This window comes from Snuella sedimenti, assembly GCF_016428595.1.
GTDB classification, from domain to species: Bacteria; Bacteroidota; Bacteroidia; order Flavobacteriales; family Flavobacteriaceae; genus Snuella; species Snuella sedimenti.
The window spans coordinates 346,030-430,901 of record NZ_JAELVQ010000001.1 but is presented as its reverse complement, the minus strand read 5'-3'; the positions used below and the strand labels follow the sequence as shown (position 1 = coordinate 430,901).

80 protein-coding genes, 1 tRNA gene and 1 pseudogene (1 of these 82 running past the window's edge) are annotated in these 84,872 nt (G+C 35.5%); 41 read left to right on the top strand and 41 right to left on the bottom strand.

All coding sequences use genetic code 11. The features are described 5' to 3' along the window. Positions 1 to 496: 496 nt before the first annotated feature. The 9 genes from JF259_RS01790 to JF259_RS01750 all read right to left on the bottom strand — a co-directional run bounded on the left by JF259_RS01790 (position 497) and on the right by JF259_RS01750 (position 7,825). On the bottom strand, positions 497 to 1,036 hold the full coding sequence (locus JF259_RS01790) for a TPM domain-containing protein (RefSeq protein WP_199112597.1): 540 nt from the start codon (positions 1,034 to 1,036) through the stop codon (positions 497 to 499). Next, positions 1,033 to 1,440 (bottom strand): hypothetical protein, encoded by a 408-nt coding sequence (locus JF259_RS01785; RefSeq protein ID WP_199112595.1) that lies wholly within the window; start codon positions 1,438 to 1,440, stop codon positions 1,033 to 1,035. Before JF259_RS01785 ends, JF259_RS01790 begins: the two co-directional genes overlap by 4 nt. A 9-nt stretch (positions 1,441 to 1,449) precedes the next feature. Beyond that, positions 1,450 to 2,022, bottom strand: coding sequence for a hypothetical protein (locus JF259_RS01780; protein WP_199112593.1), 573 nt, complete (start codon positions 2,020 to 2,022; stop codon positions 1,450 to 1,452). A gap of 675 nt (positions 2,023 to 2,697) precedes the next feature. Continuing rightward, positions 2,698 to 3,459 carry a DUF6882 domain-containing protein gene (locus tag JF259_RS01775; RefSeq protein ID WP_199112591.1) on the bottom strand — a complete coding sequence of 254 codons (762 nt, stop codon included), beginning with the start codon at positions 3,457 to 3,459 and terminating at the stop codon, positions 2,698 to 2,700. A 333-nt stretch (positions 3,460 to 3,792) separates the two neighbouring features. After that, positions 3,793 to 4,515 carry a hypothetical protein gene (locus JF259_RS01770; protein WP_199112589.1) on the bottom strand — a complete coding sequence of 241 codons (723 nt, stop codon included), beginning with the start codon at positions 4,513 to 4,515 and terminating at the stop codon, positions 3,793 to 3,795. Then, positions 4,488 to 4,832 (bottom strand): PadR family transcriptional regulator, encoded by a 345-nt coding sequence (locus JF259_RS01765; RefSeq protein ID WP_199112587.1) that lies wholly within the window; start codon positions 4,830 to 4,832, stop codon positions 4,488 to 4,490. The genes JF259_RS01770 and JF259_RS01765 overlap by 28 nt, the downstream gene beginning before the upstream one ends. A 177-nt stretch (positions 4,833 to 5,009) precedes the next feature. Then, positions 5,010 to 5,741, bottom strand: coding sequence for an IS21-like element helper ATPase IstB (gene istB, locus JF259_RS01760; protein WP_199112585.1), 732 nt, complete (start codon positions 5,739 to 5,741; stop codon positions 5,010 to 5,012). 109 nt (positions 5,742 to 5,850) lie between these two features. Continuing rightward, positions 5,851 to 7,293, bottom strand: coding sequence for an IS21 family transposase (gene istA / locus JF259_RS01755; protein ID WP_233164038.1), 1,443 nt, complete (start codon positions 7,291 to 7,293; stop codon positions 5,851 to 5,853). Positions 7,294 to 7,743: 450 nt separating this feature from the next. Further along, positions 7,744 to 7,825, bottom strand: a tRNA-Leu gene (locus tag JF259_RS01750). Between the two features lie 144 nt (positions 7,826 to 7,969). Between JF259_RS01750 and JF259_RS01745 the strand changes: the two genes are divergently transcribed. The 3 genes from JF259_RS01745 (at position 7,970) to pth (ending at position 10,266) form a co-directional block, all read left to right on the top strand. Continuing rightward, positions 7,970 to 8,911, top strand: a complete 942-nt coding sequence (locus JF259_RS01745) for a ribose-phosphate pyrophosphokinase (RefSeq protein WP_199112583.1) — start codon at positions 7,970 to 7,972, stop codon at positions 8,909 to 8,911. A 19-nt stretch (positions 8,912 to 8,930) separates the two neighbouring features. Then, a complete protein-coding gene (locus JF259_RS01740; RefSeq protein WP_199112581.1) occupies positions 8,931 to 9,551 on the top strand; it encodes a 50S ribosomal protein L25/general stress protein Ctc in 621 nt (206 codons plus the stop codon). 82 nt (positions 9,552 to 9,633) lie between these two features. Beyond that, positions 9,634 to 10,266, top strand: coding sequence for an aminoacyl-tRNA hydrolase (pth, locus tag JF259_RS01735; RefSeq protein WP_199112639.1), 633 nt, complete (start codon positions 9,634 to 9,636; stop codon positions 10,264 to 10,266). Positions 10,267 to 10,286: 20 nt separating this feature from the next. Here pth and JF259_RS01730 read toward each other — a convergent pair whose 3' ends face one another. Further along, positions 10,287 to 13,130 (bottom strand): zinc-dependent metalloprotease, encoded by a 2,844-nt coding sequence (locus tag JF259_RS01730; protein WP_199112579.1) that lies wholly within the window; start codon positions 13,128 to 13,130, stop codon positions 10,287 to 10,289. A gap of 79 nt (positions 13,131 to 13,209) precedes the next feature. Between JF259_RS01730 and JF259_RS01725 the strand changes: the two genes are divergently transcribed. The 16 genes from JF259_RS01725 (at position 13,210) to JF259_RS01655 (ending at position 26,226) form a co-directional block, all read left to right on the top strand. After that, positions 13,210 to 14,145 (top strand): bifunctional riboflavin kinase/FAD synthetase, encoded by a 936-nt coding sequence (locus JF259_RS01725; protein ID WP_199112577.1) that lies wholly within the window; start codon positions 13,210 to 13,212, stop codon positions 14,143 to 14,145. A gap of 132 nt (positions 14,146 to 14,277) precedes the next feature. Continuing rightward, positions 14,278 to 15,549 (top strand): serine--tRNA ligase, encoded by a 1,272-nt coding sequence (serS, locus tag JF259_RS01720; RefSeq protein ID WP_199112575.1) that lies wholly within the window; start codon positions 14,278 to 14,280, stop codon positions 15,547 to 15,549. 156 nt (positions 15,550 to 15,705) lie between these two features. Further along, positions 15,706 to 15,828 carry a hypothetical protein gene (locus JF259_RS17670; RefSeq protein ID WP_262894857.1) on the top strand — a complete coding sequence of 41 codons (123 nt, stop codon included), beginning with the start codon at positions 15,706 to 15,708 and terminating at the stop codon, positions 15,826 to 15,828. Positions 15,829 to 16,259: 431 nt separating this feature from the next. Then, positions 16,260 to 18,041: a tetratricopeptide repeat protein gene (locus JF259_RS01715; protein ID WP_199112573.1), complete on the top strand. Its 1,782-nt coding sequence runs from the start codon at positions 16,260 to 16,262 to the stop codon at positions 18,039 to 18,041. A gap of 89 nt (positions 18,042 to 18,130) precedes the next feature. Continuing rightward, entirely contained in the window at positions 18,131 to 18,454 is a 324-nt protein-coding gene (locus JF259_RS01710; protein WP_199112571.1) for a DUF4286 family protein, read from the top strand. Between the two features lie 43 nt (positions 18,455 to 18,497). Then, on the top strand, positions 18,498 to 19,271 hold the full coding sequence (gene rsmA / locus JF259_RS01705) for a 16S rRNA (adenine(1518)-N(6)/adenine(1519)-N(6))-dimethyltransferase RsmA (RefSeq protein ID WP_199112569.1): 774 nt from the start codon (positions 18,498 to 18,500) through the stop codon (positions 19,269 to 19,271). 20 nt (positions 19,272 to 19,291) lie between these two features. Next, the gene (mgtE, locus tag JF259_RS01700) at positions 19,292 to 20,662 is read left to right on the top strand and encodes a magnesium transporter (protein ID WP_199112567.1); all 1,371 of its coding nucleotides are present in this window, start codon (positions 19,292 to 19,294) and stop codon (positions 20,660 to 20,662) included. Between the two features lie 264 nt (positions 20,663 to 20,926). After that, the gene (locus JF259_RS01695) at positions 20,927 to 21,862 is read left to right on the top strand and encodes a 2-hydroxyacid dehydrogenase (protein ID WP_199112565.1); all 936 of its coding nucleotides are present in this window, start codon (positions 20,927 to 20,929) and stop codon (positions 21,860 to 21,862) included. 27 nt (positions 21,863 to 21,889) lie between these two features. After that, entirely contained in the window at positions 21,890 to 22,348 is a 459-nt protein-coding gene (locus tag JF259_RS01690; RefSeq protein ID WP_199112563.1) for a DUF1801 domain-containing protein, read from the top strand. A gap of 1 nt (position 22,349) precedes the next feature. After that, positions 22,350 to 22,739: a VOC family protein gene (locus tag JF259_RS01685; protein WP_199112561.1), complete on the top strand. Its 390-nt coding sequence runs from the start codon at positions 22,350 to 22,352 to the stop codon at positions 22,737 to 22,739. 28 nt (positions 22,740 to 22,767) lie between these two features. Beyond that, entirely contained in the window at positions 22,768 to 23,532 is a 765-nt protein-coding gene (locus JF259_RS01680) for a sulfite exporter TauE/SafE family protein (protein WP_199112559.1), read from the top strand. Positions 23,533 to 23,592: 60 nt separating this feature from the next. Continuing rightward, positions 23,593 to 24,012: a TM2 domain-containing protein gene (locus tag JF259_RS01675; RefSeq protein WP_199112557.1), complete on the top strand. Its 420-nt coding sequence runs from the start codon at positions 23,593 to 23,595 to the stop codon at positions 24,010 to 24,012. Positions 24,013 to 24,265: 253 nt separating this feature from the next. Then, entirely contained in the window at positions 24,266 to 24,589 is a 324-nt protein-coding gene (locus JF259_RS01670; protein WP_199112555.1) for an ArsR/SmtB family transcription factor, read from the top strand. A gap of 22 nt (positions 24,590 to 24,611) precedes the next feature. After that, positions 24,612 to 25,106 carry a DUF6428 family protein gene (locus JF259_RS01665; protein WP_199112553.1) on the top strand — a complete coding sequence of 165 codons (495 nt, stop codon included), beginning with the start codon at positions 24,612 to 24,614 and terminating at the stop codon, positions 25,104 to 25,106. Positions 25,107 to 25,109: 3 nt separating this feature from the next. Further along, entirely contained in the window at positions 25,110 to 25,604 is a 495-nt protein-coding gene (locus JF259_RS01660; protein WP_317192049.1) for a GNAT family N-acetyltransferase, read from the top strand. Between the two features lie 202 nt (positions 25,605 to 25,806). Next, the gene (locus tag JF259_RS01655) at positions 25,807 to 26,226 is read left to right on the top strand and encodes an arsenate reductase ArsC (RefSeq protein ID WP_199112551.1); all 420 of its coding nucleotides are present in this window, start codon (positions 25,807 to 25,809) and stop codon (positions 26,224 to 26,226) included. Here JF259_RS01655 and JF259_RS01650 read toward each other — a convergent pair. The 3 genes from JF259_RS01650 to JF259_RS01640 are packed head-to-tail and all read right to left on the bottom strand — an operon-like array spanning position 26,223 to position 29,806. Beyond that, positions 26,223 to 28,052: a GNAT family N-acyltransferase gene (locus JF259_RS01650; RefSeq protein WP_199112549.1), complete on the bottom strand. Its 1,830-nt coding sequence runs from the start codon at positions 28,050 to 28,052 to the stop codon at positions 26,223 to 26,225. The genes JF259_RS01655 and JF259_RS01650 overlap by 4 nt on opposite strands. 22 nt (positions 28,053 to 28,074) lie before the next feature. Next, complete coding sequence (locus JF259_RS01645) at positions 28,075 to 29,325, bottom strand: aspartate kinase (RefSeq protein ID WP_199112547.1); 1,251 nt, start codon at positions 29,323 to 29,325, stop codon at positions 28,075 to 28,077. Between the two features lies 1 nt (position 29,326). After that, positions 29,327 to 29,806: a GNAT family N-acetyltransferase gene (locus tag JF259_RS01640; protein WP_199112545.1), complete on the bottom strand. Its 480-nt coding sequence runs from the start codon at positions 29,804 to 29,806 to the stop codon at positions 29,327 to 29,329. Positions 29,807 to 29,926: 120 nt separating this feature from the next. On the opposite strand from JF259_RS01640, the gene fbp reads away from it, so the two are divergent. Continuing rightward, complete coding sequence (gene fbp, locus JF259_RS01635) at positions 29,927 to 30,928, top strand: class 1 fructose-bisphosphatase (RefSeq protein WP_199112543.1); 1,002 nt, start codon at positions 29,927 to 29,929, stop codon at positions 30,926 to 30,928. 69 nt (positions 30,929 to 30,997) lie between these two features. On the opposite strand, the gene JF259_RS01630 is transcribed toward fbp, so the two are convergent. The 8 genes from JF259_RS01630 to gltB all read right to left on the bottom strand — a co-directional run bounded on the left by JF259_RS01630 (position 30,998) and on the right by gltB (position 43,839). After that, positions 30,998 to 32,869 (bottom strand): SulP family inorganic anion transporter, encoded by a 1,872-nt coding sequence (locus JF259_RS01630; RefSeq protein ID WP_199112541.1) that lies wholly within the window; start codon positions 32,867 to 32,869, stop codon positions 30,998 to 31,000. A 149-nt stretch (positions 32,870 to 33,018) separates the two neighbouring features. Further along, positions 33,019 to 33,684 carry a DUF2490 domain-containing protein gene (locus JF259_RS01625; protein WP_199112539.1) on the bottom strand — a complete coding sequence of 222 codons (666 nt, stop codon included), beginning with the start codon at positions 33,682 to 33,684 and terminating at the stop codon, positions 33,019 to 33,021. A gap of 22 nt (positions 33,685 to 33,706) precedes the next feature. Next, positions 33,707 to 34,336, bottom strand: a complete 630-nt coding sequence (locus tag JF259_RS01620) for a carbonic anhydrase family protein (protein WP_199112537.1) — start codon at positions 34,334 to 34,336, stop codon at positions 33,707 to 33,709. A 43-nt stretch (positions 34,337 to 34,379) separates the two neighbouring features. Continuing rightward, entirely contained in the window at positions 34,380 to 35,195 is an 816-nt protein-coding gene (locus JF259_RS01615) for a universal stress protein (protein ID WP_199112534.1), read from the bottom strand. 152 nt (positions 35,196 to 35,347) lie between these two features. Then, positions 35,348 to 36,928 carry a SulP family inorganic anion transporter gene (locus JF259_RS01610; protein ID WP_199112532.1) on the bottom strand — a complete coding sequence of 527 codons (1,581 nt, stop codon included), beginning with the start codon at positions 36,926 to 36,928 and terminating at the stop codon, positions 35,348 to 35,350. Positions 36,929 to 37,352: 424 nt separating this feature from the next. Next, positions 37,353 to 37,643 (bottom strand): hypothetical protein, encoded by a 291-nt coding sequence (locus tag JF259_RS01605; RefSeq protein ID WP_199112530.1) that lies wholly within the window; start codon positions 37,641 to 37,643, stop codon positions 37,353 to 37,355. Between the two features lie 213 nt (positions 37,644 to 37,856). Then, positions 37,857 to 39,320, bottom strand: a complete 1,464-nt coding sequence (locus JF259_RS01600; protein WP_199112528.1) for a glutamate synthase subunit beta — start codon at positions 39,318 to 39,320, stop codon at positions 37,857 to 37,859. Positions 39,321 to 39,324: 4 nt separating this feature from the next. After that, positions 39,325 to 43,839, bottom strand: coding sequence for a glutamate synthase large subunit (gene gltB / locus JF259_RS01595; protein ID WP_233164036.1), 4,515 nt, complete (start codon positions 43,837 to 43,839; stop codon positions 39,325 to 39,327). A 458-nt stretch (positions 43,840 to 44,297) separates the two neighbouring features. Between gltB and JF259_RS01590 the strand changes: the two genes are divergently transcribed. The 3 genes from JF259_RS01590 to JF259_RS01580 are packed head-to-tail and all read left to right on the top strand — an operon-like array spanning position 44,298 to position 46,922. After that, a complete protein-coding gene (locus JF259_RS01590) occupies positions 44,298 to 45,308 on the top strand; it encodes an outer membrane beta-barrel protein (RefSeq protein ID WP_199112526.1) in 1,011 nt (336 codons plus the stop codon). A 29-nt stretch (positions 45,309 to 45,337) separates the two neighbouring features. Further along, positions 45,338 to 45,676, top strand: a complete 339-nt coding sequence (locus JF259_RS01585) for a P-II family nitrogen regulator (RefSeq protein ID WP_199112524.1) — start codon at positions 45,338 to 45,340, stop codon at positions 45,674 to 45,676. A 22-nt stretch (positions 45,677 to 45,698) separates the two neighbouring features. Next, a complete protein-coding gene (locus JF259_RS01580) occupies positions 45,699 to 46,922 on the top strand; it encodes an ammonium transporter (RefSeq protein ID WP_199112522.1) in 1,224 nt (407 codons plus the stop codon). A gap of 297 nt (positions 46,923 to 47,219) precedes the next feature. Here the strand turns inward: JF259_RS01580 and JF259_RS01575 are convergent, their stop codons facing one another. Then, positions 47,220 to 49,808 carry a phosphoenolpyruvate carboxylase gene (locus JF259_RS01575; RefSeq protein WP_199112520.1) on the bottom strand — a complete coding sequence of 863 codons (2,589 nt, stop codon included), beginning with the start codon at positions 49,806 to 49,808 and terminating at the stop codon, positions 47,220 to 47,222. 380 nt (positions 49,809 to 50,188) lie between these two features. On the opposite strand from JF259_RS01575, the gene JF259_RS01570 reads away from it, so the two are divergent. The 3 genes from JF259_RS01570 (at position 50,189) to nadB (ending at position 54,713) form a co-directional block, all read left to right on the top strand. Further along, on the top strand, positions 50,189 to 51,997 hold the full coding sequence (locus tag JF259_RS01570) for a hypothetical protein (RefSeq protein ID WP_199112518.1): 1,809 nt from the start codon (positions 50,189 to 50,191) through the stop codon (positions 51,995 to 51,997). 234 nt (positions 51,998 to 52,231) lie between these two features. After that, positions 52,232 to 53,158 carry a quinolinate synthase NadA gene (gene nadA / locus JF259_RS01565; RefSeq protein WP_199112516.1) on the top strand — a complete coding sequence of 309 codons (927 nt, stop codon included), beginning with the start codon at positions 52,232 to 52,234 and terminating at the stop codon, positions 53,156 to 53,158. Between the two features lies 1 nt (position 53,159). After that, positions 53,160 to 54,713, top strand: coding sequence for an L-aspartate oxidase (gene nadB / locus JF259_RS01560; RefSeq protein WP_199112514.1), 1,554 nt, complete (start codon positions 53,160 to 53,162; stop codon positions 54,711 to 54,713). 42 nt (positions 54,714 to 54,755) lie between these two features. Here nadB and JF259_RS01555 read toward each other — a convergent pair whose 3' ends face one another. The 3 genes and pseudogenes from JF259_RS01555 to JF259_RS17580 form a co-directional block, all read right to left on the bottom strand. Further along, entirely contained in the window at positions 54,756 to 55,088 is a 333-nt protein-coding gene (locus tag JF259_RS01555; RefSeq protein WP_199112512.1) for a single-stranded DNA-binding protein, read from the bottom strand. 522 nt (positions 55,089 to 55,610) lie between these two features. Beyond that, a complete protein-coding gene (locus tag JF259_RS01550; protein ID WP_199112510.1) occupies positions 55,611 to 56,780 on the bottom strand; it encodes a virulence RhuM family protein in 1,170 nt (389 codons plus the stop codon). Positions 56,781 to 56,841: 61 nt separating this feature from the next. Continuing rightward, positions 56,842 to 57,693 (bottom strand): annotated as a pseudogene (locus JF259_RS17580) (IS1595 family transposase); the annotation flags it as partial. A 60-nt stretch (positions 57,694 to 57,753) separates the two neighbouring features. On the opposite strand from JF259_RS17580, the gene JF259_RS01535 reads away from it, so the two are divergent. Continuing rightward, complete coding sequence (locus JF259_RS01535; protein WP_199112498.1) at positions 57,754 to 58,227, top strand: hypothetical protein; 474 nt, start codon at positions 57,754 to 57,756, stop codon at positions 58,225 to 58,227. On the opposite strand, the gene JF259_RS01530 is transcribed toward JF259_RS01535, so the two are convergent. Continuing rightward, the gene (locus JF259_RS01530) at positions 58,213 to 58,386 is read right to left on the bottom strand and encodes a hypothetical protein (RefSeq protein ID WP_199112496.1); all 174 of its coding nucleotides are present in this window, start codon (positions 58,384 to 58,386) and stop codon (positions 58,213 to 58,215) included. The two genes, JF259_RS01535 and JF259_RS01530, sit on opposite strands and share 15 nt — an antisense overlap. A gap of 203 nt (positions 58,387 to 58,589) precedes the next feature. On the opposite strand from JF259_RS01530, the gene JF259_RS01525 reads away from it, so the two are divergent. The 6 genes from JF259_RS01525 (at position 58,590) to JF259_RS01500 (ending at position 62,124) form a co-directional block, all read left to right on the top strand. After that, positions 58,590 to 59,000, top strand: coding sequence for a JAB domain-containing protein (locus JF259_RS01525; RefSeq protein WP_199112494.1), 411 nt, complete (start codon positions 58,590 to 58,592; stop codon positions 58,998 to 59,000). Positions 59,001 to 59,413: 413 nt separating this feature from the next. Next, positions 59,414 to 59,923 carry a DinB family protein gene (locus tag JF259_RS01520; RefSeq protein WP_199112492.1) on the top strand — a complete coding sequence of 170 codons (510 nt, stop codon included), beginning with the start codon at positions 59,414 to 59,416 and terminating at the stop codon, positions 59,921 to 59,923. An 11-nt stretch (positions 59,924 to 59,934) separates the two neighbouring features. Then, positions 59,935 to 60,459: a DinB family protein gene (locus tag JF259_RS01515; protein ID WP_199112490.1), complete on the top strand. Its 525-nt coding sequence runs from the start codon at positions 59,935 to 59,937 to the stop codon at positions 60,457 to 60,459. A gap of 22 nt (positions 60,460 to 60,481) precedes the next feature. Further along, on the top strand, positions 60,482 to 61,012 hold the full coding sequence (locus JF259_RS01510) for a GNAT family N-acetyltransferase (protein ID WP_199112488.1): 531 nt from the start codon (positions 60,482 to 60,484) through the stop codon (positions 61,010 to 61,012). A 2-nt stretch (positions 61,013 to 61,014) separates the two neighbouring features. Then, positions 61,015 to 61,365, top strand: a complete 351-nt coding sequence (locus JF259_RS01505; protein ID WP_199112486.1) for a hypothetical protein — start codon at positions 61,015 to 61,017, stop codon at positions 61,363 to 61,365. A gap of 48 nt (positions 61,366 to 61,413) precedes the next feature. Further along, positions 61,414 to 62,124 (top strand): hypothetical protein, encoded by a 711-nt coding sequence (locus tag JF259_RS01500; RefSeq protein ID WP_199112484.1) that lies wholly within the window; start codon positions 61,414 to 61,416, stop codon positions 62,122 to 62,124. Between the two features lie 4 nt (positions 62,125 to 62,128). Here JF259_RS01500 and JF259_RS01495 read toward each other — a convergent pair whose 3' ends face one another. Further along, the gene (locus JF259_RS01495; protein WP_199112482.1) at positions 62,129 to 62,599 is read right to left on the bottom strand and encodes a CBS domain-containing protein; all 471 of its coding nucleotides are present in this window, start codon (positions 62,597 to 62,599) and stop codon (positions 62,129 to 62,131) included. Positions 62,600 to 63,081: 482 nt separating this feature from the next. Here JF259_RS01495 and JF259_RS01490 point away from each other — a divergent pair, with 482 nt between their 5' ends. After that, positions 63,082 to 63,798, top strand: a complete 717-nt coding sequence (locus JF259_RS01490; RefSeq protein WP_199112480.1) for a hypothetical protein — start codon at positions 63,082 to 63,084, stop codon at positions 63,796 to 63,798. 240 nt (positions 63,799 to 64,038) lie between these two features. On the opposite strand, the gene JF259_RS01485 is transcribed toward JF259_RS01490, so the two are convergent. Next, positions 64,039 to 64,554, bottom strand: coding sequence for a hypothetical protein (locus tag JF259_RS01485; protein WP_199112478.1), 516 nt, complete (start codon positions 64,552 to 64,554; stop codon positions 64,039 to 64,041). 194 nt (positions 64,555 to 64,748) lie between these two features. Between JF259_RS01485 and JF259_RS01480 the strand changes: the two genes are divergently transcribed. From JF259_RS01480 to JF259_RS01470, 3 genes are all read left to right on the top strand, one after another. Continuing rightward, positions 64,749 to 65,339: a HupE/UreJ family protein gene (locus JF259_RS01480; RefSeq protein WP_199112476.1), complete on the top strand. Its 591-nt coding sequence runs from the start codon at positions 64,749 to 64,751 to the stop codon at positions 65,337 to 65,339. A 363-nt stretch (positions 65,340 to 65,702) separates the two neighbouring features. Then, complete coding sequence (locus JF259_RS01475) at positions 65,703 to 66,134, top strand: deoxycytidylate deaminase (RefSeq protein ID WP_199112474.1); 432 nt, start codon at positions 65,703 to 65,705, stop codon at positions 66,132 to 66,134. Next, complete coding sequence (locus JF259_RS01470) at positions 66,134 to 67,717, top strand: S41 family peptidase (protein WP_199112472.1); 1,584 nt, start codon at positions 66,134 to 66,136, stop codon at positions 67,715 to 67,717. The genes JF259_RS01475 and JF259_RS01470 overlap by 1 nt, the downstream gene beginning before the upstream one ends. Here the strand turns inward: JF259_RS01470 and JF259_RS01465 are convergent, their stop codons facing one another. Genes JF259_RS01465 through JF259_RS01455 form a run of 3 tightly spaced genes read right to left on the bottom strand, consistent with a single transcriptional unit; the run spans position 67,718 to position 69,121 of the window. Continuing rightward, positions 67,718 to 68,323, bottom strand: a complete 606-nt coding sequence (locus JF259_RS01465) for an FAD-dependent oxidoreductase (protein WP_199112470.1) — start codon at positions 68,321 to 68,323, stop codon at positions 67,718 to 67,720. Beyond that, positions 68,323 to 68,526 carry a hypothetical protein gene (locus JF259_RS01460; RefSeq protein WP_199112468.1) on the bottom strand — a complete coding sequence of 68 codons (204 nt, stop codon included), beginning with the start codon at positions 68,524 to 68,526 and terminating at the stop codon, positions 68,323 to 68,325. Before JF259_RS01460 ends, JF259_RS01465 begins: the two co-directional genes overlap by 1 nt. 7 nt (positions 68,527 to 68,533) lie before the next feature. Continuing rightward, on the bottom strand, positions 68,534 to 69,121 hold the full coding sequence (locus JF259_RS01455; protein WP_199112467.1) for a MarC family protein: 588 nt from the start codon (positions 69,119 to 69,121) through the stop codon (positions 68,534 to 68,536). A gap of 104 nt (positions 69,122 to 69,225) precedes the next feature. On the opposite strand from JF259_RS01455, the gene JF259_RS01450 reads away from it, so the two are divergent. From JF259_RS01450 to JF259_RS01440, 3 genes are all read left to right on the top strand, one after another. Further along, the gene (locus tag JF259_RS01450; protein WP_199112465.1) at positions 69,226 to 69,795 is read left to right on the top strand and encodes a DUF3109 family protein; all 570 of its coding nucleotides are present in this window, start codon (positions 69,226 to 69,228) and stop codon (positions 69,793 to 69,795) included. A 295-nt stretch (positions 69,796 to 70,090) separates the two neighbouring features. After that, positions 70,091 to 71,071, top strand: a complete 981-nt coding sequence (locus JF259_RS01445) for a ribonucleotide-diphosphate reductase subunit beta (protein WP_199112463.1) — start codon at positions 70,091 to 70,093, stop codon at positions 71,069 to 71,071. Positions 71,072 to 71,315: 244 nt separating this feature from the next. Then, positions 71,316 to 73,799 carry a ribonucleoside-diphosphate reductase subunit alpha gene (locus JF259_RS01440; RefSeq protein ID WP_199112461.1) on the top strand — a complete coding sequence of 828 codons (2,484 nt, stop codon included), beginning with the start codon at positions 71,316 to 71,318 and terminating at the stop codon, positions 73,797 to 73,799. Between the two features lie 79 nt (positions 73,800 to 73,878). On the opposite strand, the gene JF259_RS01435 is transcribed toward JF259_RS01440, so the two are convergent. The 10 genes from JF259_RS01435 to JF259_RS01390 form a co-directional block, all read right to left on the bottom strand. Next, entirely contained in the window at positions 73,879 to 74,718 is an 840-nt protein-coding gene (locus JF259_RS01435) for an OmpA/MotB family protein (RefSeq protein ID WP_199112452.1), read from the bottom strand. A gap of 584 nt (positions 74,719 to 75,302) precedes the next feature. Further along, the gene (locus JF259_RS01430) at positions 75,303 to 75,893 is read right to left on the bottom strand and encodes a TMEM175 family protein (RefSeq protein WP_199112450.1); all 591 of its coding nucleotides are present in this window, start codon (positions 75,891 to 75,893) and stop codon (positions 75,303 to 75,305) included. A 13-nt stretch (positions 75,894 to 75,906) separates the two neighbouring features. Continuing rightward, the gene (locus tag JF259_RS01425) at positions 75,907 to 76,302 is read right to left on the bottom strand and encodes an OsmC family protein (protein WP_199112448.1); all 396 of its coding nucleotides are present in this window, start codon (positions 76,300 to 76,302) and stop codon (positions 75,907 to 75,909) included. 266 nt (positions 76,303 to 76,568) lie between these two features. Beyond that, positions 76,569 to 77,456, bottom strand: coding sequence for a pirin family protein (locus JF259_RS01420; RefSeq protein ID WP_199112446.1), 888 nt, complete (start codon positions 77,454 to 77,456; stop codon positions 76,569 to 76,571). Positions 77,457 to 77,568: 112 nt separating this feature from the next. Further along, the gene (locus JF259_RS01415; RefSeq protein ID WP_199112444.1) at positions 77,569 to 77,886 is read right to left on the bottom strand and encodes a GNAT family N-acetyltransferase; all 318 of its coding nucleotides are present in this window, start codon (positions 77,884 to 77,886) and stop codon (positions 77,569 to 77,571) included. 123 nt (positions 77,887 to 78,009) lie between these two features. Further along, positions 78,010 to 78,882, bottom strand: a complete 873-nt coding sequence (locus JF259_RS01410) for a pirin family protein (protein ID WP_199112442.1) — start codon at positions 78,880 to 78,882, stop codon at positions 78,010 to 78,012. 29 nt (positions 78,883 to 78,911) lie between these two features. Continuing rightward, on the bottom strand, positions 78,912 to 79,262 hold the full coding sequence (locus JF259_RS01405) for a hypothetical protein (RefSeq protein ID WP_199112440.1): 351 nt from the start codon (positions 79,260 to 79,262) through the stop codon (positions 78,912 to 78,914). 574 nt (positions 79,263 to 79,836) lie between these two features. Further along, entirely contained in the window at positions 79,837 to 80,562 is a 726-nt protein-coding gene (locus tag JF259_RS01400; RefSeq protein ID WP_199112438.1) for a DUF6503 family protein, read from the bottom strand. Positions 80,563 to 80,656: 94 nt separating this feature from the next. After that, positions 80,657 to 82,960, bottom strand: a complete 2,304-nt coding sequence (locus JF259_RS01395; RefSeq protein ID WP_199112436.1) for an inorganic phosphate transporter — start codon at positions 82,958 to 82,960, stop codon at positions 80,657 to 80,659. 77 nt (positions 82,961 to 83,037) lie between these two features. Further along, a complete protein-coding gene (locus JF259_RS01390) occupies positions 83,038 to 84,249 on the bottom strand; it encodes a porin (RefSeq protein ID WP_199112434.1) in 1,212 nt (403 codons plus the stop codon). Between the two features lie 382 nt (positions 84,250 to 84,631). On the opposite strand from JF259_RS01390, the gene JF259_RS01385 reads away from it, so the two are divergent. Further along, a protein-coding gene (locus tag JF259_RS01385; RefSeq protein WP_199112426.1) for a toxin-antitoxin system YwqK family antitoxin crosses the window boundary here: on the top strand, positions 84,632 to 84,872 show its 5' portion. 119 nt of this gene lie beyond the right edge of the window; 241 of the gene's 360 nt are visible here — the first part of the coding sequence; the start codon lies at positions 84,632 to 84,634; its stop codon lies off the right edge, out of view.

Genomic DNA, 84,872 nt, shown 5'->3' with positions numbered 1-84,872 from the left:
ATGTCCCCGATAAAATATGCAGAAGTCAATTGTAATGGAGCTAGCTCCATTACAATTAAAAACAATAACTTTGTTGAAATTTTAGAAAATTAGACAGTTCTAATATGGGTGAGCCTACAATTTGATTTGCCTTTTGATATAGTTCTTTTGCTTTTTTATAGTTCCCTTTTGCATTTTGTTCAGATGCAAGGTCAAAAGTCGCGGATGCTATGGAGTCCTTCATCCAACCTCTTTTAAAATGGTTTCTATAGATAATCTCTGCATCGTTTGAGTTTTTGGAAATAACTCTGTCAGAATCGTTTTTGCAATTTACAAATGTCAGAATTAATATTATCAAGAGTAAGTTTTTCATAATTAACCACATCGGTTCGTATAACCGAAGTTACGAATTAAATTAGCGATTATTTTCGCTTAAGCACTGACGTTAGCAATTCCGAGTGGATTCGGACGAAGTCGAATCCGCCGTAATTGCGGTTATACATTGTGCATAGTACTTTTATTTCCATTTTGCTATTAATTCCAGCAACCCTTTTTCAATTCCGTTATAATATTCCCCGTTTTTGAATTCTGGAACCATAATTTGGTCAATTATGCTCTTACAAATTTCATCGGTTAAAATTTTTTCAGTTCCATTTCCTGTTGAGACACGAACTTCTCTTAAAGATTTACTGAAAATAATTGCCAATCCATTATCTTTTCCTTTTTTTCCAATTCCCCATTCGTTTGAGATGTCAGTTCCATAATCTTTGATGTTATCGTAAGGCTCAATTGTACTTACTGTTATGATGGCGATTTCTTTTGTCGTTCGTTTTTCATAGTTCGAGATTAGTTTTTCCAATAGAATTTTTTGGTCGGGTGTAAATATTTGCTCAAAGTCATTTACATATCCAACGGGCTTCGGAAACTTACTTTTATTCATTCCTGAAAAGTCAAATTCAGGTACAGGTTTTTTTGTTTCAATATCCTGCGCTGAACTTTTACAAGAAAGCAAATTCAATGTCAGAAATAGGATTAATATTTTAGTTCCGATTTTCATTTCAGGTATTGTGTACAACGGCAGTCTGTCTCAAAACTCATTTTACCTATGCGAGATCGCCGTACTTGCAAAATCTTAAAGGCAAATTGCATTTGTTGAAAGTCAATTTGTTTTTGGATATCAGAAATTTTTATTGTGTCTATCCACGAGGCGTTACCAAGAAATATATTTTCTATTTTTTGATTCAGATTACGTTTCATAAAGTCAAATCCGCCAATAGCGTGTGAAATCATAAATTGACTGAAAATGACATCATTATTTTCATCGCTGATTTTAATTTTAAAATCTTCGAAAGATAATTTTTGGTCAGAACTCCATCGTTTTTGACCTTCTTGTAAGCTCTGTCCAAAGGCTAAGTTTAGTGAACCAGTCGTCAAAATAAGTCCGATTATTATTCTATTCATACAGTTTTTCTATTTACTAAGAAAATCAAAATCTACATAAATTTTGTCACTATCACTTTCGTCAAAGTAAATTTTTGTTTCTTTTTTAATTGCAAAATGAATTTTAATGCTATCCAGCTCTTTGCCAGTTTTAAAGAAGTAATTCAATTTTTGTCCACCAAAAGGGAATTCAACTTCAACATCATTTAGATTGTTATTTTTATAAAAGTCTTTTTGAATCACTTTTCCAACTTTAGTTTCATAAAAGTCAGGACTCTTTGAATTAAAAGAGATTATCTCGACATCGTCAAGATTTAAATCCGCTTTTATTGAAGTATTTAAGAATGCATTAAAATCATTTGATTCTTTTTCAAAATGGATTTTTTGTCTTTTTATATATTTATTTGATGTGTAAAATAAATAAATAACATAAGGTGTTAAAATCCCGAGTCCGATTAAAGCCATCGGTAAATATGAGTCAGATACTTTTTGATATTTACCTCTGTATCCTAACCCAACGAAGAAAAGGATTATCCCCAAAAAGAGAAGTCCTAGAAGAAAATTACGAAATAAATTATTTAAAAAAGACCTTATTTTATCCATTCATTTTTATAATTGTACATAACTCATTATAAGCGGCATCATTATCCAATTTACATCTTTTGTTTCCGGATAAGAGGAACTTTAATACCACTAACTATAACTTTCAGGATATAAATATAGATAAAAACTTACAACCGTTGTTTGGCGAAGCTTGCTTTCTATTAAAATGATATCGGATAATTTTTTAAAACCTATAGTGTTATAAATATGGTTTTCTTATAAATGCATCCAAAAGTGGATACCTGCCACAGTTTATCTTGAGCATCTCGACAAGCTCGATACAGGCTCAGACGAAAGGCAGGCATAACAAAGAAGATGAAAGAGAAGATGGACCGCGGCCTACCGATAAAACTCTTAAAAATCAAGGTAGCAGGGCTGGACATATGGATGAAAATCTTGTTTGACCCCGAAGCAATGAGGGGGAGGTATTTTCATCCGTGGTGGGAGTGCCGTAGCATTTTCTTAGATTTTTATCGTAAGCCTAGACTTTTTGCTTACTTTTTCGGCAATGGAAAAAGTAAGAGGCTACATTCCCATAGTAGGCTAATCGACCAAAACCGGTTCAGTCAACCCTTCGATTGAGCCTGTATCGAGCTTGTCGAGATGCTCAGGACAGGCTCAGTGTTCATGTTTGGCCGTACCGACCACACGAACACTCCTAGTTATTGGGCATGGTCATTTTTTATTAAACTCTTTTAGTTCGAAATAACATTCTTCACAAACCAATTTAATGTCAGCAAACTTCTCCGATTCTTCGTTCCAACCATCAGTTTCTAATCGTACTTGTTCACATTCATCACACCAAGCAGCAAAAGAATCCTCATCGTCCAAGTCCATACCTTTATGTGTGTCAAAAGCTTCCTCAAATCCAAGTTTTTCTTTATGGTTCAGATGTTTACAAACGAAAGCAGGTCTTCTGAAACCATGATTTCCACAATCAACCGTTTTTTGCTTCATCATCCGAATTAAGCTTGAATCTTTATCGGTGAAAACTTTAGTAAGTAGTTTGTAGGTTAATAAGTCTTTTGAATTCGTACAATAAACACCAATTGCGTTAATCATACTTTTACTTATTGCTACAAAATCCCAACATTCTTCTCTGTCACAATCTATTAATCCTTTGGTCAGTTTCTCGTAATCGCGCTTTTCTCCGAGTTGTTTAACCACTAAAGTTTTCAATTTGTTTTTTTCAATAGAATGTTCGTTTTCCCAACTCCATAACCAAGTATTAGACTTTAACGAATAAGTACCTATAGGAATATATTTGAAAAATATTTCATCATCGTCATCATTGTAAACGCGTAACAATTCTGATTCTTGGTCATAAAACCAATTTGAATAAGATTCTAATTTGAATTTTGAATTGAAAGCCTCTTGAGATTCGATTAATTCGTCATATTTCTTACTTGCGTATTCTTCGTAATCTTTGTTTCGCATGAGTGGTTAATTATGGCTAACAATTGTACACAGTTACCCCGGCAACCATATTTCCATTATACATACCCAAATATAAATAATATTCTTACGAGTAAAGAGGGGTAAGGCTTTAAATCTTTTTAAGAAGGAATTTTTGTCTTATCGTATTTAGCTTAATGCTTGTTATTTTATATGCAGGGCAAAACACCATGTGGCCAGGGAGTCCCGAAGAAACCTTCACAAAAAACAAGGCAATCCCCATAGTAGGCCAACCGACCAAAACCGGTTCAGTCAACACGGTGTTCTTGTTTGGTCTTACAGACCACATGAACACTTAGTTATTTTAACCAGTACTTATTTCGTTTGTTTTATTTTATTATGTTTTTTGTTCCTCCAAAAGAAAATTAATGATGTTGTCAATAATATGAATCCACATAATATTTTATAATAAGCAAAATTTGTTTCCATTATAGCAAAATTAGAAAATGAAAATCCAAAATTTCCTAATTCAGAGGCATCTATTCCAGGAAGGATTATTTCAGCGCTTAATCTAAATGTTATTAGTGATGATATAATGATTAAAGGAACTAGTACATTGATATTGCATAATTTACTTAAAAATGGTTTTCTTCGGTTTAAATTAAAAAATAATGTGCTTAAGAAAGAAATCGAAATAAAAACTAATAGTATTATAGAAATAGTATTAAATGTTATATTATTGATACTTAATTTTTGAGATAGAGCTAAAGTGGTAAGTAAAAACAATTTGCTCAAGGCTATAAATGCAATATAAATCAATGCGCCTTTTAAATATGGAATTGATTTATTAATGTTTGAAAAGTTAGTATTTACTTTATCAAATTCTAAACAGATGTCATCAATTTTTCCAATTCTTTTCTGTGCAATTATAAAAGACTCTTCTTCATTTAATCCTTTTGAACCCAAATCATCGATTAAATCGAATAAGTGACTTTCAAGTTCAATGATATTTGATTTAGTCAAATTATTTTTTTTATTCAAATTGGATTTCCATTGTTGGATTTTATTATCTAAATTAAATTCGGTTCTACTTTCCATATTTTTGATATTATTTGATTAATAGTATTCCAATTTTCTTTTTCTATTTTAAGCTCTTTTTTCCCTTCATTACTAATTTTGTAGTATTTTCTTTTTCTTCCAGATTCTGCAACTTTCCATGATGATTGAATCAAACCTTTTTTTTCTAATTTATGTAAAACTGGATATAGGGTTCCTTCTCCAAATTCAATTTTCCCACCTGTTATTTCTTTAATATTTTGGATTATTTCATAACCATAGGATTCGTTTTTTGTTAGAATTGATAATATAATTGGCGTTGAGGATGCTCCAATCAATTCTTTTGATAGTTTTTCCATATTTTATGTTTATTGAGAAAACAAATATACATAGAAGTTCGATGTATAAAAATAAAAACGCAACTTTTTTCGTATTGGTTACAACGTGGAAAATTCGGTTAAAGTGAACCACCCGTGCCGGATGAAAGTGAGCAGTGTAAATGAAGTGCCAAAAATCGTTTTATTTGAGTGTTAAAATTAGTGATTCTTTTTTAATTTTTTTCTCATGGATTCTCCTTTTAGATTAATTCTATGTGCTGAGTGAACTAACCTATCCAAAATGGCATCGGCTATTGTCTGTTCCCCAATAATTTGGTGCCAGGCTTCTGTTGGCAGTTGCGAGGCTATAATGGTGGAACGTTTACCGTGCCTGTCCTCGATTATTTCCATAAATATATGTCTGTTAGCACTATCTAAGGTTTTAAGTCCAAAGTCGTCTAAGATAAGTAGATCCTGCTTTTCCAGTCGGTTGATCTCCTTTAGGTAGGAACCATCGGCCTTGGCCGTTTTCATTTTTGTGAAGAGCTTGTTGGTGTTAAAATACATCACCCTGTACCCTAATGTGCAGGCCTGGTAACCAATGGCAGAAGCAATGTAACTCTTGCCCACACCGGTACTTCCCGTAATGAGGATATTGTCTTCATTTTTTATAAAATCACAGTTGGCGAAGCGTTGGATCTGGTTTTTGTCGATATTTCTGCCAAGGTCATAATTGATGTTCTCTATAATGGCCTTGTATCTAAACTTGGCAGCCTTGGTAAGGCGCTCAATTTTTCTGTTGTAGCGGTCATCCCATTCAGATTGTATTAAATGGGCAATAAGTTCGTCGTTGGTGTACTGCACACTGCCTGCTTGCAGTGTTTCACTAAAGGCCCTGTGCATACCGTAGAAGCGTAACTGCTTCATCTGTTCTAAAGTTTGTGTGTTCATAATGGTGTTTATTTATAATAATCTTTTCCTCTGATATTATTGTGGTTGGGGACTTGACTTTGTTCTTGTGGTGTATCCTCTATGGCATCCCAGCCTTTCTCCAAGATGTTTACGATGATATTGTAATGTAAGCTCCGTAGTCCAAGGCTCGCTTACAGGCGTTGTTCAATCGGGTGCGCCCTACTTTGTTCTGCAGTTGTAAAATGCCCATACAGGACTTATAGGATTGCTCGGGGTGTTGTTTTTTGTCCAGTATCTTGATGATGTAATCTTGGCAATCGTGCCCTATACTGCCCGCCCAGTTTATAAACTTTTCACTGCTCCATTCACTTACAAAATGATGGTGTGAGGGCATATGCTCCTTAGTAGTGGTATAGGCATACTTTTTTCTGTGCCTTGGGTGCAGGGCTATACGGTTGTATTTGTAATAGATTTCTATGGCACTCTCTGAGTAAACGATACGTATGCGCTTACCAATGTATTGGTAAGGTACGCTATAGTAATGCTTATCCTTATTAAAATAGATGTGGCTATTTTTATGCACCGTACCATTGGCATACTGTTTTAGCTCATAGCGCTTTACGGGAAGCGTCTTAAGTTTTGAGCGTTCCAGTTCTTGGAACAAGGAGCTTCTGGTATATTCACGTCCCCTAAAGGACATGTTGTTATGTGCCTCTATAAGTTCTAGGATACGTCTATTGATCTCTGTTTCGCTATGGAAAGTTTCTTTTCTAAGTTTGGCAAATACCCGGGTATATATAATACGTACGGCATTCTCTACTATGGCCTTGTCCCTGGGTTTATATGCTCTTGTGGGGAGCACGGTAGTGTCATAGTGATCTGCAAAGTCAGAAAGGGTCTCGTTAATCTTTGGTTCATAACGGCTACTTTTAGTTACAGCCGCTTTAAGGTTGTCCGTTACCAATGCCCTGGGCACACCGCCATAGAACCATAGGGCATTTTCTATACAACGAATAAAGTCTTCTTTTTTCTGGCTCCCACAGGCTTCTACATAGGTATGTTGACTGGCACCCAACACACAGACAAAGACTTCCAGCTCTTTAATCTCACCCGTATACCTATCTACAATGGTTAGCTTCTTGCCCGTAAAATCTATAAAGAGCTTATCGCCCGCTTTGTGGTTAAAGTGCATCACGGGAGAGACTTCCCTGCGCCATTCCAGATACCAATACCTAAACTGTGAGAACTGAAAACCATCGGGATGGCGCTCTTTATATTCTTCCCATAATAGGTGTTGTGTGACGCCCGTTTTCTTCATCTCTTTATCAAAATATGGAAAGTACTGCTCTAGGGTCAGTAACTTTTCGTTCTTGGGCTTTGCCTTGTTTAAAAAGAGTTTGTGGAGCTCTTCTATGCTTAAAGCGGACACTTCATAGGACGTTAATTTAAAGGCTTTAAAAAAGCTAATGTATTTACTCACGGTATTGCGTGATATGCCTAGCTGTGTGCTTATTTGCCGTTTACTAGTGCCTTGGGAATGTAACTTGAATAAGGTTTTTACTTTTCGCATGTCTATTTGTTTGTTTGCCATAATCTTTTCCTGTAAAAGAAAGATTATTTGTAAACTCAAATAGAAACGATTTTTAGTGGCTCACTTTCGTCCGGCAAGCTATGCTCAATTTAGACCGGCAAGGGTGGCTCACTTTGCTCCGAAGTTAGTGGTATACTTTGTCCGAATTTTGCATTCTGTTTATCGGCTTTACTTTTTTTAATGTAAAATAAAAGTGAAAAAGATTTATTCATCGGTGTCAGTGATTTTTAGACTTGAATATACTAAAAATAAAACAAACGACATTCTTTTTAATGTACTGAAATTCAATTTGTTAATATATATTCGGTGTCACTTTTTTAATTTCTAAAGTGACACCGAATTAGCTCCTTTTTATTTAATAATTTATGTAGTTAATTGGAACTAAATAAAATTAAAAAACCTGTAAACATTTAATTTACAGGTTTTTATGGAAAATTGATGTTAAAAAAGTACTCAAGGTGGGAATCGAACCCACACTTCCGAAGAAACTGGATTTTGAATCCAGCGCGTCTACCAATTCCGCCACTTGAGCTTTTCGGACAGCAAAAATAGATATTTTTTTGATATTAAACATAAAAATACTCAGGAATATACTTTTTAGGTTAAAATAAATGTATAAATTTGCACCTCGTTAAAAATAATGTGCGCTTTGGCGCTATAAAACAATAAGTTAACCATGCCAATTGTAATAACCGAAGCTAAAATTTTTGCATGTACCCAGAGTCAAGCTCTTGGAGAAAAGATTGCAAAAGCCTTTGGTACCAGCTTAGGTAATGTTATTACGTCTACTTACAGTGACGGTGAGTTTCAGCCCTCTTACGAGGAGTCTATTAGAGGGACACGTATTTTTATTATCGGTTCGACCAACCCGGGTCCTGGTAATTTAATGGAAATGCTCCTAATGATTGATGCCGCTAAGCGCGCTTCTGCTAGACATATCACGGCTGTTTTACCATATTTTGGATGGGCCAGACAAGACAGAAAAGATAAGCCTAGAGTCCCCATTGCAGCCAAATTGGTAGCTAAAATGTTGGAAACAGCTGGGGCTACACGTATTATTACAATGGACTTACATGCCGATCAAATACAAGGGTTTTTCGAAAAACCAGTAGATCATTTGTATGGGTCGATTATATTCCTGCCCTATTTACAAAGTTTAAACTTGCCTAACTTAACCATTGCTTCGCCAGATATGGGTGGTTCTAAAAGAGCTTATGCCTATTCTAAAGCGCTGGGTAGCGATGTGGTAATTTGCTACAAGCAACGCGCCAAGGCCAATGTGATTTCGCATATGGAACTTATAGGTGAGGTTAAAGGGAAGAATGTGGTGTTGGTTGACGATATGGTCGATACTGCTGGGACTTTAACAAAAGCGGCAGATTTAATGATGGAGCGAGGTGCATTAAGTGTACGTGCTATTTGTACACACCCTATTTTATCGGGAAATGCTTATGAGCGATTGGAACAATCGAAATTAGAAGAATTGATAGTAACAGACTCGATTCCGCTTTCGCAAGAAAGTGAAAAAATACGCGTTTTAAGTTGTGCCGACCTGTTTGCAGATGTTATGCAAAAAGTGCACAATAATAAGTCTATTAGTTCAAAATTTGTAATGTAATAACTTAATATAAATTAAAATGAAATCAATTACAATCAACGGATCTCAAAGAGAAAGCGTGGGCAAAAAAGCAACAAAAGCCTTACGTAATGCTGGTCAGGTTCCTTGCGTATTATACGGAGGAGATAAGCCAGTTCATTTCTCTTCGGCAGAATTAGCTTTCTCAAAACTAGTATACACGCCTAATGCGCATACAGTTGTGATTGCTTTAGAAAGTGGTGAAACCTTTAATGCTATTTTACAGGATATTCAATTTCACCCCGTAACAGATAGAATTTTACATGTAGATTTCTATCAGTTATTTGAAGATAAAGAAATAACGATGGATATTCCAGTAACTTTCGTTGGAAACTCTCGTGGTGTTAAAAATGGTGGTGTTTTACGTAAAAATAGACGTAGCTTAAGAGTAAAAGCCTTACCGGCTAACTTGCCAGATTTTATCGAAGCTGATATCACACCATTACGTATAGGACATAAACTTTATGTTACTACTTTAGAAAATGATGCGTATAAGTTTATGCATCCTGATAACACAGTAGTTTGTCAAGTAAGACGTTCTAGAACATCTGTAGATGACGATGATGAAGATGAAGAAGTAGAAGCAACTGCAGGAGCAGAAACGCCAGCAGCAGCAGAGTAAGCAACTGCTTAAACATATAATTATAATGGAAAGCATTCTGTATTATTCAGGATGCTTTTTTATTTTTACAGAAAAATGTACTATGTGTCGGTTTTTAAAAAATCTATTTAAGAGTAAAAGAGAAGGCACGTTAGAACAACACGATTCCATGAAGAAATACTTAATTGTTGGCCTTGGTAATATTGGCGAGAAGTATGCTAACACACGACACAATATTGGGTTTAAAATATTAGATCACTTGGTGCGTAAGGAAGACTTATCCTTTGAGGCCCAAAAGCTGGGGGACATTGCAACCTATAAAATAAAAGGGCGAACCTGTGTTTTATTAAAGCCAAGTACCTACATGAATTTAAGTGGAAAGGCTGTATTGTACTGGTTAACAAAAGAGAAAATACCATTAGAGAACTTATTGGTGATTACCGATGACCTAAACTTGCCTTTTGGAAGTATTCGGTTAAAAGCAAAGGGGAGTGATGGAGGACATAATGGATTGAAAGACATTCAGGATAAATTACAAACAACTAAATACAACAGATTCCGGTTTGGTATTAGTAATGCATATAGTAAGGGCAGGCAAGTCGATTATGTGCTAGGCGAATGGGGAGAAGACGAAACCGAAAAATTAGAAGAACGCCTAGACCAATCGGTTAAACTAATAAAGTCCTTTGTGCTGGCAGGAGCAAGTCTTACCATGAATACTTTTAATGGAAAATAAAGTGAGATATTGTTTTAGATTTATTCAACAATGATCTTTTTTACAGTTTTATGTTTGGCATTACTTACCGTTAAAATGTACATTCCCGTTAGTGCATTTTCAAGATCGATCGTTTCACTAAACAGTTCCGATTTCTCAAAAGTTTTGTTGTAAATAAGTCGACTGCGAACGTCGTGAACATATACGTTAATGGGCTTTTCAGTTGCTGCATTTGTTGTTATTGTAAAACTTCCGTTATTTGGGTTGGGAAAAACCCTTAAATTTTCAAATCCAATAAAGTTAGGGGTGTTAAGGGTGGTAGTCGTAGTGCAGAATTCCAAATACCAATCGTTTAAAGTACCTGTGTCACCTATGTAATTATCGTTTATAGTAAGTGTCCAATCGCCTTCGCTGTCCAGATTGTTAAAGGCATTTAAAGGAGATGCAGGAGAGAAAGTGCCAGTGGTTGGAGTGTTACAAGCAACACCCGAAGCACCATCCTCAAATACAATATCAAAATCTTCGTTACTCGGATCTTCGTTGCAATTTCTGTCCCACAATTGTACTGTGGTCGTATTATTAGGATGGGTTAATGTTACGGTAAGGTCGCCAATATAAGAATGTGATACGTCAACATTAACTTTAATATCACTAATAATACCAGAAGTTGGTACATTAATGGTACTAGATACTGAAGGGCCAGCTTGATTTTCTCCAGTGCCATCAGGAATCGATACATTTAAATTGGAATTTGAGATAAATTGCTGATTACAGGTAGTGGTTACTGTATAACCTATGGCAAAATCAACAGGGTTTACCGAGTAGTAAATATTATTTACAGGCTTTACCATGACCCTGCAAAAAGGAGCAGCAGTATTAGGTACGATAATATTTTGTGATCCATCGTTGGCAATATTGTTAGCTAGTGTTGTCGGGAAGGTTAGACCACCATCGGTAGATAATAAGATGTCTACCTGTGAAGTGTTAATGCCATTGGCATTGGTGCCGGCAACATCCCAAGTAATTTCTATAGTTTCACCTTGTGACCAGCTAATCCCTGTTGCTGTTTGCGATGTTATCTGAAAGGGGCCTACAGGGTTTTCTACAGTACCGTCTACTACTTGAATTTGCATGGTGTCAAAACTGCTTTGAGCTTCCGTTGGATTCGATGGATTCCTGTCACGGACAGTTAAGGCCCAGTTTAAAGTTCGGTCTACAGTTGCTACCGTTTCCCAGTCGCTTCCTAGCCCCGGGTTGCTTTGTGTAATGTTACCCTCTAAAACACTGCTCAGTCTTGGTATATATCTTATAGGAGAACTATTGGGAAGTAAAGAACGATTCATAGGGCCGCTAGCTAGTGTAGGGCCAAAATTTACGTAATCTACTTCACCACTATCGGTTTGTTCCCAACAATAAGTGAGCACATCACTACCATCAGCATCGCTAGCCGAACCAATTAACATATAGGGAGTGCCAGCTGGAATAGTATAGTTATTGCCTGCATCAGCAATTGGAGGGTTGTTTGTGATATTGCCAGGGTTGTAAACAGAGTTATTTTGCCAACAGGTTCTGTTATTTAAAATATTATCCAAAATTTGTCTGATACTGTGGTAATGGAAATAAGGGTCACTGTCATTCTGTATGTCATCAGATCCAGTAATACCAGCATATGCCATAATGGTTGAGCCACTGCCAGGTTCGGAATTTACTCCTGAACCTTCAGTATCAAAAGCCCAAGTGTGGTTGGCTCCCATTTGATGACCTATCTCATGGGCTACAAAATTAAGGTCGAACGTGTCGCCTTCGGGAATTTCATCAGCAGGTGAGGTATAAGCAGCTCCTTTATTCTTATCGGTGTCTATACTAATATTGTCGTCCCTGCAAACACATCCTAAGCATCCTGCGTTGCCACCGCCTCCACTAGCACCAAATAAATGTCCGATATCGTATGCGGCGTTTCCAATTTCATCACTTAAGGTTTTTTGAAGTTGTAAGCTCCATCCATTAAGATTGTTAACGTTGTCATCATGCACTCCAATATCTGCATCAGAATACGGGTCTGTAGCTGCATCTGTATAAATTAATTGGGTAGCGTCTACTAGCTCAAAAGTTATAGCCATATCTGTTTCAAATACTTCATTTACCCTTGTTATTGTAGCATTTATGGCAGCTAAAGCATCTGCAACTGCATTACCGTTTCCTCCAAATCCATCATCATGATATGCCGTATATTCGGCTGTTGTAGAAACCGCTAATCTAAATTTACGTAAGGTTTGGTCATTGGCGCCACCTTCGTCATTTATTTTGGCCAATTGTCCGGTTTTATTGAAACTTGTATTTAGGGATTCAAGAGCAGCACATTTAAACGTTCCTGTACCATTTGTTTTTGATTCTTTGTCGTACAATACATATTGATTAGATCCTTTGCTAACAGGTTGCATGAACACATAAGGCTTATCGGTATTGGAAATCATGGTTTGAATACCGTGGGGTGATGCGCTCATGCGCAATCGTATTTTAGGATTGTTTATGCTTACACCTGTATACGATTTAATATCGGGGAATTTGGCAGCCAAACTAGGTGACAGCGTGGAGGTTTCATAAATTTTAAATGTTTCAAAAGTATCGGCCGAAACTGGAACGGAAACGGTTGTATAACGTTGCTTTGTATTGCTGCCACGTTTTGTTGCAGAAGCCATATTTTTTTTTAGTAAAGGTAAGTTGAGTTCAAATAATTGGACTTTGTTTTTGTTTAAATGAAATTTTGATAAATTTTCAGGATTTTTAACCGATTGGATTTTTTTCCATGAAGAATTTTGTGCCAAAGCCGAAAAGCTTAACAAAAGCATTGTCATTGACAAAACATAATGTAGTTTTGTTTTCATAAATTTTTTTTAGGGCAATTCTAATACTTGCCAAACAAAGCTAATTTATTTTAATGAAACTGGCAATTTAACCTGATTTATGGGGAACGTTATAAATATTGAATCATATACACCAGATGTGCCTACAATTGTAACTATTGGAACTTTTGATGGGGTACATATGGGACATCAAAAAATAGTTAAGCGTTTAATAAAAACAGCAAAACAAGATGGATTGCGATCGGTTATATTAACATTTTTTCCGCATCCACGAATGGTATTGCAAACCGATACAAATATAAAGCTTATAAACACTATTGATGAGCGTCGAGAAATCTTGGAAACTTTAGGTTTAGACTACCTAATTATTCAAAAGTTTACCCCCGAGTTTTCGCGTTTGTCGGCAGAAGACTTTGTTAAGCAAATATTGGTAGATAAACTACGGGCTAAAAAAGTAATTATAGGATACGATCATAGATTTGGAAGGAATAGGAATGCTAGTATTGAAGATATGAAAGCCTTTGGTGATGTATACGGCTTTGAAGTAGAAGAGATTTCTGCCCAAGATATTGATGATGTTGCCGTTAGTTCCACTAAAATAAGAAAGGCTTTGAACGCTGGAGACATTGCTAAAGTAAATGCCTTTTTAGGGTATAAATTCATGCTTACCGGTATAGTGGTTAAAGGTAAGGGCTTGGGTAGACAATTTGAGTTTCCTACTGCCAATATCCATATAGAAGAACCTTATAAACTTATCCCTAAATATGGAGCTTATGTGGTAATGACAACCATAAATGGCGAGAAGCTTTATGGCATGATGAATATTGGAATGAATCCAACGGTTCAAGGTGATAAAGAAACTATTGAAGTGCATTTTTTTAATTTTAATGATGATATTTACAATCATAAAATTAAGGTATCTATATTACATCGCTTGCGTGATGAACAAAAGTTCGAATCGATAGATGATTTAAAAACACAGCTGCTAAAAGACAAAGAAATAGCATTAGCATACATTGCCAAACACTGTATTTAACTAAAACGAAAAGTTTGTTTTTATTGTGATTTGTTTAATGTGTTATGAGAAATAATCTTTGTAGATTTTACCTGCGAAAGACAACCGAATGTTTTAGTAATTCCCTAAATTTGTGGCTTAAAAATTTCAACTATGTTACAAGTCCCTTTTATAAGAGAACATAAAGATTTAGTAATCGCCAGATTGGCTAAGCGAAATATTGATGCGTCCAAGATGATTGACGATGTTATTGGTTTAGATGAAGACAGAAGGCGGATGCAAACAGAGTTGGACAATACGCTTGCCGAGTTAAACACATTATCTAAAGAAATTGGCGGTTTATACAAATCGGGAGAAGTAGAAAAGGCAAATCTTTTAAAAAAGAAGACAAGTCAGTTAAAAGAACAAACAAAAGAACTTAACGAATCGCTTAATGCTACGGTGGAAGCACTAAGTGAACTACTTTATAAAATACCCAATGTACCTAATGAAATAGTTCCTTCGGGAAATACCGATGAAGATAACGAAGAGGTTTATCGAGAAGGTGATATTCCTGTATTGCACGAAGGTGCTTTACCGCATTGGGAATTGGCTAAGAAGTATGATATTATAGATTTTGAACTTGGTAATAAGATTACAGGAGCTGGGTTTCCTGTTTATAAAGGTAAAGGAGCCAGATTGCAAAGAGCGTTAATTGCTTATTTTTTAGATAAGAATACTGCTGCAGGCTATACCGAATACCAATTACCACATTTGGTGAACGAAGCTTCAGGTTTTGGGACGGGACAATTGCCAGATAAAGAAGGGCAAATGTACCATGTTACAGAAGATAATTTGTATTTAATCCCCACAGCCGAAGTTCCGGGAACTAATATTTTTAGAGATACACTGTTAAATGAAAATGATTTACCTATTGCTATTACAGGATATACACCTTGCTTTCGTCGTGAAGCCGGAAGTTACGGTGCGCATGTAAGAGGATTAAATAGGTTGCATCAATTTGATAAGGTTGAAATTTTACGGGTAGAGCACCCTTCACAATCTTACAATGCTTTAGATGGTATGGTAAACCACGTAAAGTCTATTTTGCAGGACCTAAAATTACCATATAGAATATTAAGGCTTTGCGGTGGTGATTTAGGATTTACTTCAGCTTTAACATACGATTTTGAAGTATTCTCTACTGCACAAGACAGATGGTTGGAGATTTCTTCGGTGTCTAATTTTGAAACTTTCCAAGCTAACCGTTTGAAACTGCGTTTTAAAAATAATAATGGTAAAAATGAGTTGGCACATACCTTAAACGGAAGTGCTTTGGCATTACCACGTGTTCTTGCAGGTATATTGGAAAACTACCAAACAGAAGATGGAATTTTAATTCCAGAGGCTCTACAGTCTTATACTGGATTTTCAAAGATTAATTAAAAATGTAAGTTTAAACTTTCTTTTTTAATTGTTTTTGTTTATTTTTATCGATTAAAAGCATAAAATGATTGCTGTTTGGCGATTTTGTGGTCATTTCTTTTGTGTTTAGAATTATATTTTAGTATTTAGCTATATCAAATCTAAACCTAGCCTACCATGAAGAATGTTAAACGCATAGTACTTTTGATTGCTTTGGTGTTTATTGCGGGTAAAGTTTTGTTTTCAGATTTTGATATTTCCAAACCTGAAAACAAAATAACAGCGATAGTAAGTAAGTAAAATTCAACTCTATTTTAAAGTTACTGTCCCCAATCGAGTAATTATATCGTTTTTAATTAACGGTAATTAATTGGACATTTATTTTGGTTGGTAAATGCCCGAATGCAAATTCGGGCATTTTTTATATACGCTCCAGAACACATTTGTTATATTTACATAATGAAGAGGTTTAAACTTTTTGGACTGAAGCGAAAATTGATGGGTTTGTGACCAGATGAAGGCTTTTTTGAGTCGCATAGTAGGGCAACGTGACGATAAAAAGACAAAGTATGGGTGCAAACTGGCAATTTTTTAGCCAATTTGTAAAAGTTTAAATCAATTCAATAAAAAGCCTTATAAGGCGTATTTATTTGTTGATATTGATTTTGGAAATGGTAACCAGAATGAATTTACTTCTAAAACAATTCTGTTACCTGAATTATATAAGATGTATGTGCTTGAAACGCCTTTTTATTATATTCATTTTTATAAGTGCTTCTGCGTTTTCGCAGGACGATTTGCTTGCAAAAGAATATTTTAAAAATGGTGATTTTGAAAAAGCCTTGTATGAGTATAAAAAGTTGTATGCCCAAGCCTCTACTAATTTCAATTATGTAAATCAAATTATTAAAACCCATCAGCAATTAGAGCAATATAATGAAGCCGAAGCATTTATATTAAAAGTGATGGAACGTATTAAGTATCCAGCTCTGCTTGTAGAACTCGGGTATAACCATGAACTTAAAGGCGACCTGGATGCCGCAACCACAAATTATAACAAAGCGATTGCTAGTTTGGATACAAATGCCAATTATGCGTTTTCTGTAGCACGTAGTTTTCAAAATCATACGCTTTTGGACCAAGCGATTGTTGTTTATGAAAAAGCAATGCAGTTAAAACCTGAATTCAATTTTAGTCTACAAGTAGCCCAAATTTATGGAGAGCAGGGTAACATCGAAAAAATGTTTTATAGCTATATGGGGTTTGTAGCTTCCAATCCGATAGCATTGGGTAATGTTAAGCGTGCTATTAATGATTTTATAAGTGAAGACAGTACAAATGAAAATAACATATTGCTCCGTAAAATTTTGCTTAAAAACATACAGCAAGCACCCAATTTAGTGTGGAATGATATGCTAAGTTGGTTGTTTGTCCAACAAAAGGATTATAAAAAAGCCTTTATTCAAGAACGTGCTATTTTTAACCGACAGCCAGAGAGTTTAAATAGAATAGAAGAATTAGCACTTATTGCTTCGGGGGAGAATAAAATAGACGTAACAAAGGAGATATTTGAGTTTATAATAAACACAGCTCAAGATACCGATACATTACTAGAAGCCCATTATAATTTATTGCAATTAGAAACGAAAATTAGTGATAAGGACAACTACGGTGTTATTGCAGAAAAGTATTTAAATATATTTAAAGAATACGGGAATTTGCCCCAAACCTTTAAATTGCAAATTGCTTACGCCCATTTTTTAGCATTCTACAGAAATGAAGCCGATAAAGCGACAGTGTTTTTAAAGAACACTTTAGACTTGCCCTTAACAAAATTACAACAGGCAGAGATTAAGTTAGAATTGGGTGACATTCTGGTATTACAGGAAAAATTCAATAATGCGTTAATATATTACACACAAATTCAGCGGAATTTAAAAAACAGTACCATCTCACAGTTGGCGCGTTTTAAAGTAGCAAAAACAAGTTATTACAAAGGCGATTTTAAATGGGCAGAATCACAACTTAAAATTTTAAAGGCATCAACGTCGCAACTTATTGCTAACGACGCACTGGATTTAAAATTACTTATTTCGGATAATAAGTATGAAGATTCATTACAAACGGCTTTAAAGCTTTATGCTAAAGCCGATTTATTAGCTTTTCAAAATAGAGACGATGAAGCAATACGCATATTGGATAATATATTAGAAGCGCATAAAACAGAACCAATTATTGCTCAGGCTTTGTACAAGCAAGGCCAATTATTTGAAAAGAAGAAGCAATTTGATAAAGCAGAGGCCAATTACCAGGCTATTATTGCTAATTATCGTGAAGGTATTTTGATAGATGATGCCTATTTTAGATTAGCAGACATTTATGTGAATTATTTTAAAGAACCGGAAAAAGCAAAAGCTTTGTACGAACAGATCATTTTTAATCACGCAGATAGTATTTATTTTGTGGAGGCTAGAAGGAAATATAGAGCTTTGCGTGGAGATATGATCAATTAGCTTGCGATAGTAGCATAAACTTCGGTTATTTGCAAAACGATAAATAATAATTCATAGGTTTTTTACCAATACCATTATTTAGAATTACCATGTATATATATAATGTAACTATAAATGTAGACGAATCTATCCATGACGAATGGCTGATTTGGATAAAAGAGCATATCCCACAAGTATTGGCTACAGGGAAGTTTAAAGATGCAAAATTAACCAGGGTATTGGTAGAAGAAGACATGGGAGGGGTTACTTATTCCATTCAGTACCGATCCTATTCACGTGCAGCTTTGGATGCTTATTATAAAGAAGATGCCGATCGATTACGAAATGAAGGACTTAAAAAATTCGCCGATAAAATGCTAGCTTTTAGAACCGAGCTGGAGATTATTGATGAATATACGGTGAATTTTAAATAAGATTAATCGGAATCCAAAGTTAACATTACCTAATAAATCACGAATGACTGTAAGAGCAAAGAAACATTTAGGGCAACATTTTTTGAACGATGAAAGCATCGCTCAAGATATAGCAGACACCCTAACATTAAATGGATACCAAGCAGTTTTAGAGATTGGACCGGGTATGGGGGTGTTAACCAAGTATCTACTTAAAAAGCCAGTGGCTACCTATGTTATAGAAATTGATACCGAGTCGGTTGCATATTTACAGGCAAACTATTTAAATCTGGCTTCCAGGGTTATAGAAAAAGATTTCTTAAGATACGACCTTAACGCCGTTTTTAAGGGAGAACCCTTTGCTATTATAGGGAACTTTCCGTATAATATTTCAACCCAAATTGTTTTTAAGACGCTAGAAATGCGGAATCAAATTCCAGAGTTTTCAGGGATGTTCCAAAAGGAAGTAGCACAACGCATTTGCTCTAAAGAAGGAAGTAAAGTATACGGTATTTTATCCGTTTTGGTACAGGCATTCTATGATGCCGAATATTTATTTACTGTACCACCTTCTGTTTTCAATCCGCCACCAAAAGTAGATTCAGGTGTTTTGCGACTTATTAGAAAAAGAGAGTATACTTTGCCATGTGATGAGGTACTGTTTTTTAAAGTCGTTAAAACAGCTTTTCAACAGCGTAGAAAAACAATTCGTAACAGTTTAAAAATATTTAATTTGTCAGATAATTTAAAAGCAAATGTTATATTTGGCAAACGTCCCGAACAATTAAGTGTTCAAGAATTTATCACACTTACACAATTAATTGAAAGTAATATTTAACAGTTAACCTTTTATCCAGTTTGTCTGAAGAAAAAGAAAACATACAATTTGAATTGACCGGTGCACTTATTGAGCAAGTAGAGTCGCTTATCGAAGCAAAAAACGATAAAGCATTACGTCTGCTTTTAAGTGAGTACCATTATGCCGATATAGCCGAGATCTTGGATGAGTTGAGTCTCGACGACGCCATGTATGTTATCAAGCTTTTGGATTCGGAAACGACTTCGGATGTCTTGATGGAGCTTGATGAAGATAATCGGGAAAAGGTATTAAAGAACCTGTCGGATAAAGAAATTGCCGAAGAGGTTGAAGAGTTGGATACTGATGATGCGGCCGACATTATAGCCGAATTACCGGAAGATCGCCAGCAAGACGTTATTTCTCAGATTGAAGACGAAGAACACAAGGCCGAAATTAAAGAGCTTCTAGCTTATGACGAGGATACAGCTGGTGGACTTATGGCAAAAGAATTGGTTAAGGTATATGAAACCTGGACAGTTGCCGGATGCCTACGTCGCATAAGAGGGCAAGCTAAAGAAGTTACCCGTGTGCATTCTATTTATGTTGTCGATAAACAAGAAAAGCTGGTTGGACGACTTTCATTAAAAGATCTTATTGTTGCCAAAAGTGAACAAAAGATAGCGGATATTTACATTTCCAATGTCGACTTTGTTTATGTTGATGAAGATGTTGAAGAAGTGGTCAAGGTAATGCAAAAGTATGATTTGGAGGCCATACCTGTTGTGGGTCAGGATAAAACCTTGTTAGGACGTATTACCATCGACGATATCGTAGACGTTATGAAGGAAGAGGCCGATAAGGACTATCAATTGGCTGCAGGTATTACCCAAGATGTAGATTCAGACGACAATATTATTGAACTTACTAAAGCACGATTACCATGGTTGTTCCTAGGATTAATAGGAGGTGTTGGAGCCTTCATGATTATGGAAGGGTTTCAAGATGCTTTTAAGGAATACGCAGTACTCTTTTTTTTCACGCCACTTATAGCGGCTATGGCAGGAAACGTAGGGGTTCAATCCAGCGCAATTATTGTACAAGGTTTGGCTAATGATGATGTAAAAGGGAGCGTAAACAGTAGGCTGTTAAAAGAAATGTTGTTAGCAACACTTAATGGAACCATTCTAGCTATTTTTCTATTCTTATTTGTTTGGGGTTATAATGGCGAAATAAATAAAGCGCTAGCTATTTCTGTGTCTTTGGTAGCTGTTATTATCATAGCGGGGTTAATTGGTACCTTTGTGCCATTGTTCTTAGATAAAAGAGGTATAGATCCAGCGATTGCAACCGGACCGTTTATCACTACTAGTAATGATATTTTAGGGATTTTACTTTACTTCTGGATTGCTAAAATGATTTTAGGGATATAATTTTTTGAATGGAAATTTGTTGAATTTAGCGGTGTCTTAATTTGGGTAAGGCTACATAATCAAGTTAGATTGAGTGGAATTCCGAAGGGATTTTGTATTGAAATCAAATGATTTTATTAGATAGAACCCACGTTAAAATAAGATCGTAATGTCTAGTCGGGCTTTTTACCAGGCATTCTTTCTCATTCCTACGCATACAGGAATCTACAAAATAGTTCGAACCCTAATTCAAAACTTCGTAATTTTGCTTGATAATTATTACAAATGAAAATCCTTCACTTAGACACCAATCACGAATTACTTATTAGTCAACTTAATAATTTGGGTTTTGCCAATCACGAAGATTACACAGCTTCAAAAGAAATTGTTGAAGCTAAAATATCAGAATATGATGGTATTGTTATCCGTAGTAGATTTACCATAGACAAACAATTTTTGGATGCTGCGACAAACTTGAAATTTATAGGAAGGGTTGGTGCTGGTTTGGAAAATATAGATTGCGACTATGCCAAGCAAAAAGGCATTACCCTAATTGCAGCACCAGAAGGCAATCGAAATGCAGTTGGCGAACATGCTCTGGGAATGCTATTGTCCTTGTTTAATAAACTTAATAAAGCTGATGCCGAAGTACGATCTGGTCAATGGCTTCGTGAGGCGAATCGCGGTATAGAATTAGATGGAAAAATAGTTGGCATTATTGGATATGGCAATATGGGGAAGGCCTTTGCAAAAAAACTCCGCGGTTTTGATGTGGACGTTCTGTGCTATGATATTAAGAACGGTGTAGGTGATGACAATGCAAAACAAGTGAGTTTGGTTGAGTTTCAGGAACGGGTAGATGTTGTGAGTTTGCATACCCCGCAAACACCATTAACCCTAAAGATGATAAATACAGCTTTTATAGCGCAATTTAAGAAGCCGTTTTGGTTTTTAAATACAGCTAGGGGCAAGAGCGTTGTAACCCAAGATCTGGTAGAAGCTTTGAAATCCGGTAAAATTCTTGGCGCCGGACTCGATGTGCTGGAATATGAAAAGGCTTCTTTTGAGCAATTGTTTGCATCCGACTTACCCGAAGCGTTTAAGTATTTAATACAAGCAGATAACGTACTCCTTAGTCCACATGTGGCTGGCTGGACAGTTGAAAGTAAAGAAAAATTGGCGCAAACCATTGTCGATAAAATTAAAGCTAAGTTTTGTTAACTTTATAAAATCATAAAAGTGCTGGTTATGCAATATGAAGCCCATACGCCCGATGATTATATAAAACAGTTGCCAGAAGACAGAAAAGAACCGGTAGTGAGATTGCGTCAAATCATCAAAGAAAGTTTACCAGAAGGCTTTGAAGAAGGCATTAATTATGGTATGATTGGATTTTATGTGCCACATTCAATATATCCAAACGGTTACCATTGCGATAAAAAGCAGCCATTACCCTTTATCAATTTAGCATCCCAGAAACACTATATAGCCCTTTATCATATGGGAATGTACGCAAATAAGGCACTTTTAGAATGGTTTAAAACAGCCTATAGCGAACAATGCCGTTTCAAATTGGATATGGGTAAAAGTTGTATTCGTTTTAAGAAAATGGATGCCATTCCGTATGAATTAGTGGGTGAGTTATGTGCTAAAATGACTGTAGGCGATTGGATTAATATTTATGAAGCAGCAATTAAAAAAAAGTAAAATGAATAAGCGAGTAACAGGAATAGGAGGTGTGTTTTTTAAGAGCAAAGACCCCAAAGCAATTAAAGCGTGGTATAAAGCACATTTAGGATTTAATACAGATGATTATGGGTGCCTTTTTAGGTGGAAGGATAATGATGGTAACGATGCTGCCACACAATGGAGTCCGTTTCCAGAAGATACTAGCTATTATGAGCCTTCAAAAAAGGATTTTATGTTTAATTATCGCGTTGAGAATTTACACGAATTATTAAAAGTGTTAAAAGAAGAAGGTGTAACTATTGTTGGAGACGTCGAAGAATACGAATATGGGAAATTTGGTTGGATTCTTGATCCCGAAGGTAATAAAATTGAGTTATGGGAGCCACCTGCAGATGCTACTAATCTTTAGTTTTACTTTACGAACCTAAATTATTTCTGTGGACTTTTTAAACATACTCCATTCTTTTCATTTATCTACGTTTCAATGGGTGGCTATCTGTTTGGCCGCTTTTGTGCTAGGTGTCTCAAAATCTGGAATAAAAGGGATTGGCATTATAATTATTTTGGTACTTGCTTTTGTTTTTGGTGAAAAAGCCTCTACCGGAATCCTGCTTCCTTTGTTAGTTGTAGCCGATATTTTGGCAGTTGTATATTATAACAGGCATGCGCAGTGGCGCTATATATTCAAGTTGTTGCCTTGGATGGTTATAGGTGTACTCGTTGGTGTTTGGATAGGTAATGATATTTCAGAATTGCTCTTTAAGCGCATTATGGCTGTTATTATTGTACTTTCGGTAGGTGTCATGTTTTATAACGAAAACCAAAAGTCTACTAGCATACCGAAAAGTAAACTGTTTTCTGGTAGCATGGGTTTTTTAGCCGGTTTTGCGACCATGATAGGGAATTTGGCCGGTCCTATAGCCAATATTTATTTTTTAGCGGTTCGCTTTCCTAAAAATGAATTTATAGGTACAGTGGCTTGGTTATTTTTTATTGTTAACGTGTTTAAATTACCTTTCCATATTTTTATTTGGAAAACCGTTAATGTAGAAACATTGGTTTTAAACTCGGTTTTGGTGCCTTCTGTTGTAATTGGTTTTTTTGTAGGTGCATCAATTGTTAAGTTGATTTCTAATGTAAACTACAGGCGATTTATACTAATAGTGACCGCTATAGGTGGACTTATTATGCTATTCAGATAAACTTAAAACAATGCAATTTTTTCTTACCTTTATAACTCTTAACCAATAAATATAAAATCAATGTCTGACGAAAAAAATTTAAGTGATGACCTTAACGATATGTTAGGTGATGCTAAAGAAGGAGCAAAAAAAGCTGCTGATAAGGCAGGTGAGTTTGCAGAAGAAGCTAAAGAAAAGGCCAAAGAATTTGCTAATGAAGCAAAAGAATCTGCCAATGAGTTTGCAGAGGGAGCTAAAGAAACGTTTGAGAGTGAAAATAAAAAATTGGTATGCGGTATTGTTGCCATTTTAATAGGTTCGTTAGGAATTCATAAGTTCATTTTGGGATATACCAAAGAAGGCATCATACAGCTTATAGCTTCTATAGTTACTTGTGGTATTGCTGGAATTATTCCATTTATTGAAGGTATTATATACTTAACCAAGTCGGATGAAGAGTTTTATAATACCTATCAAGTAGGAAAAAAAGGCTGGTTTTAATTCTAAATACAGCAATACCATTTCAACTTTAAACTTACACACATAAAATACGCCTTTTTACGCTATACATCATCACAAAAATAAACCGTAGCTATGGCTATGCCTGATTTTTCTTTTTCGTCTAGCGCAAAAATCCATCATTTTCTATTGAGCAAATTTAAAATCGAATTGGTATAAAAAGTCAAAAAAATGGTTTTTGACTTTTTTATTAAATTTTAATATCGTAATATTGCAATATTAAAATAATGTTACAATGGGAATTACAAAAACACAAATATTCAATGAGGAGCAAAACGATCTGGCTCAATTCTTTAAAGTATTGGGACATCCTGCGCGTGTAGCCATTCTGCAATATGTAAGTAATCAAAATGCATGTATCTGTAATGACTTGGTAGAAGAGATTGGTCTGGCACAAGCAACTATCTCGCAGCATTTAAAAGAACTTAAAAGTATTGGGTTGCTAAATGGTGAAATTGAAGGAAAAAAAATGTGTTATTGTATTAATGTTGAGCGCTGGGAAACAATACAAAATCAGCTAAACAATTTTTTTAATAAAACGAAATCAAATTGTTGTTAAACAAAAAATAAAACAGTAACACATGAAAACACAAGAGTTATTTAAAGTATTAGAACAAAATAAGGGTAAAGCCTTGTTATTTGAATACGCACCGGGTTTATTTGTTGGGGCAAATTACCATATTACGGAAGTAAAGCACGTTAGTATTGATGCTGTTGATTGCGGTTCGCAAACCGATGCATGGAAAGAAACCATTGTACAGTTGTGGGAAAGTCCAAATGAGTTAGGAAAAACGGAATACATGTCTGTGTATAAAGCATTAGGGATTCTCAATAAAGTAGGGAAGATGAAACCGTATGTGTTAGAGGCAGAAGTTAAATTTGAATATAGTAATGCATCTTTCCATACTGCTCAATTATTTGTTAACGATTTCGAAATACAGGGAAACAATTTAATAGTTAAATTAGCCGTCGAAAAAACGGATTGTAAGGCCAAAGCGACCTGTGGTGTACAAGAGACCGAATTAGCAATGGCAGATGAACAACCATGTTGTGAGCCAGGAGGTAATTGTTGCTAGGCCGTGAAGGCTATAAGGTTACGTCCATTGGATAAGAGCGATTGGTATTCGGTTTCAAAGATATATAGCCAAGGCATTGCTACTGGAATTGCAACGTTTGAAACCGAATGCCCAACCTGGGAACAATGGAACAGTAAGTATCTTTTACATAGTAGGTTAGTAGCAGTCTTAAATGGTACTGTTATTGGGTTTGCTGCTTTGGCTGCAGTTTCAAAAAGAGCTGTCTACAATGGCGTTGCTGAGGTAAGCGTATACGTATCCGAAGCGTTTAAGGGTAAACATGTTGGAGAGCGCTTATTAAAGCATCTAATAAGAGAAAGTGAAGCGAACGGTATTTGGACCTTACAAGCCAATATTTTTTCAGAAAATAATGCCAGTATTAATTTGCATTTGAAATGCGGATTTAGAATTGTTGGTGCACGGGAAAGAATAGGAAAGTTAAAGGGAAGGTGGTACGATAACCAACTTTTGGAAAGACGAAGTGAAGTAATAAAATAATGTGAATTCGATACAAAATCCCTTCGAAATTCCACTCAGTCTGACATGGTTTTCATTCAAAAACTGTCAATTAGAGAAGAGGAATAGTATCGAAAATAGGTTTTTGAATATCGGTTGTATTACGTCGAAACTCACGTTAAAATAAAAATTTTAGGTTGAACTAATCAAGACCTAATTCTAGCATTAAAATAAAAGAAATTAAATGAAAAATATTTTAGTATTGTGTACGGGGAATTCCTGTAGAAGTCAGATGGCCCACGGGTATTTAAACCACTTTTTGAGCAATAGTGAAGCAACTGTTTACAGTGCAGGGATAGAAACCCATGGATTAAATCCTGGGGCATTAGCCATTATGAAAGAAGATGGAATTAGTATCGATCACCACACATCGAATCACGTAGATGAATATGCCGATGTTAATTTCGACTATATTATAACCGTTTGCGATCATGCCAACGAAAATTGCCCTTATATTCCCAGTAAAAATGCATTGCGATTGCATCACAATTTTTTTGATCCTTCAAAAGTTGAGGGAACAGAAGAAGAAAGGCATACCGCTTTTTTAAAGGCGCGTGAAGAGATAAAAGAGTATTTTAAGGCATTTGTAAAAACCTACTTTTAACTCCCATTATTTTCCATAAACTTACGCTCCAATTCTGCTTGGAATTCTTCCATAACGGGGCGTACAGTGCTTTCGGGTAAGTCGGCAATTTTAATGTACATGAGGCCGTCTACGGCATTATTGAATAGTGGGTCGACGTTAAATGCTACCAAACGGGCATTTTGTTTGATATACTTTTTAAGTAATACCGGCAAGCGTAAAGCACCGGGTTCGACTTCATCGATAAATTTGTCAAATTTATTTAGATCGGCTTTGGTTTCATCAAATACAAAGTCTTTATCGGCATCCTTCAACTTAACTTTAAACTCTTTTTTGGGATGTACGTATTGCGCTATGTACGGGTCGTAATAATGTGATTTCATAAACTCGATCATCAAGGATTTCGAGAAATTTGAAAATTGATTGCTAATACTTACGCCGCCTATTAAGAACTTATGTTCGGGATAACGCAATGTAGTGTGCACTATGCCTTTCCATAGTAAAAATAAAGGCATGGGCTTTTGTTGGTATTCCTTTATTATAAAGGCTCTTCCCATTTCGATAGATGCACTCATCATTTTGTATAATTCCGGTTCGAAACGAAAAAGATCCTGAAGATAAAAGCCGTTAATGCCAAAACGTTCAAAAATTTTGGATCCTAGCCCCATTCTATAAGCACCAGCAATTAACTTTCTGTCATTGTCCCAAAGGAACATATGGTGGTAGTAAGTGTCAAAGTTGTCCAAATCAATTGCTTCATTGGTGCCTTCTCCAACCTCTCTAAAAGTGATTTCCCGTAAACGGCCTAATTCTCGTAAAATATTAGGAATGTTTTGTGCTTGTGCTAAAAATACCTCATAGTTTTTACTTTGCAATAAACGGGCATCAGCTTCCCTTAAGAGTTCCACTTCTTGCTCCATTAACTCGGTAGCAACTGGCGTGACAATGCGTTTAGGGATTTTATTTGTCTTTAGCGTTGATGAAATGTTATCTAATATTTTAGGCTTGTCTTCAAAAGAGTTGGATAACATATATGTTTTTCGACGTAAAAATTCCGAGAATTCATCAAGGCTACTGTATTCTTGCTGGTCGGCAACCGAAATGGGTTTGCCTATCCTAACCCTAATAACACGTCGTTTTTGTGTTAATAGTTCCGATGGTAATTTGGCCGTTCTAAGGGTGTCACTAATTTTAGAAAGTTTATAAAACAGTTTGCTGTTTTTTGCATGAAAATAAATAGGAACAACAGGAACTTCTGCTTTTTTTACAAGTTTCATGGCCGCTTCTTCCCAAGGTCTGTCCACAACCAGTTTACCGTCCCTGTAGGTCGATACTTCTCCGGCAGGGAATATACCAAGTGGATGACCTTCTCTTAAATGTAAAATAGCATTTTTAAACCCAGCAATGCTCGACTTTACATCTTTTCTGTCCTCAAACGGATTCACCGGCATAATATAAGGTTTCATGGGTTCGATGCGGTGCAAAAGGAAATTTGCGATAATTTTAAAATCTTGGCGTTGTTCCAACATTAATTTTAAAAGCAGGATACCATCAATCCCACCAAGAGGGTGATTAGATACGGTAATATAAGCGCCATCCTTTGGGAGGCGTTTTAAATCTTCATCTGGAATTTCAAATTTTATTTTAAAATCATCTAGAATGGCATCTAAGAAGGGAACTTCGTTAAGGTGTTTATTTCTGTTATATATTTTGTTTAATGTAGATATCTTAAGGAGTTTCATTAGCAACCAACCAATAAAGGTGCCTATAAATCCGTATTTGTCTACATTTATTGCTCTGGCAACTTCTTTTGCTGTTACCAGTCCCGTATTTTGTTGCTTGGTCATGAGTGTAAAAGTACTAAATTGTTTATTTAGTTACTATTTGAATGGTTTCTTGTGTTAATTGTTTTAAAAGTACTGTTTTACCAGATTCTATTTGATTGATAACGTTTTCGTTATAGTGCCTAATAGTGTACAGCGATACATCTGTGTTGCATGTTATTTTAAATTTAGCTTTTAACTGTTGTAACAGACCTTCTAGGTTTTTATAAATGTCATCAATACAAACCGAAAAGCTAATTGCAGAATTTTGGATAACATCTACTTTCATTTTATAAAGGTGCAATAAACTGAATATTTCACTTATGTTTTCCTCAACAATGTATGAAAAATCCAGTGAAGATAGAGAAATAAGTATTTGTTTTTTCTTAACAATAAAGCATGGAACCATTGGGTTTAAAACCACATCCCTTCCTATTTTTGTACCAGGGGTTTCGGGTGTTAAAAACGACTTTACATACAGAGGGATTTCTTTGCGTTGTAGCGGCTGTAAGGTTTTTGGGTGTATAACCGAAGCTCCGTAAAAAGCCAGTTCAATAGCTTCGCGATAGGAAATATTGTGAAGTAGCTGGGCATTTTCAAAATACCGGGGGTCGGCATTTAAAACACCTGGAACATCTTTCCAAATAGTAACACCGTTGGCATTTAGGCAATATGCATAAATGGCTGCTGTATAATCGCTGCCTTCTCGCCCAAGTGTTGTTGTAAAGTTGTTGGCGTCACTGCCCAAGAAACCTTGGGTGATATTGAGCACGTTTGGATTAAAGCTTGAAGTAATTAAGCGTTGGGTCGTGTCCCAATTTACATTGGCACGACGGTAATAATTATCGGTTTTTATATGCTCACGAACATCCACCCAGTTATTTTTTAAACCAATGGAGTCTAAATACTCGCTTACGATTGACGTTGAAATCAGTTCGCCATAGCCAATAATTTGGTCGTATACAAAATTATAATCAGGAGACTTATTGGTTCTTAAAAAATTACTTAGTTCGTCAAAAAAGGCAACCACTTTCTTAAAGACCCCATGGTTTTCATTGTCGAACAAGTCCAGTAAAATGGCATTATGGTATTTTTTTACATCTTGTAGGGTACTTTGTAATTCGGTTTTATTATTAAAATAATTGCCGACTACTTTTTCTAAAGCGTTAGTAGTTTTGCCCATTGCAGAAATAATGATCAGTGTGTTTTGTGACCCTGTTTTTTGCAAGATTTTCACTAGGTTTTTTACACCTTCGGCATCTTTAATAGATGCACCGCCAAATTTAAATACCTGCATATTATAAGTTGGTTATATATGCTTTAATACCTTGTTCGTCCAGATGTACAACGTCCCAATCCCTTAAAACGCGTGCGCCCTTTTTCTCGTATAAAGCAATGGCTGGATCGTTCCAGTCAAGTACTTCCCAGCTAATACGTTTAACACCTAAGCCATACCCATAGCGAATGACTTCGTCTAAAAGCGCAGTTCCTAATCCCAAACCACGCATAGGCTCGCTAACGATTAAATCCTCTAAGTGTATTATTTTTCCTTTCCAGGTCGAAAAGCGGTGGAATACAATTGCAGCACCTTCTACTTTATTGTTCACTTCGGCTACAAAGCAAAGAAATGCCGGTTTTTTACCAAAACCATCTGTTTGTAAATCTGTTACGGTAACTTCAACAGCATCTTCTTCCTTTTCAAATTTAGCCAGTGCTTTAATCAATTCAAGCACTTGTGGCATATCGTCCTTTTTGGCGTGTCTTATCGTAAAATCCATAATCATTTATAATGCCTTCAAATATAGTTTAAAGTTGCATATTTCTTGGATTAATCTTTTACGAAAACGTTGTAGTTGTTTTAAATTTAATAGATATTTGCACAAACAAAATCTTTAATTATGTCTCATAAAATACAAACCTTGGGGGAGTTTATCATAGAAAATCAAACAGCTTTTAAGTATTCTTCAGGAGAGTTGTCCAGGCTTATCAATTCTATTAGATTGGCAGCAAAAGTTGTTAATCATGAAGTGAATAAGGCTGGGTTGGTAGATATCATAGGAGCCGTTGGGGATACAAATATACAAGGTGAAGACCAACAAAAACTAGATGTTTACGCAAATGAAAAATTTATACAAACCTTGACTAAACGAAATATTGTTTGTGGTATTGCAAGTGAAGAGGAAGATGATTTTATAGCTATCAATAGTCAAGATGAGAATCATCAAAATAAATATGTGGTTTTAATTGATCCTTTAGATGGGTCTTCTAATATTGATGTAAATGTTTCTGTTGGCACTATTTTTTCTGTTTATAGGCGTATTACGCCTGTGGGTACGCCTGTAACACTTAAGGATTTTTTACAAAAGGGAAGCCAGCAAGTGGCAGCAGGTTATATTATTTATGGCACATCGACTATGTTGGTGTATACTACAGGAGCTGGAGTTAATGGGTTTACTTTAAATCCGGCGATAGGTTCTTTTTATCTGTCACATCCAAATATGAAATTCCCACTGGATGGTAATATATATTCCATTAATGAAGGGAATTACAGTCACTTTCCGCAAGGCGTAAAAAGTTACATTAAGTATTGTCAAGAGGAAGCGGAAGACAGGCCTTACACCTCTAGGTACATTGGTTCCTTGGTGTCCGATTTTCATAGGAATATGATAAAAGGAGGGATATATATATATCCACAAAGTTCGAAGAATCCTAATGGCAAGTTGCGTTTGTTATATGAGTGCAATCCAATGGCGTTTTTAGCTGAACAAGCTAATGGTAAAGCCAGTGATGGGTTTACCAGAATTTTGGATATTCAACCAACAGAACTACACCAACGCGTTCCTTTTATCTGTGGTAGTAAAAACATGGTTGAAAAAGCTGAAGCATTTATGAAAGCATAATAAGGGCATCTAAAAAGAAATCAATCAGGAAAAATAGCTTTTTTAGATGCCCTTATATCATTACAATTGTTAAATCTTTTCTTCTTTACCGTTAACGTTGGCTTTAATCCAAGTCATACAAGACTTAAAGTTGTCAAATAAATGTTCTCTGGGGATAAGGTCGGGTATGATATCAATACGTTCCATCATATACTTGGGTTGTCTTAATAAGCCAACCAATAAAACTGAAATACCATCCTTTTTTAAATCGACCAAAACATCTTCCATAGCATACAAACCAGATTGATCCATATATTGCATGCGTCCCATCCTAATAACTACAGTGGATGCTGTATTGGGAATTTGCTTGGCGAGTTGCTGAAAATCGCTAGTCGATCCAAAAAATAAGGGCCCTTTAATGTGTTTTATAAAGACTTTACTTTTTAAACGATCGGGGAAGTTTATTTCATCTTCCCAAGCTTCTTCTTTAAGTGGTTTTACATCGGAACGCTCGGCAGTCAGGTCACCAATTTTTTTCATGAACATTAGGGATGCTATTACCAATCCAATACCTACGGCATAAACCAAATTCCAGAAGGTAGACAAAAATAACACGACAAGCATTATTAATACTTCTGAGCTTAATGTTACGGGGCCTACTTTTATGTCCCTCGGTAAACTTGGTATGGCTTTTAGGCCTTTGTAATCCATAACACCAATGCCAACAGTTATTAAAATGCCTGCTAATACAGCTGCAGGGATTTTGGAAGCAACGGGACCTAATGCGAGTAAAATAAAAAGTAGCATTAAACCGGCAATCATTCCCGAAAGTTTTGTTTTGCCACCAGCATTAATGTTTACAACGGTTCTAATGGTTGCACCAGCTCCGGGGATACCGCCAAAAAAAGCACTTATACTGTTACCAATACCTTGGCCAATTAACTCTTTGTTGGGCTTGTGTTTGGTTTTTGTCATATTATCTGCAACTACACTGGTAAGCAACGAATCGATTGCTCCTAGTAGTGACAAGGACAAGGCCGTAAAAATATAAGGTGTAATACTTTGAAGGCTAAAACCCGTTATGATTTCAAGATTAGGAATTGGCAAGCCCGATGGGATTTCTTCTATGGGTCTGTAGTCCAATCCAAATCCAAAAGCGACTCCAGAAACAACAACCAATGCAACGAGTGCACTTGGTATGGCTGTTGTAATACGCTTAAAACCATAAATAATGAAAATTGTACTTAAGGCCAAGATGAGCTCTATCCAATTAACATTCATTAATGCTCTTGGTAGTACTTTTATCGTTCCTAAAACACCAGAAGCTTCATTGGCTGCCAATGTTTTGGATTCTTTTAAAATATCGTCCTGGGTAATGTGCTCGGCTCGACTTACCGTTTCCTTGAAGTTTTCCAAAACCAGAATGCCTTCACCTGCTTCTTCTTTTAAAATATTTTCAAGGATTATTTCTTGGGCATTGGCTTTATATTGATCTACAAATTCAAGATCTTCTTTTGGATAATAACCTAGGGAAGGTAGTATTTGGGTTATTAGTATAATTACCCCGATAGCTGTCATAAAACCAGAAACAACGGGGTAAGGAATGTATTTTATATATTTTCCTAAGCCTAAAACACCCAAACCAATTTGAAAAAGTCCGGACAAAAGGAAAACGGTTAGAATTGCAGGAAGCGCTTTGTTAACATCACCATCATTGGCTGCAATAATACCAGCGATTATCACCATGCTTACTGCAGTCATAGGAGCAGTAGGACCAGAAATTTGAGTGTTTGTACCACCAAATAGTGCGGCAAAAAAGCTTAAAAAAATGGCGCCATATAAACCAGCACTCGGACCTAAACCTGAAGAAACTCCAAAGGCTAAAGCTAAAGGTAAGGCTACAATACCTGCGGTAATCCCTCCAAAGGCATCCCCTTTAATGTTTGATAGAAAATTTTTCATAGTAATGATTGTTCTTTAACTTTTCGAGGTTTAATTTACAAAAAACAAAATTAAGAGATGCCTTATAAAAGGGTAAGTTATTTTACTATTGGTTTAAGGTTATTATTTATATAAAGTTGCGATGTAATTTTAGCTATTGTAATAACATTTTAAAAGTTCACAAATGTTATAATGTTAATTTGGTCTCGACCAGATGTTTCAAAAAATTGATTCATATAGCCTAATTCTAATTTAAAGTTCTTACTAAATTTATAACCTAAACCGCCATAAAGTCTATTTCGATCAAAAATGGATGTTTTGGTATTTAAGAAAATTTCGTTGTAAGCAGAGATATACGTTTTGTTATTTGCTTCTGAAATTTTTAAAGGGATGTTAAGCCCTAAAAAATAACGAAAGCGCATTTTAAAATCGCTTTCAACAAAACGCTGTTCGAACCGATAGCGGTGGTTAAGAGTGACACTTCCAATAGATTGTTTTGAGGTAAATTGTTGAAAAATGCGGTGTTCATTAACGGTTATTTTTTCATCGGTATCCCCTAAGTAATTTTCAGACAGAATATAGCCATACCCTAATAAAGCATTTTGTTTGCCATCGTTAAAAGTATAACCTAAGCCTGTTCTAAGTAGAAGTTGCTCTAAATCGCCTATAGCATCATAATTTCTATATTGTACTTCGTTATGGATGTTCCATTTAGCATTTATTTTTTTGTTGCCAATGTAAACCAACCAGTTTCCTAAATTACTTTCCTGTGCATTTATAAAAAAAGGTAGTGTTAACATAAAAGTTAACACTACCATACTTGTTTTCTTTTTCATATTCTTTATCATGTAAAGGATTTTACTCGTGGAAAGTAACTGCACCTGAATTGATGTCGTACATAGCTCCAATAATTTTGATCTCTCCATTCTTTTCCATTTCAGAAAGGATAGGGCTCTCTTGATGTATTCTGTCGATGGTTAATTTAACGTTCATATGAGATACGTTATCAACAAACTCTAAATTTTTAGATGTTCTTTTTTCCTGATCTTTTGGTTCTGTTACGGCATTAACTGCCGGTGTTATTTTTTCGATAAGTTTTGTTAAATTACCCAATTTAGCATGGTCACAGGCACCTTTTATGGCACCACAGCTAGTATGTCCCAAAACAACAATTAGTTTGGTTCCTGCTAGTTTACAGGCAAACTCCATACTTCCTAAAATATCTTCATTTACAAAGTTTCCAGCGATACGAACACTAAAAATATCTCCTAGACCTTGGTCGAAAACCAGTTCGGCAGATACTCTGGAATCTATACAACTTAAAATTGTTGCAAAAGGGAATTGTCCTTCGCTGGTATCGTTAACTTGTTCTAGTAAGTTACGGTTGGCTTTTAAGTTATTTTGAAATCTTTGGTTACCTTCTTTTAAGAACTGTAATGACTTTTCGGGAGTCATAGTTGCTTGTGTTTCTTTAGTATGTGCTTTCATAATATTTTATTATTTAATTTATTACTTACTTTAATTTTAATGTTTAGGAAATTTGCCTTTGTCTGCCAGTTAATAAAAGTGAGACATTTAATTTGTTTATCACTTCTTTAATGTCCTTTGTCATTGCTTTTTGGCTATGTTCTTCTCCGCGGTCAACACATAACAAATTTACGTTTCCTTTTGATAAATATTTGGATAGGGTTTTTATTGTGCTATCACTTTTTTCAAATACATACTCTACAGTTTTCATATCTGTAGATGTATTCGATCTGTTTAACGCGTCGAATTTATTTAACGTCTTAAAAGATCTTAAGGGTTCTTGAGTGCATTCCAATAAATCTTTTGCAAATGTTATGTTTAGTTTGCTGTCCAAATTATTGAGTACGCCTAGTGAAATTTCCTTATTGGGTTCTAAAGTATTTTCTTCGGCCGCAATCATAACTTCGTTGTTGTGATTTTTTAAAACGTATTCTGTAATATTGTCGCCAATGAAATTAATGGGCATTGATTTTCGCTTCCCTAAAACAACTATATGGGGTTGTTTTTCCTTAATATACTTACCTATTTCATTTTTTACATTACCGAACTTAAATGTATAATTTATGTTTACATTGTAGTTAGCAGTAAAAGATTTTACTAAGTTTTGTATTTCCTTATCTATTGTTATATACGTTCCGTTAATGGTTCTAATAGCCGACAGTTGATTGTCTTTTTTAACAATTTCTGTAGCATTTTTAACATATAGCATTTCTATGTCACCATTAATCATTTTGGCAAGACTAACAGCGCTTTTTAGTATCGTGTTTGTAGTACTTTTTAAATCGCAAAGCACTAGTATTTTATACTTATTATGTTTCATCTGTTAATATTTATTGTTTTTTAGTTGTCAGATGTAATGCCTAAATTATCAGATACTCACGTGTTCTTATTTTGAAAACAGGAGTTCGTGAATCTTTGATTTCGGTTGGGTTTGCAACTTTTTATTAATAGGCATTTCATAATGCTATTAAATTAGGCTGCTTTTGGTCGTAACTTAAAGAACGCAACAATACTTTCTGGATTTTCTACAATACCACGTTCAGATATGATTTTAATATCAATGTGCCTTTCTTTCGCTTTAAAGGCAAAGTCTTCCAGAATTTCAATAATATCATTGTCCAAGTATCTGGTTTTGGTAACATCCAGCTCCAAAAAGGTATCTCGTGGTAAACTATCCAATTCTTTTAGAATGGCTCCTTTGTTAAAAAATGTAACTTCTTCGGCTAAGGTCATTTTTATTTTGTGCTTTCCGTTACTGTTGTCTTCAATATGTAGGAAATGTGAGTTTTGGTAACTTTTTATCAATATTACAACAACACCAACTAGAAGGCCTAAGCTAATACCTACTAATAAGTCGGTAAACACAATTCCAACAACTGTTACCGTAAAAGGTACCCATTGCTTCCATCCTAATTGGAACATTTTTTTGAATAGTGAAGGTTGAGCCAGTTTGTATCCTACAACCAATAAAATGGCAGCTAAAACAGACAGCGGAATCATATTTAGTAAGCGCGGGATTAAAATAACCGAAATTAAAAGAAAGCATCCGTGCAGAATAGTAGATAATTTGCTTCTACCACCAGATTGCACATTGGCGGAGCTTCTTACAATTACTTGTGTAATTGGCAAACCACCTATTAAACCTGATATAACATTACCTGTTCCTTGTGCCAATAACTCTCTGTTTGTTGGAGTGACATTTTTTTCAGGATCAATTTTATCTGTTGCTTCAACACATAAAAGTGTCTCAAGGCTAGCTACCAAGGCAATAGTAAAGGCAGTAACCCAAATGTCTGGATTGGTAATAGCTCCAAAGTTCGGGAAACTAAATTGACCTAAGAAGGATGCCATATCTTCTGGAATTGGTACGCTTACCAGATGTTTAGGTAAAATTGAAAGTGTTGCATGGCTACTTGTTGTGGCAAAATAAATGATTCCCAGAGCAACAGCAACCAAAGGCCCTTGAATAATTTGAAAAATCTTTCCTTTTTTTGAAAGTACTTTATCCCATAAAACAATAATACCCAATCCTATCAACCCTATTAGAGCAGAACCAGGCGCTATATGGTTTATGGTTTTAAGAATTTCAGAAAATGTATTCTCTCCATCTATTTGAAAAAATGCAAAATCACCTTCAGGATTGGCATCGTAACCAAAGAAATGAGGAATTTGTTTTAAAATAATGATGACGCCTATACCGGTTAGCATCCCCTTAATTACTGATGAAGGGAAGTAGTATCCTATAATACCTGCTTTTAAGACCCCAAAAAGTAACTGAATAAGACCTCCTAAAACTACAGCAACTAAAAAGTTTTCATAACCGCCCAGGGCACCTATGGCGGTTAGAACGATTGCTGCCAAACCAGCAGCAGGGCCACTTACACCAATTTTGGAGCCACTTAAACCTCCAACAATAATTCCTCCAATAATACCAGCGATTAATCCTGAAAATAATGGCGCCCCACTGGCTAAAGCGATACCCAAACATAAAGGTAGTGCAACAAAAAATACGACTATACTTGCAGGTAAGTCATTTTTAATGGTTTTAAACATAATTATAATAAGTTTTTATACCATTTATTGTAAATATAACTATGAAAAGGACGCAGTTCAATATTTTCTTTTCAAAATACGAGCGTACATATTTGTTGTTTTTTGACTAGAATTTAGAAAAATAACATTTCCTATTCACAGTAATTTAATACAATAGCTGGTATTGAATTTTTTAAATTAAAATGAGTTGATAATTTACTTAGGCTATTCTAATTTATGTAAGCCTTGAAAAGTGCTATTAATGGAAATCTTGTATAATAAATTTAGTTAGTAAAGGTTCAAATTGATGATTTGATGTATCAAAAACCTACCTACAAATAGTAGGTATGAAAATTTACTATGTTAAAGTACTTCCCGGGGCAAAATCCTTGAGGAATTCCACTCGAAATGATGTGCTTTTAAACAAGATTCACATTAATAATAATTAGATGCGTTCTGGAGGCGGAGAAATTAAATTGAGGTGTGGCTTAGGGTAGTTTTTAAAGCGATACCCTAAATGAAGCTGGTCTTTTGAATCGTCAAAAGTATTATAGTCGTTAGCTTCGAGAGAAAACGTTAACTCTCCTTTTTTTGATTTGCCGTTTTCTTCTTCTTCAGCCATCGAATAAAAAATAGATGTATCGATAGAGTCGTCAAGAGCAATAATAATAGACGGCGCTACAATGAACCCCATAAATACTACTGTGAAAAATATTGCTACTGATTTTTTATACATAGATTTTTTAAAAAGGCAAATATAATATATAAGATTTTTGAAACTGTTAAATAATTTCTAAAAAATGTAAAAAAATAAAACGTAATGACTTTAGAGGTTGTTTTGTTTGCAAGTTTTGCTCAAATGTATTTAACTTTTGAGAACGAAGTTATAAAGCCTTTAAACCTTACCCCTTAAACATTACAATGTAAAAGGGGTGAGGTAAAACTATTATTATAAAGGAACTAAATCTCCTGACATGTTTTTGGAAGGTAAATCGGATTTACCCATCAAATAAATGTCAACTTGCCTGGCAGCTTCGCGACCTTCGGAAATAGCCCAAACAATTAATGATTGTCCTCTGCGCATATCACCAGCGGTAAAAATGTTAGGGATATTCGTTTGGTATTTTCCATATTCAGCTTTGTAGTTAGAACGTGCATCTTTTTCTATGCCTAATTGATCGGCTAAAGTGCTTTCAGGGCCTGTAAAACCTAAGGCAAGAAGCGCTAAGTCGCATGGCCATGTTTTTTCTGTTCCTTCAATTTCAATTAGTTGTGGACGCTCTCCTGGCACCATTTTCCATTCCACATTAACAGTTTTTAGGGCTGTTAATTTTCCATTGGCATCTGTTATAAACTCTTTTGTGTTGATAAGCCAGTTTCTTTCAACACCTTCTTGATGAGAAGAAGATGTTTTAAGTTGTAGCGGCCAGAAAGGCCATGGCGTTGTTGGCGACCGATGTCCCGGAGGCTTTGGCATAATTTCAAAATTTGTTACCGATTTAGCGCCTTGGCGATTCGAAGTACCTATACAGTCAGACCCAGTGTCACCACCACCAATTACAATAACGTCCTTGTCGGTTGCCAATACTTGGTCTTTAACTTCCTTGCCGAATACTACTTTTGTTTGTTGTGTTAAGAAATCCATGGCCTGTACTACGCCATCGGCATCAATTCCCGGTGTAGGTAAGCTTCTTCTTTCGGTAGCGCCACCACATAATACAACGGCATCAAAATCTTTTAATGCTTTTACATCGTAATTAACACCAACGTTCACATTGACTTTAAAAGTAATGCCTTCAGCTTCTAAAATAGCAATACGACGGTCTATGATTTCCTTTTCTAATTTAAAATTAGGGATTCCGTAACGTAACAAACCGCCAATTTCATCATCTCTTTCAAAAACAGTAACGGTATGGCCTGCGCGATTTAGTTGTTGTGCAGCTGCCAAGCCTGCTGGTCCAGAGCCTACAATGGCAATTGTTTTCCCTGTTCTTGTTTTTGGAGGTTGTGGTTTAATCCATCCCTCTTTAAAAGCGCGCTCAACAATATTTTTTTCTATGTTTTCAATAGAAACCGGATCTTCTATAATTCCTAATACACACGATTGTTCACAAGGTGCTGGGCATAAACGACCTGTAAACTCCGGGAAATTGTTTGTTGAGTGCAGTATCCAAGAGGCTTTTTGCCATTCGCCTTGGTGTACCATATGGTTAAAATCTGGGATTAAATTCCCTAGAGGACAACCGCTATGACAAAATGGGATGCCACAGTCCATACAGCGTGATCCTTGCTTTGTGATTTCGGAATCACTTAAAGGTACTGTAAATTCTTTATAATGTTTTACACGGTCTTTTACAGGCGTGTACGCTTCATCTTGTCTTTCGAATTCTTTAAAACCTGTTACTTTTCCCATTGTATTATGCTGTTGTTAATTCTTCTACCATTTGTTCCTCAGTTTCTAAACGTTTCAATGCACGTTTGTATTCGATTGGCATGATTCTAACAAAATTATTTAAGCTAGTTTCCCAATCGGCTAATAGTTCTTTTCCACGGTTACTGTTTGTGTAAAGGACATGTTTTTCGATTAATGCTTTTAATTCTTTAGCGTCTTCAGATAAGATATCTTCAAACTCAATAGTCTCTGTATTGCATAATCCGTTTTCAAGTTTCTTTTCCGGGTCGTAAACATAAGCGATACCGCCACTCATACCTGCAGCAAAGTTTCTCCCAGTGCTACCAAGTACAATTACTTTACCACCGGTCATATACTCACAACAATGATCGCCTACACCTTCAACAACGGCAGTAGCTCCAGAGTTTCTTACGGCAAAACGTTCGCCGGCAATACCGTTAATGTAAGCTTCTCCTTCAACGGCTCCAAATAGACAAACATTACCAACTATAATGTTGTTTTCTGCTATAAAGTCGGCTTTGGCTGGTTTCTTAACAATTAATTTAGCTCCCGATAAACCTTTACCAAGGTAATCGTTAGTATTGCCTTCTACTGTAAATGTTAATCCGTGAGCACCAAAAGCTCCAAAACTTTGCCCAGCCGAACCTGTAAAATTAATGTTTAAGGTGTTGTCGGGTAAGCCAAGGTGTCCGTATACTTTAGAGATCTCATTACTTACAATAGCACCAACAGAGCGGTTTGTATTGTTTATAGGATACTCTAAAGTCATTTGTTCTTTTCTATATAAAGCCCTGTGGGAGTCCTTAAGTATTCTAAAATCTAGAACATCTTGTAAATCATGATCTTGTTCTTCTGTATTCTTTAAAACCATATTACTGTACTCGGCAGGTCTGTGTAAGATGGAAGATAAATCCAAGCCTTTAGCTTTGTAGTGTTTAATCGCTTTATTGGCATTGATTTTATGGGTTTGTCCTATCATTTCGTCTAGGGTTCTAAACCCTAGCTGCGCCATGATGCCTCTTAATTCTTCTGCTATATAGTAGAAGAAATTTATAACGTGCTCTGGTGTGCCTTTAAAGTTTTTACGTAATGCTTTATCTTGAGTCGCAATACCTACAGGGCATGTATTTAAATGACATTTACGCATCATAATACATCCTGAAGCTACCAATGGGGCGGTTGCAAAACCAAATTCTTCAGCACCTAATAAAGCAGCAATGGCTACATCGCGGCCTGTTTTTAGCTGACCGTCACATTCTACCACAATTCGGCTTCTTAATTTGTTTAAAACCAAAGCTTGTTGTGCTTCTGCTAAACCAAGCTCCCAAGGTAATCCGGCATGTTTTAATGAGGTAAGCGGAGAGGCTCCTGTACCACCATCGTAGCCAGATATAAGTACAACGTCTGCTTTTGCTTTAGAAACTCCAGCAGCAATGGTGCCAACGCCGACTTCGGAAACCAGTTTAACATTTATTCTTGCTTCACGGTTAGCATTTTTTAAGTCGTATATTAATTGTGCTAAATCCTCAATAGAGTATATGTCATGATGTGGTGGTGGCGAAATTAATCCTACAAAAGGTGTAGAGTTTCGTGCCGCCGCAATCCAAGGTAATACTTTTTCGCCTGGTAATTGTCCGCCTTCTCCGGGCTTGGCGCCCTGAGCCATCTTTATTTGAATTTCTTTAGCATTGGTAAGGTAATGTGATGTTACCCCAAAGCGTCCGGACGCAACTTGTTTGATTGCCGAGTTGCGGTTATCGCCGTTAACGTCTGGCTGAAAACGTTTTCTGTCTTCACCTCCTTCTCCAGAATTCGACTTACCACCAATACGGTTCATGGCGATGGCTAAGTTTTCGTGTGCTTCTCTGGAAATGGATCCATAAGACATAGCCCCCGTCTTGAAGCGTTTTACAATGGCTGTCCAAGGCTCTACTTCTTCTAACGGAATGGGATCTAAGTTGTCGAATTCGAATAAACCTCGAATGGTCATCAGATTTTCCGATTGTTCGTTTACAGCTTTAGAATATACGTCGTAGCTATCCTGGTCACTAAGCCTTACAGCTTGTTGTAGTTTGGCAATGGTAGTAGGGTTAAACATGTGGCGCTCGCCATTTCGTCGCCATCTGTAATCGCCGCCTATATTTAAGCCTAAACGTTTGTCTATGTATTTGTCGGGATACGCATATTTGTAGCGTTCATTAATTTCTTTTTCAATTTCGTATAAACCGATACCCTCAATTCTGGATGCGGTATAAGGGAAGTATTTTTCAACAAATTGAGAGTTAAAGCCAACGATTTCAAAAATTTGAGATCCCCTATAAGAATGTAGGGTGGAGATTCCAATTTTGTTCATGATTTTCAGTAATCCTTTTCCAATAGCTTTATTGAAATTATCGACAGCCTTTTGTTCGTCAAGACCCTTGATGAATCCTTCTTTTACTTGCATTCTAATAATTTCATTTACCATATAAGGGTTAATGGCACTAGCGCCATAGCCAAATAGGGTAGCAAAATGGTGTGGTTCACGTGGCTCTGCCGATTCAACAATAATGTCAAAATACGAGCGCTTGCGTAAACGGTTCATTTGATGATGAACATACGAACAAGCTAACAATGAAGGAATTGGAGCGAATTGTTTGTTTACTCCTCTATCGGATAAGATAATAATGTTCGTTCCTCTTTCAAGGGCTTTGGTTATTTGAACAATAATATCTTCTAAGGCATCTTCAAGACCGTTTAGCCCTTTTGATTTTTCGTATAGGATCTCTATGGTTTCGGCTTTAAAACCTTCGACAGAAATGCTTCTTATTTTTTCTAAATCGGCATTGGAAATTACTGGATTTTGAATGCGTAATTTTCTACATTGTCTTTCGGTAATGCTAAAAATATTTCGGTCTTTACCTAGTGCTAAACTGATATCGGTAACTATTTCTTCGCGAATACCATCTAAAGGCGGATTGGTAACCTGTGCAAATAATTGTTTAAAATAGTTGGAAATGAGCTGAGGCCTGTCGGATAGTACTGCTAAAGGTGTATCGGTACCCATAGATCCTAAAGCTTCTTTTCCATTCTGGGCCATTGGAGAAATAACCTCTTGAATATCTTCGAAGGTATAGTTGAACAAACGCTGTCTTGTTTTAATGTCGATGGTTTCAATAGGACAGGTTTCGTTTGTATAAGGTACATTTTTTAAATGTAATCTTGTTTTGTCTAACCATTCTTTATAGGGTCTTTCGGAAACAATTTTACTCTTGATTTCTTCATCGTTAATGATGCGACCTTTGTTCATGTCTACCAAGAACATTTTTCCTGGTTCTAGTCTACCGTGGCTTTCAACGTCTTCTGGGGCAATATCAACAACGCCAATTTCTGACGCCATAATTAATTTTCCGCTTTTGGTAACGGAATATCTAGAAGGCCTTAAGCCGTTACGATCTAGTAGTGCTCCAATGTAATCCCCATCTGTAAAAGGTACCGATGCAGGGCCGTCCCAAGGTTCCATGATACAGGCATTGTATTCATAAAATGCTTTTCTTTCTTCCGACATGGTTTTGTGTTTTTCCCATGCTTCAGGAATCATCATCATCATAACTTCTGGTAAGGATCTTCCGGTATGTGTTAATAATTCCACAACCATATCCATAGATGCAGAATCTGATTTCCCTGGAAGTATAATAGGGAATAACTTGTCTATTTGTGGACCGAAAACATCACTTTTCATGATTTCTTCGCGAACACGCATTCTACTAACGTTGCCTCGTAAGGTGTTTATCTCTCCATTTTGACAAATGTGTCTAAATGGTTGGGCTAATTCCCATGTAGGCATGGTATTGGTAGAAAACCTTTGGTGTACTAAGGCTAAGCGTGTTACTAAATCTGGTTCTAAAAGGTCTTTGTAGTATGGCCCAATATCTTCGGGCATGATAATGCCTTTGTATATTAATGTTGTGGTTGATAAACTAGGAACATAGAAATAGTTGTTTTGGGACATTTTAGAAGCGTATATGGCGTGCTCTGCAATTTTACGAGCCGCATACAATTTTGCTTTAAATGTAGCTTCATCAATATCTTCTGATTTTCCTACGAATATTTGTTCTATCTTAGGTTCTGAGGCTAATGCAATTTCTCCAAGCTGAGAGGAGTCTACAGGAACTTCGCGCCAACCCAAAACGGTTAGTCCTTGCGTTTGTATTTCTTTTTCAAAAATTTCTTTACAGGTTTTGTACTGATTTTTATTTTGAGGTAGAAAAATCATTCCAACAGCATACTCTCTAGGTGCTGGAATTTTAAAATCACATACTCTGTTGAAATATTCGTGAGGGATATCGATTAATAATCCTGCGCCATCACCGGTCTTTCCATCTGCACTTACACCTCCTCGGTGTTCTAGTTTTACCAAAATTTCTAAAGCATCGTGTATGATTTGATTTGTTTTCTCCCCTTTAAGGTTACAAATAAAACCTGCACCACAATTTTCGTGTTCAAATTCAGGTAAATACATTCCTTGTTTCTGCAACATAATCAACAAATTATAAGTTTAAAAATTAGCCTTTAACAGCGAAGATATGCAGTAGAATTTAAATAACCATAAGGGGTAATCTATTATTTCGATTTTAGGAGTTAAGTGAATATAAAAATAATTATATATCAATAATAAAGCGGTTTTTTAGTAAATATTCAATCGATAATATTTAGTTATAAATGTGAATTTGTGAATTAAAATTAACAAAAAGTTGCTTTTGTAAAAATAATGTCATCAAAAAACTGAAAAAACTAATAATAATTCAAATAGCCGTATTGTTGAAAAAGCAAAAAAATATAAAATTATCTAAATACCCTTAAAAAATTAGGGGTATAAATGAATTTTATATAAAAATGAATCACACACCCCTGTTTTTTAAGGGGTGTAAATGTTTTTTATATAGTTTTACCTCGAATTCAATGAGAATTAACCAATAACTATAAAATTAAAACATTATGAAAAGAATTATCACACTTTCAATGCTTTTTGTAGCAACTGTGTTATTTGCCCAAGAAGATGAATCTAAAAAATCATTTAATATTGGAGGAAGTATAGATGCGTATTATAAAACAAATTTAACATCTTCCGATAGAGCTATTTTTGGTGATGGTGGCGACGAGTTTCAGTCTTTTGGAACGTCATTTGCTAACAAAACTGGATTTGCATTGGGTATGGCAAACTTGATAGCTTCCTATGAAGGTGGTAAAACAGGTGCTGTTGCCGACGTAGTATTTGGGCCTCGTGGTCTTGGGGCTGTTGGAGGCGATGATGGGATTTTTATTAATCAGTTATATGCTTACTGGAATGTATCTGAAAGCACTACTTTAACTATAGGGCGTTTTAACACCTATTTGGGTTATGAAGTTATTTCGCCAGTAGGTAACTTTAACTATAGTACATCTTACTTGTTTTCTAGCGGGCCGTTTTCGCATGTTGGGTTAAAGGCTGATTTTGCATTGTCTGATGATGTTAGCTTAATGTTGGCTTTTATGAATCCAACGGATGTTAACAATAATTTTACTGGAGATTACGGTTTAGGAGCTCAATTAGGTTTTGCAGGTCAATATCTGAATTTCTATTATGATTCTGGAGTGGTACTTGGTTTCGAAATTGATTATACTGGCGGTTTCGATCTGTCTGAAGATTTCTTCTTGGGTATTAATGGTGCTTATGCCGATAATGATGGTAATGGTTTTTACGGAGCAGCTTTGTATCCGCAATTGGCAACTTCTGAAGATTTTTCAATAGGGCTAAGAGGCGAGTACTTTAATTGGATGATGGATGGTGCTTCAGAAGAGCCAAGTGTATTTGCATTAACACTAACAGGAAGTTACACGCTTGAGAATTTAATTATCAAACCTGAATTACGTTTAGATAGTAACTCTGACGAAGTATACTTTGATAATGATATGGCGCCTACAAAAAGCTTAGCAGCTTTTACTTTGGCAGCTATTTATTCATTTTAATCTAATTAACTAAATAAAATAAATGAGTCATGAAAAAAATTGAAGCAATTATTAGAAAATCTAAATACAGTGTAGTGAAAAATGCACTGCATGAAGTGGGGGTAAACTTCTTCTCTTACTGGGATGTTACCGGTTTGGGTAATGAAAAAGAGGGTCATGTGTATAGGGGTGTTTCTTATAGCACTAGTGATATTCAGCGCCGCTATTTATCTATTGTAGTTAATGATGATTTTGAAGAAGTAACAATCAAGGCTATTCTAGGTTCAGCTGGAACGGGTGAAGTAGGGGATGGTAAAATATTCGTTTCCGATATCACTGAATGTTATAGAATAAGAACAGGAGAAAAAGGAGGAGATACCTTAAAATAATAATCATCAAACACTATTAATTATGGAATTACTTACAACAAATAATGTATGGATGATGATCTGTACAGCACTCGTTTTCTTTATGCATTTAGGTTTTGCATTTTTAGAAATTGGATTAACAAGACAAAAGAATACTATAAACATACTTTTTAAGAATATTTTTATTATAACAGTAGGGTTGCTGCTTTATTGTTTGGTTGGGTTTAACTTAATGTACCCTGGAGAGTTTAATGGGGTCTTTGGCTTTGCAGGATTTGGACTGGATTCTCCGTTAACAGCTGAAGGTGCTTTAGATTTGGCTTATAATGAAGGCTATACTTACTGGACAGATTTCTTGTTCCAAGGAATGTTTGCAGCGACAGCAGCTACTATTGTTTCTGGAGCAGTTGCAGAACGAATGAAAATAGTCCCTTTTATGATCTTCGCTATTATTTATGTTGGAGTTGTTTATCCTATTGCTGGTTCATGGAAATGGGGTGGTGGATTCTTAGATGAAATGGGATTTTATGATTTTGCAGGTTCAACCTTAGTGCACTCTGTTGGGGGATGGGCTGCTTTAATAGCGGTATATTTGTTAGGATCTCGTATTGGTAAGTTTAAGGATGGAAAGCCTCAGGCGATTCCAGGGCATAATATCCCATTGGCTACGGCAGGTGTGCTAATACTTTGGTTAGGATGGTTTGGTTTTAATGGGGGTTCTGTGCTTTCTGCCGATCCAGAATTAACATCAATCACTTTGGTAACAACCTGTTTGGCTGCAGCAGCAGGAGGTGTTGTTTCCATGTTGGTTTCTACGGCTATTTATAAAAACTTGGATTTAACAATGTTTTTAAATGGAATACTAGGTGGTCTTGTGGGTATTACTGCAGGGGCTGATGTTATGACACCAACAAGTGCAGTAATTGTAGGGGCCATAGCAGGAGCGCTTATTGTATTTGCTGTAACCTGTGTAGATAAATTAAGATTGGATGATCCTGTTGGAGCCATAGCGGTTCATTTAATTTGTGGTGTATGGGGAACATTGGCCGTTGGAATATTTTCTGCCAACCCAGATCATAGCTTTTTAACGCAATTAATAGGAGTTGTATCGTATGCGGCTATTTGTATAGTGTCGTCGTTTATAATCATATTTGTTCTTAAGAAAACAATAGGAATTAGAGTTTCAGAGAAAGAAGAGTTAGAAGGTTTAGATGCGCATGAGCATGGTATGGATGCTTATCCTGATTTCAGGTTAAATGAGCACTAAGTTTATAAGTTTTTAGTTAAGTGGAAATTAAAAGGAGCTGTCTAAATAGGTAGCTCCTTTTTTTGTTTGGATGTGTCTGGTGCTGAATAATGCTACAATACTAAACAAAATGAAATGGTTTTTGCGTACTGGGTTTTAGGTTTTATAGAAGCGACAATCTGGGCCTTAAATATTTTTTTGGATTATTAGAGGAAGCATTTTTAAAATAAAGAAAGGCCTCATTATAAAAAAACAATGCCTTCACATGTGAAGGCATTGTTTTTTTATAGAATTTAACAAAAATGTGTAGAACCCAAATTAAGCAGAGTTTCTACTGGCATTAATATTGCCAAATAGCGAACGTGTTACGATCTTTTCAAAGATCTTTAATTGTTCGGTATCTTTAACACCTTCTTTTTCTAGTTCTTGAATCTTTTTGAGTGCATATTGCTGTATGGTAAGCAAAGGCAGTACAATGGATTCCCTGACCTCGATAGAGGCTTTACCTGAAGGTTCGTTTTCCATTAACTCTTTGTATCCTGTTAATTTTAAGAGTAGCTTCTTAGTGGTAGTGTACTCGTTGTAAATAATATTCCAGAACGCTCCAAACTCTTCGTCTTTAGACATGTATTTGGTTAAGTCGAAAAACGATTTTGTTAGGGACATCATACTGTTTTCTAACAAGGTTTTGAAGAACTTAGAGTTTTTGTATAACTGCTCTACTTTATGGAATTCACCTCTGTCTTCATAAGCCTTTAAAGCAGTACCTACGCCATAAAATCCGGGAACATTTTGTTTTAATTGACTCCAGGAACCAACAAATGGGATTGCCCGTAAATCTGAGAAGATCAATTTGTCAGATTTAGAACGTTTAGAAGGTCTACTGCCAATATTGGTTTTAGCGTAATATTTTAAAGTGCTCATGCGTTCCAGATAAGGAATGAACATAGGGTGGCCTTTAAAATCTTTGTAGGTTTGGTAACTCGTTTCGGCAAGATCGCTCATAACAGCCTTGTCTTCTTCAGACATAGCATGCTCATCTTTCCCTAAGCGGTTTAATATCCCCGAGCTTATAAGTTGTTCTAGGTTGTACTGAGACGAATCTAAAGTTCCGAAATTAGAACTAATAGTTTGTCCTTGTATGGTAAGTTGTACCTCTTTGTCTTCAATTGTAGGGCCTAATGAAGCGTAGAACTGGTGTGTCTTCCCGCCTCCACGAGCTGGTGGGCCACCACGACCATCAAAGAATATAGCTGTAATATCATATTTTCTGGACATTTCGGTAAGTAGTTCTTTAGCTTTAAAAATTCCCCAGTTGGCCATTAAATAACCACCGTCTTTGGTACCGTCGGAAAAACCGAGCATTATGGTTTGCTTCATGCCCCTGCTTTTTAAATGTTCCATATAGACCGGATTTGTGTAGAGTTGTTCCATAACGCTAGGAGCATTTTCTAAATCGGGTATGGTTTCAAAAAGCGGTACAATGTCTACTGTCAAATCCTCTTTAAATGCCGTTAATTTTAGCATTGAAAAGAGTTGCATTACATTTAAAGCCGTTTGGTTGTTGCTTATAATGTATCTATTTGCGCCCTTTTCCCCATTAGAGCTTTGAATTTGTTTTATAACCTCGATAGTCTTTAAAGTGTTAAACACCATTTCGTCTTCAAATGCATTAATGTCGATGTTGGCATCTTTAACTTCAGAAAGTACTTTTATTTGATCTTCTTCTGATAGTTCATGATAATTTTCCGGGATTAAAGGATGGCCAGTTTCAATTAAATGATCTATTACGGTGGAGAAGACTTTATGATGGATTCTGCTGTCCTGGCGTATATCTAAAGTGGCAAAGTGGAAGCCAAATAAATGGATTCTGTTTATAAGGCTATTAATGTCGTTAACATATAGCGATTGGTGTTCTTTTATTAGAACCTTTCTAATGCTAAGTAGTTCGACAAGTAGCTCCTGGCATTCAATTGTTTCTTCAGTATTTAAATTGATACTGTAATTGTAAAGTATGGTTTCTAAGCGTACAATGCGTTCTTCAACACCTCTAAAAGTAAGCTTGCGTCTTAAATCCTTAAGGTCTGCATAGTATTTTTTTAGGGCTGCTTGTTTGAGTTTTTCGGCAACTTTTAAAGTTGTGTCAGGTTTTACAAATGGGTTGCCGTCGCGATCACCTCCCGGCCAAAATCCAATGTTGATAATTTCATTGTGTTTTTTGCCATCGTCGTATACATTTTGTTGTATGTAGTTGTAAATATTTCCAAAGGACTGGTAAAATACATTCTCTAAGTACCATATAAGGCTAACTGCTTCATCATATGGAGTCGGTTTTTCTCTTTTAAAGAAAGGTGTTTTTCCTAGTTGTGCAAACAAATTGTTGATCTTAATTAAATCGTTTGCTTTAATAGCTTCGGTCAAGTCTGTTATAATCCCTAAAACAGATCCAGGGTAAAATTGAGTTGGGTGTGCAGTAAGCACAATTCGAACTTTAAATTCTTCAAGGTATTTTCGAAGTTCTTCCAGTTTGCCTTCAGAAATTGCAGATCCTTTAAGGTTTCTTAAAGTACCGATGCCTTCCATGTTATTCACAACAGGAAATGCAGCGTCTTCAATAGCATCGAACAACACAACTTGTCTTTCAATGTATTGAATGAACCTAAATAATAAATTTATTTGGCTTTCTTTGGTGCGTCGAGCTTGGTATTTTTTAAAAAAGGTGTCAACTATTGTTGTTGGGTCGTCACCTTTAGCAAACCCTTTTTTGCAAGTTTCATGAAATAAAGGCAGCAAAACACCTGTTTTTGTAATTGTATCAAAGGGTAAGGTCATAAATATACTATTGTATATTTGGTATTTAGACAATACACTTTGTTTAAAACGTTTTAATTTTGGCTCTATAGACATAACATCAATTTGATCAAATTAGCCATAAAAGTAATAAAGCTTAAATTAAGGACTGCAGAATGCATTAAGTTTTATCGATTTTTGTAGTTTATTGAACTCTAATTAAGAATAATTAAAAAAATAGCCATTATCGTTGTCTCTTTTTAATCGGTTTTTTTGATGTTAAGAATTAATCTTTCTTTTTCTCAATTATCGAGATTTAAATGCTTCATAAGCGCGTTGTGAGGTAGGTTGCTTTTTGTTCATTTGCATAAATTAGAAGGAGTAATTTTTAAAGTATGACATTTGTCATAGTTGGTCTTGTGCTTGATCAATAATTTTGCCTGTTTTAATAATGCCTGATTATTAAGTTGGTTGGCATAAAAAGTTACTTATAGTATATGAAACATGCACATTCATTTCACATTCCTGTTATGGGGATAGGATTCACAATAGATACACCTTTAAAGGTGGCCCAATATGGTATGGATTCGGTAATCTCATTGGTTGATGATATTTTATTGGAGAAATTAAGGAAAATGTATAGTAAAAAGTTTGAGATTCCGTATCATGAAATCACGGAAAAGATGGATGATTTTAGAGCCCAGCGCATAACGGCTTACTTAAACCTTATTAATGATTTGGTGGATAAGAAGTTTGAAGCATTAAAGAATGTGGCTCTGGAGAAGAGTGACGAGGTAAAAGCTTATATAGGCATGCTGCCTGACGGAGCTACAATAAAAGAAGAGTTCTTAAAACTTGTTGAAAACGGTGGTAGTATTTCTGAAATCAAACACTGGGTATCAAGGTACTTAACTAAAGGTCGCATTGATGTTAATATTATGACTAAGGTAGATAAAGACAATTATCGTAAAGATGAAAAGTTGCCAGTTGAATATAATGATGCTCATGCAGCTTTAAGAGGGTTTGCGAATAGTAAACTAAATTCTTCTGTTGTGCTTTCGGCAGGGATGAACCCAAGGTTATATGCTTATATGGCAAAGTTTGACAGTTTTTTCCCAGATGAGAAGGGGGGATTTGAAAAACGGATTATTTTAAAAGTTAGCGATTACAGATCGGCGTTGATACAAGGGAAGTTTTTGGCAAAAAAGGGTTTGTGGGTTTCAGAATATAGAATTGAGTCTGGTCTTAATTGTGGAGGGCATGCCTTTGCTACCGATGGCTATCTTTTGGGGCCAGTTTTAGCTGAGTTTAAAGAAAAACGAGAGGCATTGAGAATGTCCATTGAAAGTGTGTTAAATGAAGAATTAAAAAATCAAGGCCGTGTCGTTCCGCAAGACCCACTAAAAATTAAGGTATCCGCACAGGGTGGTGTTGGAACCCAGGAAGAACATGAATTTTTAATTGATGAATACGACTTGGATTCTGTTGGTTGGGGTACGCCTTTTTTGTTGGTGCCAGAAGCAACTACTGTAGACGAAGCTACATTGCAAAAGTTGGTAAAAGCCAAAGAGGACGATTTGTATTTAAGTAATATTTCTCCTTTAGGAGTGCCTTTTAATAACCTTAGGGATAATACTAAGGATATTGAAAAAGAAGTTTTAATTAAAAAGGGTAGGCCAGGGAGTTCTTGTCCCAAAAAGTTTGTAGCACTCAATAAGGATTTTAAGGAGAAGGGGATGTGTACGGCTTCCAGGGAATACCAGTACTTAAAGATAAAGGCATTAGAAGAAAAAGCATTGCCTGTTAGTGAATATAAAAAGGCATTTAATAAAATAACCGAAAAATCCTGTACCTGTGTTGGTTTGGGAACTTCTGCATTATTGAAGTACAATATGGATACAAAAATAGAAGGAGAAGGCGTGTCTATTTGTCCGGGTCCTAATATGGCATATTATTCTAAAATCATGACCTTAAAAGACATTACAGATCATATTTATGGTCGGGCTAATATGTTATCGCGAGTAGATCGTCCTAATCTATTTGTAAAGGAATTGCATATATACATTGACTTTTTGAAAAACAAATTCGAAGCGTTAAAAACAGATATGAGTAAGAAGGAAGAAAAGTATTTATTGACTTTTACCAATAATTTAAAGAGCGGAATAAGCTATTATCAAAATTTGTTTGAAGGGATTAAAACATGTTTTGAAGATATAAAGGTGACTGTTTTAAAAGAGTTGGAAGCGAGTGAAAAAGTTTTGGACGGTTTAAATGCAGAAATCCACGACCGGGTTGTTGCAGGTTAATAGAGAACTATTTTTGTAATATTAGTGTAATAAAGGCATTTTTGTTTTGTTAAACATTGTGTCTTTTTTTTTATAAGTGTGCAAGAATCAATAAAAAAATGCCAATGGTTCCTAATTTGATGCTATTTTTGTACCCAATGTGATTTCAATAAATTTTTAATTAAGATATTTGCATAATTAATGCATTTACACAGGTGTAATTTATTTGTGTAATAAGGAGTTAAGTATATAAACATGGATTTAGTAAAAGAAATAAAACGGCTTAAAGAGGAAAAGAATGCTGTAATTTTGGCTCATTATTATCAAGTTCCGGAAATACAGGATATTGCAGATTATGTTGGAGATAGTTTGGGTTTGTCGCAAAAGGCAGCAGAAACAGACGCCGATATTATTGTTTTTGCAGGTGTGCATTTTATGGCAGAAACCGCAAAAATATTAAACCCTACAAAGACCGTTGTATTGCCTGATTTAAATGCAGGTTGCTCTTTGGCCGATTCATGTCCGCCGGAAGCCTTTGAAAAGTTTACAAAAGAGCATCCAGATCACGTCGTGATTACTTATGTAAACTGCTCGGCTGAAATAAAAGCCTTAAGCGATATTGTGTGTACATCGTCTAATGCACTAAAAATAGTGGAATCAGTTCCAAAAGACGTTCCTATTATTTTTGCGCCAGACAAAAACCTTGGGAAGTATGTGAGTAAGCAAACTGGAAGAGATTTATTGTTATGGGATGGTAGCTGTATTGTGCATGAGGCCTTCTCTATGGATAAATTGATTGAATTACATAAAAAGTATCCAGATTATAAAATTATTGCACACCCAGAATCGGAAGAACATATTTTAAACACAGCGACTTATATAGGGTCTACTTCTGGAATGATAAATTATGTAAAGGAACATCAAGAAGAAAAGTTTATTGTTGCTACAGAAGCAGGGATCTTGCATAAGATGCAACAAGAGATGCCGTATACAGAGTTGGTGCCAGCACCAGCGGTCGAAGATAACACCTGTGCTTGTAGCGAGTGTCATTTTATGAAAATGAACACGCTACAAAAATTGTACGATTGTTTGCTTAACGAATCCCCTCAAATTGAAGTGCCCGAAGCTGTTAGAAAACGTGCTTTATTGCCTATTGAACGTATGTTAGAGTTGTCTAAATAATATGGTTTCAACAAATTATTTAGTTATTGGTTCGGGGATCGCAGGCTTAACCTTTTCGGTAAAAATAGCGGAAAGATTTCCAGAAAGAAAGGTTGTTATTGTTACCAAGGCGAACGAGGACGAATCGAATACTAAATATGCTCAAGGGGGTGTAGCTGTTGTTTTGGATGCTGAAAAGGATTCGTTTGAAAAGCATATTCACGATACCTTAGTTGCAGGTGATGGGCTTTGTAACAAGGAGGTTGTTGAAATGGTAGTGAAAGAAGGGCCACAACGACTAAAGGAATTGATGTATTGGGGGGCTAATTTTGATATAGCCAAAACAGGTCAACTCGATCTTGGTAAAGAAGGGGGGCATTCAGAACATCGCGTAGTTCATTACAAAGATATTACAGGGCGTGAAATTGAAAGGGCGTTACTGCAAAGAGCCCACCAGTTAGAAAATATTCAAATTTTACCGCACCACTTTGCCATTGATTTAATAACCAATCACCATTTAGTTGGTGTTAATGGAGATAACGATGCTTGTTATGGTGCATACGTGCTAGATCAAAAGCAAGGACGTATTTTTACAGTTAAAGCAGACGAAACATTATTGGCGTCTGGAGGGATAGGACGTGTTTATGGGCATACAACAAATCCGGTTATTGCTACAGGAGATGGTGTGGCAATGGCATACAGAGCCAAGGCTCTTGTAAAAGATATGGAATTTGTGCAGTTTCACCCCACAGCTTTGTATGAGCCCGAAGGCGAATCCTCTTTTTTAATTTCAGAAGCTGTTAGGGGGTTTGGAGCCTATCTCAGAAATAAGGAAGGACATCGCTTTATGTTGGATTATGACGAACGAGCTGAGCTTGCTTCCAGAGATATCGTGTCGCAATGTATAGACAACGAATTTAAGAAAACAGGTGATACGCATGTTTTTTTAGACTGCACCCATTTAGATGTAGACGCATTTAAAGCGCATTTTCCAAATATTTACAATAAATGTAAAGAAAAACATATCGATATAGCGACCCAATGGATTCCAGTTGTTCCTGCATCCCATTATCTGTGTGGCGGTGTAGAAGTAAATAAAGAAGGAAAAACCTCCATTAACAATTTGTTTGCTTGTGGGGAGTGTTCTAGAACGGGCTTGCATGGTGCAAACCGATTGGCTTCAAATTCGCTGTTAGAAGCTTTAGTGTATGCACATAGTATTTTTGAGTACCATTGTAAACAAGAGCCTGAGTTTAAACAGGTAGCTATTCCAGATTGGAACGACGAAGGAACCGTTATCCCCAAAGAACATATCTTAATTCAGCACAATCTTAAAGAACTGCAAGCTTTAATGCGTAATTATGTCGGAATTGTTAGGAGTAATAGCCGTTTAAAAAAAGCTAGAAAGCGGTTGGATTTAATTTATAACGAAGTTGAGGATTTATATAGGGAGTCTAAAATAACAACGTCATTATGTGAATTACGGAACATGGTTAATGTAGCGCACCTTATTATTAACCAGTCTTTACTGCGAAAGGAAAATAGCGGAGGGTATTATAATATTGATAATACATAAAAAAGCAGGCTCACTTTAAAAGGAGCCTGCTTTTATATAGGATTATTTCCCTAGCATCAAAAGTTCATTGCAGACAACTTCTGTAATATAGCGTTTGTTACCGTTTTGGTCGTCATAACTTCGCGATGTTAATTTCCCTTCAATGGCTACTTCTTTACCTTTAGAAACATATTTTTCAATGATTTCAGCTGTTTTTCCCCAAGCTATAATGTTATGCCATTGCGTTTCGGTGATTTTTTCACCTTTCGCATTTTTGTAATGCTCGTTTGTGGCAATTGTAAATTTAGCCAGCATTTTTCCCGATTCAAGATTGATGATTTCTGGATCATTTCCTAAGTTACCAATCAACTGTACTTTGTTTCTAAGCGTGTTCATAATGTTTTATTTTAATGTTAAACAGTTAATACTATCGAGTTCTTATGTTTCGACATGGCAAATATGAAAAGGCTTTTTGTTCTTAATCGGGTGCTACTCATTTAATATCGTTTGTAAATGTTTGTAGTCGTTTGTAAACGAATAAATAATGTTGTATATTGGGAATTATATATCAGTTTACACCAGTAAGCAAAGTTTGTTTTCGCACTTGGAAATAGTGCTTTTTTTGAAGTATGCAAGTTGTCTAATCCATGTTTGGGTTCTACTAATTCAGAACCACATAAACATGAGTTCTTACCGACCTAAGTCAAATTAAATTCTTGCCTTTCAATGAGCGTATTAAACAAATATTAATTTACCTAACATCAATATTTGTTTGTACTTTTATTTTATGGAATACCTAAAAAACATCTACATAAGAGCTTTAACAAGCTTAGTTCTTGGGTGGATGTTCTGGTTTACAGCTTTAGGTTGTTCCGTAATATTTATAATTCTAACCTTGATTTCAAAAACTGATCGTAATTAGTCTTTGTTATCCCTTTTCTTTTTAAGACTCTTTAAACTCAAAGCTGATATAGGCTTTTCTTCTTTAGGGTTAAAGTTCAAGCCTTGTTTTAGTTTTTTGTTGAAATCTGATAAAGGTTCTTCAATTTTGATTTCTTTTTCTTTGGGTATATTTCCTTTTTTAACGCCTTCTACCATTCTATCAAAATCAGATTTATACTCTCTATCCTGTATAACCCTAAACTTTTCATATTCTTTTTCAGCAAATTTCTTTGCTACCTCCTTTCGCATTCTGCCAGCGTCTTTAAGTAAGTCATATTCATTAAAACTTAAAAAAGAATCTAATTTATTTGCCCAATCTTCCATGGTCATTGTTACACCTCTTTTAGCTTGTAATTCGGCAAAATCTAAGTACATATTGACTAATGTATTTAATTCGCTAATCTCTTCTTTTTTTAAGTAATTTTTAGCAACACTAACATCTGATTTTAAAATTTTACCGCCTTTTTTTTCATTTTTCCAACTAGTCAGCCCCATATTGGGCATTTTTGAGTTTGCTCTTAACTTTATGATTTCGGAAGCTGTATGATGAGTGATAGCAAATTCTAATTTATTTTGAACAGTAGCAAAAAACAATCTAGTTATTTCTGCTTTAGGATTATAATCAATAGCAGTAGCGTATAGGTCAGTAACTTTTTGATAAAACCTTCTTTCAGAAGCCCGTATTTCACGAACAATCTCTATTAATTCATCGAAGTAATCTTTATCAAAAAGGTTTTTACCTTGTTTTAATCTATCGTCATCAATAGCAAACCCTTTAACTAAATAGTTTTTCAATACACTATTTGCCCAAATTCTAAACATTGTGGCTTTTTGAGAACTAACTCTATATCCAACAGAAATTATTGCGTCTAGGTTATAAAATTCTATATTTCTCTGAACATTTCTGTTACCCTCTTTTTGAACTGTCAAAATTTCTTTGACAGTTGAAAATTTATTTAATTCTCCTTCTTTATAAATATTATTTATATGGTAGCTTATCGTTTGCTTAGTAGTATCAAAAATTTCTGCCATGCTATTTTGAGACACCCAAACTGTTTCATTCTTATCATCTAAAATTACTTGGATATTGGTTGTTCCATTATCCGAAGTATAAAACATGAAATTTGTATTTTCTAAACTATGCATCGATTAACTGTTTATAAGTTATTCTATTCTCAATGTTACACAAAAGTAAATTAAATCTTTAGTTTTCAGTTCCTTTTCTAGTGTTATATCTAAAGACAAATTCGTCTACATATAACTGTAAATGTTTTTTGGAAGTAAAAAGGCATATTCCATAAATACCACGCTTCAATATTGCCCAAAAACTTTCGATAGTGTTTGTGCTTACTCGTCCTTTTACATATTGTCCTTTGCTATGTTTAACGATTTTATGGTCATAAACTCTTTTTAGTTTAGAATAGCTTTTATGTTGGTCTGTATAGACTTTAGTTTCCACATTTACATTCTCATATATAACAGGGATTAAAGATAGTTCAGAAGCGTTTTGAACGTGTTTAGCCCTTACTTCACCTTCTCTCTTGACCATACCGAATACAGTCGATTTTTTATATCGCTCTAATGTTCCCTCTGATTTATCGTGTCTGATTGAGATACTTCTGTTTTCGTTTTTGCCACCTACATAAGTCTCATCCATTTCAACTTCGCCCTCTAATTGTTAGTTATCGTCCAACCCAAAACAGTTTCTAATGCGTTGAAGCATAAACCATGCGCTTTTTTGTGTTATTCCTAAGTCTCTGCTTAATTGCAGACTAGAAATACCTTTTTTGTGAGAAGTAACAATCCAAATAGCTAAGAACCACTTTTGAAGCTCCATTTTAGTATTATCAAAAATAGTATTGGTCTTAACGTTAAAATACTTTCCTGTGTTTTTGCACTTGTAACGGTTATTCTTACATTTATAAACTTTAGAAGTAGAATCAAAAGGGCTTATAACATTACCGTTCCAACGTAGTATTTCTAAATGGTCAATACAATCCTGCTCTGTGGGGAAAGCCTTGATTAAGTCTAAAACTGATTTTACTTCTTTGTTAAACATATACAAGTATAGTAGTTATTTATACAAAATACAAATATATGGTGTAAATAAAGTATAGTTATGAATAAATTATTATTGGCTAATGCTAAAAGTTTTAAAAAAGCTGGGTTAAGATGTCTTGAAGAAAGAGATATTGACGAAAATAACTATGAAATGTTGATGTTTTCAGTTGTGGTTAACTTGTCTTTTTCTTTAGAATTATTTTTTAAATATGTGCTTTCAAAACAAGGGAAAACAATAAGAAAACATGAATTAAGGATACTATATGACAAATTGAAAAATGAAACAAAGTTTCAGATTTTAACTTCGTACTTTATTAAAACTCCATTTAAGAATATTTCTCAAAGTGAAACTCCATTTGAAAAGTTCAAAGCATGGTTTGATGAAAAATTAGATTTTCATTCAAATACTTTTGTGAAGTGGAGGTATGGGCATGAAACCATTCACAATGAAATTATGGAATGTGATTATGGATTTCTTTTAACTATGATTGATATGCTTGAAGATTTATCAAATAGGTTAACTAACTCTTAAAATATAATCTTTAAGCCATTCAATATTCTCGTTTTTATAATTTGTTACAATAAATCCACCTCCAATATCTTCATGCCCTAAACTAAGACCATGTTTTTTTGAAACTTCTATAACTTCTTCTATAAAGGCTTTTGCTCTTTTATTTTTTATTGCTTTCATTTCCTTAATTTTATATAATTGCTAATTTTTAAAATTAAGGGAAGCTATATATCGGTGTAATGTTGTATATAGTTCCCTGTATAGGCAGCTATATAAGCAAGTGGTAAATTTCAATGATAATTTAATAGGCTAACCTTTCATTACTGGATGATTCTTTTTAGATTTATTCAGAATAATCTTATATTTGGTAAAACCAAAATCTAATGAACGTACGTATTCCCAAAAACGAAAGCACACGAATAGAGGATTCACGGGACATTGCCCGTATCATGCGCAAGATACTTCTGAGACAGAACAAACTGCATAGGAAAAAGGAATACTTCTGGACGATTGGACTTAGCGTCAAGAACGATATTGAATATATAGAACTGCTTACAATAGGTATATTGAACCAAAACAATATTGATCCTGTAGAAGTGTTTAACTTTGCGGTAGCCAAGAAATGTAAAAGGATAATACTTTGTCACAACCACCCATCGGGGAATACAGCTCCTAGTGAAGCGGATAGGGAAATTACGGAGAAGATAAAGAGAGGAGCTGAAGTTCTGAACATAGAACTGCTAGACCATATAATCATATGCGACGATAAGGAGTTTACTAGCTTAATGGGCTAGAAGACATTTTTAGGGTAACTACTTTCCCTTTGCCTATAGTTGTTATTTTCTTAATGTTTTGCAAACGTTTGTAAACGGATAATATTCCTTACCTTTAGAACTGTGAAAGACTTTGTAGAAAACTTATTTAACATCATTCTGAAAATATTCGTATTTGTAGCATTGTTTTCATTTTATACTTTAATATCTACATGGATAATAGAATACTTTGGCGCAGACAGATATTTAAGTGAAGATAGCGCTGATTTAATTGCGATATTCTCAGGAGTTGTGCTTACGGCGGTTACCATAAATTTAGCGAAGTCTTTCCTTAAAAAGTTGAGGAATTAATGTTTAATCTTAAAAAAAAGAAGATGCTTGTCCCATATTGTATATAGCTGCCTTGTATATTGGCAATCAGTTATTTGTGAGCTATGACCATTAATGCTATAATCAATCAATTAGAGGCAAATAAGCTTATTTTTAAAGGCTTACTGTTGCCTAAGCCAAAAGAAGTTTATCTCTGGCGACCAGATACTAAAAAATGGTGTTTGTTGGAAATAGCATGCCATTTATTGGATGAAGAACGTGAAGATTTTAGAGCACGTATAAAGTATATATTTGAAAAGCCAGATTATGAAATGCCTTCCATTAGTCCGGAAGCTTGGGTTTTAGATCGCGATTATATGTCTAAGGACTATAATATGGTTGTGGATGCTTTTTTACAAGAGCGTGAAAAATCCATTGCTTGGTTACAAGGAGAGCTTAATACCAATTGGGAACAAAGTATAAGGCATCCAAAACTTGGGGTTATGTCTGCTAAACTGTTTTTGGATAACTGGTTAGCTCACGATTATTTGCACATGCGACAAATTTTGAGTCTTCAATACAAATTTTTAAATACAAATAGTGCCCACGATCTAAATTATGCTGGTAATTGGTAAATAAAGTTTTAATGGAATATACAACAGAAAAAGCGTTAGAAATTTTGGAGCGAACCCCTTATGTTTTAAAGACATTGCTTACAGGGTTGTCTGATGTATGGGTTTACAGTAATGAAGGGGAAGAGACTTGGAGTCCATTTGATGTGGTAGGACATCTTATTCATGGAGAAAAGACAGATTGGATAGAACGGATTAATATCATTTTAGGGGATAATATTGACAAAAGATTTGAGCCTTTCGATCGTTTTGCACAGTTTGAAAGTTCAAAGGGGAAAACACTTATTCAATTGTTGGACATGTTTACAGAATTGCGAATTAAAAACTTAGAGTACTTTAGGGCTTTAAATGTATCTGATGAGCAACTGGGGTTAAAAGGATTGCACCCAGAATTGGGAGAAGTTACCCTAAAACAATTATTGGCTACATGGGTAACCCACGATTTGGCACACATAGCACAAATTGCAAGAACTATGGCTAAGCAGTATAAAGGAGAAGTAGGTCCTTGGAAGGCTTACATTTCGATTTTAAACCAATAAGTAAAAGTAATAAGATTTCCATATGAAATTTTTTATAGAAACAGAACGGTTAATTTTAAGAAGCATGCTGCCGACAGATTTAGAAGGCATGTTTGAGCTGGATTCAAATCCTATAGTTCATAGATACCTAGGGAATAAACCTGTAAAATCTATTGGGGAATCGAAGAAAATAATCGATGGAGTTTTAGAACAATATGAAGTCCGGGGTATTGGAAGGTGGTCAGTAATTGAAAAATCTTCAGGCGATTTTATAGGTTGGTCGGGCTTAAAATTAAATACGGAAGAAACCTTAAACAATGTTTCTAATTTTTATGATATAGGTTATCGGTTAATACCTAGATATTGGGGAAAGGGCTATGCGACAGAGTCGGGTAAAGCAGCTTTGGAGTATGCATTTAATACAATGCGCTTGAAAACCGTTTATGGTATTACAGAAAAAGGAAATCAAGCATCACATAGGGTGCTTCTTAAATTAGGTTTATTGTATATAGAAGATTTTTTCTATGAAAAGGAACAACTTCAATTACGATGGTATAAAATAGAAAATCAATAATTATGACGAAACAATGCTTGGAATGTGGAAGCAACCTGGTTGGTAGAATCGATAAGAAATTTTGTGATGATGCTTGTAGAAATACCTATAATAATAGGGTGAACAAGGATAGTAAAAACTTAATACGGAATACAAACAACAGACTTCGTAAAAATTACAGGATTTTAGAGGCACTCAACCCCGAACAAAAAACAAAAACATCGCGTGCTAAACTTATAGAAAAGGGCTTCGATTTTAATTACTTTACAAGTATATATACCACAAAAGCGGGTACCGTATATTATTTTGTGTACGATCAAGGGTATTTGCCTTTGGAGGGAGATTATTTTGCATTGGTAAAAAGAGAGTCGTAAAATGTAACATTTAGAGAAATAAATTAACTTATATACAAACCAATTTATATGATCTTAATGCTGGAATCCAAAGGTCTTGTTGTCTCAATTATGATTGCTATAGTTGTTTTGTTAATGGCCAGTGCTTATTATTTTAACAGAAAACAAAGAGTGTTAAGGCGGTTGTCTAAGTTTAAACCCAAGAAGATTCTTCAATTTAGAACCAATGAGCTAACAAAATTAACGGGCAAAGTCTTGCATGCTCATGAACCCTTTGTTACGCCGTTAAGCAAGCGGGCGTGTGTTGCATATACTATAAAAATTGCTCAGAAGAAAAGCTCGGGTAAAAGTTCGTATTGGAAGACTATTGTTTCTCAAGAAAATATACAAGACTTTTTTATAGAGCAGCAAGGAGAGGTTGTTATGGTTAAGCCAACTAAAATGCCTAAAAATTATGATGCCTATTTTGTTGAAGATAAAAGGGTGTCTTCGGGATTCTTTAACGATCCCACTCCAGAGTTTCAAAAAGTACTGGAGTATTATGGTGTTGAGAGTACAAACTTTTTTGGATTTAATAAAACCTTGCGATATACCGAAAGGATTTTAGAAGTAGGCGAAATAATAACGGTTGGAGGTATTGCTAAATGGAAAACCTTGAAAGCGCCCATGGAGAACTTAAGCTATTCGAAAATAGCGGCTCTAGAAAGCGGTCCTTCACAAAAGTTGATACTAACAGATCTTCCACAAGCAAAGATAATTTCGGACGAAATGAAGCGCTAGATCATTATTTCCACCAGTTTTGCCCTTTGAGTTCCATAGCTGCTTTAAGAATGTCTTTCTGGCTTATTAAGCCTACTAACTTGCCATGTTCTACAATAGGGAAACGACGACGTTTTGCTTGTAAAAATTTGTTGGCTGCATCAAAAATGTTCATATTGCCATCAATGGTTTCTACATTAGTAGCCATGTGCTTTTCTATTGTCTTATCTTGCATTGGCATATTGTAGTAACGACTTTCACTTATTTGTTTTATACAGTCACCTTCCGATATGATGCCAACCAATTCGTCTTTATCATTAACTACTGGGCCACCGGATATTTTGTTTTTAATAAGTGTCTCTATTACGCTTTCAATTGATTGGTCCGGAGAAAAGGTAATCAAATCGGTGCTCATATAGTCGCTTACTTTAAAAGGTGTAGTATCTGCTGTATTGGCCTGCTGTCTTCTAGCGCCTTGAAAACTTTTTATTCCCATAATCAATAATAAATTAATGCTATTAAAGGTACTTATTTTTTATAAGCTAACCTAAAAATAGGTGTTTCTAATACACTATTTTAAGGCTTTTTTTGAACTTATACTAATTATAGTTTAGATTTTTCAGGAATGCTTTTAATCCTTTAAAAATGAGTTAGACGGAAAGTTGATGGTAAAACATTAATTGTCAAATGGATATAAGGGTGTTTGTTGGAAATGTAAAAGTCTTGTTGTGTCTCGCTTTTTAAATGTGCCCGAGATGATATATGAGTACAGTTTATGTCATTTTCAATTCTTTAATTTGGAAAAGGGTATTGGTTCTAGGAACTCAACAATTAGAAGTAGTCGATGCTAATTTGATAGTAGTGTGGATTTAAAATTTCATTATTATTTAATAAACATGAATAATTAGCATTCTTTTAAGAGTTTAAATGTTAATTTTTTTTAGTTTTAGCAACTCAAAATTATAATTTATAGAAAAGATGAAACGATTAGTGGTATTGATTTTGTTATTAGCAGGGGCTGTTCAGTTAAATGCGCAAAATAATTCAGATTTAGTAAAGCATTATGAAGCTTATTATAAGCAAATGAAGGTGCAAGGAGATGTTCAGGGCATCATTAATGCAATGACGCATTTAAATGTGTTGTCACCATCCCAAGCCAGAAAGGATACATTGGCTTATATTTATATGAGCGAAGGGAAATACATGCAGGCCTTAAATACAATTGGAGTGGAAAAAAGTACGACAGATTCCGATATTGCTGTTGAGGTTAAAGCAGTTTCCTTAAAAGCGGTTAAACAACCAAAGTTGGCGATAGGGTTTTTTGAAGAAATGTTTAAAAGAAATGCCAATGCATTAATTGCTTATGAGTTGGCTGAATTGAATTTACAGACACAACAATTTGCGGAAGCCGATAAGCATATTACCTATGGTTTGGCAAATGCTAAAGACGATATGACAAAAGCATTTTATGAAACGCAAACACCATATCAGGTTTCCTTAAAAGCCGCGTTTAATTATTTAAATGCACTGTCTGTTTATAATAAAGATACAAAGGCGAATATTGATGCTGCTGTCGATATTTTGGATGCGACGCTTAAAATGGCGCCAAATTTTAATTTAATTCAATTAACAAAAACAGAATTGCTAAGACAGAAACAGGCACTTCAAGCACAAGAGGCCCAACCTAAAAATTGATCAAAATAAGAGGTTGTACTATAAAAATTAAGAGCCGGAATCCTTTAAGAGGTACCGGCTCTTATATGTTTAAGTTTGAACTCATCTTGACTTTTTTCAATTGGTTAAAAAATTGCTCTTTTGAGCCTGCTTTTTGTCATTTTCTCATTCCATAGCCCTGCTATGCAACTTAAAAATGCCTTCCATTAAGCTCAAAAATAGCTAATTTTCACTTCAATCAAAAAAGTCAAGATGAGTTCTTTATGGTTTTTGTATGTTGTGGCTATCTATTTCAAGTTTTTTGTTCATTTGTAAGTTAAGATTGGAGAAAGCCTCTAAAAACTCTTTAATGGTTTTAAGGAGTTCAGGCTTTTTAGTGGTGTTTAAGTTAGATAAGCTTTGTAATTTATAGAGTTTGGTTTCAAAAGCTGTTATTCTGGCTAAAATAGCAGGTGTGTCTACTTTAGCAGGTATGGTTTCCTTAAACTTTTTTAAAAAACTTTCAATGGATTCATTATCGTTAAAAAAACTTAAGTCGCCTTTTTTTATGTTCGTTATATGATCTTGTAATTGGTAGTATTCTGTCCAGCTTTTAATAGCTGTTTGTGTTTTAGAGTCTAAGGTAAATTCGGTATAATTGAGTTTGGAAATTTCACTTTCGGTAATTTCTTCGTCAATAATTTCTATTTCGGCAGAAGCTTGATTGTTATCAGTGGTTTTTTTACAGGAAAGTATAATAAAAAATAAGCATAAAATGCTTAAGCGTTTAATAGTCATGTGGTATTGTTTTCTAATGTTGCTATACAAAGATATACTAATAGTTTATTTTTTTTAGAGAAGTCGTCCTGACTTTTTGTTTTAAACTAAAAATGAAAAGAATTTTGTGCTGATGGTGATTTTTTTAGATTTTTAAGGACTTTAAAAGAATCTAATTAATTGTATCTTTGGGCGACCTCAAAATCTTTAATATTATGTTAGAAAACTTTTGGTTTAATGTAGAGTACGGTATTAATCATGTGTTGGATATCAATGCCTACGATCATGTGCTGTTCCTAATCGTTTTAACGATTCCTTATTTGTTTAGGGATTGGAAGCGTGTGTTGTTGTTGGTGTCGGTATTTACACTAGGACATACTTTGTCATTGGTTTTAGCAGCTTACCAAGTTGTAAGTGTCGATGGGCAGTTGGTAGAGTTTTTAATTCCTGTTACTATCTTAGTAGTGGCGCTTTTTAATGTGTTTACGGCGGGCAAGGGGGCGCAAAAGGAACGTGTGGGAATATTGTTTTTTTCCACTTTGTTTTTTGGGATAATCCACGGATTGGGTTTTGCCAGGGAGTTTCAGATGTTGTTAGGCGATTCAGATAGTAAAATAGTCTTGTTACTTGAGTTTGCACTGGGGATTGAGATTGCTCAAATAATTATTGTTTTTATAGTGTTGTTCTTAGGGTATTTAATTCAAACAATATTCAGGTTTTCTAAGCGTGACTGGATCATGGTCATATCGGCCATCGTGGTAGGATTGGTAATACCAATGTTGTTGCACAGCGATTTTTTATCTTAGAGACTGTTTAATTTTTTTTGAAATTAGTCATAGTTCATTTTTTTTGCCAATTAAGGCTCTAAAATAGGAGTTTAGCAGTGCTAAATGAGGAATTTTATAACGAAAAGTAGCGGAAAAGGGACGTAACAAAACCGAAAGATAAAATTAAAACAGGCTCTTGGTTTTTGGTTTCCTTATGAAACTTTCATAAAACTTTAACGAACTTGCGTTGCAATTAAAATGCGAACCAAGTATTTTCGTTATATTGTTTCTACTTGAAGATATGAAACGGCATCCTTTTTGTGTCTTAATAAAGAGATAGGGGAAAGTTATTGTGCCGAAATGTAAAGACGAAACATACGACCTAAATTATAGAATAAATTCATGCCAAAAAATAAACAGCTTAAGTACGATAAAGCTTATTTAAGGATTGCCCAAGAATGGGGTAAACTGTCTTATTGTAATAGAAGACAAGTTGGGGCTATTATTGTTAAAGATAGAATGATAATTTCTGATGGGTATAATGGGACGCCGTCTGGATTTGAGAATTTTTGTGAAGATGATGAAGGCTACACCAAATGGTATGTCTTGCATGCCGAAGCAAATGCTATTTTAAAGGTAGCTTCGTCTACGCAGTCGTGCAAGGGGGCAACACTCTATATAACCATGTCGCCTTGTAAGGAGTGTAGTAAGCTAATCCACCAAGCAGGTATTGTAAGGGTGGTTTATAATCAGCCTTATAAGGATGAGTCTGGTTTGCGTTTTTTAGAGAAAGCCGGTATAGAACTTAAATTAATTGAAGATCCGAAAGTGTAATGCAATTTCAAAAGAAATATATTCCGTTTATTATTGGCGTTGCTATTGCGGCTGGAATCTTTGTTGGCGGAAAATTAAACTTTACGGATGCGCCCGACAGGCTGTTTTCTACAAATAGTAAGAAAGATAAGCTTAACAGGCTTATAGATTATATTGACTACGAATATGTAGATGAAGTAAATACAGATAGTATTGTAGATGTAACCGTTAATGGAATTTTGGAGAATTTGGATCCCCATTCCATATACATTCCTAAAGAAGATATGGAACGCGTTGCCGAGAATATGAAAGGGGACTTTGTAGGTATAGGCGTGAGCTTTTATCCGTATAAAGACTCCATTGCTGTTATTAGGGCAATTAAAGGAGGGCCTAGTGAAAAAGCAGGTATTAAGGGAGGCGATAGGATTATTATGGCCGATTCGGATACCTTGTACGGGAAACACCTGAATGATGAAAACATGGTTAGGAAACTTAAAGGGCCTATTAACAGCAAGGTAAATTTAAAAGTCTATAGGAAAGGAGAGCCGGGGCTTTTGAGCTTTACTGTTAAACGTTCCCATATTCCCATTAAAAGTGTTGATGCGGTATACATGCTTACCGAAAAGTTGGGTTACATAAAAATAAATAGGTTTGCAGAATCTACCTATAAAGAATTTAAGAAAGGCCTGTCTAAATTACAAAAGTTAGGAGCGACCGAGTTGGTGTTGGACCTTAGGGATAATCCCGGTGGGTTTTTGGGTGTAGCCGAGCAAATTGCTGATGAGTTTCTTGAAAAGGACAAGCTCATTTTGTTTACTAAAAACAAGCGTGGGCAAGTAGAGAAAAGCTTTGCAACCAAAAGAGGGGCTTTTGAAGATGGCAACGTTTATGTATTGATTAATGAGAACTCAGCCTCTGCAAGTGAAATTGTTGCGGGAGCACTTCAAGACAATGATAAAGGGACTATTGTTGGTCGGCGTTCGTATGGTAAGGGACTTGTGCAACGTGAAATGGATCTTGGCGATGGCAGTGCTGTGCGTTTAACCGTGTCCCGATATTATACGCCTACAGGTCGCTCGATACAACGTCCTTATAGAAATGGTCATAAAGATTATTATGACGATTATTACACCAGGTTGAAAAGTGGTGAGCTTATAGATCCTGAAAAAATAGAGGTGGCCGATTCGTTGAAGTTCAAAACCCCAGAAGGTAAAATTGTGTATGGCGGTGGCGGAATTATCCCCGATGTATTTGTGCCTTTAGACAGTGCTATGCATAGTGAGCTCCTTACGTATCTAAGGGGTAGGATAAGCTATTTTGTTTTTGAGGAGCTGGAAAAGGATAGAAAGGCTTATGAGGGGGTTTCTCGACAAGATTTTATTGATACCATAGAGGTGAAGGACGCTTTGGTATTTGCCTTCCAGGATTATTTAAATATAAGAACCGAAACCGAAATTACCTTTGTGGCATATCATAACGAAGTAAAACAATATATTAAGGCGGCATTGGCCGATCAATTGTTTGGAGAAGGCGCTTATGAAGAGGTCTTCAATCAGAATGATATGATGATTGAAGAGGTAATTGGCTTGAGTGGAAATGAATAGTTAGTCAATCTTATCATGCACCTTGGTGTGCTTTCCGTCGTTCCAAAGCGTTAAAATGTCGGTCGCTACTTGTGCGCCACTACCCGAAGCAATAGCAAACTGGCTGCGCCAGCCGGCCAAAGTGCCTGCAACATAGAGATTTTCCTCAATCATGTGGTTAGTGTTTTTTAGCCAGATGCGATCTTTTTCGATGGCGGCTCTTGGGTGTGGCTCTATGTGTTTTTCTAGTCCTTTTATCGTTAGTAAATTGGTGTATCCAACAGCAATAACTATCAATCTAGAGACGTAAGTGTTTTTATTGGTAGTGATTTCAAAACCATTACTGGATTTTGATAGTGCTAAAACTTTTTCGTTATCCAGTTGTTCAATATGAGGGTATAAATCTTTTAGTTGTTTTTTGCCGCTTTTTAAAATAGACGCCCCTGTAGTGCCAGGGGTTAAACCCAGAACGTTGTTGAATAACGCCGTTTGCAAGTGCGACGTTTTTTGATGGGTGATTATACCAATGCGCTTCTGTTTGGCAAAAGCTTTATTTTTTGCCGAGCCTAATACAAGGGCACAAGACATGCCGGCGGCACCGCCACCAATAATTAAAGCATCAAACATTAGTTTTTCTCTTTTGTTTTTTGTTCAATACGTTTCGATATTCTTAGAATTGCCATTAGGGAAATTGCGCAAAGTGATGCAACAATCGTGATAAGGGCAATTATACTTTCGCCTTCAAAAGGGTGGCTTAAATCTATTTTGGTAGCATTTAAAATAATAAGTCCAATGGCTATGAAACTGAGTATGATCGTAAAAATCCTCATAATGTCTTTATGTTAATTCAAATAAGGCTTTAATATTGTGTGCAAATAACTTTACGGCAATGGCTAGTAAGACAACGCCAAATACTTTACGGATGATGTTAATGCCGTTTTGGCCAATAAAGCGTTCTATTCTGGATGATGTTTTAAGGACAATAAATATAATGATAACGTTTAGTATAACCGCAACGATAATGTTTTCGGTTCTAAACTCTGCCCTAAGGGAAAGGAGGGTGGTTAAGCTTCCTGGTCCAGCAATAAGAGGGAAGGCTAAGGGGAATACCGAAGCCGTTACAGATGTGTGTTCCTCTTGTTTGTAAAGTGTAATACCCAAAATCATTTCTAGGGCAATAAAGAATAAGATAAAAGAACCCGCAACAGCAAAGGAGTTAACGTCAATGCCTATAAGGTTTAGGATGCTTTTTCCTAAGAACAAGAACACGATTAATATGACGCCAGCTATTATAGAGGCTTTTTCGCTTTGAATATGTCCCACCTTTTTACGTAAATCAATAATGATTGGGATGCTTCCAATAATATCTATTACTGCGAAAAGCACCATAAAAGCTGTGAATATTTCTTTTAAATTGAGATGCATAGGTTTACGTATTAATTTTTTGCAAAAGTATAGATTATAAAGTATTATCTTAATTAAATAACGCTAAAGTTTAGCTATTTTTGCAGCTTATTATAATCGTATTTATGTTTCAGTTAGGAAAAACCATTGTTTCGGAAGATGTTATTGATAAAGATTTTGTTTGTAATCTTTCAGCATGTAAAGGAGCCTGCTGTGTTGATGGTGATGCAGGAGCGCCGCTAGAAGCCGATGAAATAAAAATATTAGAAGAAATCTATCCAAAAGTAAAGCCTTTTTTGCGCAAAGAAGGGATTGACGCTATAGAAAAACAGGGTGTGTTTGTAACCTCTGAAGAAGGTGAGTTGGAAACACCTTTAATTAATGGAGCCGATTGTGCCTATGTTATATTTGACGAAAATGATGTGGCACTATGCGCTATTGAAGAAGCTTATAATCAAGGGGAAATTAACTGGAAAAAACCAGTATCCTGTCATCTCTATCCAGTGCGTGTCCAAGACTACAGTGAATTTTCGGCCGTTAATTATCATAAATGGCAAATTTGTGATGATGCCTGTACTCTTGGAAAAGAGCTTCAGGTGCCTGTTTATAAGTTTGTAAAGGAAGCTTTGATTCGAAAATTTGGAGCCGATTGGTATAGTGAATTAGAGAAGGTGGCGGCTGAAAGAAAACGCTAATCTTCCCATTTTTTATTAGGTTAATAAAATAAAGTTTTTTTTTGTTTAAAGTGTAATGAAGTGTTACATTTTGTGAAATTTTTTTGTTACAACAAAAAAATAATTATTTGAAAATCAGTAAATTACGAAAAAATATTGTTAACTTTTTGATTTTTAGACATTAAGAGCTTGTTAAAAACTTTCTAACAATGTTTATAACTATATCTTTCTTTTTTGAGCTCTTTTTTCAATCTTTGTTAACCTGAAACCGATATAAAATTTCATTCAACATAAAAATATAAATCACTAAAAATCAATGTCACAGCCAGTAGAGCCTATTTTACAAGAGAACAAAGATCGTTTTGTCATTTTTCCAATTCAGCATCATGATATTTGGGAATGGTATAAAAAATCGGAAGCTAGTTTTTGGACAGCAGAAGAGATAGATTTACATCAAGACCTTACAGATTGGACAGCAAAATTAAATGACGACGAACGTTATTTTATAAAACACATTTTAGCTTTTTTCGCTGCGAGTGATGGTATTGTAAATGAAAATTTAGCAGAAAATTTTGTTAATGAGGTTCAGTACAGCGAGGCCAAATTCTTTTATGGTTTTCAAATAATGATGGAGAATATTCATAGTGAGACCTATTCTTTGTTAATAGATACCTATGTGAAAGACGAAAAGGAAAAAGATTTATTGTTCAATGCTCTTGAAAATTTCCCTGCTATTAAGAAAAAGGCAGACTGGGCATTGAAGTGGATAGAATCACCTAGTTTTGCTGAGCGTTTAATCGCATTTGCAGCGGTTGAAGGTATTTTCTTTTCCGGTGCATTTTGTTCTATCTTCTGGCTTAAAAAGCGTGGTTTAATGCCAGGGTTAACGTTTTCTAATGAATTGATTTCTAGGGATGAAGGGGTTCACTGTGATTTTGCGGTTCATCTTCATAATAACCATTTAGTAAACAAAGTGCCTAAAGATCGCATTAGAGAGATTCTTGTTGATGCCTTGGATATTGAGAGGGAATTTATCACAGAATCTTTACCTGCAAGTTTAATTGGAATGAATGCTAAGTTGATGTCGCAATATCTTGAATTTGTGACAGATAGGCTTTTGCAGGAATTAGGATGTGAGAAAGAATATAACACATCTAATCCATTTGATTTTATGGATATGATATCGTTGCAAGGAAAAACCAATTTCTTTGAAAAGCGTGTGTCTGAGTATCAAAAAGCAGGTGTTCTCAATAAAGATGAAGAGGAAGATAAGTTTAGCTTTGATGCCGATTTTTAATTGAGTTCTTTAATGATCATTCAATTGAATGATTACGCCATTTTAATGGAAATAATTTAAAAATCTTTTATAAAAAATAAGCAAAAATGCTTCATTTGGTCTGAAACATCGGAAGAAACATTCTAGTTTATAAATTCAATATAACAGCTAGGTTTTACTAATTTTAAATTAGTATTTAAAACTTGGAATGACTAATTAACCATTTTTCTGAACGAAGTCAGAAAACCTAAAAACCTTAAAGAGTATGTATGTAGTAAAAAGAGACGGCAGAAAAGAACAGGTTATGTTCGATAAGATCACCGCTAGGGTGCGAAAGTTATGTTACGGACTAAATGAATTAGTAGATCCGTTAAAAGTAGCAATGCGTGTAATTGAAGGCTTATACGATGGCGTAACCACGAGTGAACTTGATAATCTTGCTGCCGAGATTGCTGCAACCATGACGACTACCCATCCGGATTATGCTCGCCTAGCTGCAAGAATTTCGGTTTCTAACCTACATAAAAACACAAAGAAAACCTTTAGTGAGGTAATGCACGACCTGTACACATACGTGAACCCTAGAACAGGTAAGCAGGCGCCGTTACTGTCAGACGAGGTATACGACGTAATTCAAAAGAATAAAGAACGACTGGACTCTGTTATTATATACAACCGTGATTTTGGATACGATTATTTTGGATTCAAAACCTTAGAACGTTCGTATTTATTAAAAATTAACGGTGCTATTGCAGAGCGACCACAACACATGCTTATGCGTGTGTCTATAGGGATCCATATGGATGATCTGGATGCTGCTATCGAAACCTATGAGTTGATGTCTAAAAAGTACTTTACGCATGCAACACCTACATTGTTTAATTCAGGTACACCTAAACCCCAAATGTCATCTTGTTTCCTGTTAACTATGAAAGAGGATAGTATTGATGGTATTTATGATACCTTAAAGCAAACGGCTAAGATTTCGCAGTCTGCAGGGGGCATTGGACTGGCTATCCATAATGTGCGTGCAACAGGAAGTTATATTGCAGGAACTAATGGTACCAGTAATGGTATCGTACCTATGTTAAAAGTATTTAATGATACGGCGCGATATGTGGATCAAGGTGGAGGAAAACGTAAAGGAAGTTTTGCGATTTATGTGGAAACTTGGCATGCCGATATTTTCGATTTCTTGGATTTAAAGAAGAACCACGGTAAAGAAGAAATGCGGGCGCGCGATTTGTTTTATGCAATGTGGATTTCTGATTTATTTATGAAACGTGTTCAAGAAGATGGGCAATGGACTTTAATGTGCCCTAACGAATGTCCTGGTCTTGATGAGGTACATAGTGAGGCGTTCGAAACCCTATACTTAAAGTATGAAGCTGAAGGAAAAGGGCGTAAAACAGTTAAAGCACGAGAACTTTGGGAGAAAATTTTAGAATCTCAAATAGAAACAGGGACACCTTATATGTTGTATAAAGATGCTGCTAATCGCAAATCAAATCAACAAAACTTAGGAACCATCCGATCTTCAAATTTATGTACCGAAATTTTAGAATATACATCGCCTGATGAAGTAGCGGTATGTAACTTGGCTTCCATAGCGTTGCCTATGTTTGTTAAAAATGGAACATTCGATCATAAAGAACTGTTTAGAATTACCAAACGTGTAACCAAGAACTTGAACAGGGTTATTGATAGAAACTTTTATCCGGTAAAAGAAGCAGAGAATTCAAATATGCGCCACAGACCTATTGGATTGGGCGTGCAAGGTTTAGCCGACACATTTATCCAGTTACGTATGCCTTTTACAAGCGACGAAGCCAAAAAGCTCAATCAAGATATTTTTGAGACGCTTTATTTTGCAGCTGTAACAGCAAGTATGGAAGAGGCTAAGGCCGATGGGCCATATCAAACTTATAAAGGTTCGCCAATGAGTAAGGGTGAGTTCCAGCATAATTTATGGGGGGTAAAGGATGAAGATTTAAGTGGTAACTGGGATTGGAATAAACTGCGTAAGCAAGTGTTAAAGCATGGTGTTCGTAACTCTTTGTTAGTAGCGCCAATGCCAACGGCCTCAACATCTCAAATTTTAGGAAACAATGAATGTTTCGAGCCTTATACCTCTAATATCTACACACGTCGCGTATTGTCGGGTGAGTTTATAGTGGTTAACAAGCACTTATTGGAAGATTTGGTTGAATTGGGCTTGTGGAATGAAGGTGTAAAGCAGGAAATTATGAGAGCCAACGGATCAATACAAGGTATTGATATGATTCCCCAAGATATAAAAGAGCTTTATAGGACCGTTTGGGAATTAAGCATGAAAGATATTATAGATATGTCCCGTCAGAGAGGTTACTTTATAGATCAGTCACAATCGCTTAACTTATTCTTGGAAGGTGCGACTATGGCTAAATTAACATCCATGCACTTCTATGCTTGGAAGAGTGGTCTAAAAACAGGAATGTACTATTTAAGGACCAAAAGTGCTGTTGATGCTATAAAATTTACTTTAGATAACAGTAAAAAATCAAAACCTGTTGCTGAAGAAACAATAGCTAGTGAGCAGAACGTTGCTATTCAAAATACCAAAAAGCAATTGGCCATTAACAATGCTGCAAAATTTGCGCAGCAAAATGCTATGCCCGAAGCGGAGCCAATGACGGCCGAAGAAATGAAGGCGCTTATAGCTCAAGCAAAAGCTGCAGAAGGTGACGATTGTTTGATGTGTGGGTCTTAGCCGAAAGTATCAATTTAAGATAATAGAAAAGCACCTTTTTTAGAGGTGCTTTTTTATTGTTGCTGTAAGTGTATGAGATTTACATTAAAGCGAAAAACTTATCAATGTTAGGAAGAATTACAATGCGTGTTCTTCTATTTCTTGCTCTTTGTTCAGCTGTTTTGTTTTCGGTAAGAGGTTGGTAGCTACTTCTTCCTGCAGCAATCATTTTTTCAGGAGCTACATTGAATTTGTTTTGAAGTTTTCTAACAACCGAGGTGGCTCTTAAAACACTTAAATCCCAGTTGTCTGCTATTTTTTCGGTATTAATACCCCTAGAGTCGGTATGGCCTTCAACCATAACTTCTAAGCTTGGTTCTGAGTTGATAACATCAGCCAATTTTTGTAAAATAGCATTGGCTTTAGAGCTTACTCTGTAGCTTCCGCTATTAAAAAGCATTTTGTCCGAAATAGAGATCATAACCACTGTTTCGTTTATGTTTACAGCAATATCATCATCTTCATTAATATTACTGTTGTTCATGGTTTTTTCTAAGTTATAAGCGACTGCCAGATTCATAGAATCTTTAAGTGTTTTTGCTTCACTTAGTTTGTTGGGGTCAACATTAGCCAAAGTTTCGCGCATTTTTATTTTAGCGTTGTTAGAAATGACCGCACCGTTATCGGTAAGGTCAATTTTTGAGTTGTTTTCTTCCGTAAGAGCGCCAACATCTTCTTTTAAAGATGTTATTTTTGAGTTGTACTCATCGACACGTGCTTGGATTTGAGCGAATTTGGTCTCTAAGTCTTCTTTAGCAACCTTGGTTTTTGTTAGTTCGCTTTTAATTTCGCCATTTTCTTGCTGAAGGGCAACATATTTTTTCTTTGAAACACAAGAGAAAATTAAAACTGCTAATAATAAGATTGAAATTTTTTTCATAATGATTGTAATAATAAATTTTGGATTTACAATAATTACGAGCCAGAAAGATTTATAGATGTTTAGAGACTGTTTAAATTTCACCTTTTGGTTTTGTTATGTCCCTTTTTTCACCACTTTTCGTTATGAAAATCCTCATTTAGCGCTGCTAAACTCCGGTTTTAAAGCCTTAATTGGCAAAAAAATGACCTATAACAAATTTCAAAAACGAATTTTAAACAGTCTCTTAATCCTCGATTTATTTTAATCGAAAGAATTCCTCGACGCTCTACGTCTGGTCTGCCCGCTTGAAAAGGCAGGGCTTTCGTTGAAATTGTTATTCCCGTGAAATAGGAGATTTATGAATTCATTGGAGAATAATATACAATATTGTAGTTGTCTAGCTTAAAGGCTAAACTACGGTTATGCTTTTAGTGTAGAAGGGTTTAGTTCAATATAAGTTCGCCAAGTATTCTATGGACATTAAAAAAGGGTAAAACGAACTTTTTCTTTTTTTATATCTGGTATTTCGTAACTAATGGTCTTGGGATACATACCATAACCTCACTTAATGTTTCAAAATCCCATATGGCAGGGTGCTTGAATTATTCTTCGATTTCCTCCATTAATTCTTCGAGCTGTTTCTCTGGCATTATCCAAATCAAGGCTACAAGGATATAACAGCCTATGGATAACCATGTGTTTACATAAGCCAGAGGAATGGCTGCAATGTATATTCCCAAGGATATATAATCCTTGATACTTCTTGTGCTCAATTTTGTCAATGCATAATTTTCATCATGATGTATTACCAGTGCCCGTTCTAAAATAAAGTAAGCAATGGCACACATGAGCAATACAAGGCCATAAGTGGCCACTGGTAGGGCTTCGTTATGGTGATTGTGCTCTCCTATCCAGCTTGTAGTAAAAGGGATCAACGATAGCCAAAACAGTAAGTGTAAATTGGCCCAAAGAATTTTGCCATTTACTTTTTGGGTAACTTGCATTAGGTGATGGTGGTTGTTCCAGTATACGCCCAAATAAATAAAGCTCAACAAATAACTAATAAATATTGGTACAACTGAAAGTAACCCCCTGAAAGTTGTATCTTCAGGAGCCTTCATTTCTAATACCATTATGGTTATAACTATGGCTAACACGCCATCACTAAAGGCTTCTAATCTACCTGTTTTCATGTGTTTGTGTTTATTATTGTTTTAAATGAGATTCTACTTTAATAGTTCCCTTCAGCATTTTTTCAATAGGACAATTAGCCCCCATCTCCAAGAGGCGATGCCGTTGTTCATTGTCCAAATTCCCAATGAGTTCTATTCCCTTTTTAAAGGTAACTGTCTGTGTGGTGATATTGCGTTTAAAGCCTACATTTATAATGACTTGTTTTAGATCCCACCCTTTTTTATTTGCATACATACGAATGGTCATTGCAGAACAGGAGGCTAAAGCAGACTCTAGTAATTCCGTAGGTGTTAATCCTAAATTTTGACCACCAACTGTTTCAGGTTCATCTGAAGTGATAATGTGGTTTTTGGCTTGTATTTCAGTTTTGTATAATTGTGTGCCTATGGTTGCTGATACTGTTTTCATACGTTTAAATTTCGATAATTTATTGATTTTATATTAATTATAAAATTGAGAACGTATGCAATCGCTACGCTCTCACATTAAAAATTTTAAACATTCCCTATTGTGAAAAAATGCTTAAATTTTATTAATGTTCGTTTCATCTATTTAAAATTTTGTACTGACCTGTGATTAGTAGTTTAATTATATCGGTTGGTGTTGGCCATTACTTGCCAAATGCCCGTTATGGGCTTTCATATTATGTAATTGGATTTATGGGGTTGAATCTATTATCCTCCAAAACGTTTGGGAGGTGGTAGCGGTATGCGTAGGGTTTCATTGGGTACAGTTGGAAACGTATTGTCTTGCCAATCTTTTTTTGCCTTTTCTATTATGGCCTTGTCTGAAGCTACAAAATTCCATTCAATAAAACGTTCTTCGGGAAAGGGGGTACCCCCAAAAATATAGATGGTTGAATGCGCTGCTATCTCAAACGCACAAAGTGTAGCGTCTTTAGCGACTAGCAATTGTTTTGGTTCATATGTGTTGCCATCGCTGGTAATACTGCCTTCTAAAATGTACAAAGCACTTTCTCCAAACAAGTCACCACCAATGGAAAGGGTTTTTGTTTTATTTGATTTTAGTTCTATAAAATACAAAGGACTATACACTGGAACGGGCGACTCTTTTCCAAAGGCTTTGCCCGCTATGAGTTTAAATTGTACGCCTTGGTCTTGCCAAGTCGGAATGGTATCTGCTGGAATATGTGCAAACGAGGGTTCGCATTGTTCCTCGGCTTTGGGCAAGGCTACCCAAATCTGTAAACCGTGCATCATTTTTTTAGAATTCCGAAGGCGTTCAGGTGTCCGTTCGCTGTGCACTACACCTTTACCAGCAGTCATCCAATTTACAGCTCCAGGGGTAATTTCTATTTCGGTACCCAAACTATCACGGTGCATTACGGCACCTTCAAATAAAAACGTTAATGTAGATAGACCAATATGCGGGTGCATGGCAATATCCATATTCTCTTCATCGCTTAAGCAAACCGGTCCCATATGGTCGATAAAAATAAAAGGGCCGACCATACGTTTTTGGCGAAACGGCAATAAACGGCCGACCATAAAATTACCAATATTGGCAGCGCGTTCTTCAATAATTAATTTAGTATTGGACATTGTTATAGGGGTAAAGGTTGTTGCCCTGCCTACCTGCAAAGACAGGGCTGTAATTTTATTACATTTACTTTAGTTTTTAACTATGGGGTTTCAATCCATAGTGATTAGTTCTTTACAATTTATCATAGCCTTTAAAGCGTTTATCTACAATGCGTTTCCATTCAGGATGTCTCTTGATATAAGCAAACACATAAGGGCAAAATGGCAATAGCATTTTTCCGGATGCTTCAATATAATTTAAGGTTTTTTCAACCACTGCGGCCGCTGCACCTTTTCCTGCTAAAGCAGGTTCGGTTTCGGTATGTACCAAAGCGATTTGATTGCTCTTTTCTTCATAATTTATAAAGGCAAAGCTGCCATCAATCTCTATTTCGAAACGCTTTTTTCCTTCGTTTTTATAAAGCGGGATGTTTATATATTCATCTTTCACACGTTTAAATTTTTGTAATTTAATAATAGATTAATTAAAAAATTAAGAATGTATGTAAACGCTCGTTTCATTTTCTTAAAGATATAAAAAAAGTAGCTCTTTATTTGAGCTACTTTTAATTGATTAATCTTCTAAATACCCAAACTTTCCTGTATTGAAATCTTGAAAAGCCTCAATCAATTCCTCTTGGGTGTTCATTACAAAAGGGCCATGTGCTGCAATGGGCTCGTTTAAGGGGGCTCCACTTAATACCAACATGGTTGTATCTGTTAGTGCTTCAACAGTAAACGTATCACCATCATTGCTGAACATTATAAAATGGTCTTGGGGCGTCTCGGTGCTGTCGTTTACTTTGGCATCGCCTTCTACCATCAATAATGCTGTGGTATAGTTTTCGGGCAATGTTAATTGTGTTTTGGCTCCTTTTTTCAATTTTACATTGTACATGTGTATTGGTGAAAATGTAGATGCTGGCCCTTTGTTTCCATTGTACTCACCTGCAATTACCTCTACTTCACCGGTATTGTCTGCCAAGGGAACTTTTGGTATTTCTAAATTTGAAATGGCCTGGTATTTTGGCGGACTCATTTTGTCCTTAGCGGGAAGGTTCACCCACAATTGTACCATTTGAAATTCGCCCCCTGTTTTACTCCATTCGGTTTCATGGAATTCTTTGTGCAGCACGCCAGAGGCTGCCGTCATCCATTGTACATCACCTTCACCAATGATACCGCCGCCTCCAGCACTATCACCATGTTCTACACGACCTTTATAGGCTATGGTTACCGTTTCAAAACCCCTGTGGGGATGTACGCCAACACCTTTGGGTTTGTCGGTTGGTGGGAAGTTATACTTTGAATTGTAATCTAACATGATAAACGGATCCATACGTTTCATGGTAGATGTTCCTGGTATAAAGTTATGTACCCTAAAGCCGTTTCCTACAAAATGTGGCGTTCCCGGGGGTGTTACTTTTTCTATGCTTCTTGTTTTCATGTGTCTCTGTTTATTGATTTATAATTGTCTTAACTTACATTGATACTGTTTGCCAATTGTATTTCAAACGAATTGTCTAAATAATGACGTTGAGACCCTGGTTTGTTTTTTGACCAATAGGCCTTTTTAACGGTTTCAGCTAAAGGCGTATCGTTACCAAATTCAACTATAATTGTGTCGTCATAAAGTACTGCTGTTATTTGATGCAGTTTGCTTTTTTCGGTTTTAGGTATGGTGTCGGAAATCGCCACCACTTTATATGGCCGTTGTTGCAATCTTTCAATCGCAGTTTCAACATTGGTTACTGTGGTAACTTTCCAGTTTAAAATGTTTTGGGCGGTAGTTTGTTCTGTCACTACCATCACTTCTAAATGTCTCATAATATATGCCTTTCTTTTATTACCGTAAAATTACAGTATCTATAAAAGGGTTGCATTGACCTATGGTAAGAAGTTGAAAGTATGTAGAGCGTAGTTATTAGCTTGTAATTAACGTGAATAATGGATAAGGAATTTATGTCAGTTTGCGTGCCGAATCTTTGATTTGGTGCACTTCGACTTAAGTTTAACCCTGAGTGAAATCGAAGGGCTCAGGAGAGCTATCGAAAACCAGTTTAGATGGACAGGCAGGCAAATAAATTTCCCGCTAATTGCACTTCTCGATAGCTCTACTGAGCTTGTCGAAGTACTAAATTCTTGCAGAATCGAAGAGATATTAAGACTCTTAAACATTATATATGTTAATTATTTAATAGGGGTGAAGTTTTTATAGCCCTTTTCTTATAAGGGGCAAGCTTTTGGAGAAGGGCACTAAGAGTAGTGCCATTTCAACTTTAAATTTACACAGATAGAATGTGCTTTTTACACTAAACCTGTAGGTCTAACTCAGGAGTACCACTATCATTTTACGGGGATTAAACTAATTTTTGTCGTCTATGGAGTCTTATATAAGTGATTAGGGCATTGATAGTATATCGGTGCCTAAATAGCTACTGTCTTTATTGTAGTACCAGGCTCGGTTTTTAGGCATTTTTATGCCGTTAATAACCATTTCTTCCGTAAGTAATATGTATTCACCGCTCTGTTCTTTAATATTGCCAGTTTCGTCCGTTTTGTAGAACTGATAGACTTCCATGGCGTAGGTTTTAGGGTTAAAGTAAAAATACCATACATCGTTACCAACAGTTTTATCATAACTTACTTGGAGCACTAGGTAGTCTTTACCATTAAAACGTTTCTGGGATATGGTGTCATTTATTATGGTTCCTGGATCTTTAAGTTTCATTGGTAGTCCGTACAGATAGGTATAGTAATTTTTAAGAAGCTGCCCTCTCTTACAGGTTATATTATGCTTTTTAAGTAGGGTGTTTGATGGATTTGTATTACCATTTAATAAAATGGTACACTTATTATTGTCAATTTTATACTCTGTAATGAGCGTGTCTTGGTGTGTTTTTAAATAGAAATGTTCCTTCGGTAAATCTATAGTAATGCTGCTATTTCTGTTCTTATGGTTTGGGGTTTTCATGGTAACATTAAATGATCCCGAAAAGGTATCCCAATTATTACCGGGGTCGTGATATTGAATGGCTTTGCGGAGTAATTCACGACCATTAATATTTTGACTGTAAGTACTAAAGTTTATTAACAGGGTAAAGAAGAGGTACGGTAATGTTTTCATTTTAACACGTTTTTTCAAATATACAAAACAAAGCGCACGGCAATTATTGCCGTGCGCTTTGTTTTGTAATCAAAATATTTATGGGAATAGCTATCTATTCTTCAGATTCTGAAGTGATGGTAGCTGGTTTAACAGAACTATCGTGCGCGTTGTAATATTCGTCTAAAAGATTCATAGTTGCTGTTAATAAATCTTTGGTTTCCAATAAAAGACTAAAGTATAAAGTCGTGTTCTTTGGACTGGATTCCTCGGTACGTGTCCGTTCTACCTGTCTTTTAATTTTATCGGTTACCAAAGTAGTTATTTCGGCTTTTCGACTTAAAATAACACCTATTTCTTCAAAAGAGCGCGATTCAAAAGCAGTTTTGGTATTGTTAAATAAAAGTTCAAAACGTGCATCGACTTCTTTCAATTCCTTAATTTGATTGAATTTTAGCTTTTTATGGTTGTTGTTTACGTGTTTATGGCTAACCTTGGTGATGTATTCTAACGATTGTACCATATCTTGTAAATATCCTAAAATGTGGATGTAGAAATTACTTGCCCCAACACTGGATTCATCTAAGTTTTTAATAAAATAGAAGATATTGTCACGTAAATCGTCAACTTCGTTAGATAGTTTAAGGATTTGCTTTTTGTTCTTTTTAAGTAGGATAAGGTCTTGTTTGGCAAGACCGTTAATGGCATTGGTATATATTTTATTACCGCGCATCACAACGTTTGCAATGTTGCCTGCACTTTCATGTATAACCCCTTGTATAGAACTGCTTTCGGCTTTTGTTAAACTATCTTCAGCCTTGGCTTCCTTAGCGCGTTTGCTATGTGCAATAGAACTTCTTATTAAAAGCCCGAAAGCGGCCAATAATAAGATAGGGAACATAACATTTATGTTTAAGTTCAATAAATAAGCAACTAGCGCAGCAGCACTAAAGGCGCTTAATGCAGTAAAGAACCAGCCGCCAATTACATTTATAACGCCGGCAACTCTATAAACCGCACTTTCGGCGCCCCAAGCCCGATCAGCAAGAGACGACCCCATGGCCACCATAAACGTTACATAAGTGGTAGATAAAGGTAACTTATAAGAAGTAGCAATAGAAATTAAAACTGCGGCTACCATTAGGTTAACAGCAGCTCGAACCAAATCGAAAGCCGGTAGTTCGTATTTTTTGTCTTTATTAAGAGTGATAACCGGTGCCTCAAACTGTTTGTCAATTTTCTCTTGCCAAGATTTAGGTAGCATGTATGAAGACATTTGCGACATAAGCATAGCTGTTCTTACAAAACTACGAGACAAAAAGTTTGGTTGGAAACGCTCTTTCGTGTCACCTTGACTTGATAAGTCTAATGAGGTTTTAACAACGTCTTTTGATTTTGAGGAAAACCATAGCGTTAATACCATTACCACTCCGGCACCAAATAATAATAAGTTATTAGTAGGGACTTTTTCTGCTAGAACATCCATAGGGAATGCTGTAGCTGCAATACCCGATGCAGACCATTCTACAAATGCATTGTAAGCGGCAACAGGAACACCTATAAAGTTTACCAAATCGTTACCGGCAAAAGCTAATGCCAAGGCAAAGGTGCCTACGATAATAATTAACTTGTAGATATTGGTTTTAAAGAAAGTAATTAGCGCATAAGAAAGCAATGACCAAAATACAGAACTAATCAATACGATTGTTAACACCTCTGATTCCAGGAAATCTTTCATGGTTCTGCCTCCTAAAATATCGAAAGACTCTTTAGCGTATGAGGTTCCCTTTAATCCTTTCATGAAAATAAAGTAAGTAATGGCAGTCAAAGCAATGCCTCCAAATAGTCCACCAACCCAGTTGGCTTTATTTTGAAAATTATAGGACAGTAAAAGTCTGGAAAACCATTGTACTATGGCTCCAATTGAAAATGCGACGACCACCGAGAGCAGTATCCCAAATATAATTTGGGATGCTTTAGAGGTATTGATATAATTTATAACGTCCGAAAAGTTGCCATTGTCATGACCTATTTTAATTAAAGCCATTGCTACAGCCGCACCTAATAGTTCGAAAACTATCGAAACAGTTGTCGACGTTGGCATACCTACTGAGTTAAAGAAATCGAGTAACAAAATGTCCGTTATCATAACCGCTAGGAAAATAATCATGATCTCATTAAACATGAATTCACCTGGGTTAAATATCCCTTTTCTGGCAACCTCCATCATACCACTTGAGAATACAGCGCCTACAGCAACACCTAAACTGGCAACAATCATAATGGTTTTAAAGGAAATAGCTTTCGAGCCTATGGCTGAATTTAAAAAATTCACGGCATCGTTACTAACACCTACAACTAAATCAGCAATTGCTAAAATAGCTAAGGCTATTATCATATATAAATATATATTTTCCATAATTTAATTTAAAATAGTTTGCAAATATCCTTAGTGTTTTTGTTTGTTGTGTTAAGTTATTGTTATGTTTTTTTTAGTTAGAAGTGTATGTCAAACTGCAATCGGTACATTAATTCATTATTGCCGTTAGTAACGGCTAAATGGCTTATATCTGTTTGCACTTTTAACTTGTGTCCTACAATATATTTAGAAATTCCTAAAGTATATTGTTTTTCCGGATTTTTTCCAGTTATTGCCTTGTCTAATTTTACTGAAGTATAACGTCCCGATATTTCCCAGTTTGAAGGGAACAAATAACCAGTTTGAATGTTTAAACCTTTACCCACTTGAACAGTAACTTGATTTCCTTTGCTATCCAGTAAAGGAGAGCCATCAGAATTTTTGGCAAAAGGATCTTTGGCATCCCTATCGGCGTATTCGGCCATTAATGAAAATCCGTTGTACTTGAACATGGCATCTGCAAAGAAGGTGTTAATGTTAGTTTCAAAAAATCCGGTATCGGTTACCATATAAGACCCTTGGTTACTTCTGGTTTTTACTGCATTATTGTTGTGATCGTAGCTAACGCCAATAGCTAGTTTGGGTGTTTTTTCCCTTTTTAAATCAGCTCCTTTGTAATCGCCTTTGCTATTGGAAAAGTTGCCCATAGGTAGCAACTCAATACGTCCGGTATATTGGTAGCCTCCTAAATTGCCAGTTGTTACGTTCCGCCCTTCACCCTGTGCCAAGGAGAATATTTCTTTTACAACAAATGTGTTTGTAAGATTGAAATGGTGGCGTAATTGAAAACCAAAATCGCGATCTATAGTAAATCGGCTATTCAATAAGGAGCGATCTACTTGTTGTAGGTCACCAGAAGAAATAACACGTTCTCTATTACCAGGTAATTTGCCTTGACCAAACCATATTTCAAAATTTTCATAGAAATTCCATTTAAGCATGGCATCTAAGATATACCTGGGAGCATTGTGCGTAAACTCAGAAGCACCAGATTGGTCTCGATTGGATAACCCAAGCTCTATTTTGTATTTTAGTTTTGGGCTAAACGCAAAACCATCGAATTTTAAACGCGCTCTTCGGGCTAAAAAACTGGTTTCATTAGAGGCGTGATCTTCCCAGATTGAAGACCCAAGAAGTTGCATTCGCAAGCCTACTTTCATGGTCCAGGTGCTATCTTCACCTACAATATTAAGAAGTCCTTTTCCAAATTTTGAGGCTTTTATCTCTTGAGCGCTCAATGAAGTAATTGCTAAACAGACAATTACCACATGGATAATTTTAGTTTTCATCAAGTATTAGTTTTTGTCGCTGCAAAGAACCAATCTTAATGTTAACTTAATGTTTCCTAATTGTTAAACTTATAAAAAAAGACTGCCTTGGCCAAGGCAGTCCTCATTAGAAATCATAATAATGTAGTCGACAAAAACTAATAGATTATATGACAAACTAATTGTTTAGTCTTAAGACATAACAAATATCAGGGTTGAAAGTAATGTGAATGTAATGTTAACATTAACTAATTATTAATTAATACTATGTAGTCTTCTTTTGTGTAAATATTTTTAAAACAGAGGACTGCAATCTTAATGTTAAATTAATGTTATGTGAATGTTGATTTAAAGTTATGTGTTTCGTATCTTTGGATATATAAATGTTAAAAACCCCATAATTATGAAGAATTCAGTTTTAATTTTCATTGCCTTTTTCATTACTGTGGTTTCTTTTGCGCAACAAAAGCAAAAGAGAGATTTAAAATTTAATAAAGAAACAAACCTTATTGAGGTTGTTTACTATCATGACAATGGTGTTGTAAGCCAAACAGGGACTTACACAACAGATGGTAAACTACAAGGGGAGTGGTTAAGTTTTAACACAGAAGGCAAAAAAATTGTTTCAGGTAATTATGATAATG

Coding starts and splice junctions, on each gene's coding strand:
- JF259_RS01790 (WP_199112597.1), bottom strand. CDS start 1,036: ATGAAAATCGGAACTAAAATATTAATCCTATTTCTGACATTGAATTTG.
- JF259_RS01785 (WP_199112595.1), bottom strand. CDS start 1,440: ATGAATAGAATAATAATCGGACTTATTTTGACGACTGGTTCACTAAAC.
- JF259_RS01780 (WP_199112593.1), bottom strand. CDS start 2,022: ATGGATAAAATAAGGTCTTTTTTAAATAATTTATTTCGTAATTTTCTT.
- JF259_RS01775 (WP_199112591.1), bottom strand. CDS start 3,459: ATGCGAAACAAAGATTACGAAGAATACGCAAGTAAGAAATATGACGAA.
- JF259_RS01770 (WP_199112589.1), bottom strand. CDS start 4,515: ATGGAAAGTAGAACCGAATTTAATTTAGATAATAAAATCCAACAATGG.
- JF259_RS01765 (WP_199112587.1), bottom strand. CDS start 4,832: ATGGAAAAACTATCAAAAGAATTGATTGGAGCATCCTCAACGCCAATT.
- istB (WP_199112585.1), bottom strand. CDS start 5,741: ATGAACACACAAACTTTAGAACAGATGAAGCAGTTACGCTTCTACGGT.
- istA (WP_233164038.1), bottom strand. CDS start 7,293: ATGGCAAACAAACAAATAGACATGCGAAAAGTAAAAACCTTATTCAAG.
- JF259_RS01745 (WP_199112583.1), top strand. CDS start 7,970: ATGCCAATTGTAATAACCGAAGCTAAAATTTTTGCATGTACCCAGAGT.
- JF259_RS01740 (WP_199112581.1), top strand. CDS start 8,931: ATGAAATCAATTACAATCAACGGATCTCAAAGAGAAAGCGTGGGCAAA.
- pth (WP_199112639.1), top strand. CDS start 9,634: ATGTGTCGGTTTTTAAAAAATCTATTTAAGAGTAAAAGAGAAGGCACG.
- JF259_RS01730 (WP_199112579.1), bottom strand. CDS start 13,130: ATGAAAACAAAACTACATTATGTTTTGTCAATGACAATGCTTTTGTTA.
- JF259_RS01725 (WP_199112577.1), top strand. CDS start 13,210: ATGGGGAACGTTATAAATATTGAATCATATACACCAGATGTGCCTACA.
- serS (WP_199112575.1), top strand. CDS start 14,278: ATGTTACAAGTCCCTTTTATAAGAGAACATAAAGATTTAGTAATCGCC.
- JF259_RS17670 (WP_262894857.1), top strand. CDS start 15,706: ATGAAGAATGTTAAACGCATAGTACTTTTGATTGCTTTGGTGTTTATT.
- JF259_RS01715 (WP_199112573.1), top strand. CDS start 16,260: ATGTGCTTGAAACGCCTTTTTATTATATTCATTTTTATAAGTGCTTCT.
- JF259_RS01710 (WP_199112571.1), top strand. CDS start 18,131: ATGTATATATATAATGTAACTATAAATGTAGACGAATCTATCCATGAC.
- rsmA (WP_199112569.1), top strand. CDS start 18,498: ATGACTGTAAGAGCAAAGAAACATTTAGGGCAACATTTTTTGAACGAT.
- JF259_RS01695 (WP_199112565.1), top strand. CDS start 20,927: ATGAAAATCCTTCACTTAGACACCAATCACGAATTACTTATTAGTCAA.
- JF259_RS01690 (WP_199112563.1), top strand. CDS start 21,890: ATGCAATATGAAGCCCATACGCCCGATGATTATATAAAACAGTTGCCA.
- JF259_RS01685 (WP_199112561.1), top strand. CDS start 22,350: ATGAATAAGCGAGTAACAGGAATAGGAGGTGTGTTTTTTAAGAGCAAA.
- JF259_RS01675 (WP_199112557.1), top strand. CDS start 23,593: ATGTCTGACGAAAAAAATTTAAGTGATGACCTTAACGATATGTTAGGT.
- JF259_RS01670 (WP_199112555.1), top strand. CDS start 24,266: ATGGGAATTACAAAAACACAAATATTCAATGAGGAGCAAAACGATCTG.
- JF259_RS01665 (WP_199112553.1), top strand. CDS start 24,612: ATGAAAACACAAGAGTTATTTAAAGTATTAGAACAAAATAAGGGTAAA.
- JF259_RS01655 (WP_199112551.1), top strand. CDS start 25,807: ATGAAAAATATTTTAGTATTGTGTACGGGGAATTCCTGTAGAAGTCAG.
- JF259_RS01650 (WP_199112549.1), bottom strand. CDS start 28,052: ATGACCAAGCAACAAAATACGGGACTGGTAACAGCAAAAGAAGTTGCC.
- JF259_RS01645 (WP_199112547.1), bottom strand. CDS start 29,325: ATGCAGGTATTTAAATTTGGCGGTGCATCTATTAAAGATGCCGAAGGT.
- JF259_RS01640 (WP_199112545.1), bottom strand. CDS start 29,806: ATGGATTTTACGATAAGACACGCCAAAAAGGACGATATGCCACAAGTG.
- fbp (WP_199112543.1), top strand. CDS start 29,927: ATGTCTCATAAAATACAAACCTTGGGGGAGTTTATCATAGAAAATCAA.
- JF259_RS01630 (WP_199112541.1), bottom strand. CDS start 32,869: ATGAAAAATTTTCTATCAAACATTAAAGGGGATGCCTTTGGAGGGATT.
- JF259_RS01625 (WP_199112539.1), bottom strand. CDS start 33,684: ATGAAAAAGAAAACAAGTATGGTAGTGTTAACTTTTATGTTAACACTA.
- JF259_RS01620 (WP_199112537.1), bottom strand. CDS start 34,336: ATGAAAGCACATACTAAAGAAACACAAGCAACTATGACTCCCGAAAAG.
- JF259_RS01615 (WP_199112534.1), bottom strand. CDS start 35,195: ATGAAACATAATAAGTATAAAATACTAGTGCTTTGCGATTTAAAAAGT.
- JF259_RS01610 (WP_199112532.1), bottom strand. CDS start 36,928: ATGTTTAAAACCATTAAAAATGACTTACCTGCAAGTATAGTCGTATTT.
- JF259_RS01605 (WP_199112530.1), bottom strand. CDS start 37,643: ATGTATAAAAAATCAGTAGCAATATTTTTCACAGTAGTATTTATGGGG.
- JF259_RS01600 (WP_199112528.1), bottom strand. CDS start 39,320: ATGGGAAAAGTAACAGGTTTTAAAGAATTCGAAAGACAAGATGAAGCG.
- gltB (WP_233164036.1), bottom strand. CDS start 43,839: ATGTTGCAGAAACAAGGAATGTATTTACCTGAATTTGAACACGAAAAT.
- JF259_RS01590 (WP_199112526.1), top strand. CDS start 44,298: ATGAAAAGAATTATCACACTTTCAATGCTTTTTGTAGCAACTGTGTTA.
- JF259_RS01585 (WP_199112524.1), top strand. CDS start 45,338: ATGAAAAAAATTGAAGCAATTATTAGAAAATCTAAATACAGTGTAGTG.
- JF259_RS01580 (WP_199112522.1), top strand. CDS start 45,699: ATGGAATTACTTACAACAAATAATGTATGGATGATGATCTGTACAGCA.
- JF259_RS01575 (WP_199112520.1), bottom strand. CDS start 49,808: ATGTCTATAGAGCCAAAATTAAAACGTTTTAAACAAAGTGTATTGTCT.
- JF259_RS01570 (WP_199112518.1), top strand. CDS start 50,189: ATGAAACATGCACATTCATTTCACATTCCTGTTATGGGGATAGGATTC.
- nadA (WP_199112516.1), top strand. CDS start 52,232: ATGGATTTAGTAAAAGAAATAAAACGGCTTAAAGAGGAAAAGAATGCT.
- nadB (WP_199112514.1), top strand. CDS start 53,160: ATGGTTTCAACAAATTATTTAGTTATTGGTTCGGGGATCGCAGGCTTA.
- JF259_RS01555 (WP_199112512.1), bottom strand. CDS start 55,088: ATGAACACGCTTAGAAACAAAGTACAGTTGATTGGTAACTTAGGAAAT.
- JF259_RS01550 (WP_199112510.1), bottom strand. CDS start 56,780: ATGCATAGTTTAGAAAATACAAATTTCATGTTTTATACTTCGGATAAT.
- JF259_RS01535 (WP_199112498.1), top strand. CDS start 57,754: ATGAATAAATTATTATTGGCTAATGCTAAAAGTTTTAAAAAAGCTGGG.
- JF259_RS01530 (WP_199112496.1), bottom strand. CDS start 58,386: ATGAAAGCAATAAAAAATAAAAGAGCAAAAGCCTTTATAGAAGAAGTT.
- JF259_RS01525 (WP_199112494.1), top strand. CDS start 58,590: ATGAACGTACGTATTCCCAAAAACGAAAGCACACGAATAGAGGATTCA.
- JF259_RS01520 (WP_199112492.1), top strand. CDS start 59,414: ATGACCATTAATGCTATAATCAATCAATTAGAGGCAAATAAGCTTATT.
- JF259_RS01515 (WP_199112490.1), top strand. CDS start 59,935: ATGGAATATACAACAGAAAAAGCGTTAGAAATTTTGGAGCGAACCCCT.
- JF259_RS01510 (WP_199112488.1), top strand. CDS start 60,482: ATGAAATTTTTTATAGAAACAGAACGGTTAATTTTAAGAAGCATGCTG.
- JF259_RS01505 (WP_199112486.1), top strand. CDS start 61,015: ATGACGAAACAATGCTTGGAATGTGGAAGCAACCTGGTTGGTAGAATC.
- JF259_RS01500 (WP_199112484.1), top strand. CDS start 61,414: ATGATCTTAATGCTGGAATCCAAAGGTCTTGTTGTCTCAATTATGATT.
- JF259_RS01495 (WP_199112482.1), bottom strand. CDS start 62,599: ATGGGAATAAAAAGTTTTCAAGGCGCTAGAAGACAGCAGGCCAATACA.
- JF259_RS01490 (WP_199112480.1), top strand. CDS start 63,082: ATGAAACGATTAGTGGTATTGATTTTGTTATTAGCAGGGGCTGTTCAG.
- JF259_RS01485 (WP_199112478.1), bottom strand. CDS start 64,554: ATGACTATTAAACGCTTAAGCATTTTATGCTTATTTTTTATTATACTT.
- JF259_RS01480 (WP_199112476.1), top strand. CDS start 64,749: ATGTTAGAAAACTTTTGGTTTAATGTAGAGTACGGTATTAATCATGTG.
- JF259_RS01475 (WP_199112474.1), top strand. CDS start 65,703: ATGCCAAAAAATAAACAGCTTAAGTACGATAAAGCTTATTTAAGGATT.
- JF259_RS01470 (WP_199112472.1), top strand. CDS start 66,134: ATGCAATTTCAAAAGAAATATATTCCGTTTATTATTGGCGTTGCTATT.
- JF259_RS01465 (WP_199112470.1), bottom strand. CDS start 68,323: ATGTTTGATGCTTTAATTATTGGTGGCGGTGCCGCCGGCATGTCTTGT.
- JF259_RS01460 (WP_199112468.1), bottom strand. CDS start 68,526: ATGAGGATTTTTACGATCATACTCAGTTTCATAGCCATTGGACTTATT.
- JF259_RS01455 (WP_199112467.1), bottom strand. CDS start 69,121: ATGCATCTCAATTTAAAAGAAATATTCACAGCTTTTATGGTGCTTTTC.
- JF259_RS01450 (WP_199112465.1), top strand. CDS start 69,226: ATGTTTCAGTTAGGAAAAACCATTGTTTCGGAAGATGTTATTGATAAA.
- JF259_RS01445 (WP_199112463.1), top strand. CDS start 70,091: ATGTCACAGCCAGTAGAGCCTATTTTACAAGAGAACAAAGATCGTTTT.
- JF259_RS01440 (WP_199112461.1), top strand. CDS start 71,316: ATGTATGTAGTAAAAAGAGACGGCAGAAAAGAACAGGTTATGTTCGAT.
- JF259_RS01435 (WP_199112452.1), bottom strand. CDS start 74,718: ATGAAAAAAATTTCAATCTTATTATTAGCAGTTTTAATTTTCTCTTGT.
- JF259_RS01430 (WP_199112450.1), bottom strand. CDS start 75,893: ATGAAAACAGGTAGATTAGAAGCCTTTAGTGATGGCGTGTTAGCCATA.
- JF259_RS01425 (WP_199112448.1), bottom strand. CDS start 76,302: ATGAAAACAGTATCAGCAACCATAGGCACACAATTATACAAAACTGAA.
- JF259_RS01420 (WP_199112446.1), bottom strand. CDS start 77,456: ATGTCCAATACTAAATTAATTATTGAAGAACGCGCTGCCAATATTGGT.
- JF259_RS01410 (WP_199112442.1), bottom strand. CDS start 78,882: ATGAAAACAAGAAGCATAGAAAAAGTAACACCCCCGGGAACGCCACAT.
- JF259_RS01405 (WP_199112440.1), bottom strand. CDS start 79,262: ATGAGACATTTAGAAGTGATGGTAGTGACAGAACAAACTACCGCCCAA.
- JF259_RS01400 (WP_199112438.1), bottom strand. CDS start 80,562: ATGAAAACATTACCGTACCTCTTCTTTACCCTGTTAATAAACTTTAGT.
- JF259_RS01395 (WP_199112436.1), bottom strand. CDS start 82,960: ATGGAAAATATATATTTATATATGATAATAGCCTTAGCTATTTTAGCA.
- JF259_RS01390 (WP_199112434.1), bottom strand. CDS start 84,249: ATGAAAACTAAAATTATCCATGTGGTAATTGTCTGTTTAGCAATTACT.